This is a genomic window from Bythopirellula sp. (assembly GCF_041737835.1).
In the GTDB taxonomy this organism is placed as follows: domain Bacteria; phylum Planctomycetota; class Planctomycetia; order Pirellulales; family Lacipirellulaceae; genus Bythopirellula.
Window position 1 is genome coordinate 57672 of record NZ_JBGSQY010000001.1, and the last position, 115343, is coordinate 173014.

Consider the following 115343-nt stretch of genomic DNA (forward strand, 5'->3'; position numbering starts at 1 on the left):
GACGTTGACTGCGTTGAAGCACAAATTCGAAGAGCGGTTTGCTCCCCGCACGATTACATTTGTTGCATTGCAAGAAGGAATCAACCAACTGTTTGAGCAAGGGCTGTTGGTGAGCCTAGCCGCTGGGCAAGGCAAAGAACTTTTAAGTCGCGCAGCCAAGAAGCGCAGCAGCGAGCGCTGGCAGAGTGTGTTGCGGGCGCTGTCGTTTCGGTTTGCGAGTTGGGATGCCACGGCTGTCGTCGATCGTGCGTATTCCAAAATACGTTGGGTTTTTTCGCCACTGGCGTTGTGTGGTTCGCTGGTTCTAATCGTGTATGCGATTTGGTTGTTGATTGGAAATTTTGCCGAGGTCGTCGCCAAATTTCCGAGCATTCATGAGCTCTGGCAACCCCGTTACTTGGTTTTGTGGCTCGTGACGGTCGTCGGCGTAAAAGTTTTGCATGAATTCGGCCACGCGCTGACGTGCCGACATTTTGGCGGCCGTTGCCACGAAATGGGCGTCATGTTGCTCGTCTTCTTTCCTGCGCTGTATTGCGATGTGTCTGACGTTTGGCGGCTACCGAGCAAGTGGCAACGCATGGCCGTCACTGCTGGGGGAATGGCCGTGGAACTTTGCCTCGCGGCGCTGGCGTTCATTAGTTGGTGGTATACGTCGCCGGGGCTGTTAAACACGTGGTGTCTGGGTCTCGCAGTGATCTGTTCAATTAACACGCTGGCGGTGAATGCGAACCCGCTGCTGCGATTCGATGGTTATTATTTGCTTGCTGATTGGTTAGAGATTCCCAATTTAGGGGGACGAGCCCAAGGATTATGGTGTGATCGATTACGCCGCTGGCTGCTGAATGAGCCCAAATCTGCTGACCCTTTGTTGAGCCAAAAGCAGCAACAACGTCTCGCGATCTACTGTGTTGCATCGCGCATTTATTCATTGGTTGTGTTACTGGCCATTTACGCCATGTTGTTTGCGTTGGCACGACCCTACCATCTCGAAAACATTGTTTTGATGCTGGCGCTGCTGACGGCGATAGGTCTCGTGATGCCATTCGTGCAACAGGCTTGGCAAGTGCTTCGCAATCCGGCCAATCGTGCGCGGATCCAGCGGCCCAGACTCGCAATGTTATTGATCGCGTTGAGCATGTTCGGCAGTGCGATTTTGTTTTGGCCGGTGAAGCATAATGTGCGTGGCACAGCGGTGTTGATTCCGGCGGACGGCAAAGCGGTCTATGCAACCACCGGTGGGGAGTTGGTTTACGCTGTGCCCCCTGGAACCCGGGTACGGGCTGGTGACGTGATTGCCGAATTGTGCGACCCGCAACTTCAGCTTGCCGTCGCGAAGCATGGTGGTGAGTTTGAAGTGAAACAAGCTCATTTTAACCAAGTTAATACTTTGCGAGCTCTTGATAGCCGGATGTCATTGCAACTTCCCACGGCTCAAGCTGACCTCGCCGATGCGAAGGCACAACTGGCACAGTACGAGCACCGTGAAGATGAATTAATCTTGCGGTCACCGGTTGATGGCATTGTGATCGCTCCGCCAGCCATGGAATTGACGGAATCTGAAGATCGTCTCCCCACCTGGTCGGGTTCGCCGCTCGAAAGTAGAAATCTCGGAGGGTGGATAGAGCCTGGAACAATACTCTGTACAGTTGGCGATTCCAGGCGACTTAACGCACTCGTTGCCATCGATGAGCGGGATGTGGGCGAAATCCAACCGGGCGAGCCGGCTAAAATCCTCATCGATTCCGCACCGGTGCAAATTGTTACTGGCAAAGTAAAGCAGGTAGCTAGCCGAGCTCTGGAACGGAGTGACGATGCACAAGCCAGTAATAAAGACCGCATGCACGTGATCGAAGTGGAACTCGACCCATCACAACTCAGTGCAATTGTCGGCTCAGCAGGAACTGCGAAGATTGAAGCCAGTCGCAGCACTTTGGCAAGTTTGGCAGTTAACTTTGTGAAGCGACGACTCAAGATGCCGTGGTGATTCGGCTAGGGCAGGATCGCAATCATACCGGCGATCACACCCACTTCCACCGCTGCCGCCGCAATGTCGAGCGGCAAATGATTCCAACGCCGTGGCACACAGTTGCCGGGTCGGTAAAGTCCCAGTGTGTAGATGCAATCGTGGGGGCGGTCGACGATCATCTTGTACGGGAGTGCGGGGATGGTTAGGAAGAAGCGACCTGCGGAAATGAAAGGTTGCAATGCACGGCTGGGGGTATAACCATACCTTTCGGCATTGGTTTCTTCAAAGTAGAGGGGCGCGTGGCACAGGCAACTAGCTGCCCAATGAAAATCGTATTGCGACCAACCATATTCCAAGCGTTTGTCATTCACAGTGCCCATGTTGGTCGCACAAGCCATTGCCATGTTTTCGGGGAGCGACCCATCTGGTAGAGCAATATTGATGCTTAAAGAAGAAAGTGGTCGTGCCACGTAGCAGGGAACCGGTTGGACCGTGCCAGGTGCGATTCCTTCGCCGGCATAGATTTCTTCGTTGAGTTGGGGATCGCTTTCGTATTCGGCCTCGGGCAGAATTTCGGCATCCTTCACCTGCGGCGGTTCGACAGGCAAAACGACCTGAGTTTGTCGAACGGGGTTGGCCACGACGGTCGCTTTCGGCGTGGTCACGATCAAAATGTCGCGAGGAGTCCCCGTTTCGTTGGTGAGCCGTGGCTGCAGCCGGCTGGGGGGGCCAACGAAACGTGTGGGGGACTCTTCGACAGGGGCCGACGGTTTGGCAGTAGCGACCGACATTGCACCACAGGTCAGCGACAAAAGAATTGCCACTAGTGATTTGACCAAGTGATGGCGGGTCGTTGCCAAGCGAACGGAGCAGCGCGGGTGGTGGGTTGCGGGGAACATAATTGCATCCCGTCGCGTCGGCCTGGGGGGTTCGCAAGCGACACCGTGTCGTTTGCTGAAGAAGTTTTCGACGCGGCACAATCGGTTTCTCAAGCAGAACCGGCTCGCACGTTACGACCGTTACCAGTGGGAAATCCGGCAAAGTTTACCCATTTTAGAACTGTCGGTAGGAATGCTCCGCACAGTAAACGTCGAGGTGGGGTCGCTAAATATTTGACAAAATTGCTGCTTTCTCGGGATAATGAACACATCGTGCCGCCGGAACAGCGCCTGTAGGACGGCAGTCGCCAAACTTCCTAGCTTCCTTAAGCGATAGCATTGTTCGCTCTTGGGAAGCAGCCTATTTTAGACAGATTGCCGAATCGCCATGGGATTGTTTGCGCTACTGGCTCGCGTTTTCCCTTCGTTCGCTCGCAAAGATGCTCCACAATTCGCGGCGGCCCCCTTGGCTCCGCGGCGGTTGGAACGCCGCCGAGTGTTCGACGGAGCGGCTGCTGGAGTTGTCCTGGAGGCTCTTCCTACCCCAGAGCCCTATGTGCAAACGAGCGAGCCGTTAGTTGCCACGCAAGAGTCAACTCAGCAATCACTCGTGGCCCCCGCCGCGTCCTCGCTGCAGGCGACAATACGCTTGCGAAGCGCGGAGTTGTTTGAAGACCAATCCGTGTTGGCAACGATTGAGATCGTCGACAGCCTGCCGATGGCGCATCAGATTACGATCGACTGGGGGGATGGTTCTCTACAAGTTATCAATGTTGGTCCCTCGGTGCGGGAAGCACTGGCTGTTCATCGGTATCTTGACGACAACCCTACGGGCACGGCAAGCGACGTTTACACCGTGACGGCCACGGTCACGAATGCTCTGGGTGGCTCCGCGACCTCATCGGCCACGATCTTGGTGAAGAATGTCGCGCCCAAGATTGACAGTCTGACGATCACGCCCTCGATCAACGAAAACGACAACGTCGTTCTCAGTGGAACCTATAGCGATCCCGGCACGCTGGATACGCATTCGCTGGATATCGATTGGGATGGCGACGGCACTTACGACCAAACGGTCGCCGTTTCGGGGGGCACATTCTCCGTTTCGCGACAAGTGCTCGATGATAATCCGACGGGCACTGCCAGCGATGTTGTCAACGTGAATGTTCGCCTGCGAGACGACGATGGCGGTTCGGCGACTCGGTCCACCAGCTTTGTCGTCAACAATTTGAATCCTCAAATTCTCAGCGTGACCGTCACTTCTCCGATTACCGAAAATGGTTTTGCTACGTTGACGGGCACCTACAAGGACACCGGCACAAAAGATACGCACGAACTCGACATCGATTGGGATGGCGACGGTAATTTTGATGAAATCGTGACCGTTTCCGGCGGCAGTTTTTCCGTTAGCAAGCAATACCTCGACGATCCAGCGGGGTCGAACGACGATATCACGATCAATGTCCGTTTGCGGGATGATGACGGGGGTTCGGCCCTTGCGGCGACGACCGTGACCGTGGAGAACGCCGATCCGGTCGTGTTGCTCAACCCGCTGTTGGCGATTGATGAAAACGGCACGGCTGTTTTGTCGGGAACTTATAGTGACGCCGGGACCCAAGATACCCACGAGCTCGACATCGACTGGGACGGTGACAATATCTTTGACCAGACGGTCGTCGTCACGGGGGGAGCATTTACGGTTACTCGTCAGTTTTTGGACGACAATCCCACGGGGACGCCGAGTGAAACGTTCAATGTGAATGTTCGCTTGCGGGACGATGACGGCGGGATGGATGTGAAATCCACCGTTCTGACGGTGAAGAATGTTCCCCCAAAGATCGATAGCCTGACAATCACGCCATCGATTAACGAGAACGATACGGTGACCCTGGCGGGAACCTATAGCGACCAGGGCACACTCGACACGCACGAGCTTGATATCGATTGGGACGGCGATGGCATCTACGACCAAACAGTTGCGGTGACCGGCGGTACATTTTCAGTGACGCGACAAGTGCTTGACGATAATCCCACTGGGACGACTAGCGATGTTGTGAACGTAAATGTTCGGTTGCGAGACGACGACGCCGGCCCGGCGACGGAATCAACGAGCTATGTTGTTAATAATGTGAATCCTGAATTCTTGAACCTGACGGTTACCTCGCCCATTACTGAAAATGGCACGACCACGCTTACGGGGACTTTTCAGGATACAGGTACCCAAGATACGCACGAACTCGACATCGACTGGGATGGCGATGGCAATTACGACGAAACGGTGACCGTTTCTGGCGGCAGCTTTTCGGTTAGCAAGCAATACCTCGATGATCCCGCGGGGTCGAACGACGATATCACGATCAATGTCCGTTTGCGGGATGATGACGGCGGTTCGGCACTTGCCGCAACGACGGTTACCGTGGAGAACGCCGATCCGGTTGTGTTGCTCAACCCGCTGTTGGCGATTGATGAAAATGGCACGGCCGTTTTGTCAGGAACTTATAGCGATATCGGCACGCAAGATATGCACGAGCTCGATATCGACTGGGACGGCGACAATATTTTTGACCAGACGGTTTTCGTCACAGGGGGCGCCTTCACGGTGACTCGTCAGTTTTTGGACGACAATCCCACCGGGACATCCAGTGATACGTTCAATGTCAATGTTCGCTTGCGGGACGATGACGGCGGAGTAGCGACGGATTCCAAGCCGCTGACGGTTAACAATAGCAATCCCAGTGTCGTTCTGGTTCCTCCTGCGGCGATCGTAGAAAACCAATTTGCCACCTTGCAGGGAACGATTACCGATGTTGGCACGCTCGATACGTTTACGCTCACAATCAATTGGGGCGATCCCGCAAGTCCCAACAATGTACAGACGTTTGATTTGGGAACCACGCCCCTGACCGAGGCTGCCGATGGCATCAATTGGGATCCGGTGACGCGGACGTTTTCACTCACTCATCAATATTTGGATGATAACCCTTCGGGCACTCCCGACGACCTATACACAATCAACGTGATAGCAACCGACGATGATTTGGGCGTCGGAACGGCTCAGACAACAGTGTTGGTGAAGAATGTTGGGTTCACTGTTGTTTTACAACCCGTAAGCCCCATTGATGAGAGTGGTTTTGCTGAGCTTCAAGGAACCATCAACGATCCCGGCACGAGGGACACGTTTGAGCTGGAGATCAATTGGGGCGATCCCGCGAGTCCCGACAATATCCAGACCTTCAATTTAGGAGATACTCCACTCACCCAGGTCGCCGATGGCATTGACTGGGATCCCGTAACGCGAACTTTCACGGTGAGCCGGCAATACTTGGATGACAATCCGACGGCGACGGGTAGCGATACCTATGCAATCAACATCAAGCTGACCGGCGATGACTTGAGCACCGATATGGAAACGACTTCCGTTGTGGTGAGAAATATTGCTCCTCAGCTGACTTTTCAACCTGTGACGCCGATTGATGAGAATGGCACGGCCGTGTTGGAAGGGCACGTGAGTGACCCCGGCACCCGTGATACGTTCACGATTGTCATTGACTGGCAAGACCCGCTCAGCCCCAACAACAATCAAACGTTTAGCTTGGGGAACACAGTATTGACCGAAGCCGTGGATGGCATCAATTGGGATCCGACAACGCGGGTATTTTCGTTGTCGCACCAGTATCTCGACGATAATCCCACGGGCTCGGATGGCGATTCCTATCCCGTGACCGTGGCGATTACGGATGACGACACCGGTTCTGGTTTGGGGATTGCTCCCATCGAAGTCAGAAACGTCGACCCGGTTGTGTTGCTCGATCCCGTCGCACAGATCGACGAAGGGGGCGTGGCCACACTCACGGGGAGCTTTACCGACGTGGGGCTCCTCGACACTCATGATGTCTACATCGATTGGGGCGATGGCACATCGACGGTACTCACAAACGTCGGCGCCAACGGCGCGGGCAGCTTTACGGCGACTCATACCTATGCCGACAACGATACCGATTCGGTGATCGATTCGCTCAAACCAAAAGACAATCTTTACACGATTACTGTGAAAGTTGTTGATGACGACCAAGGATTTCACGCGCCAACTACGCTTGTGAAAGTCTTGAACGTCATCCCTTCGCTCGATCCGGTAATTGCAACTGACGTTACTCCTCAAGGCTTCACGACGTTAACACTAACGTTTCAAGATCCGGGCGCTGATTCATTTCAGATATTGGTCGATTGGGGTGACAAGCTCCAGCTGCCGCCGCAAGATCGGTATGTCCTGGAGCGAGTGTATGCTGGACCAACGCCCAATACTTTTGTTTTAACTCATCAGTACGCGGGACCGCCCAATCCCTCCAATCCATCTGCGGATATTGTGATTTCGGTGGTGATCCATGACGATGACTTCAATGTAGCTGGTGTGGTCGACAACGGCCCGAGTAATGTGGAGAGCATCGCGATTTCTAACCCCGGTATTGGTGGTGAGCCTTTCCGCATTGACACGACACCGCAAGTGCCGCAGCTGACATTTCCGCCGCGAGTTGATCCCGAAGCTCCGCTCGACAATTCGACGACGAATCTCGCCACGCAGCAGAATGTCGAATTGCGATCAGCTTCGGGGGAAACCCAAGCCACAGCTGATCGATATATTGAGCTACGCGTGATTGATGCCGAGGGCAATGAAGGCCCTGGCTATCGTCTGAGGCCTGAAGTATTGCAGGATCTGCCCGGATTGTTCCGAAAACTGCCCGACAATCACTACGCTGTGTATGTCGTGAACATGGAAACAAACACGCGGCGGCTGGTGATCGAGGTTTACGTGCGGAACGGCAAGCTGATCGATCCGGGCGACGACTCCGAAGGAACTCGGGATCGGCCCCCCACCAACGAGCAAATAATCCAACCCCCCGCGGCCGAGCCAAGCGACGCCACGGATGCAGGTCCTCAAGCGGCGGTTCCTAATTTTGAAATTGACGGATCTCGCCAATTGCCTCCTTGGCGGCGGAATGCTGCCCGCTGGTCGGCCATCGCGGTGGGACTGGCCGCGAGTGCCTCGTCGCAAACCTGGGTCAATCGAGTCGATCAGGCTATGGCCCAGGCGACGGCCCAGCAATGGCGAAAACTGCAGGGTCACAACCCTCCTAAGCCGAAAAACCAGTAATTTTCTGCAGGCGGTTTCTGGGCCAAATACAATCAAGGATGGTGTGGCGGTCCACATCGATTCTGGATTGTTTGATGTTTGCAGATATTCCCAGCGGCAGTGTGTCGCTTGCTGAGATCCTCTGCCATTTGTAGTTCTTTGAGTCGCGATGCGAACTTGCCCTGCCTGCCATACCGAAGCCGATATCAAAGCACTTGCTGCCGGACGTTGCAGCAAGTGTGGTGCGGCCTTGCATCGCGTGCCGCAGCGGAACTTGCAAGATCTTTCACAACGAGACGTAACACCGCAAGAAGCGGTCGATCTTGAAACGATTGGTAAGATCAAATCGATCGATATTGACGTTCTGGGCGAAAGTCTGACCGGGCAGACCAATATCAATCCTGACACGATTCAAACCATCGCAGGGCCTTCGTTGATCGGTGGTATGTCAGGTGAGTTCGTCGTTCAAGATGAGCCGCCCCGACAAAAGCCGAAGACCACGCCGCTGCGCGCCGAGCAGACCGTTGAGTTTGTGACCTCGGTGGAAGAGGCAATTCTTGCCGAGAGTATGGTCACGGCCCATTGGAAGGGCAACGTCGTTGGTGACGAAGCGAGTCCTGGCAAGACGATCAAGCAAGGCCGCACGGTCAGCGATGCAATCGTTACGCGGTCCTCACTGATTGTGAAGTCTCGCCAGTTTCGCGAGCCCAATCAGATCAAGCCGCCGGTGATCTCGCCAAACGATGCGCCCGACTACGAACTGCTCGAAGTGATTGGCGAAGGGGGCATGGGCGTTGTCTATTCTGCCCGCCAGTCGGCGATCGCGCGGACCGTCGCCGTCAAGATGCTCAAGAAGGCCGATGCGCAGAGCCCCGAGCAGCGCGAAAAGTTTATTTCCGAAGCGGTCGTCACGGGCGAGCTCGATCATCCTAACATTGTGCCGATTTATGATCTCGGCACCAACGACACGGGCGCGTTGTTCTACTCGATGAAGAAGGTGAAGGGGACACCTTGGGACGACGTGCTGGCCAAGAAATCGCTTGATGAGAACTTAGGCATCCTGATGCGCGTGGCAGACGCTGTGGCGTTCGCCCATGCCAACGGGGTGATTCATCGCGATCTCAAACCCGAGAACATCATGCTCGGCGACTACGGCGAAGTCCTCGTGATGGACTGGGGACTCGCACGAATTAGCGAGTCATTTCCCAACGCCTCTTCGGTGAGCCAGTCCGACGTCATGGGTGGCACACCGGCCTATATGGCTCCGGAAATGGCGACGGGACCCATCGAGCTGATCAGTTCACGCAGCGACATCTATTTGCTGGGAGCGATTCTTTACGAAGTCATTACGGGTAAGCCACCGCATTCTGGTAAGACCGTGATGGCCTGTTTGTTGGCGGCGGCGAAGAACCAGATTCCGCCGGTCGAGCATTCCAACGAACTGTACGACGTTGCTCTACGAGCAATGGCGACGAAACCGGAGCTGCGCTATCAAACCGTCCATGAATTTCAAGATGCCCTGCGCGAATATCAGTCGCATTCCGAAAGCATTCTGCTGACCGAGAGCGCCGAGAAGAATCTTTCGACCGCGGAATCGTCGGGCGACTACGAGTTGTTCTCGCGGGCGCTTTACGGCTTCGAAGAAGCGCTCGCGATGTGGGACAGCAACCAGCGTGCGCGGCGATTCTTGACATCGGCACGATTGGCTTATGCCGGTGCCGCCCTGAAACGGGACGACTACGATCTGGGTGTCTCGCTGCTTGATGCCAAAAACGAACAGCATCACGTGTTGCTCGATCAATTGCAGCGCGGGCAGCACGAACGGAATTCTCGTGTTCGCCGCTTGGCGATGCTCAAGAAAGTGGTCGCGGGACTTTTAGTGGCGGTGGTGGGGATCGTGTCCGTGTCGTTGATCATGGTGCGAGCCCAGCGCGATGAGGCTGTGGCGCAGCGGAATCGAGCGGAAGAGGCTGAGGACGTGGCGCAAGAAAACTATAAACAAGCGGAAGCGGCCCGCGAGGTCGCCGATACTCAACGCCGTCGTGCCGAAGAAGAAGAGCAAAAAGCTCTTAAAGCCGAAGAAGCCGCGGTGGCGGCGAAAGAAGCCGAGGAATACGAAGCCTACGTTGCACGGATTGGGTTAGCCAATGCCAAGGTGGTTGAGAATGCGTTCGATCGCGCAGGGGAATTGCTCGAGGAGTGCGATCCCGAGCACAAGAATTGGGAGTGGGGAAGACTCTCGTACTTGTGCAATCTGAGCGACCGAACCTGGCCCGTGGATGCTGCCGTTGAAACAGTTGCATTTGCACCGAATGGCGAAGTGTTCGCCAGCGGCGATCTCAACAACCACGCGCGGATTTTGAATCGTGAGACGGGTGAAGTCCTACATGACATCGACATCGGTGCCTACGTTCATGCGGTTGCGTTCGACCGCGAGGGCCAACGTCTGGCGGTGGGAGCCGGCGATGGTGTGATTCGCATTTACGACGTAAACAATGGCCAAGAACTCGCAACACTCCAGGGGCACGGCGATGCCGTTCTGAGCGTGCAGTTTTCGGCCGACGGAACGGAACTGCTTTCTGCCGGTTACGACAATACCGCACGGATTTGGGATTTAACGACGAATCAAGAGTTGCAAGAACTTAAACGCCACAACTGGTGGGTCTGGTCGGCGGACTATTCCCCTGATGGCGAGCGGATCGTCACGGCCAGTCAGGATGGAAAAGCGATTGTTTGGCAGCGCGGTGATGATGGTAAGTACGAATATCTGACCGAGTTTGCTCAGCATCGTGGGCCCGTGTATGAAGCACGCTTCTCGGCTGATGGTTCGCAGATTGCCACGGCGGGTTACGACCGTCGGGTGTTGCTGTGGAATCCCGACGAAGTTCATCCCGTGGATATTGGCCGACGTTTGGATGGTGCGGCCGATTTGCCCGCACCGTTTGTTGAGTTGGGTGTGCATACGGGCCCCGTGCGTTGCTTGTCGTTCGATCCCGATGGCAAGAAGCTTGCCTCGGGTGGCCAAGATAACGTGATCCGAGTTTGGGACTTAGCAACCAATACACAAGCAGGCGAACTCCGTGGCCATGCCAGCCATGTGCGCGATTGTTCTTATTCAAATGACGGTGCTTGGTTGCTTTCGGCAGGTCGCGATCAAAAGATCAAACTTTGGCAACCCGACAAATCTGCCGAGATGGTCGTGTTCAGCGATGAAGCCAATCCCGACGCGGTCTTGGCCGCTCATTATTCACGCGATGGTAAGCAGATTGTCACGGCCAGCCGCGATCGCACGGCGAGCTTGTGGAATGCGGCGGATCATGATCTGGTGCGCCGGTTTTCCGAAGGACATGAGTTCCTCGCTTCAACCGCCACGTTCTTTGACGATGGCTCGCGACTTGCCACCGGTGCTGGCGACGGCACGGTAAGGATTTGGGACGTTGCCACCGGCACGCAGCTGTTCGATATCAAAGGGACGGGCTACACCGCGGCGCTTGCCGTGTCGCCGGATGGGCAGTTGCTCGCTTCGGGTAGCACGGGCAACGACGTGCAACTATGGAACGCTAACAATGGCGAACGCGTATCTACCTTGCCAGGGCACGAAGCACCCATCACAGCAGCGCGCTTTTCGCCGGATGGTCTGTGGCTGGCAACGGGTGATGATCAAGGTCGAATCGGCTTGTGGCAACGCGATCCGCAACGCGGAGAATGGGCCGCCGTGCATTGGTTCGAGGGACATAGTCGGATCATCACGAGTCTGGGGTTTGCCGATGACAACCGCGTGCTGGTCTCGGCGAGTGGCGACAACACGTGTGGCCAATGGGATGTAGCGACCGGCCAAGAACTTCGCGACCGAATTCTCAAACATCCCGATTGGGTCGCCGAGATGGACGTCTCGGACGACGGCACACAAGTGATTACCAGTTGCGATGACGGCAAGATTCGTGTGTGGTCGCTCGCCGACGCGAAGCTGCTGGCCACGATTGAACCTTCAGACAAAGAGGTCGTTTATACCTCGGTCGATCTTTCACCCGATGGACGCTTGGCATTGGCTACTTGCTCGGCGACGGGCGAAGTTTATTTGTGGGATGTGGCTGCGAATCGCAATGCCGAACCGGAAGGGGCCTGGCTCGACTTTGCGGGGCAGGGGGGATTGGTTTGGGCTGCCCGCTTTACGCCGCAAGGGGATCAAGTTCTGACCATCGGTGGCAACGACGCACGGCTGTGGGATACCAACACGCGCGAGCAAGTGGTCCGCTTCAGTCCGCATGGTGCGGTGGCCGACGTCGATCTTTCGCCCGACGGTCGTTTGCTTGTGACGGGCAGTTGGGATCAATCGGCCAAGCTGTGGGATGCCGCTACGGGGGCCGCGGTGCGTAAGCTTGATGGCGTTCACAAAGGCTACATCAACAGCGTGCAGTTTTCGCCCGATGGCAAGCAGGTACTCACCGCCAGCGACGATGGCACGGCACGGTTGTGGGACGCGGCATCGGGGAAACCGACCGAGCAAACCTTTGGCGGTCACCAAAGCCGTGTGCGTCAGGCCCGCTTCAATGCCGATGGTTCCAAGATTGTCACAAGTTCCAACGACAAAACGGCTCGTGTTTGGAATGCGGAATCAGGTGCGGAAGAGCTCGTGCTCAAAGGACACGATTGGGCCGTGCTTTCGGGCGAGTTTTCACGCGATGGCCAGCGAATCATCACCGGTGGCGAAGACAACATCGCCATCATTTGGGACGCCACGACCGGCGAAATTCTGTTGAAGCTCGCCGGTCATACCGACAGCGTCACCGCGGTGGCCCTTTCGCCCGATGGCACGCGGGCGCTTACCGGCAGCCAGGACAACACGGTCAAACTTTGGGATGCCCACACGGGGAAAGAAATCCTCACTCTCACCGGCCATAATGAGGAAGTCACGAGCGTGAGCTTCTCGCCCGATGGCCAGGACGTGCTTTCCAGCAGCCGCGACGGGCAGACGATTCTTTGGCCGTCGCGCGATTGGAAATAGTTCGCACGTTGACTTCAGCTTTGCCAGGTTGGCCAGCTTTGCTTGGTTTGCATCTCCCTGAGTACGCAAAGCTCGATTTTTCGCGCGTCCACCGGGGTCCCAACTTTGGTGACGAAACTCCTGGGTTTTGTCACATGGTCATGTCGGAAGTGCTAGCCATTCAAGCCCTTGCGAAATTCACATGTTCCAAAATGGTCGAGTTTTGGTCGAAACGTACGAAGAAGCACGTTACAAAAGTACGTTCCATTGTTTCAGTTTTCAAAGAGCATGCCTACTAAGGGCAACACCATTATCGCGATTGCAAGGCGCTTCGCCACAACGATTCTTGGCCGGGGTGAAGATATTACACCACGTTGGAATGGAAAACACGGAGGAAAGGCAACCACGAATCAAACGAATTGCACGAATAAGACCGGCGAGCCGTAAACGTCAGTGACCGGAGAAAAAAGTAGAACCGCTGATGGACGCTGATCAACGCTAATCAGAAATAGTCTTAATGCCGAAGGTATGGCAGCTAATAGCCAGGGGTTGAAGCGAGATGAGTTCTACGAATCTTGCTGATACCCCTGGACATCTAAAAAAATCCGCCATCGGCCGAGTAGAATGCAAAATGTACCGAACGCACGTTGTCGAGGCCGAGATCAATCGCGGTCTGTTTCGTTCTCGACCATCCGCCGTCGGCATTCAACACCAACACCTCGAACGATGGAGGATTTGCCACCACATTCCAGGGGTGTCGTCGCTAAGGCTCCTCAACCCCTGGCTATTGGCTGCCATCCCTTCGGGATTAGGACGAAGAAGATGGGTGCTTCAGGTCGAACTCCTCTTGTGCTGCGCACACCGACACGAATCCGGTCGCGTTTTCACGTCGTCGGTCCGATTTGCGGATGTCGTGTCGGTGCTACCCGCTAAACACCCATTGCAGTCGCAAATCCCCTAAAAAGTAGGCACGAGATGACCGTTGTCGCCAAACACATAAGGACCAAATATTGAGTGGTCATTCTTTTGACCATGCTATGTAGTAATGGCAATGCCAATAGGCCATTAATTAACAAAGACGCTAGGGCGGCATCACTAACCCAACTTATTTTGCCAAGACCCTCAACACCCTGATCCTGCACAACTACTATTGATGCCGACACGAAAGGTACTAGCATCGAAAAAGTAACAATGCAAATGTAATTCAATCGCATGGCACTATTTGCTCCTCGAGTTCGTTGCTTATAAAAAAAGAGAGGTCCCTATCTAGCCTTTATGGACCCGACCCTTTTCTTCGATTTCTTGCTCCGAACGAAAGTGAACATAACAGATTGCGCGGCCAATTGCGAAAAATCGAGAGAAGATTTTCACGCAGAGACGCGGAGGGCGCGGGGAATTTTTGGTCGGAGCAGAAGGTTTTTGAGCCACAGAGGTCACGGAGGGCACGGAGGGGAGGTAACCATGAATCGAACGAATAGCACGAATAAGGAAGTGGGGCCAGAGGTGTCGGGTAAGGGGACAGAAGAAACTTGACAGGTAAGAACTGCTGATGCGCGCTGATTAACGTTGATATAATGCTCGAAGACTGGCCGTGGCAGATACGACTCCCGACTCCCGTCTCCCTCTCTGTGCATAAGAATATGTCTCACAACAAAGGCAAGTTGCAATTCTCTCTTAAGGAAGCATTTGTTAAATGGACTGTATGGCTCGGTGTCATCCTTTGGTTGTCGTCGCTGTTTGTGCCGACAGGAATAAAAGGTGATGACAACTACAGGGGTATTGAATTACTGATTGGGGCAATCGTACTCACTTGTGCTGGTTCAACAGCAGCAGGTAATTTGTATTTGCTGTTTAGTGTAATTGGGGTTCTGTTACAAATACTGATGCTAACAGCGCTGGTGTTTTGGTTTGGGGATAGTCGGCGCGTACTCTTGATGCGTGGCGTCTCAATATTGCTGGTTTCAGGTGCATTTATTTTTAAGTTAGCAGAACATGAACTATTTGATGCCACGGATTTCGGATTTAAGGCCTGGATAAGTTCGTTTCTGTTTGTTGGCCTAGCGATCTTCACTTACTCTTTTATGTTGCGGGACGAATAGCGTGCTCTCTACAGGCAATTTTTCCTGCTGTTTGCCATTGTTGTGAGAGGCTTTTCCTATCTGAGTCATAGCGACGGCCTTTGTTGTTTCGGATAAGAATAATTTGTCGGCGCTATTTTGTCGCCGGTCAAGTGCTGATAGCTTTGGTTTAATAGGTTAGTTATCGTTCGAGAATCAAGCCATGATTAATACGTCTCCGTTTTGCAACTTGGTTGTTCTGCGAAGTCGAGATCTCGATCAAGCACATTTATTTTACAGTGCTTTGGGGTTGAGCTTTGTCCGTCATGCGCATGGTAAGGGGCCAGAGCATCTTGCTAGCGAAGTTGATGGGCATGTGTTTGAGATTTATCCCTTACAGAACGAAGGTGGCATCACCAGCGCTACACGGGTTGGATTTGCAGTATCATCGGTTGACGATGCTTACAAGGCTGTTGTGGGCGCTGGGGGGAGTTCAATATCTGAACCTGCCGATGCTCCCTGGGGACGCCGGGCGGTGGTCGTTGATCCGGATGGTCATCGCGTTGAATTGACGGCCAAGTAAGGATACGAATTCCGCTTCTCTATCACACCGCGGCTGATAATAAGGTGCCAAAGTATTATCACGAGAGTTGGAGTGTGGCACGACATTCCATGTCGTGATTGGATTCGACACGGAGTGTCGATCTACTCATTTCCAAGTAGGGAAGGCCTCTATATCTTTCCAGAAAAAGTGTCGGGAGTCTTTAGGACTCCCGACACCTTATCAATGGTCGTCGGTTAAAATTCACCGAGGCCTGTTCGCTGGCGCGGTCTCATCCACATCCCCATAGTGCGCGTCGACGCGGTTCCAAGCATCTCGAACGGCCGGGCGGGCTCGGTCCCAATCAAGCGTCGAATTGCCGCGAGACGACTGCCATCTGCTACGAAGGTTTTCTTCGACCGCGTCCCAATTGTCCGTCTCAGCATTACCGCGTGATTCCCAGCCATAGCGATAGGCGGGGGCCACTTCGGCTTCGTAATCGAGATCAGCGCTATAGTAGTCTCGATTACGATATTCATCGCGCCAATAAGCGGCTTCGGTGGTCGGATCAATTTTCTCGGCCACTGCTTTGCCAGCGTATCCGCCCGCAACTCCGCCGATGATGGCACCAACTGCCGCGCCGATGGGTCCACCTGCTGCTCCAGCGGCCGCTCCGGCCGCTGCCCCGCCAGCTGCTGCACCAAGTCCCGCACCGACGGGGTGAGAACCGGGTTCGCCTGTGATCGCGTCAGGGTTCGCATCACGATCGTTTCGCTTATCTACATTGCGTTGAACTTGCCGTGCCATGGCATTTGCTCCTTGAAAAGTGGAATTGAGTACCTGGGTCGCGAGAGATTCGCTTGATGAAAAGAGAAGGGCAAATCATGTGCCGATGAAAGCAAGCGACTGAGCATCCGTTTGCGGTGCATTCCGATCTGTGACTGAGCCCAAACGCGCTAGCGTGGGGTTCTTTGACGGTTGAACACGGCAAACCATACGAGACATTTCCAGAACCCTCGGCTAGCGCCTCATGCTCGAAAGGAGCTTTAAAAAAACACTCTACTGAGGCTTGCGCAACGGCCGACCGGCATCGGTGACTGCCAATTGGCCATCATCAATGGCAAGCTGCCCGTTGACTAGCAAGTAATCAACACCCGTGGAAGTTTCAAACGGCGATTCAAACGTTGCGAGATCACGGAAAGTTTGCGGATCGAACACGACAACATCGGCGTATTGACCAGGGCGTAAATAGCCGCGGTTCGTGATTCCCAGAATCTCCGCGGCGAGTCCCGTGGCGCTGCGAATCGCTTGTTCCAAGGGAATGACTTGTTCTTGAATCGCGTAGCGACCAATCTTGCGGGGGAATGTACCGAAGCTGCGTGGGTGGGGCCGCGTGCCGTCGTCGATCTTCACGCCACCGTCCGAGGCCGTGGCGACCCAAGGCAAGGTCATCACATAGCGCACGTCGGCCTCATCCATGCTGAAGCTCACGCCCGCTTCGTCGCCGGTGCGTAAGATGTCGAGTGCCACGTCGAAGTCGGTGCGATTCTCTTCCTTGGCAATTTCTTCGATGAGCTTGCCGATCCACTGCGGATACTGCGGGCAACGCGCAACCATAATCCGTCCACGCTTGGCTAGCGATTCTTCGATGATGGGCCGCAACCGCGCGATTTGTTTCGGATCATTGAGCCGCTTGATGAGAGCTTCGTCGCCCCCTTCGCGTTCTTCATCGGGCAACAACATCGCGGTGATCGACGTGCTGCTGGCGTCATAAGGGTATTGATCCGCGGTGACGCGCATTCCCTCGGCTTGTGCTTTTTCGATCAAGGCCGCCCCGGCTCGCACCTTGCCCCAGTTCGGTTTGTTGCTGGCTTTGAAGTGAGAGACGTGCACGGGCAGATTGCCGCTGCGGCCGATGGCCAAGGCTTCTTCGATCGATTCAAGCAGCGTATCCCCTTCGTTGCGGATATGGCTGGCGTAGAAGCCGCCGTGCTGGCCGACGACTTTGGCCATGGCCGCGATTTCGTCGGTCGTGGCATACGCACTGGGGACGTATTGCAGGCCGGTCGTCATTCCCCACGCGCCGTCGAGCATTCCCTGTCGAGCGAGGTCAAGCATCTGCTGAAGCTCTTTGTCGGTCGGCGCGCGGCGGGTTTCACCGATCACCTTGGCCCGGACGCTCCCTTGAGGGATGAGCTGGGCGACGTTAATGCCCGGCGGAGTCTTTTCGAGTTCCTCGTAGTACTGCTTAATGTCGAGGGCACCGCCGCCGCAATTGCCAGTGACGAGCGTCGTGCAGCCCTGAGTGAGATAGCAAGCCGACGAGCGTGTTTCCGGAGCGAGGATCGGCCGCGTGGCGGCGGCTTCTCCCGACTCCTCTTTTTCGGTTTCGAGTTCAAAGTCGCTGTGGTTGTGAAGATCGATAAAGCCGGGGGCGACGATCAAGCCACTGCAGTCGATCGTTTTGCCGACTTTGTCGGTCGCGAATTTTCCCACAGCGACGATCTTATCGCCGCGGATCGCGACATCGCCGACCTTGGCGGCTTCGCCAGTGCCATCGTGAATGGTGCCCCCCACGAGCAAAACGTCGGCATCAATGGGCGCTTCGTCTGCCAATAGATGTGGGCAAACAGATGGCGGAAGCAGAAACAATAGAAACGCACAGATTAGTTTGCGATGCATGGCCAAGAATTGCCTCACGAGGAAAGGGCCAAGTGGTGGAGGGAACCACCATCTTAACGCCGCGGCGGTGAGGGGACCATACGCTTAGAATTTGCGACGAAGCTCGATACGCGCGCCGGTGATGTCGTTGGCATCTTTGATGATGCCGTACATCGCGTCGGCGCGGAGGATGAGCGTGTGGCTCAACGGCTTCTGATAACGCACGCCAAAGCCATATTCGTCGCCGGGGGCATTGCGAAATTCGGGGCTCCCCATCGTTTGCAGCGCGGCGGCTTCGACGATGAGTTGTTGTTCGAAGTTATTTCCCAGCAAGTCGACGCCCACTGCGGCACCGTACGTGTTCTGGCCCGAATCATCGAGCGTGGGGTAGCCGGTGAGCAGATCGCTTTCGAAGTTGATGCCGGTGTTCTTGAGTGGCCCTTGTAAGCGCGCCACGGATTGGGGGTGCCCAAAGCCCGCGAACAGATTCACGTAGGGAATGACGTTGTACGGATTGCGGGTGAGGAAACTGTTTTCCATCAAGAGCAACAAGCCATCGGCGGTCCGCTGGCTGCGCGGGCCGCCTTGCCCTGTGTTGGCGATCATTCGCACGGAGTTAGAAACCAGATTCAAATAGCGGCGGGTATAGCTCGCACCAATGTTGTGGTAACTCCGGCCTTCGTTTTGGGTGTCGTCAAGATAAGCGTAGCCGGCTTCGATGTAGCCTCCCTTGCTTTCGATGAAGGTGGTGAAGCCCACGACATCGGCCGCACGGGTGCTCCCTTCGAAAGCCAAATTGCTGGTGACTTCGTCGAAACCGACGAAGAGGGTCGTGTCGAAGTTCGACCAATCGAGCCACGGGTTATTGCGGGCGGGGATGGTCGCCGCCGCGCCAACGAACGCATCTTCAAACCAAATGCCGTTCTGAAACACGAGCGGAATCAAACCCACGGCGAACGGCAGGTTGAAGGATGCTTCCTGATTGTTCAAGCCACCCAGGATGTAACCCAGGTCGCCTTCAAAAAAGAGCGTATCGGTTTGCAGATTCCAAGCATCCCAGGCATCTTCAAATTTGACCGTGCCTTGATCGTAGATTAGTCCGGTGAAATCGTTGCCGTCGTCGAGTGGGCCGAGGAACATGTGGATCCGCTCGGTGGCTGTGAACGAATAATCAAGTTCGAGATTTAGTCGGTTGCCCCAGACGGTTTGCTCGTTGCCGATGTTCTGATTGAAAGCGACTGCCGAGCGGAAGTCGCCGTACACATAAAACTTTTTCATCACGAGATTCGTGAGTCCCAGTTCCGTGCCAGAACGGGGCAGGGGACCGGTGTCGTAAAACGGTAGACCCCATTCGATGGCTGGCCGCTGCACGCGGTCGAGATGCTTGTTGCCATAAATGGCGAGTTCGCCGTTGGGGTCCCAACCGAAGTTGCCAAAGTAAGGCGGTGGCGTGAAGTCATCGCCGTGGAACTGCGTAGGTGCGCTGCACGGATCGTAAACGTGCTTGCCGACCTCGAGCGTTGCCCCCTTGAGTTCGGCGGGCGATGGCATGCATTCCCACGGGGGAGCATGGGCCGACACAACTACCGGAGGTATGGGTGCCGTCAAACCATAGCGAGTTGGCCCGCGCATGTAACCCGGGTCAGCCGGTGGGGGCACGAACAATGGGGTTTGCTCACAATCGGGGCCACAGTTCAAAAGGGGCGGGCCGACAATCGGCCGGGTTACCACGGGATAGCCCACGAAAGGACTGAAGAGCAGCGGCGATTCCAACGGCGGCCGCGTCCAGCGGGGCAGGATCGACGAACGATGTCCGTAGATATTGCCCAAAACGGGTGGCAACGGACGGCATTCGGAGGCAGCGGATTGCTGGTTTGTTGGAGCAGGAGCCGTTGGGCCGTCGGCAGTGGAACTCACCGGCGGCAGGGGTTCGGGAGTGTCCGCTACCGGCGGCAGCATCGCGAGTCCGGCACTATTCGACGACGGTGATTCCGTCGCAATCGGCGTGTAATAAAACTGGGCGTATGCCGCGTGGGTGTGAAGCGCAGCAACAGCCAGGAACATGCCGACAATGTGGCAAGCTCGTGCGAATCGCGAGTTGGTGCGGTTACTTGGCATAGCGAAACAGTTAGCGAATCACGAACTCAAACGACGATTGGTGGAAATCGAGCGTCCATTCCTGCATGGTGCGCATCATCTCGGGGGTCGATTCGCAGAACCTCATGAAATACATAGGTTCGGTGCGCATTCGCATCCGAAAGCTGAGGCGATATCTGCCAGGTTCCTGGAGCAAGTGAGCGGGAATCTTGTAGGGAGCACGGCGGGAACCGAGCGGTGCGAGCGAACGGCCCTCCATGCGGATGAACGGCGGATGATTCATCACCGAGATTGGCTGGGCCCCCGGCCGCAGGTAGGGCAACTGATCGAAGTCGATGTTCACGGGAAGAAAGAACTCGCGATCGGTTCCTTTTGCTCCCGTGATCAGGAACATGGTTTGTAAGTTGAACAACTGCCAATCGAACGGCAAGCGTTTGTTGCGTACATCGACCGAGTGAATGTCGGCCAGGTCTCCCCAATTGTCTAAGTAGCCCGATTCCCACACGCGCTGTCCGTGCGGGTTGATCAGCACCACGTTGATCCAGAGTTGCGGTTGGGCTCCCAGTGAGCCCGAAGGCATGTTGTGGCCGTCGTTGGTGTTGGTCACGATGTAGTGCAATTTGAGATCTTGCCCGCGAGTGAGCGGGGTATCAAAAAATGGTCCATCCACATGCGAGCCATTTTCCATGACCATCTGACGGCTGAGCCGCTTGGCGTCGAGGCGCTTGAGATTGTCGTCGATGATTTCCCGCGCGTCGTAGCGGTCGTCGGCTTCTTCCCACACCGGCGGGAAAGTGACTTGAATTTGCCCGGCGTCGACGAGGTCTTCAAATTCTTCCGTGCCCCAACCGGCGCGAAAATCAAAGAGCAACCAATCCTGCACGGTCCAACGCAAGGCATCTTTGTTGTGTGGGAAGATGCCGGGATGCGCGATGGAATAGCCGGGACCATAGAAAATATGGTTGGCGTGCTTGCGATGGTTGTTCACCGACTTGTCGTTCACGAGCGCCGCGGGGCCCACTTCGTAACCGCTCGCTACGCCGGGAATGCGACCCATGTGGCAATCTTGGCACGAGATCCCCTTTTTGCACGCCGGTGAGGCGCGGTATTGTTCCCACACGACTTCGAGCTTGATGCCCGGTTGAACGGCCACTTGATGGCACGACACACAGAATTCAGGTTTTGAAAGTTGATCAAAGTAGAAGCCCGCGACGTGCATGTCTTGGCCGGGGCCTGGCTCGTCGGGCGAGGTTTTGACTTTGAATTCATTCTTGCGAGCGATCACCTCGGCAACGCCGCTGCCACCGATGGAACCGTAAACCGGGGCGAAAACGTCGCCTGGCTCGATGCGGCGTTCGCCGTTCACTTTGCCGTAGCGTTCATTCACACGATGGCAGGCCACGCAGGTGACCCCTTCGCGAACCACTTGGGGGACATCCCAAATTGGCGCTGCGCGGGAGATACCCAAGCTCGTGCCAACGGGCGAGTGACAGCGATAGCAGAAATAACCGATCGTCCCTTGGGAGAGGTCATAAATTTTCTGCTCGAACTTGTGGAACATGGGAGAGACCGACGCATAGGCGTGGCTCGAGATGCTCCACTCGTCGAAAAGTTTCTGGTGACATTTCGCGCATTCGAAGGCCGAAGGGTAAAGCGATTCGGCGACGAATTCGCAGTAGGTTTGTTTGTCTTTGGAACCGGCCGATGCTGTCTGTTGAGGCTTCACGCTATGCGGCGCGAGATTATTGGGCACCGGTGCCGGTGTGAAGGGGCTCACAGGTAGCGGGAGCGATTCTTGGCCGGTCGAGGGTAGGGGCTTGGGTTCTTCTTGAGGCGTGGGCGTGATGGAATCGTCAGTGGTGACGGGTTGCTCGACATCGGGGAGTTGGATGGGTGTTTCGTCTTCGGTCGGGGGGAGTTCGATGGGGGGGTGGGGAGGTTGAGTATTGTTCTCAGCACCGCCCGCTGAAGCGGGCTCGCCTGTGGCGGCATCGCTCTTCCAGAGGAGGTCGGGGACGCCGTCGAGGAGGTCGTTGGGGTTGCTTGCTGAAGTGGGTTGCGAAATCACGCGGGGTTGCGCGCTCGTGTTCATCGCAACTCTTATAGGGTGCGGATAGCGGACGCTGGGGACATTCGCGCTGGCGGTCCGAACTTCGGGCGGTACCACTTCACCGCCAAGGGCTTGGGGACCTTCGATGGCTAACACCATCCAACCGGGGCAGCCGGCCTGCGCGAGCGCTTGCTCGATCTGCCCGAAGTTGTCGTTGGGTAGTTCGCCACTGATGAGTTGGATGTGCGAATCGTCAGTCTGTTCGAGGATTGATGGCGTCTGTGCATGCCACCAGCCGACGAGCGCGCTCAGTCCCACGACCGCGGCGATCCCCAACCACGTTCTTTCCAATAGGCTTTGCGTGTTTCGCCTCATGCAGGTTTGCCTTCTGATGTTCTTGGCCGTGATCTGCTCGGGCAGGTAATAAGTAGACGAGGGCCGATTGCTAGCACCCTCTGCCGGGGCATTCGGCTGTTCAAGTTGATCGAACCGTTAGGAGCAGCAATCTGAGAACTTTCAGTACAACCGTTACAGCTTCACATGCGGCGAATCGCCACGGTGGCAGCGAATGAGAGTTCAAGTGACCTCTGAAATTGCAGTATTTCCGAGTTTTGCTGCGCATTTTCGGGAATTGGTCATGCTGTAATTGCAGGATAGAATGCAAGTTCTCGTCCTACACACTTTTCCGAGGTGAGCGTGGCTCGCAATTGTTGGCTATCACTGAAATATTTGACGCTGATAGCAGTGTTCGTCGCTGGACATTGTGCTTGGGCCAACGAGGTCGACTTCAACCGCGACATCCGGCCGATCCTGTCGGAGAATTGCTTTCGTTGCCACGGCCCCGATTCCGGGACCCGGGAAGCCGACTTGCGGCTCGATCAAGCAGAAGCAGCGCTGGCGGATCGTGGGGGTTATGCAGCGATTGTGCCGGGCGACCCGGAGTCGAGCGAATTTTGGAAGCGGATCGTTTCGACCGACGACATCGATCGCATGCCTCCGCCCGATGCGGATAAAGAACTCAAGCCCGAGCAAATCGAATTGCTCACCCGTTGGATTAAGGAGGGTGCCAAATGGTCACCGGCTTGGTCCTATGTGGCGCCGCGGCGGCATGATGTTCCACCCATCAAGAATGCGCAGGCGGCACGGAATTGGATCGACAATTTTGTGATTTCACGACTGGAGCGAGAAGGTATTTCTCTCAATCAACCCGCCGATGCCGTGACGCTTGTGCGGCGGTTGTCGTTTGATCTCACCGGTTTGCCACCGTCGCAAGAAATGGTGGATGCGTTCGTCGCGGATCCAAGCGAGGCCGCTTACGAAAAGTTGGTGGATCAACTTCTCGCGTCGCCCCATTATGGCGAACGGATGGCGATGACGTGGCTCGATCTGGTGCGCTTTGCCGACACGGTGGGCTATCACGGCGATCAGTTGCACAACATTTGGCCGTACCGCGATTACGTGATTCATGCCTTCAACACGAACATGCCGTTCGATCAATTCACACGTGAGCAGCTTGCGGGAGATTTGTTGCCGGACGCGACTGAAGATCAATTGATCGCCTCGGGTTACAATCGGCTGCTGCAAACCTCGCACGAGGGGGGGGTACAGCAGAAAGAATATCGGGCGATTTACCTTGCTGACCGCGTGCGGAATGTTTCGCAGGTCTGGATGGGAGCCACGGTTGGTTGTGCGCAATGCCACGACCATAAATACGATCCTTACACGGCTAAGGATTTTTATGCATTGGGAGCATTCTTTGCTGACGTCGACGATGAGGCCCATTTGCGTTCCGATCGCGGCGGTTTGGACACGTCGCCGACGCTTCGTAAACCGGAATTGGAAGTTCTCAGTGTTTACCAACGCGAGCAACTTGCCAAACTGGACAAACAAATCGTCACGCTGCAGGAAGACGATCCTTCCCGCGTCGCGTTGCAGAAAGAACGCGATGAATTGGCCAAACAAAAATCCCCGACGATGATTTCGCACAGCGTCGAGCCGCGAACGGTACGCGTGCAAGCTCGTGGCGATTGGCAGGATGAAAGTGGTGCGATTGTCGATCCAGCGATCCCGGAGTTCTTAGGCGAAGTCAACAAAAGTCAGCCAACTCGTGCTTCGCGATTGGATCTGGCGAATTGGTTCACCGATACCGAGCAAGGTGTCGGTGGATTAACGGCACGCGTGATGGTCAATCGTTATTGGGCGATGCTGTTTGGCGAGGGATTGGCTCGGGTGCTTGATGATTTAGGCGGACAGGGTGAACCGCCTTCGCATCCGGAGTTGCTCGACAACTTAGCCGTTGAATACGTCGACAGTGGTTGGGATACCAAACACATTTTGAAATTGATCGTGATGAGCAACGCCTATCGGCAAAGCTCGCTCACATCGCCAGAACTCAGGCAACGCGATCCGCTGAATGTGCTGCTCGCACGGCAAAACAGTTTTCGCTTGCCAGCGGAATCGGTGCGCGACACGCTCTTGGCGGTGAGTGGTCTGCTTGACGAAACGGTGGGCGGACGCAGCGTGCGGCCTTATCAACCCCCCAAGTATTTTCGCTATTTGAATTTCCCCAAGCGGGAATATGAGCAAGATCAAGGCAGCGAACAATGGCGGCGTGGCGTCTACATGCACTGGCAGCGGACGTTTTTGCATCCGATGCTCAAAGCGCTCGACGCCTCGACGCGCGAAGAATGCACCGCTCGTCGACCACGTTCTAATACGGCCTTGGCCGCCTTGACCTTGCTCAACGATCCCAACAGCATTGAAGCGGCACGCGGTTTGGCCGCGGAAGTGTTGGCCAACGACTCTCAGACTTCTGACGAGCAGCGAATTCAAATTGCGTTTCAAAAGGCCACTTCGCGGTCCCCGGATGAGACGGAGCGTGGCGTCTTGCAAGAGTTGCTCAAAGCAAGTCGCGCGCATTTTGCGAGCCAGCCAACGGCCAGCGATGAGTTGCTGGCCATTGGTATGTCGGACGTCGGCGCGGATTTGTCACGCCACGAGCTTGCCGCTTGGACGAGCGTCTCGCGCGCAATTTTGAATATGAGCGAAACGACCACGCGGAATTAACCATGAATCCTTCGCACTTTGCTGCCTACCAACATCAACTCAGCCGCCGGACGTTTTTGTCCCGTGCCGGTTTCGGTTTGGGTGCGACCGCGCTTTCGACGTTGTTGAACCACGATTCGCTGAGCCGCGCGTCAGCAAGTCCGCAACTGGCGATCCCGGGATTGCCACACATTCCCGCCAAGGTGAAGCGAGTCATATTTTTGTACATGTCGGGCGGCCCCTCGCATTTGGAAACCTTCGACTACAAGCCGAAGCTCGCTGCACTCGACGGCAAGCCGATGCCGGATTCGTTCACCGCTGGCCAACCGATTGCTCAGCTACAAGGTCAGGTGCTCAAAGCGCAAGGTCCGCTCACGAAGTTTGGCCGCTACGGCCAAAATGGTCAGACGATTAGCGATTTCTTGCCGTTTCATCGCCAGATTGCCGACGACATTTGCATTATCAAGTCGATGGTCACCGAGCAGATCAATCACGATCCGGCCCACACGTTTATGAACACGGGTACGGCGATCAGTGGCCGGCCATCGATGGGTTCGTGGATCAACTACGGATTGGGTTCCGACAATCAATCGCTGCCAGGCTTTGTCGTGATGACAAGCGAAGGGGGACGCGATCCGCAGCCGATCGCGCCGCGGATGTGGGGTTCCGGTTTTCTGCCAAGCCAATTCCAAGGCGTTCCGTTCAATTCAAGTGGCGAGCCGGTGTACTACATCGAAAGCCCCGCCGGTGTTTCCGACGATTTGCAGCAGCAAGTGGTCAACAGCGTGCGCGCGCTTGATTCCCACCATCACGAGCAAACGCAAGATCCCGAGTTGCTGGCGCGACTCGCTGCATATGAAACGGCATTTCGCATGCAAACCTCGGTGCCGGAACTTTTGGATTTGGCCGACGAGCCCGAGCACATCCTCAAAATGTATGGGGCCGTGCCAGGGGACGGTTCGTTTGCCTCGAATTGCTTGCTCGCGCGGCGCTTAGCGGAGCGCGGTGTGCGATTCATTCATCTTTATCATCGTGACTGGGATCACCATGGCGATTTGGTGAAGCACATGCACACGTGCTGCGGCTGCACTGATCAGGCGAGTGCTGCGTTGATTATGGATCTCAAACAGCGCGGCATGTTGGAAGAAACGCTTGTGGTGTGGGGCGGCGAATTCGGCCGTACGCCGATGTACCAAGGCAAGGGTGGCCCCGGGCGTGATCACCATATCAAAGGTTTTTCGATGTGGGTCGCGGGTGGCGGCATTCGCCCCGGAATTTCTTACGGCGGCACCGACGAATTGGGTTATCATGCCGTAGATAAGCCGGTGCACGTACGGGACTTACATGCAACGATGCTGCACCAGTTAGGAATCGATCACAAACGCTTCACATATAAATTCCAAGGACTCGACATGCGGCTCACGGGCGTGGAAGAAGCTCACGTGCTGCACGACATTCTGACTTGAGAACGTATCATGAAACAGTCTTACGCATTTCTAATTGCCTTGCTGGTTGCTGCTCCTGTCTGTGGAGTTGATTTCCAGAAAGAGATTCTCCCGATCTTCGAGTCGCACTGCGTCAAATGCCATAACGCCGACAAGGCGATGGGGAAGTTGAAGCTCGACTCCGCGGCAGGGATTGAAGAAAAGTGGGCGGCAGACGCTCATTTGCTCACCAAGGGTGAACCCGATCAGAGCGAGCTCTATGAGCGGCTCGTTTTGCCGAAAGACGACAAGAAGCGAATGCCCAAGGGGGCCGATCCATTGGATCAAGATTCCATTGATTTGATCGCCGCGTGGATCAAGGAGGGGGCGCCGTTCACAGCTGCTGTGGCACCTGCCGCGGATCAACCTGCTGCTGATACCCCTGCCGAAGTAGCGGCTCCCCCTGAGCAACCGGCTTTGGAGCCGTTGCCGCTTCCCGAGGTACCCGCCGCGCCGCAGGAGGCGATCGATCAATTGATCAAGTCGGGGGCCAAGGTGATGAATTTGTACTCGGGGAGCAATCTGCTCGAAGTGACGTTCGTTGTTGCTCCTCAACCCCCAACGGATGAAACGATGAAACTGCTCGCCAGCGTGGCGCCGCAGGTGATGATGCTTAATCTGAAAAATGCGCAAGCGACCGGTGCCGGTTGGAGTGAGCTAGCCAAACTGACGAATCTCACGGCGCTCAACGTTCAGAATTCGTCTTTCTCCGATGCCGCGGCTAAGAATCTTGAGGGGTTGGAGCGTTTGGAGTCGCTCAATTTGTATGGCACGGGGGTGACCGATGCGGTGCTGGAACCGCTCAAATCTTTGCAGCGGCTGCAAAAGCTTTACTTATGGAAAACCCACGTTACCTATGACGCCGCGGCGGCGTTTGGCAAAGAGAAGCCTGATTTGGAGTGGAACTTGGGATGGGACCATCCCGTGGTTGCGCGCAAGCGTTTGGAAGAGCAGAAGCAAGATTTCGCTGAGCTGCTCAAGCAAACGGAAGCGGAAGCGAACCGTCTCAAAACTGACTTGCAGGTTGCTGAGGAGGCTCATAAGACGGCCCAAGAGCGGCTCAAAGAAGTTGAAGATTCCCTCTCTAAACTCAGCGATGAGCCCGCGGCCGAGCAAGAAAAGTCTGCGACGAAGCCTGAATAAGTACGTTTGCGGAATGCCGATGCGGTAAACATCAAATCTGTAAGTCGTTGTCGTTCAAGCAGTTAATCGACAATTGTGGCTCACGGCTGCTCATTGGCCATCTGGGGACGGACTAGGACCACCGGCATTTTCTGGCTATTTTGGAGAGCTTTCGCCCAGCACCTTGCCAACTAGGTGAGGTTTGCGGGCTGTGGGGTCTGGATAACCGCCCCAAACGTAATTTGCTTTGTGCGGTTTATTCCGTCGATGGATACCCTACGCAAGCGGATTTAAGGATAAACGGCCAGCCTCGGGGGGGAGTTCCCTACTCGTCTCCGACCCCAGCTTGGCAACTTGCGGACATGGTTTGTAGTTGACACTCGGCGCGATTCACGAAGAAAAACTCCGAAAGACAGGCTTTTGATGAAACGTTCGTTATTCATTCTCCTACTAACGATAGTCATCACGCCCTTCATTTTTTACGGTGCGTTGCGCGCCGTCATAGGCAATAAAAATAACGTCGCCGACTGGCTGCCTTCGAGCTACGAAGAAACCAAGCAACTCGGTTGGTTCCGCGAACACTTTGTCGCCGACCAATTTGTGATTATCAGCTGGGATGGCTGTAATCTCGGTGACAAGGATCAGATCGAAAAGAAAGACGATCCACGAATCGCCAAACTTGAAGCGGCCTTACTGAACGTCACGCTCAAGAATCCTGACGGCAGCGAGATTCATTGCTTCAAGAACGTCACGACCGCTCGCGAAGTGCTCAACGAACTGACCGGTCCTCCCACGGAACTCAAATACAACGAAGCCCTCGAGCGGTTGAAAGGCTCGCTTGTCGGATCGAATGGGTCACAAACCTGCTTGATCGCGACGCTCGACGACCAGGCCACCGGTCGTCTGCGCGACGTGATTGGTCGACCCGTCACTCGTAAGCTTTATCTGAGAAAGCGCGTCACGACGCCCTTGTTCCAGGCGCTGGCCGAAGCAGGAATTACGGTCAGTGAAGTTCGCTTGGGAGGGCCGCCGGTCGACAATGTTTCGATCGACGAAGAAGGTGAGCGTACCCTGCTGAAGCTGGCCCTACTTTCCGGTGCGTTTGGCTTGGGGCTCACTTGGTGGTCGCTCCGCAGCTTGCGAATGACATTTATTGTGTTTTTCTGCGGCATCCTGAGCGCCGTGATGTCGCTCTCTGCGGTGTGGGTTTTTGGATCGTCGATGGATGCGATTCTGATGTCGATGCCGGCGATGGTTTACGTGCTCGCCGTCTCGGGCTCAATTCACTATATCAATTACTACCGCGAAGCCATTCACGATGGTGGTTTTGAGGGTGCCGTCTATCGAGCCCGTCGGCACGCTTTTGGTCCTGCTTTCTTGTGCTCGATTACAACCGGTATCGGCCTGGCCTCCTTAGGCCTGAGCGACATCATTCCGATCGGCAAATTCGGCTACTTCTCGGCCTTGGCTGTCTTCACGATGCTGATCGTGTTGTTTATCGTACTGCCGGCGATCATGGTGGTCTGGCCTTGGCATCCACCCGAGTTGACCAAAGAGGGCAATTTCACCGAGGACAAGGATAAGAACAAGGTTTCACTCGTCAATCAAAAGGGCCTGTGGCGTGGCGTTGCTCGTGGTATCGAACGCCGCTGGGGTTGGGTGATGACGGGGTCGTTAGCGACGATTGCTATTCTCTGCATGGGATTGCCGCGGGTCACAACGTCGATCGATCTTTTGAAACTGTTTCAGGACGACGCTCAGCTATTGCAGGATTACCGCTGGTTCGAAGCGAATTTGGGCCGACTGATTCCCATGGAACTCGTGTTGCGGTTTCCACCCGAATCGCGTCAAGAAGACTTGTCGCCCAGCGCTCGTCCCAGCCAAGTGGCTAAGACGCTTACCTTCGTCGAGCGGCTCGAGATGGTGGGGCGTGTGCAGAAGGCCATTCAGGATAAGCTTGGTGCAGAGGGCTCTGATCTTGTGGGTGCCACGATGTCGGCGATGACATTTGCCCCCGATATGGGGAGCGATAGCAGCGGTTTCGTGAATAACACCGTTCGCTATGTGATCAGCAAAGAGATGGTCGAGCATCGCGCCCAGCTTGAGCGTTCCGGTTATCTGGCGATGGATAACAACAATAATGACGAATTGTGGCGAATCAGCGTGCGTGTCGCGGCATTTCACGATCTCGATCATGGCGCCCTGCAAGCACATTTGCGCGAGGCCATCGATCCCGTACTGGCAACGCAGCAGGCAAGCCTCGTTGCGCTGCGAACCATGGTTTCACAAAACGGCGAAATGCCCACCGGCAGCAACGTCTTGGTGTGGACCGACGAAGCACAACGCCAACAGGCTATTGATTTGGCCACGATGTTGCAGCTTAAGCGGATCAAAGTGCAACGCTTGGAAAAGCCGTTCGAACGACTCAACGAGAAGCAAGTCCAGGTACTCAAGAAGTTTGACGGCGTCGTTCTCGCAGCCAATGTGGACACGGCCGATCAGATTCAACTCATTCGCTCGGGCGTGACCGTGCTCGGGCAATTGCGTCCCACGTACAAGGAGGGAATCGACCATGCCACCGCAGGCAGCATCGTCTACACCGGCGTGGTTCCCATTGTTTACAAAGCTCAGCAAGCGCTGCTCGATAGTCTCGTGGAAAGCACAACTTGGTCCTTCCTAACAATCACGCCGTTGATGATGTTTGTCTGCAAAGGGATCGGAGCCGGAGCCGTGGCCATGTTGCCCAACGCTCTGCCGATTCTCGTGGTGTTTGGCGGCATGGGATGGTTGGGAATTCCCGTCGATATCGGCTCAATGATGGCGGCGAGTATTGCGCTTGGCGTGGCCGTCGACGACACGATTCACTATTTGTCGTGGTTCCGAGAAGATCTGGTAAAAACAGGCAATCGCAGAGACGCAACCATCGCGGCGTATTCGCGCTGTGCCACACCGACGCTGCAGGCAGCCTTGGTCAACGGACTCGGTCTCTCGGTGTTCGCCGTGAGCAGCTTCACACCCACGGCCCGTTTCGGGTGGCTGATGCTGACCATTCTTATCGCGGGCGTGATCGCAGAGCTCGTGATGTTGCCTTCGCTGCTCTTTAGTCCGTTAGGTAAGGCCTTCGAACTTCCCAAGGAAGAAAAGAAACGGTGGGTTCCCAAACTTCATTTGGGAACGCGGAAAAAACAGCCCGCCAGTTCGGCTTTGGTCGGACAGGCCGCGGAATCGTAATTCCGCCTGTAGTCTTCCCGCGGTGGGCGTGGTAATGTACTGCGATGGCCGAAACAGGTTCTGACGAGAACGCGAGTGGTTCCCTATCCGACTCGCATATCACCGAGTCCCAGATGGGACTTGCGGCTTCGACGCATATCTCGGCGTATCGAAAGCTGCCTGCTCCGCACACACCCGAGCATCAAACGTTCTGGCTGTGGGTGATGTGTCTGACGGGCGTCGACTATTTCAGCACGATGGGCTATCAGCCCTCGATTGCGTTTGAAGCCACGGGGCGGCTCGCACCGCTGGCCACCATACTGCTCGTTATCGTGACTCTTGGTTGTGCGCTGCCCGTTTATCGTTACGTGGCGGGTCAATCGCCGCATGGCCAAGGTTCGATCGCCATGCTTGAGCGGCTCGCCAGCGGTTGGTGGAGCAAGATCATCGTCTTGGTCTTGCTTGGTTTCGCGGCGACCGATTTCGTGATTACCAAAACGCTTTCCGCCGCCGATGCCGCGGAGCATATGATTCACAATCCGTACTGGCAGCAACTACCGGGAATGTTTCAGAGCCAAATGGTTTTGACTCTCGGCTTGTTAGTCATGCTTGGCGGCATGTTCATGCGCGGCTTTCGCGAAGTGATTGGCATCGCGGTCGTGCTCGTCGGTTTTTATTTGCTGCTCAATGTGATCGTGATCGGCAGTGGCATCGTCTATCTGCTCGCTCATAGCGAACTGCTCACCGATTGGTGGACTCACGTGCAAGCCGGGGAGTGGGAGATCAAGCACGCTCCATTTGAAGGAGTCGGCTGGCTGCCGGTGCTGGCGACCTGTTTCATTTTGTTTCCCAAGCTGGCCCTGGGACTTTCCGGTTTTGAAACCGGCGTAGCGGTGATGCCGCTCATTAAGGGGCATGACGATGATGATCCGCATCATCCCATGGGACGTATTCATGGTGCCCGCCATCTGCTGCTCACAGCGGCACTGATTATGTCGACGATGCTCTTTTGCTCGTCATTTGTCGTCTGCACGCTGATTGCTCCCGAAGCTCTCAAAAAGGGCGGTGAAGCCGCGAATCGCGCGCTGGCGTATGTCGCGCATGGTGAATCTCAGTACTTGATCAACCCCATGTTCGGCGAAGTCTTTGGCGGTATCTATGACTTGAGCACCGTATTGATCCTGTGGTTCGCCGGTGCGAGCGCGATGTCGGGGCTCTTGAATCTGTTGCCGCGATATTTGCCGCGCTACGGCATGGCCCCTAAGTGGGCGGAAGCGATTCGGCCCTTGGCGTTGCTACTCACGGGCGTGAATTTGGTTGTCACGATCATTTTCAACGCCAGCGTCGAGGACCAAGGCGAAGCCTATGCCACGGGCGTGATGGTCTTGATGTCGAGTGCAGCCGTGGCCGTGGTGATCGATAAATGGCAGAAATCGAAATACGCTGGCCGTCCCCAAATTCCTTGGGGTTACATCGTCGCGATGGCGATCTTTTTGTACACGACGATTGCAATCGTCATCGAAAAACCAGACGGCATTCGCATCGCAGGCGCATTTATCTTGGCCGTGGTCGTGGGCTCGGGTATTTCGCGCGTGATGCGCAGCACGGAACTGCGTTTCGATCGCTTCGAGTTTGCCGACAATGAATCGCGTCTCTTGTGGGACACGCTGAAATATCTGGACTTCCCCGTGCTCGTGCCCCATCGTCCCGGTCGTCACACGATCGAGCAGAAGGAGCACAGCATCCGCAAAGCGCATCGTTTGGGAGACGATACCCCGATCGTGTTTGTGGAAACACTGCTGGGGGATCCGAGCGAATTTACGCAAAGCCCCATCATCGCCGTGGTCCGCGAAGGCGAACGCTTTATCATTCGTTTGACGAATTGTGTTTCGATTGCTCACACGATTGCTCTGGTCGCGCTCGAGCTGGCCAAATCGGGTAAGCCCCCCGAGATTCATTTCGGCTGGTCCGAGCGCAGTCCGCTCACCGCGAGTTTGGACTTCGTGCTGTTCGGCGAAGGCAACGTGCCGTGGATGGTTCGCGAATTGATCCGCCGTGCCGAGCCCGATGCCAAACGCCGTCCGCGAATTGTCGTCGGTTAATTGGCCCAACGTTTAATTGGCCGAACTCTTCATTGCAGCTATCTCAGTTGGCTGGCTAGCTGCTGCGTGTCGACAATCTCGGGCAGCACGTGGACGTCAACTCGGGAGTTGAACTCCAGTTCGCTCTTATCCAAACTTTCGGCAATCGGTTCGTTCCCCTCAGCCTGGCTAATGCGGAACAGGTCCGGATCCATTCCCAGGCCATCAAGGAACTCCATGACCGTTGTGCAACGGGCATAGCAAAGATCCCAATGATTCTTGTAAGGGCTGCCCGGTGGGAGTGGGCGACGCAGCGAATGCCCGCGGATTTCAATCCGATTCCGTCGGCCAAGCAAATTGTTTACCGAATGCTTCAAATGTTCGATTTGTTCGGGATCCAGCTCAGCGCTGCCATCCTTGAACAGCACCGTAATCTGTGGCGCATCGTTGAACTGCGCCGTGGCGAAACCGTTGCGCATCCGCCCCGGTTGCCCGCGACCTTCATTGCGCTTTTGGACGGTCGGTGAATAGCGGCCGTCTCGTTTGGGGGGATCCTTTTCCGAACCATAGCCACGGCTCGGGGGATCATCCGTTTCAATGGCGAACGGATCGCGAAAGTACTGCGCGACCTCTTGCTTCACGTCTTCATTCTGCGACGTGAGCCACATCACCATAAAGAAAGCCATCATCGCGGTCACGAAGTCCGCGTAGGCCACTTTCCATGCACCACCACCGGCACCGGCCATGGGTCAATCTCCAAAAAACTTAAAATACCTAAGTGGCGTTAACTCACGTCAACTTGTTTGAACAACTCTTCCATATTCTCGCGGGTGGGACGCATTTCCGTCCCGACGCTGCGGCGTGCCTTTTCAATGGCCACCTTGGGAGGCAATTCGTTTGCGAAGGCGAGGATCATCGTCGTGATCGTCCGGAAGAAAGCGAGTTCCATGTGCCCGAGGGCTTCCATCCGACCGGCGAGCGGTCCGAAGAAACCGTAAGACAGCAAAATCCCCAGGAACGTTCCCACGAGGGCCGCACCCACTTTGTGGCCGATTTCTTCCACGGGGCCATCGATGTGACCCATCGTGATCACGATACCGAGCACCGCCGCGACGATGCCGAAGCCCGGCAAGCCGTCGGCCGTTTTCATTAACGCCGTCGTGGGGGCATGGTGTTCTTCGGAAATCACAGCAAGTTCTGCGTCAAACAGTTCGGGCAGCAATTCCTTGCGAACCGTGCCTTCGACTAACAGCGAAAAACCACCCGCCACGAATTCACAGACGTGATGATTTTTTTGAATCAACGGATACTTGGCGAAGATCGTGCTTTCGTAAGGATTCGAGACATGCGATTCGATGGCGAGCAGGCCGTCTTTGCGGGAGGTTTTCATCAGATCGTACATCAAGCTGAAGAGCTCGTTGTACATCTTGCGATTGAAGGGCGAACCTTTGATGGCCTGCATGACCCCCTTAAAGAGGTCGACGAGGGTCTTCTTGCTCGACATCACAATCAGCGCGCCCAACGACGCCCCGCCGATGGTGACGATTTCCGAGGGATGCCATAAGGCTCCCGCATGTCCGCCAGCCATGGAGAAGCCGCCGAGCACACCCGCGATAACGATAATGAATCCAACGATGACGATCATGAATTAAGGTCCTTGTGGAGAATTCCTTACCAAATTCTCAGTTTTAGTATTGGTCACAGAACGCGACAAAAGCTAAGCGGTGGCCGACCGCAGCCAGTTTGCTCGTCGGCGAGCCACGTCTGTTCCGTTTGCTTAAAAGGTGCGGGTTGGAACGATTGTGCCGAGGCCATCCCAACAGAAATCGTGGGTGGCATGGCCTCGGAGATTCACAAGAATCAAAGAGCTGGCGTGAATTCCCAGAACCCGCGGCTAGCCGACCCTCGCTGCGCGACGGTGCCCGCGGCTCATTTATGTAGGCCAAGCTCCGCCTGACATCAAGGCGATTATCGCAGAGTCAGGCGGAGCCTGACCTACCGCGCAGCGGTTCTATCCTTCAGCCCAGTGTTGGTGGCTCCTGGCCACTACCTTGGGAAAATAACGCCCTACCAAACGCCAACCCTGAAGGGGTTGCAGCAATGACCTAACTTTGCGGCGTGGCACGTTTTGCGTTATGATCGTGACTCTCCGATTAAAACTTACTAGCGGGGAATGCTATGCCGCTATTCGGAAACGATGACCGTAGTAATGCTCTTGCCTTCAGCAACGAATGGGCGGGCGAATCACTCGCGGATCGGAAGCAAAAGCGTTCGCATTCATTTCTAGCTATAAGCAGCACTTGTTCGGGCCGCAGGACACCATCAATATTGAGCCATTGTTGGCCGTGAAGAAAGCTTGGACAAAGAAGAAAAAATAGCTATGGCCCGTACGACCCCCCTCGTTTGTCAATTTCTCGAAAACATTTCCCGCGCAGTGCTCGAAGAGTATCAAGACCTTATCCGCGATTACACCAAGAATCGGCACGGCATTTATTCGCTTTATCGCAAAGACAAGCTTTATTACGTCGGTTTGGCCAGCAACTTGCGTTCGCGGCTCAAGCAGCATTTGAAAGACGCTCATCGAGACAAATGGGACTCGTTTAGTCTCTATATCACGATCGATCTCAATGCAATTAAAGAGCTCGAATCGCTACTTCTGAGAGTCTTGCGACCCGAAGGCAACCGAACGGGCGGGCGATTTGTGAAGGCCGAGAATCTGAGAAGGAAACTTGTGGCAGATATCCGCGCTCGTCATCGCGACAAAGAGCATGCATTGATGCCCTTGAAAAAGCGGCCCGTGACGAAGAAAGTTCCCCCAGTTGTCGATGACGAAACGATACCGCTTGCCAAGTATGTGCGGCAGAGGATGCGGCTACGAGTCCGTTATAAGGGAAAGCTCTATAAGGCCATTTTGCGCAAGGACGGACAAATAAGATACAACGGAGTCAATTACAAAACACCGTCGGCAGCGGGCTCCGCGCTGCGGGATGGGCGTGCGACCAATGGTTGGCAATTCTGGCATTACGAACGGGCTCCAGGCGATTGGGTGCCATTGGCAAAAATGCGGAGTTGACTGTCGCCCTTTCAGGGCTGGCGGTTATTTGTTGAATCGGTTCCAGGGGCTGACGCACCCTGGCTATTGACTGTCGCGGCTTTGCCGCTGAACCAAGCTTTATCAAGTCCGGCAGTGCCTCAAGCTCTTGGAAGATAGCAACAAACCCATGAAACTTCCCAACGGAGAGCGGGCTGTCGTCGACCTAGAAAAACTGATCGACTACTGTCTGAATCCCGAACATCCACGAGGAAAGCACAAGGCACGAGTTTTTCTCTCAGCGTGCGGGCTTCATTCCGATCATGCTGAAGAATTTCGAGAGCAATTGATGGAGGCCGCCGTTCTGGGGGAAGCCAGTCCTTTGGCCGACTTTGGCCATGGTGACCGATATATGATAGAATGGAGTATCACCGGGCCGAGCGGAACCGCGATGGCTCGAACAGCTTGGATCGTTCGACCTCACGAAGATTTTCCCCGATTTGTCACTGCGTACATCATGTAGGTTAGTTATGAGCGAAGAAATCGAACTACTGGATGTTGTCGCTTTGGAAGCGGACTTGCCGGCGCAGAAACTAGTGCGTGGGCAGGTCGGTACTGTCGTGGAGAACCCGGCCCCCGGCGTGTTCGAAGTCGAATTCTCTGACGATCAGGGGAAAACCTATGCCCTCTTGCCACTCACCGCCGAGCAGTTGATCGTTCTTCACACTTCGCCCGCCCAATCGGCTTAATAATCTTTTAGGGCTGGAGTTGATCTGTGATTCTCTTCCAGGGGCTGACGCACCCTGGCTATTGACTGTCGCGGGTATGCCGCTGAACCTGCGTTGCTCAATCTGCGTTGTCACTCCACCTTGAAATCGGTATCTTAAACGCAAATTGCTCGTCCCGCCTTCTTTGACCTTCCCTCGCGCCAGGTGACCCACGGGTGGCTGGCTCTCATGTATCAGGTGGCCCATGGCTGAAAGCAAGCGTCTGACCCCCGTCCAATGGCTCGTCTGCGTGATCGCGGCGATTGGCTTTGCCTTCGATATCTACGAACTGCTGATGCTGCCGCTGATTGTGCGGCCCATGTTGCTGGAGCTGGTGAACGCCGCGCCGGGCACCCCGGAATTTGAAATGTGGGTGGGCCGCCTATTTTTCATACCGGCGATTGCCGGCGGATTGTTTGGACTCCTAGGCGGTTATCTGACCGATGTGTTGGGGCGGCGGCGGGTGCTCACCTATAGCATTTTGCTCTATGCGTTTTCGGCCTTCGCGGCGGGGTTTGCCACTTCGATTGAAATGTTGTTGTTCTTGCGGTGTACCACGTTTATCGGCGTGTGTGTCGAGTTCGTCGCCGCGGTGGCCTGGCTCGCCGAGTTATTTCCCAACCCCAAGCAGCGTGAACAGGTACTTGGTTACACGCAGGCTTTTTCTTCGGTGGGCGGCATTCTGGTAACGGCCGCTAACTATTTGGCGGTCCAGTATGGATCGATGTTGCCGGCCATCCAGGGGGGGCATGAAGCCTGGCGGTACACTCTCATTTCGGGGGTAATACCTGCACTGCCATTAATCGTCATCCGACCGTTTCTGCCCGAATCCCCCGCTTGGGCAGCGAAGAAAGCTGCCGGCACATTACGGCGACCGAGCATTCGCGAGTTGTTTGCACCTCAACTGCGCAGGACAACGATCGTAACGACGTTGATGTTTGCCTGCAGCTATGGGGCGGCCTTTGGCGCGTTGCAACACACGCCGCGGATGGTGGCGTACTTACCCCAAGTGAAAGAGATGACAGCCGGCAAACCGGTGCCCGAACAGAAACGGATCGAGCAAACGGTGGCCTCGAAGGTCAACGCGTACCAGGAATTCGGCGGTTTGCTCGGACGGTTTCTGCTCGCGTTCGCGGCGGTGCGAATCGTAAGCCGCCGAGGGCTATTGCGGATTTTCCAAATTCCGGGATTGTTTTTGATACCGCTGGTATTTTATTTTCCCGCGCGCGAAAACTTAGACTTGCTGCAGTGGGGCATCTTTGCCTGTGGGTTGGTGACGGTCGCCCAGTTCAGCTTTTGGGGCAACTATCTGCCGCGTGTTTATCCGCTTCATCTGCGGGGAACCGGGGAAAGCTTTGCCGCCAATATCGGTGGCCGCATGATTGGCACTTCCGCAGCATTGCTGACGACGACGCTTGTTGCCTACATGCCGCAAAAATCTGTGGCCCTGGCTGCATGTCTGGTGGGTGGTGGCGTTTATTTGCTGGGTACGATTTTGTGTTTCTGGTTGCCCGAACCCGCGGCTGAGGATTTGCCGGAATAAAAACAGCGAGAAGAACATTGTTTTCGCTTTCCAGCGGTTTTTTCTCACGCGAATACTGAGTAAGGTAGTGGCATCGCAGGCTGCGACTCATCGCATTTTCAGAATCGCTTATCAAAGGTTGACTCATGTCCGAGCGACGTTGGTACACCCATCTCACGCCGTATCATTGGTTCGTATTCATCATCGCCAGCGCGGCGTGGTTTTTTGATTGCTTGGATCAACGCTTGTTCTCGCTGGCGCGGGTCGATGCGCTCACCGATTTGACACGGGGTATTGAAGGGGCCGACGTTCAAGCCCTGGGCAAGCAAGTGACGGCCTACTTCCTGATTGGTTGGGGCATCGGCGGTTTGATCTTTGGTGCCTTGGGCGATCGCTATGGCCGGGCCAAGATGCTCACCATTACCGTGCTGATATATTCCTTCTGCACGGGGATGAGTTACTTCAGCCGCACGTATTTCGATTTCGCGCTGGCACGTTTCTTAACCGGCCTCGGGGTAGGGGGGGTCTTCGGCTTGGCCGTGGCCTTGATCGCCGAAACATTGAGCGATCAAGCCCGCTCGGGCGCCTTGGGTTGGCTGCAGATTCTGTCGACCGTGGGCAATCTTTCGGCGGGTCTCGTGCTGACGATTATCAGCAGCCTAGAAACGCAGGAAGTGATTGAAGCCGGTAGCGGTTGGCGGTGGATGTTCTTGGTGGGAGCGCTGCCTGCGCTGATGGTGGTGTTCACTATGAAGTATTTGCGCGAGCCCGAGCCTTGGCTCGCGGCGAAAGCAGAAGGCCGCTTGCCGCAAGGAAACATCTTTGCGCCGTATCGCGATCTGCTGCGCGATAGCCGTTGGCGCAAGAACCTGATCGTCGGTGCATTGATCTCATCGGCGGGTGTGATTGGATTATGGGCCATCGCTGAATACGCGATCGATTTGCAAACAAAAGTCTTCCGCGAGCATTTTTTACAGGAGAACATGCCCGAGGCGGAGATCCCTCAGGCTATCAACAGCGCCAAGGCGACGGCCTACACGCTGCAAATGATTGGTGCCGCGGTGGGGATGTGGTTTATGACAAAAGCCTGCATTGTCTTAGGCCGCAAGCCTGCGTTTGCCATCTGGTACACGGGCGCGTTCTTGGTCACGCTCTTTACTTATTGGGTCATGAGCTCACCCCTGCAAGCTTATGTCTTGATGCCGTTGATGTGGTTTTTTCAATTGGGGGTCTTCGCTGGGTTTGCGATCTATTTGCCCGAATTGTTTCCCAGCAGCATGCGGAGCACGGGGACATCGTTTTGCTACAACCTTGGCCGGTTCGCTGCCGCGGGGGGGAGTTTCTTTTCCGCCAAATTGGCCACGGACCTCTATGCGAGTGATGTGCCGGGGCTGCAGGAGCGATATGCGGCCATGACCATGTGTGCGATCTTTTTGATTGCCTTGTTCACGCTACCGTTCGCCCCAGAAACGAAAGATCAGCCACTGCCAGAATAGCGATCTTGCTTTGTGGCGATTATGAATACCTGCTATGCTCGGGCCTGTTTGACAGGATCAATTTCTCGAGCCCAGCGGTTTATGCATGAGTGATCATTCAGTCGTTGCGGAATTGCCCCGCCGAGTTGTTATCATCGGTGGCGGGTTCGGCGGGCTTCAGGTGGCCATGGGGCTGAAACGCGCGCCCGTTCAAGTCACGCTCGTTGATCGCCGAAACTTTCATCTGTTTCAGCCGCTGCTGTATCAAGTCGCCACGGGCGGCTTGTCACCCGCGAATATCGCCGCTCCCTTGCGCGGCATCCTGTCGGGCCAACGCAATTGCCAAGTGCTGATGGGCGAGGTCAAAAATATCGACCTCAACAAGCGGCGGGTTCTGGTCGAAGATCGCGAACTGAGTTACGACGTTCTCGTCGTCGCCGCCGGAGCGACGCATAGTTACTTTGGTCATTCTGAGTGGGAGAAGTTAGCTCCTGGTTTGAAGACGATCGAAGACGCTACGGAAATTCGGCGGCGGTTGATTTCAGCTTTTGAGGCAGCCGAACTTACGAATGACCATGACGTGCGGCATCGGCTCTTAAATTTTGTTGTCGTTGGCGCGGGGCCCACGGGGGTGGAGCTTGCGGGGGCATTGGCAGAGATTGCCAGACATAGCCTCAAAAAGGATTTTCACGACATCAATCCCGCCGAAGCCAATGTGGTGTTGATCGAAGCCGGCGAGCGTGTCCTGGCGGCGTATCCACCAGAACTTTCTACGAAGGCGTTGGAGTCGCTTCACAAATTGGGGGTTTCGGTGCGATTGCGAACCGCCGTCGAGCAGGTTTCGCCGGACGGCGTGACGTTAAAAACAGAGAGTGGCAGCGAATTCTTGGCGACCGACACGGTTTTATGGGCGGCGGGGGTGCAGGCTTCTCCCTTGGCGAAGATGTTGGCCGAAGGCTCGGGAGCGGAACTCGATCGCGCGGGACGGATCAAGGTGCAAGCCGATTTGTCGCTACCCGGTCAACCAGGAGTTTTTGTCTTGGGAGACATGGCCCACTGCGAGGGAACTGATGGCAAACCGTTGCCCGGCGTGGCTGCAGTGGCTATTTCACAAGGCAAGTTTGTGGCCAAGCTTATCAAAGCTCGCCTCGCGGGGAAGCAACCGCCGACTTATCGCTATCGCGATTTGGGAAGCCTCGCCACGATTGGCCGAAGCGCGGCGGTGGCCGATATTGGCAATCTCCACTTTTCAGGCTTTCTGGCATGGCTGATGTGGCTGTTTATTCACTTGATGAAAATCGTCAGCTTCCGCAATCGCGTGCTTGTCTTTTTCCAATGGGGTTGGAGCTACTTTACTTACGACCGCTCGGCGTGGCTCATCACGGGAAATGCTCCGGAGACGGAACCCGAAAATCCCAGCTAATGGTTGTCCAAATCCTGCACACCGTTCGTTCAAAAATGCAGTAAAATGGCGGTATGGGCTTTGCTTACACAAACGCCACGGTCATTTTCGACGGGATTGGAACACACGCATGCGCTTTCCTTTGATCTGGCGGATTCTTGCGCCCACCTTAGCGGTGAGTATGTTGCTGCTGGGCGTCGGTCTGGCGGCGGCCATTTATGCGTATCGCTGGAATGATCGTGTTTCGTTGTTGCTCGACAATCGCGTCACAGCGGTGCTCTCCACACAGGAGCTCGTGTTGGCGATTCGCGATACGCGCCATGCCTTAAGCCGTTACGATGTCACCAAGGATCGAGAGTACATCGCTCTGGCCAAGACGGCGATCATGGAAGCTAACGAGTTATTGCCGCGGGTATCGGCATTTTCCTCTGCGGAAGATGCTGACGATTTGATTCGCATGAGTAAAACAATCGCTCAGACTGAAGAAGGAATTGATCAACTCATCGCTTCCCAAGATGTTAATTCCGACACCTTGCGTCGATCCATCAGTGTGGGTGAATTGGCCACAGCTCAGGAATTGTTGGATCGCCGCCAAGCAGCGGTTTCGGAAGAAAGCCGACAGAACCGTTTGAATGCCGACCGTATCGGGATGAGCCTGGCCATTCTGGGATTATGCGGCGCAGGGGCAGGCTTGCTCGCGGGCTTTGGCATGGCCCGTGGTATTTCTCGCTCGATTGAACAACTTGGCGGATCGGTCCATTCGATGGCCGAGACGATCTTTCAAAACGGCGAGGCGCCGCTTCCGCCACCAACGGGCATTCATGAGTTACTCGCCACGATTGGTGATATCCGCCAGAAAACGGTGGGCATCATGGACGAGCTGGAGCAATCTCGTGAAAAGGCGACTCGCTCGGATCAACTTTCCGCCGTGGGGCAACTCGCTGCAGGGATTGCCCATGAACTTCGAAATCCACTAACAGCGGTCAAGTTGCTTGTCGATGACGCGGTCGAGCAAAACACACCTCTGCGTGGCGCGGAATTGCAGGTCCTGCAAGATGAAGTGGAGCACATGGAACAGATGACTCAAATGTTCCTTGACTTTGCCCGCCCCCCGAAACTTATCCGACAATCGTTTGACTTGAAGCAAGTCGTCGAACAATGTTTGGAACTTGTGCGGCGGCGGTGCGAGATGCTGCACATCGCCATTGATTTTCAAGCCGAGCCAATTTCCGTGAGGGGCGACTTTCAGCAGCTGCGGCAAGTGGTTTTGAATTTGTTACTCAATGCCATCGATGCTCAACCTGAGGGTGGGAGAATAGAAGTCAAGTTGACGGAAGACTTTGATGCCGGGGCTTGTCATATCGAGATCGCCGACGAAGGCTCAGGGATTCCTGATGAGTATCTTGATCGGATCTTCGATCCGTTTGTCAGCACCAAAGAAACGGGAATGGGATTGGGGCTGGCAATTTCTCGGCGGATTGTCCGGTCGCATGGTGGCGAGATAACCACCGCGAAACAAGCCAGCCGCGGAACGATTTTTCGAATTGAATTACCATTGAGTGAAGTGCCTGAAGGAGCCGCGCGTGTCTGAATCCACTTTGTTGGTCATCGACGATGAAGCCGGGGTGCGTTTCAGTTTGAAACGTACGTTAACAAGCCAGGATGTCAGCGTGGAAACTGCTGAAACCGGCCGTCTGGGACTCGAAGCACTCACCAAAAAGCTACCCGACGTGGTGCTGCTCGATATTCGTCTTCCTGATATGTCAGGACTCGATGCATTAATAGCGATTCGCAAAATCGATCAGCGGCTCCCCGTGGTTATGATCACGGCGCACGGCACAACTGACACGGCTATTGAAGCCACCAAACGCGGAGCATTTGATTATTTGCTTAAACCGTTCGATCTGCCGACGTTGCGGACCGTTGTGCAGCGAGCGCTCGAATCGAGCCGCCTAACTCGTCGGCCAGCCGTTGTGCCTAACGCCGACAATGCCGCGGTTGTGGGGGACCGGATTGTAGGTCGTAGCGCCGTGATGCAGGATGTGTTCAAAGCGATTGGCCGCGTGGCGGAATCTGACATCAACGTCCTGTTGTTGGGCGAAAGTGGCGTGGGTAAGGAGTTGGTGGCGCGGGCCATTTATCAACATAGTCGCCGCTCGGCGGAACCATTTCTCGCTATCAACTGTGCCGCCATTCCCGAAACGCTTTTGGAAAGCGAACTCTTTGGTAACGAAAAAGGCTCATTCACGGGGGCCGACCGCCAACGTATCGGCCGGTTCGAGCAAGCCTCGGGGGGCACAATCTTTCTGGATGAAATCGGCGACATGAGCCCCGCGATTCAGGCCAAGGTGTTGCGACTCTTGCAGGATCAACGCTTCGAGCGCGTGGGTGGCAGCGAAACCATCCAGGCAGATGTCCGCGTCATTGCCGCCACGAATCAAAATCTGCCCGAGCTCGTGGCGGCGGGTCGCTTTCGACAGGATTTGTTTTACCGGCTCAACACCAACACGATCTTAATCCCACCGCTGCGGTCACGGCTCGATGACCTGCCGTTGTTGGTCGAGCATTTTATCAAGGTTTATTGCCCCGTGGTGAGTAAGCAGGTCACCGTGGCCGCTCCGGAAACGTTGGAATTGCTCGCCAGCTATCCCTGGCCAGGAAATGTCCGCGAGTTGCAAGGGGTGATTAAAACGGCGCTGGTAAATTCCACCTCCGACGTGCTGACGCCCGATTGTTTGCCGGAATCGATCCTGCATCCGCTCGAAGGGGGAACTGTCGGTGGGGCAAATGATGATGCCGTCTTGGATTTGATGAGTTATGTGAAGCGCATGATCACCAACGGCGATCACCATCTTTACCGCAAGGTTCAATTCGCCGTGGATCGGGCGGTGTTCCGCGAAGTGCTCGATGCCGTTGGCGGAAATCAAGTGGAAGCTGCCCGTATGCTGGGTATTTCACGCACGACACTGCGAGCGAAACTGCAGAACATGCATGACATATCGCGCGCCGAAATGGAATCAGTATCTGAACAGCCTGACCAGTAACTGAACATGTCTGACAGGGGTAGAAAGTCTAACCCTCCCAAACTGTGTGTTTTCTCGGAAGAAACTAAGCGCCGACAAAATTCTCTCCTTCGGAACGCCACTTGCAAGCACTTTTCATGGCATGCTTGAGTGTTAGGCTGCTCTTTGACGAGAGTGCCGTTTGGGGAGTTTTATGATTGTCTTTCGACGGAAAAAGCGCGATCAGATCGTGATCGGCGGCGACATAATCATCACCGTGATGCATATTCGTGGTTCACGAGTCAGCTTGGGCATCCAAGCCCCTCCTGGCGTCAAGATTTTGCGCAATGAGCTCGCACCCCACGAAACAAACGTTTCGCTGCCACTCGCTGAAGGCATTGAAGCCATCTCGTCGCCAATGCCCGCCGTGAATTAACGGCGGTATTCCAAGCCGAATTGCCAGCCGTGATAGAGCACGTCGCGGCTTTGGAAATCTTGGCTAAAGAACGTGTCGGCGGCTTGTCCGACGCCGTCTAGGAACATCACCTGATAGCCACCCTTGAGTGCTAGGCAGGGTGTTAGCTTAGCAGACGCCCACAAGCTGGCTTCGCCAAGGAACGCGATTTCCGTGAATGTTCGTTCGGTTCTGGTGCTCGTGACCGTGGTCGTTTCTGAAAATTCGTTGTCGGGCGCAGTCGCCAGATCGTCTCCCGTGATGACGGTTGTGACGTTGAATTCCGTGTCGCGTCTTTTGATTTCATTGTGGTAAACGCCAGCATTGGCGAAGCCGCTCACGCTGAGCCAATTGCTTACCTGCCAGCCGTCGCGTAGTCCGCCCAATTGAAAGCCAATCAAATGATTGTCGAGCACGGTCGTCGTGCCGGTATCAACAAAGGCTGCAGGAGCTGCGGGGGGATCGGCGGGGACAGGAATTACTTTGTCGACGATCGTAAAATCATCGAGCTGCTCGTCGACCTGCAAGTAACGAACGCCGGAGAAAAACTTCCATGCGTTCGGCACGCGGGGGAGGAAATTGAATTCGACCGAATTCCAGCGGCTCATCAAATCGATGCTACGGGTTGAGTCGGCCACAGGAGAGTCGGGAAACACGAGCCCCGCGTCCCATTCGTTGATGCCTTCATAGCCAACTTGCATGCCCCAACCGTGGCAATTGTAGGCCGTGGCGAAAAGCCGTGCGCCCGGCGCGTAATCGTATTGATCGATCACCGACGGCACGCCACCAACATCGTTGATGATGGGTCCCAGATCGGCATCCTCGCGGAACATGATCAGGCCGGACGCTTCAATGCCCCAACGGGGACCGACACACCAATTGTCGCAAGCACCAGGTCCTTCAAACCAAGGGAAGGTCTTGGCCGTGCAACTGCAACGATCGCATGGACCGCAGTTGCAAGATCCTCCACAGCCCTGGCAGCCACCCGTGACCACACCAGTGCCGTTTTGCACGGCCTGGTATTGCTCCCAAAGAACGGAGTTGGCAGTCGTATTCTCCGCCGCATCGACGACTGGCTCGGGCACGTATTTGCCTTGGCTCCCTTTTTCGTACGGAGCAAAGGGATCGGGCTGCGGCAACAGAGTCTGGGCATAGCCGGTTGTCGCGCCGCTCAGAGCGCACAACAAGAAAACCAGCAGCGGGTAACGCAGGTGGATCACGGCGAAGCGGGGTGAAAGACACGTGGCGGTCGGCACACATGCGACTGGGTCAGAGCGCACGCAGACCGAATGGAGTCAACGTATCCGTAGAATCGGCTCCCGCTCTGGCGGGGCCCGACCAAACTTTCCACGACGCGCAGTGCTTACGCGGTTTACCTAAAATGTGCTAGCTAGAGGATACAACGTCGCTGGGACAGCATAGCCGTGAAGAGTCCCAGCAGGACCAGGGTATGGGGCTCGGGAACAGCGATTGGAGAGAACACAATATCATCAAGGTAACCGCCGACTGTTGCGGTACCGGCTACCGAAATAATACTCGGTATCGAATTGTCAAAAAGAAACTGAGAAGGACCAAGAATATTTTGAGTCGTGGCACGAATACGAAGCTCAACGTCCTGGCCAGCGAACTGCGCGATATTGCCTGCTATGATACCAATTCCATTGTCTAAATCTTCGATTTGTGTCATCAAGATCTGTTGTTCGTTGATCGTAATTCTCAAGGCCTGCACGGCCGAAATCATCTTAGTTTCTGATTGCATTCCGACCGTTTCACGACTAGACCAATCTCCTACCAGTATTCGAAGTGATTTGGCGTCCAGGGGTATGGTTCCGTTCTGCAGTACATATCCTGCTCCGCCAACGATTCCAAAACTGCTGGCGTTCAACGAAACGGAATAGTCACCAGATAACACCAAGTTATCTGGATTCGAAGGCCAATGGGGACCGGTTAGTATTCCGCAGCCAGGGTCGAAGCAAATCGAATTCGCCGGCGGTAATGTGCTGCGCCAGCCAGGAATCGCGTTCGGACTATCTTGCCCGGAGAAGCCTTGTTCAAAATCGAGATTCAGGAACGGTGCGCCCGGACATTGTTCGCTCACAAAAGGCGCTAAGGTCAGGGCGGCGAACAAAATGGCAGGAAGGCAGGGAGATCGTTTCATAATGCTTTCTCAACTGCGGCGTATTTGTATTATAAGCAGATTTCCGTTGGTCCCTCCAAGAGGCCGAGGATTGCGGGAAACGTCACGTAAGATAAACCAAAATTCTGGCCGGCGCACTTATGGCGCTGCCGCCTCGGCCTTTTGACGTGCGGATGCCACCTTGAGATTGAGCATTTCCACTCCGAGCGAGAACGCCATGGGGGCATAGATATAGCCGCGCGGAATATGCGTGCTCAGGCCTTCAGCGATAAGCACCACGCCGATCAGAATGAGAAACGCCAGTGCCAGCATTTTCACGCTCGGGTGCGTATTCACGAAACGCGATACCGGGCCACTAAACGCGATCATCACAGCAATCGCGATCAAGACCGCAGTAATCATAATGGTCATCGGAACCCAATAGTGCGTGTAATCTTCGGGACGAACCATTCCCACGGCGGTTAGCACGGAGTCGATGGAGAAAACAAGGTCGATCAAGAGAATCTGCACCAACACCGCGGCAAAACTCGCCGGTGCTTTTGCTTTTGATCCGACGGGGTGGGGTTCCAATTCATGGCCTATTTCCCAGGTCGACTTGGCCAACAAGAAGGCTCCTCCCAAAATCAGAACCAAGCTCTTGATGGTGATCCGCGTGGTCGTGGGCTGCTCTACAGCCGTCTCACCGACAGCCGCGACCTGTTCGTCACCCCAATAGAAGGGTAGTTCAAACAGCGTCGTTTTGTCGAGCGTGATAATCCAGGAAATGGCAAACAGGAGTACGATCCGCCCCGCCGCGGCGAGGAGCAACCCAATCAAACGGGCTTTGGGCTGCTGCTCAGCGGGAAGTTTCCCCGCTAGGATCGCCAAGAACACGACGTTGTCGATTCCCAGCACGATTTCCAAAACCGCAAGTGTGGCCAGCGAGAGCATCGAAGGGACGGTAAACAATTCTTCCATGAGAGTACCCTCGTGTTAGTCAATCGATTAAGAATTCACCAAAGGCTGTAAGATCGTCAAAAAAGCATCGATCTGCTCATCATTGCCCACCGTGATGCGTAGTCCATCACCCCAGTCGGGATAGTTCATGTAGCGGACCAACACGCCGGCTGTTTTGAGATCTTCATAAAGCTGTCGGCTTGGCTTGGATTCGTGTTCGCACCACACGAAGTTCGCCTGCGAGTCAACGCACTTGAATCCCAATCGCTGTAGCGAATCGGTGAGGCGCGCGCGCGTGGCCAAAATCAAAGCTCGAGTTTCAGTGAACCAGGCTTGATCTTCCATCGCTGCGGTCGCCCCGGCGATCGACAAGGCATCGCAGTTGTAAGAATCTTTGACCTTGATGAGTTCACGAATGATTTGTGGTTGGGCGACGAGATAACCGAACCGCAAGCCGGCGAGCGAGTAAGATTTGCTCAAGGTTCGCGAGACCATGATCTTTTCGTTCTTGGCCACGAGCGCCATGCAGTTCGTGTCGGCGAAATCGACGTAAGCCTCATCGACCAGCAAAGGGCAGGGGAGGGCGTCGGCAAGTTTTGCCACGTCGTTGGGCGATACCATCGTTCCCGAGGGACTGTTGGGATTGGCCAGAAAGGCAAGCTTCAAACCCTCGGTGGGAGCTGAGAAGTCTGCGCCGAGTGACCAATCATTTTGGAAATTGACGACGTCGACCTTGGCACCTTGAATCTCAGCGAGCGACTTGTAAAGCACATAGCTAGGATTCGGATAGCGCAGGACGTCGCCTGAATCAACAAGGGCCCGGGTGACAATCGTGAGAATATCGTCGCTGCCGTTGCCGCACAGAATCCAATCGGGCGTGATCTCGGGCAGATCGCGTTTCAAGAGGTCGCACATCTGCAACCGAAAGGCGGTCGCCATCGGATCGGGATAACGCTGCAAACCCGCCTGGCAGACCCGTCCAATCGCCGCCTTCACCTTGGGAGAACACATATAAGGGTTCTCGTTGGTGTTGAGCTTGATGAACTTGCTCACCCCTTGTGGTTGCTCACCAGGGACATAGCCCTCCATCGCAACAATATTCGGTCGAAAATAATTCATTGATTTCTTTGAACACAGATGAACACGGATCAAAATGATTCACGCGGATAATTAATTTGATTTCACTCTTAATTTAAATCACTAACGAACATCTAATCTGCGATCATCCGTACAATCTGCGTTTATCCGCGTTCTATTCTTGCTCTTGTTCTTTTGGTAATCGCACGAGGACACTCTTGGCATGACCGGTGAGGCCTTCCTTCTCGGCCATCCGCAACACATCGGCCGCGATGGCTTCCATGCCGGCTTGATCGAATTGGATCACGCTGTTCGACCGCAAGAAACTATTCGCACTCAACCCGCTGGCAAAACGCGCCGTGGCACCGGTGGGCAAGACGTGCGATGCACCGGCGGCGTAGTCGCCGAGTGCGACGGGAGTATAAGGACCAATAAAGATCGCTCCTGCGTGCCGGATTTCACTTGCCAGATCGTTGGCATCTTCGCAGGCGATATGCAAATGTTCGGTGGCCAATTTGTTGGCAAGCTCTACGGCTTCTGCTCGATCTGCAACCAGCACCAGGGCTCCAAATTCGTTGAGCGATTGCCGAGCGAGCTCGCCACGTTCGAGCACGGCCAGTTGCTTGGTGAGTTCCGCGGCCACGCCGTCGATCAAATCCGCGCTCCAGGAAAGTAAAATTCCTGAACCTGGCGCATGCTCGGCTTGGGCAATCAAATCGGCCGCAATGAACTCCGCAGGAATCGTATCGTCGGCGATGACGACCACTTCACTGGGGCCGGCAATCGAATCGATATCGACGCTGCCAAACACAAACTTCTTAGCAAGCGCCACAAACAGATTGCCTGGGCCGACGATCTTGTCGACCTTCTTGATCCCATCCACTCCATAGGCCAGCGCGGCGACGGCTTGTGCGCCACCCACGCGATAGACTTCGGTGATCCCGAGTTCATGACACGTGGCGAGCAAATCTTGGTTGTAAGCGCCAAAATCTGTTGGTGGTGCAACGATGGCGAGTTCTTTCACACCGGCCGCTTGTGCAGGGACGGCCGTCATCAAGACCGTTGAGGGATACGCGGCTGCACCACCTGGTACGCAGATCCCCACGCGATCCAATGGCACGTAACGCTGCCGCAGATTGCCACCTGCTTCGAGTTCCGTCCAAGCATCGTGATGGAGAATGGCTTGCTGGAATTTCAGAATGTTGTGGCGAATCCTGCGAATCGTTTCTAGAAAAGTCGGATCGGCCGCCTCATGGGCCAAAGCCAATTCTTCTGCTGAAACTCGCAGCGTGTCGGCCGTGAGCTCTTTGCCATCGAGCTTGCGGGTGTACTCCAGCACGGCCTCAAGTCCCTCCGTACGAACTTCGCGGCAAATTCTTTCGACTGTTTGCTGCGGCGAGAGCGGCTCGCCGAAAACTTCGAGCGTTTTTTGCCGGCCAGCTTCGCTCACCACGTCGCCGTCGGCGGAGAGCTTTTTGCGCAGGGCCGTCAATTCCTCGGCGGCGCCGGCTTGGCTGGTGTCGATGCGGCGGATCGCGAGTTCCATGGTGGTTCGTCGGTGAAAGTTGTGTTTGCCCGTCACGAGCTGGGTTTGCCCGCCGGAGAAGGACACGAGATAATCACCGGCGGCTCATTATTTTTGAAAAAGCTATTGTTTCTTGCGGAGCGAAAAAATGAAAGGTGTCTCGGCCCCTGCCGTCCGGATTGACCTGCTGAGCGACACAATCACTCGGCCCACGCTGGAAATGCGTGCCGCGATGGCCGCCGCCGAGGTGGGGGACGACGTCTTTGGCGAAGACCCGACGACGGTCAAGCTGGAAGCCCGCATCGCTGAGATGCTCGGCAAGGAAGCGGCGTTGTTCATGCCCTCGGGGACGATGAGCAACTTGATTGGCCTGTTGGTGCATGCCATTCCCGGTGAGGAATTTCTCTGCGAGGCCAACTGCCACATCCTGAATTATGAGCAAGCCGGTTACGCACAAGTCGGTGGTTTGGGGGTGAATCCCATTCAGGGCGAGAATGGGATTCTGCATCTCAATCAATTGCGCGATCAGATACGTGGTCCCAACGATCACTTGGCGCGGACACGGCTTATCTGTTTAGAACAAACTCACAATCGTGCGGCCGGGCGGGTGTTGCCTTACGAGGGCGTGGTGGAAATTTGCGCTTGGGCCGCCGCGCATGATCTGGCGAGGCATTTGGATGGCGCGCGGTTGTTCAATGCGGTTGTAGCTTCCGGGATTCCCGCCAAGGATTGGGCCCAGCACTTCGACACGGTGAGCGTTTGCTTCAGTAAAGGATTAGGCGCGCCGGTGGGCTCGGCGTTATGTGGCCCGACCGAAAAAATCAAACAGGCTCGCCGTCGTCGCAAGATGCTCGGTGGCGGCATGCGGCAAATCGGCAGCCTCGCCGCGGCGGCGCTCTTTGCACTTGATCATCATATTGATCGCTTGGCCGAGGATCACGAGAAAGCGCAAATCTTGGCAGCGGGGATTCGCGAGAACCCGCGACTGGCTTTGATCTCGGATCAGGTCGACACCAACATCGTAATTTTCACCGTGGCCGACGAGTTGGGCATGGCTGCGGAATTTTGCCAACAGCTGCTCCAGATCGGCATTCGTATGAATGCCACGGCGCCGCAGAAAGTCCGGGCCGTGACGCATCTGGATGTTACGAAAGAGCAATGCGCCGAAGTGGCCGACGTGTTGCGAAAGTATTGACCTGAGTTAATATGATGTTTCCAGACTTTTTTGGTACGGGCCAGCAATCGCACTTTAGGCGGCGCCTTGATGGATAGCTACGAAGCAGACGAGTTAGGCCGATACACTTCGCTGAGCAGTCTGGCGGTGTGCGCATTTTTGCTGGGCTTGGCTTCCCTGGTAGCGCTGTTGTCGCCACTGTTGGTCGTCGTGCCAATTGCCGGAATTATTGTGTCGCTCCTGGCCTTGCTACGGATCAACAACTCGGCGGGGGCGCTCTCGGGGACAAAACTTGTTTACATCGCGTTGGCTTTGAGCGTCGTTTGCGTGGTGGCCGGCCCTTTGCGCGTCAAAGTTCGCGATCGCCTTTACCAGAGCCAAGCCGATGCGAGCGCGCAAGAGTGGTTGCAGCTCTTGGCCAAAGCAGAAAATCAACAAGCTCTCAACGGCATTACGGGCAACGCGAAGATGTATCTGATGGAGCCCCCGTCTCCTGGAGGGCCGCCGCAGACTTTTGATGAGCAAATGTATGTGGTCAAGCTGGGAGAAGATCCCTTAGCCGCCAAGCTTCAAGAAGAAGCCCAGCATGGTGAGTTGGAGTTTGCCGTGCGGGATTTCAAGTCCGATGCCGACGGGCCGAACCCCCGCGCGGAGGTGACTTACCAAACCGTTAAGCCCGACGATTCCCTCACGATGAAGCTCGTGTTGTTACGTTCGATTAGTCCCAGTCGCGGGGGCGAATGGCTCATTGATTCTTGGAGGCTGGAAAGCGAAACAGCCCATGACCACGCGCATCCTCATTCTCATTAAGTGATGCGGCTCATTAAATACTGCGGCCCCATTAAAGTCGTGCAGGGCTGATTTTCGGCCGAAAACTCGCAACATACCTTAGGGTGTTAAACTTTGCCGATTGCGAAGTTCTTGTCGGGCACGGAAGCTTTTCCCACGCTGGCGTGATCGCTGGCGCGGCCAATCCCACCTAGGAATCTGCAGTGGACGGTCGTGCGATCCGTACAACCGGTAATCTTTCACAAAAACTGCCTGTTACGAGCGGTGTTTTGAGAGAAATGCGTGGCCGTGGCTCGACTGGTGTTCTCGGCACAGTCGATACATGAGAGCGAGGCGGACGCATCTCCCGCGAATACGGTCCCCATGTCGACCGTCCATTGGGACCGGAGTTCGTCAAATAAACCTTGCCCAGTTGCGATCGTTGGTTGGAACCAATCCGGCAAAGGGCAGAACAGAAGGAGCTATAAGGTGAAGTTAAAAACTTGGACAGCAGGTATCGCTGCTCTTGTGCTGTCTGCGGCGCCGGTGTTCGCCGTGGAAGGCAACGTGCAGTGGTCGAATTCGTTCGTAACACCTGCCAGTTGCGATGAAGATTCTTGTGATCCCGGCTGCGAATGCGGCGATCCTTGTGACTGTGGTTGTGGCGTTGGTGCCGTGGGCTTGTTCAGCGGCATCGGCGGTGGTTGCCTCGAGAATTTCACCCTGGCCAGCGCACTTGGCTTGGAAGACTCTTGGCTGGAAATCGGCGGCTGGACTCAAATCGCTTACTATGACCGTCAGGAACCCCTCTCGGTGACTCGTGGCGACTTGGGATCTTTCGACGACGTTCCTCGTGAATTGCAAGTTGCTCAACAATGGTTCTATGCCGGTAAGACCGCTGATGGTTCGAACGGCTTGGACTGGGGTTTCCGTGGAGACTTTATCTACGGTACTCAAGCTCAAAAGACCCAAGCGTTTGGCAACCCCGGCAACGAATGGGATAACGGTTGGGACAATGGCGTGTACGGTTGGGCTATCCCCCAAGCGTACGGCGAAATTGCCGTCGGCGATTTCAGCGCCAAAGTTGGTCACTTCTTCACCCCGCTTGGTTACGAAGTGATTCCCGCGACTGGCAACTTCTTCTTTAGCCATGCGTTGACGATGTACAACAGCGAACCGTTTACTCACACGGGCGTGTTGACTCAGTACACTGGCTTCGAAGGGTTGACCTTGTACAACGGCTGGACCGCAGGTTGGGACACCGGTTTCACCAATGCTAATGGTGGCAGCAACTACCTCGGCGGTTTCACGGCCCAGATGGTTGATTCCGTTTCCTTCACCTACTTGCTGACCTATGGCAACTTCGGTCTCAAGGATGGTGGTGGCGACGACAGCTACTCGCACAGTGTTGTTATGAATGCCAGCTTGACCGACAAGTTGAGCTATATTTTCCAGACCGACTACCTGTCGACGGACGAAAACAACGATGCCGGCAATCCCCGCATCGACAACGTTGGTGTCAATCAATACTTGATCTACCAATGGAACGACGTCATCGGCTTCGGTACCCGTCTCGAATGGTGGAAAGGTGCGGGCCCCTTCGCTCCGTATAACACCCACTCCTCGAAGTACGAAGCTACCGGCGGCGTGAATATCAAGTTGCTTGGCAACCTGATGATTCGTCCTGAAGTTCGTAAGGACTGGTATCCTGCCGAGGGTATTGACCGCGACATGATGGCATGTGATGCGATCTTGACCTACTAAGGTTCGAATCGCTTAAGGGAACATCCCCCTCGCCGGGGGCCGTCTTCGGACGGCCTCCGGTTTTTTTATGCGCCTTTCCTATTCCACGAGCGTGGGGATCTCTTCACTCCGTTGGATGAGCTGCGAGGCGAGCTTCCGCCGAGCCCACCAACCGACGCCTGTATCGTTGACTTCAAACGATTGCAGGGCGGGCAGGGCATCGACCAACTCCAACGCCGCCTTGGTGATTTGCGTCCCCGAAAGATCCAGGTGATGCAATTGTTGGAAAGCCGCCAGCTGCAGGGCACTCTCATCGGAAAGCGTGCAGCCAGGGAGTTCCAGACGGATCAGTTTTTCTAACGCCGTGCGATTGGCAATCATCAGATCGATCATCGCCTCGGCCTGCTGTGAGTTTTCAAGGCGGATCGCCGTGATCGCGTCGGTGAGTTCGGCAAAGTCGCCGAACGAGCGCTGCAGCCAATCGATCATGCTCGTTTCGACGTTTGCACCCATGGCCGTGAGTTTCGCAATGACGTCGCGGGATTGGAGATAGCCATCCATCTGCCGGGCAATCCAGCCCCGCGAATTGGCGCGGAATTCTAAATAGGCTTGCGCTTGCTGAAACGCTTCATGGAGTCCCGCGAAATCACTGGCGTTCCCACCATGGTCGGGATGCAGTTGCTTGGCCTTGGTAAAATAGGCCTGCTTGACGTCTTCCTCCGCATAAGGAGGAGCAACGCCCAGCACGACCATAAAGTCGGGCCGGCCATCGGCATCGCGGTGAATCAGGGGTGGACCAGACATATTTCGCTCCAGGGGTTAGGCATGTCAATTTTAAACCGAGAGCGTGGGAGGTGTTAGTCCCCGGGATTCTGTTGGCAAGATTTTACAATTGGCAACGAATAAGAAGTGATAGACTGTTTCGACGAGGGCCAATCATGTTTTTAAATAGCAAGATTTTATGGAAACGCTTCGGCTTAGGTTGCCTGGTCGTGGTGGCCGTCTTGCTGGTCGCCTATACAATCGTTGAATTTTGGACCGGTAGGCGACTGGAGAACCGACTCACCAAGTTGCGTGCCGCAGGAGAGCCGACCTCCATCGCTGACTTGGAAGCACCAGTCCCCGTTGATGACAACGCGGCAATGGTGCTCGCCGATGTGCGCCAACAAATTAAGGAATTTAGCAAAGCCCAGGGGATGTTTGACAAGACACCTCAGGGGCTGGCGTATCGTGAATCGGAATCCAACACCGTGGAGCCTACAGTTGAACAGGTCAACATGATCCGCGGTATCCTAGCTATGTATCCCCAGGTCCCAATAGCAATTGAGAAAGCGGCCGGGTGTAATTATCACGTTCCACTACTCGACTATTCCATCGAGCCTCAATACTTTCTCGATCAACTCTTACACTCTATCACGCTGAGCCGTGGGGTGAGCCGCTTCTGCAATTGGCAGATCACAGTTGCACTGGGTGATGGTGACTACGACGCTGCGGCTCGAATTGGCATCAACATGTTAAAACTCGCCCGACTTCGGGATGCCGAGCCGACGATTACCAATGGGCTGCTAGGTTTGGCACTGCGTAGCGCGGCCGTTCAGGATCTGAATCGGGTGTTGCGGTCGGGAGGGATTTCTCCCGAGGTGCGCACTGAACTCGACAACGAACTTGCACGACACGACGATCCGTTCTGGATGGTGAAGATTATGAAAACTGAGCGAGCTTACAATCTTGATGCGAGCGGCGACTTGTTTTCTCAATTTCCGATGACTTGGGTAGGCAAATTGGTGCAGGTCGATACGTTGGATATGTATGAGGAATTGCTCGCGGTACTCGCGAAGCCACGATACGAATCGCGTGGTGAATTGCAAGCTGTGTTTGAACGTTCCTATTCGACACGGGTTTCCGAATCCCTCGTGCGCCTTTTCGAACCAAGCCTACAAGCCGCGCAAGAATCTTTTGATCGGACTACAGTAGAAATGCGCTGCTTGAGAATTCTCAACGCTGTTCAGGACCAGGAGCAGCGCATGACCGACGATACAGTATCAATATCGCTGGAGGATCTCGCTCTTCCTGAGTCGGCAACGATCGATCCTTATAGTGGCGATCCTCTTAAGTTGAGACAGACTGGCGATGGCTGGGTCGTTTACTCAGTGATGAAGAACCGCAGAGACGACGCCGGAAATTTCGAAGCGTACGATGATTGGGGCGTCGCGCCGATTGGCTATCCAGACGCTGATTGAGCGCGTATGCCGCGTAATGGTCGCGGCTTTCTGAGGCGGTTGCCAACTCGCCCCCTCTCGTCGATAATCCGGGATTCACCTTGAGCCCTGGAGTCTCGCCATGCAGGACAAGCTCCCTTCCACCACTGCTCTTACCTTCGACGATGTGTTGATCGAACCCCGCTATAGCGAAGTGGTTCCCTCGGAGGTCGACGTCACGACCCAACTCACCGAGCGAATTGAATTGCGGATGCCAATTCTCAGTTCGCCCATGGATACGGTCACCGAGAGCAAGATGGCAATCTCGCTCGCTCAAGAAGGGGGCCTCGGCGTCATTCATAAGAACATGTCTATCGAGCGGCAGACCGAGGAAGTCGACAAGGTGAAACGCTCGGCCAACGGCATCATCGTAGATCCCGTGACGCTGCCCCCCAATGCTAGCATTGCCGTCGCGCGGCAGACGATGGACGAGTCGAACGTGTCGGGCATTCCGATCACCGAGAACGGCAAGCTCGTGGGAATTCTGACCCGCCGCGACCTGCGTTTTCTCGAAGATAATAGCTTGCCCATCTCTGAAGTGATGACCGGCGAACCCCTGGTGACAGCACAGGGGACCGTAACGCTTGGGGAAGCTGAGAAGATTTTGATGGCAAAAAAGGTCGAGAAGCTGCTGTTGGTTGACGAAAATAACAGACTGACGGGCCTGATTACGATCAAAGACATCGACATGATGCGGCGATTCCCTCAGGCCTGTAAAGATGCCCAAGGGCGCTTGCGTGTTGGTGCGGCGATTGGCGTGTTCGATTTTGAACGGGCCGAGAGCCTCATCGAAAAAGACGTCGATTTGCTCGTCGTCGACAGCGCCCACGGTCACTCGTCGAACGTCATCGAAACAGTCAAACAACTCAAAGCCAAGTGGGATATCGACGTCGTTGCCGGAAACGTGGCGACGGCCGAAGGTTGCCGCGACCTGATCAAAGCGGGTGCCGATGCCGTGAAGGTGGGCATTGGGCCTGGTTCGATTTGCACGACGCGGGTGATCTCGGGGATCGGTGTTCCACAGATCACAGCCATTATTAATGTCGCGAGTGCGGCGGTTGGTTCCAAAACACGGATCATCGCCGACGGCGGCATACGCTTTTCAGGAGATATTACCAAAGCCCTGGCCGCGGGTGCCCACGTTGTGATGTTGGGTGGCTTGCTGGCGGGACTCGACGAAAGCCCCGGCGAGCGCGTGCTCTTTAAGGGCCGCACTTACAAGGCCTATCGCGGCATGGGATCGTTGGGGGCGATGGTCCACGGTTCGAGTGAGAGATACCGCCAGTCGCATACAAGCGCTGGCAACGGCAAGTTGGTCCCCGAAGGAGTCGAGGGCCGCGTGCCGTATAAAGGTCCGCTGAGCCCTTACCTGTACCAATTGGTAGGTGGCTTGCGGGCAGGAATGGGTTATTGCGGAACAAAAACCATTGAGCAGCTGCGCACGCACGCCCGCTTCATTCAAGTGTCGCCGGCGAGTGTGCGGGAGAATCATCCCCATGACATTGCAATCACGCAAGAAGCGCCCAACTACACGGCCGAATTCTCGTCCGTGGAAGAGCATTAAATTTGTCGGCGCGTTGGCACTTGGTTTGTTAAGTGCTCAAGGGCCACTCGTTTCTGCCGCCGACTTGAATTGGGGGCGTTCCGCCGCAGCGGTTCCAAGTGTGGCAATTACTGCCGAGATGATGGAGCAAGAATTCGATGCTCCGGATGCTGCAATCGCTGAACAGCCTCAAGCTCAACCGGCCGATTTTGTCGCTTCGCAGGAAGTCGCTCAAGGATCGGCACGGATGGCAGCCGCTTGGGAAGACGATGATGCCTTGGCCGCGGAGTTGCAAGATGCACCCGCCGAAATTCCTGTCGAACAACCTGCTCCTCAAACGGGCGAAAGCCGGAGTGTGTTGACCAATCGCAATAACTTGGATGCAGCGCTCAATACGATAGATCCGTTTGAGGCCGATGACCGCACGGCACAAGTTCCCGAAGATTTGTTCGACGAACCCGAGGCCGAACCTATTCCGCAACTTGAGAATCGGATCGATGCCGTTCAAGACGCGGTCGAAGGCGAAATTAACCGTCGTCAACGCGAACCCAAAGAATTGATCGACGAGCCACGCATTTACGAGCCGGAAGATTCGTTCGACCTGGAAACCGTCGAGCCCGATGATGCAGAAGAAGTTGAAACGGAACAAACTCCGCTGGAATCGGAAGAAGAGCCCAGCGATGAGGCTGAGGATCAGACCCAGATCAACGGCCAGAAGGGGCCGAGCGATCTGAATTTCCAATTGCAGACGCCCCCGAAGCAAGATTCGGATATGGTGCGTCCCTTTGGCAGCAACGATTTTGTGGCCGAAGAAATTCGTGAATCCCAGAAGAACTGCGAAGAAGAATTAGCGGCCCTCAAGAGCGACCGCATCGACAGCGTCGATCTGAGCATTCACATCGATGGGGTGGCTGGGGAAGATTTCCCGTACGAATGCCAGTTGGGCAATGAGGAACTCCAACCCCGCGTTTGGCCTGAGATTACTTACACGTGGAAGGCCTCAGCGTTGTGCTACAAGCCGCTTTACTTCGAGCAAACCCAACTGGAACGCTACGGCCACACTTGGCCACGTTGCGTGCAGCCGATCATGTCGGGGGCTCACTTCTTCGGTTCGGTCGCCATCCTGCCCTACAAGATGGGGCTCGAAACACCGAACGAATGCATCTACTCCTTGGGTCATTATCGGCCCGGCAGTTGTGCGCCGTACTATATCGAAGCGATCCCGTTCACATGGCGAGCAGCGGCATTCCAAACCGGAGCGGTGACGGGCCTGCATTTCGCCACGCCCTAATCGCAACCTAAAGGCGACGATATAATCCTGGGATGAAAGCTCTCACGCGCGCTGAATCACGGGACGTTGATCGCCGAGCGATTGAAGAACTGGGCATCCCCGGCATTGTGCTGATGGAAAATGCTGGCCGGGGCGTGGTCGACGTTCTCATGAATCGAGAACGACGCCCACGCAAAGTGCTCATTCTTTGTGGCAAGGGGAACAACGGCGGCGACGGCTTTGTGATAGCGCGGCACTTGGCGATTTGCGAAGTGGCTGTGCAGGTGGTGATTCTCACACCCGCCGAGGAATTCACGGGCGATGCCCAAACGAATTTTCAAATCATCGAGCGATTGGGACTACGCATCGCCGATTTGTCGCAGGCAACCGAGCTCGTAGCGAGTCTCGATAACTTGGCGCAAGGATGTGATTGGCTCGTTGATGCAATGCTCGGAACGGGGGCGGTGGGTGAACCGCGTGAACCGTATCGCACGGCAATTGAGTGGCTGAACGAACAATTAATTCTTAAGCTCGCGGTTGATCTCCCTAGTGGGCTGGATTGCGACACGGGCATGCCTTCGACAACAACGGTGCGGGCGGATGTCACGTGTACGTTTCATGCCCCCAAGGTTGGCTTTACCACACGCGAAGCGTTAGAGTTCCTTGGCGAACTGAATGTGGTTTCGATTGGGCTCCCCATCGAAGGTTGGGGGGTGGCGTGACGAGGTTCAAGAAAGCCGTATTTATTCTGCTCGCCAGTTTGTTTTTGGTTCTCGGCATCATCGGCATATTCTTGCCGGGGTTGCCAACAACGCCGCTGCTGATTTTGAGCAGCTATTTCGCGGCCCGCTCGTCGCCACGGTTTCACAACTTCCTGCTGTCGTCGAAATTGGTGGGGCCTGTCTTGCGCGATTGGCAGGAGCATCGGGGCGTGCGGCAACGAGCCAAATGGCATGCCACGGTTTTGGTGGCCATCGCACTGGGGATCGTCGCCTATGTGTCGCCGCTGCCGTTTTATGGCCAAGCCTTGGTTTTTCTGCTGGGATTCATCGGACTGTGCGTGATCTGGCGATTGCCCACAATTTCGTAGTCCCTAGCCGCAGGTAGGTGCCCCTGACATTTTCGTGGGCTGGAAACTAAAATGATGGTTTCCCGCACACCAAATTTGTCACGGCCATGACCCGCATTTTTCCCACCCTGGCTTCGCTCTCGATCGGCCTGTTCTTGGCCTCGTTGGTGATCGGCCTCACGATTGGTGATCTCTATCACGACCCTACTGAAGCCACGCTCCGTTGGCGTGGGGTCCACATGCTCACGGGGACTGCCGCAGCGCTGGCCGTCGTCTTCGTGCATAGCATTGTTGTAACGTACTTTATCGGCACGAGCCGGTGGTGCAAGGAAGTGACCGAGACCTACAAACTTGATCCCGGGCCATTGCGGCGGAGCACCCACCTCAAGCGGCGAACATTCCCCTGGTGCGTGATGGGGATGCTCACGGTCGTGGCCGTGGGTGCCTTGGGGGCAGCGTCTGACCCTGGGACCGGCCGGCCCAATACGGCCGATATGACGAACGTGCATTTGATTGCCGCGTTTGCGGGGCTCGCTTTTGTGTGTTGGACCTATTTTCAGGCATGGCAAAACATCGCCGAAAACCAACTCGTGATCCAGGAAATCGTGGGAATGGTCGCCCGGATTCGCCGGGAACGTGGTTTGGACGTTTCTCCCGAGCTGGAAGCCTTGGCGTCCCAAGAGCCAGTCGCCACGCCGTAACAGCGATTCATCTGGCCGTGGCCCTTGTGCGCGGGCCGCAGAGACCGTAGTTTTGGTGCAAACGGAACCCAATTTGCCGCCAAATCGGCTGATTTTCGCCCCCTTTGTGCTGAGATATCCTGACAGCCGAGTGGCGGGAATTATACTTAGAAGTTCATAACGCCCTCGGCCGATGTCGGCCTTTTATTGTCCTCCAGAGAAGGTTGCGCGAAATGTCCAAAGCCATGACGATTGCCGGCATGGTCGTCGCGGCCTTAGTGTTTGTTGTGTTCGTGCTCGACATCTTCGTCGGCAGCACCGGTTTCAACAAAATGCACATCGGGGCCATCATTGCGTCCCTCATCTTGGGTTACGTCAGTTTCTCGACGTTCCGCGAACAGAAGTAGATTCATTTCTGCGGCAGCGGCCGGTAGGGACCCACTCTGGCCATTTGCCGTCCAAGTGGTGGAGCGTGATCATCGTAAATTCTTACCGGCATAGTCTTTGCATAGTTTGAAGACCAAACGGTTCAAGCACACTTGCGCCAGGAGGTCACGATGCCCGTCGACAAATTTCGCCTGCCCCCCGAGGCTCATCCCAAATCTCGACCGAGCGAGAAGGTACTCATCACCGGCAGTAGCGGGCTGATTGGTTTCTCTGTCGTTGAGCGATTCGAACAATTGGGCTACGAAGTGATCGGCTTTGATCGCGAAGGACCTCCCCATCCACCAGAATCCGCCGACTGCATCGAAGTGGATATTAGTTCGGATGCGAGCGTGCAACGCGGACTCAAAGCGCTCCGCGAACGGCACGGCAATCAATTGGCGTCGGTAATCCATCTGGCGGCGTACTACGATTTTTCTGGCGAACCAAGTCCGCTGTACGACGAGATTACTCTCCGTGGCACCGAGAGACTTTTGAACGGACTACAGGATTTTGAAGTGGGCCAGTTTATGTTTTCCAGCACCATGCTCGTGCAGGAGCCGACCCGGCCCGGAGTGAAAATCACCGAGGACTCACCCATCGATGCGAATTGGGACTATCCCCGGTCGAAGATCGAAACCGAAAAACTGATCCGCCACAAGCATGGCAACATTCCGTACGTACTTCTGCGCATCGCGGGCATCTACGATGAAATATGCCATTCGATTCCCATCTCGAATCAAATCCAGCGGATCTTCGAGCGACAAATCACTAGCCGTGTTTATCCCGGCGAGCTTTCTCATGGGCAAGCTTTCTTGCACCTTGAGGATTTGATTCAGGCGCTGGTGCTGCTTGTGCAGAAGCGTACCGAGTTGCCGCATGAATTGACGTTGATTTTGGCCGAACAGGAGGCGATCAGCTACGACGAATTGCAGCGATTGATCGGCTGGCTGTTGCATCGCGAAGAGTGGGAGACGCAGCAGATCCCCAAGGCGATGGCCAAGGCGGGGGCGTGGCTGCAAGACAACATGCCGCTTGTTGAGGAGCCGTTCATCAAACCGTGGATGATCGACCTCGCCGACGAACATTATGAAGTCGACACGGAACGTGCCCGGACGTTGATAGGATGGCGGGCCCAGCATTCCTTGCGCGAAACTCTGCCCGAGATGATCGCCGAATTAAAGGCCGATCCCCAAGGCTGGTACGAGGCGAACAAATTGGATCCGCCAAGTGATTTGGAGGAGAACGCACAACTCATCGGCAAAAGCGAGCGGTAACGAGTCATGGCAGCTACGGCCTACATAGCGCCAAGAAACCTGGAGCAGGCGGAAAGTCCGCCCCTGTGGCCGTTCGCAGTGAACATCATTTTGGGGGCTTGGCTAGCCAGCACGGCACTTACGATCGAGCCACATCCACCCGCTTTGATGGTGAGTGATTTGCTCTCCAGCGGACTTATCATCGGCGGTAGTGCGCTCGCTTGTTTTACCAGATTTGCTTGGGTGCGTTGGTTTGTGGCGATCACCGGAATCTGGTTGATGTGTGCGCCGCTTGTGTTTTGGGCCCCGACGGCCGTGTCATACGACGCGAACAACCTGATCGGCAGTTTAGTCGTCGCGTTCTCGGTGATCGTACCTAGCATCGTCGCAACGCGAGCCACTCCTGGTCCCGATGTTCCGCCCGGGTGGAATTACAACCCGTCCGCCTGGCCACAGCGCGTTGGGATTATTGCCTGCGCGTTTTTACAGTTTTTTATTGCCCGCTACATGGCCGCGTTTCAGCTGGGACATACGACCGAGATTTGGGACCCTGTGTTTGGCGAGGGAACGCGGAATGTCTTGGAGTCGGACGTTTCCAAGGCGTTTCCCGTGTCCGATGCGGGACTGGGGGCCGTCACTTATCTGATTGAAGCCCTGACGGGATTTCTCGGTGGCACGCGACGGTGGCGAACGATGCCGTGGGCGGTCGTGCTGTTCGGCATCATGATCGTGCCCGTGGGTGTGGTGAGCATTGTTCTGGTGGTGTTGCAGCCCGTGGCGGTCGGAGCCTGGTGCGCGTGGTGCCTGCTGACGGCGGGACTCACCGTGATCATGATCGGCCCGGCCATTGATGAAGTCATAGCGACCGGCCAATTCCTGTTGCGAGCCCGCAGCGAAGGACAATCGTTGTGGCAAGCTTTCTGGCAGGGGGGCACGATTCAAGTGCGCGCCAGCGATCAATCCACGGTGCGCGAAGAACCGTTGTGGCGGCAACTGGCCGGGGGCTTGGAACTGCTTTCGATTCCGTGGAACTTGGCTGTGTGTGCGGTCCTTGGTGTGTGGCTGATGGTAGCACCCGTGGCACTTGATAACACGGGAGTGTCAGCGAACAACAATCATTTGGTGGGAGCCCTTGTGGTGACGTTCGCCGTGATCGGCTTCAGCGAAGCCGGCAGGGGAGGGCGGCTCGTTAATATAATCCTGGGAGCCTGGCTACTGATTGCTCCCTTTATTCTGAATGGCGAGACCACGGCCTCGACGGTGAACGATCTTATTATCGGCGCCGCAGTGATTGCGCTCAGTTTGCGGCGGGGAAGAATTCTCGAGCGATTTGGCAATTGGGATCGCTGGATCGTCTGATTATTTGAGCTTTGTCTGAGGACTGAGTTGCTTACGCCGCGCGGAGGATTGAATGTTGCGGACGGGCGACGCGGGTGGCGGTCAGTTCCGCGAGTAGCTCGCCGGCTGTTGTGATCGCGACTTCCTCGCGGCTGGCGGCGTGTGAGACGTGCCGCAAGAGTTTTTCGAGATTCTGCAAGCTGCGCGACGACGTATCAGCCAGGCGCATCGCATCAACGGAAACTATGGTCATCTTCTCCGTGGAGAGCAGCTTCTGCAAATGGTGCAGTACGCTGCCGGAAACCAAGCGTGCCAACCACGAGCGGTGGGGAATCGCCAGCGTCTCGTCAAACTGCCAAAGGCCGCAGGGGAGTGGGGAGTATATGTTTTCTCCCCTGCGCTTTGACATGTTCGAGAGAATCCCGCGCAAACCCTGCTCGGCCAGGAAGGCGGCGTGATTGCGCAACTGGGCTGGTTGGCCAGAAACCAATCCCACGGTGGTGTTCGTGTTGTTTTGAATGGCCGTGACTCGTTTGCGGAGCGAATCACGCAGCAGCGGCGAATTGGCCTGTTTCGCCGAAATTGCGAGCGCCAGTTCGTCATCGGACTGGAGCAGGCTCTTATTTTGGATCAAATGCAGGTCGCAGCAGCCGGCGACCGACCAGGTCGCGGGGATATGATGGCCCCGGAATAAATGCACGAGATGCTGAACGCGGGCGAAATGGGCGGCTCCTGACTGGCCATCATGCACGTGGGGTCCTTCCAAGTGAACGACAAACGCGACACGAGCGGGCGAGGCAGAAAGTTTCATCAGTTCATTTCCCTGGTTCCGATGGCCGTGCGCTGCTGGCACATTCTTAACTTCGGGTGAGACTCGCAAGAAACTCAACGCCAGAACCGGACTCCGGGGTTGAGGCAGTCTGGTAAAATTTGCGGGAAAGGCAAAATACGGCGCTGCCAGCAGCCAAGTCGTTAGGCACAATAGTTTTGCAGTGACTTGGTGGCCTATTTTTTGATAGTATTGTCAGTCCCACCAGTTCGTGCCATCGGCACAAATTACCAACAAGTTTTCAGCAAACCGCGCGAGCGGCTTTCCATTCCATCCATGACGAATCGTCCTGCCGAAGTCTGGAAATTTCGCCCGCATCCTTTGCTGGCCAATTCCCATCTGCAAACGCTGATGGGGATTTATTGGCCGAGGAAAGTGGCTCCCTACACGGCGAAGCAACGTAAAGTCTTGCTCGACGACGGCGACTTCATTGTGCTACACGAAGATTCGCCCGTTGATGCCGACGAGACGACTCCTAGCGTGCTTTTGGTTCACGGTCTGGCAGGAAGCTACCAAAGCACCTATATGACCCGCATGGCCGAGAAGCTTGTCGCGCAGGGTTATCGAGCGTTCCGCGCTGACATGCGTGGCTGCGGGGCAGGCGAGGGGCTGGCCAAATCCCCAGTTCATTGTGGGCTCTACAGTGATATCGCTTCGGCGGTTCGCGAGATCGGCGAGCTTTATTCAGAATCGCCCGTGTCGTTGGTGGGTTTTTCGCTCGGGGGAACGATCGTTCTCAATATGCTTGCCGAGGCAGGCGAGATGCGGATCGGGAATCTTGAAAAATCACTTGTGGTCTGTCCCCCGATCGATTTATTTTCCTGCGAGCGCCACTTTTGCACACTCTTGGGTCGCCGGTACGACAAGTTCTTCGTCAAACAGATTTGGAATCAGGTTGTGAATCGCTGGCAGAGGTTTCCCGACATCAGTCCGCAAGCGATTCCCAAGCGTCCGCGCAAGTTACGCGACATCGATGAAATCGTGATCGCACCGAGCGGCGGTTTTACTTCGGCGGCTCACTATTACCGCGAGACGCAGCCAGGGCCCAAACTCGCGGCCATTCGACAGCCCGTGACGATTGTCTTCAGCAAGGACGATCCTGTCGTGCCGTGCGGTCCGCTGTTTGATTATCCGCACAGCGAGAGCGTGGAAACGATCCTCACCACGCATGGCGGGCACTTAGCCTTTCTCGGCGTGCGAAAGTTTATGGGGGCCAACGGCATCGATCAGGATTTTCGCTGGCTGGATTGGCGTATTCTTGAGTGGCTCGAGCATCCGCATGAGCGGCAAAGCATGCAGGACCTTCCAGAAGAAGCCGAGGAACTCAGACTCTCGCGCTAGCGATTCTTAGAAGCAGGGTCCAACCAACCGCGCAAAAAAAGTCCCCGAAACCCTGCCCCGGGTCCGGGAACATTGTGAAAAGCCAGACTTTAGAGGTCCGACCTTTTCTTTTTGCTCAATGTCTGTTTTGCTCAATTGGCAACGTCGTCAATCGGTGTGTGCGAGCGAACGAAGGGTTCCCGGCGTGTTGGTCTGAGTGGAATTGGAGAGTGGCGCGGTCATTGTGAAATCACGTGCCTCTGGCAGGGGAAGCTTCTGTGGTTCGCTCTCCGTCTTGAACGATTCCTCGATCGAGTTGGGATTGCCGGTTCCCGCTTGGACGGTCGCAGTTTTGATCACATCAATCTTGGCGGAAACGGTTTGATCGATTCCCAAAGGGTTATTGATCGCCAGGGGATCGGTGTAAGGCGATGGGATCAATCTCGACATCGGAGGCAACAACGCTGGCAATAAATTGGGATCAACGCTGTATTGTGGATCAGGTCGGGTGCCACGCGAAGTCTGCGTATCTACGGCGTGAAGGCTGCTGGTAAGGGTGAGGGTCGTAATGAAGGTGAGGGTCAGGTGGGAAATAGGGTGGGAAAACTTTCTGATCGTCATGGAGCGGCTCCCGGCATCGCAGTGAAACGATTGCTACCAACTCGCCGTCGAGCTGGTTTATGGCGTTGCGAATTGGCTGCTGCCTATTCGCAAAGCAAAGCCGCAAAATAGCAATTGGTGTGCCGGGAGAAATAATCTTGATTTTTGGGCTGAATGTTGCACGACCTGCGGAGTCTACTTACGGGACATTGTGCACGCCTTATGCACGCTTTGCTCAAGTCGCTGGCACGATACGAATGACTGCTTTCAACCGCATAATCGCAAGCGAGATTCCCCTGCGCAATCGCTAGAAGTGTTTGCGGTGATTTGCTTACCAACCTATGTTTGCCAGGTAGCTGTGCTTGCCGGGAAGATTGGCGCGAATCGTTCGCGCACGAATTAGTGATGTTTGTCCCTCATACGCACTCGGACCAAGGAACGCGCGCATGTCGATGTTGATCACTCCTAACGACGAAGATTCCGCCATTGATTTGTTGGAATCAAGGTCACATGGCGACGTTGGCCCCTGCTGCGAGAAATGTGGCGCCGCGATCAATGCGCATGATTCGCTCGTTTGTCGCAAGTGTGGTTGGTATGGCAGCATCGGTTCCTTCGTCGAGATCGATCGACAATGGGAAGGGGACGACGATTGCGAAGTCGAAGAATCTTCGATTTACAAGTTGCCCGCCTGGGCTTGGACGATGATCGCCTGCGTGACGGTCGTGGTCGCCGAAAGTATCGCGGCACGATTACTTACAGCGCCAGAGAGTGCCGCGCGCACGACTTGGGCGGTCACGCAATTGATCACGGGCATCACGTTGCTTGCCGTGTGCCAATTCACCGCGTTCGTGATGTACATGCGCGAAGTGAGCGAGGCGGGCCTCTTGGATTTTTTTCTGAAGCCGATCAAACCTTGGATCATGCGCGTGCAAGAACTACCGCGCTATCAATGGCTTTGCCATCTCGCGGTGAGCTCCTATTTGGCATTCAATCTATCGTTCACGGTGATTGGTGGAATTCCCTACGACAGATTGTGGGATTGGGGATTTCAGAAGCCAGTCAAACAAAACCTGGTCGGAGCCATCGCTTCCCAAGCGCAAAGTATCGAAGGAGAAGAGAAACCGCTCGATGAGGCCATCAAAGATTTCGCGGGGACTCAAGATGTCGACGGTAAAAAAGGTAAGAAGTCGAAGAACGATTTGAAGGCCCAACCCAAGGCACGGCAAAACGAAGATTGTCTGATTGTCGGCTATCGTGCTAACGGCGAAGGCCTAGTTTACAATCTGTATCTCGCCGGCGCGGGCGTCGGCACACTGCAATACGTGGGGCAAGTCACGCCGCAACTATCGGTGAAAGACCTGCGTGGCCTGAGCGAGCAACTCGCCGCATATCCAGCGAACACGCCATTCGTAAAAATGCCCGACGACGGCGTTCACTGGGTGAAGCCTCGCTTCACCTGCCGCGTGAGCTACGCAAGCAAAAGCCAAAAGGGGCGCCTCGCCGATCTCAAATTTGAAAGCCTGTTAGGCGAAGTCGACGTGGCGGAAAAATAACGCGATGTGATTTCATTTTTGCATAGTCAGTGCCGAGGGCCAGTTGTTAAACTAGCCCTCGGCACTTTTCTTTTTGGGACGAGCGAATGAAATCTTTTGCATTGTGGGCGGGGCCGATCGGGGCCGTCCTGGTCGGTTGGTGGGTGGCAGGGCAGGGGCTCGGGAATGCCGCCGCCTGGACCGCGGGCATTACTTTTCTTACGGCGATGTGGTGGGTCTGCGAACCGATTTCCATTGCTGCCGCGTCGCTGATTCCCATTGCCGTGTTGCCGCTCGTGGGTGTGCTTACCGCCAAGGAAGTCGCCGCTGCCTATGGCAACGAAATGATTCTGCTGCTCACCGGCGGCTTCATGCTCTCCAAAGCGATGGAACGGAGCGGCACACACCGGAGGATCGCGCTGGGGATGGTCAGCTTCTTGGGGGGCGACAATGGCCGCCGGCTGGTGCTGGGGTTTCTTACGGCCTCCGCAGTGCTGAGCATGTGGATCTCGAATTCGGCGACGACATTAATGCTGCTGCCGATTGTGCTCGCCGTGGTGGAAAAAGTTTCTGACACCAAATTGACGATCGCGTTGTTGCTCTCCATCGCTTACGGGGCGAGCATCGGCGGTATCGGCACGCCGGTCGGTACGCCGCCGAACTTGATCTTCATGGAGAACTACGAAACCGCCACGGGACAAGAAATTGGCTTCCTGCAGTGGATGACTTGGACCGCGCCGATGCTGCTCGCCATGATTCCCTTCACTTGGTTGTGGCTCGCCCGCGGTGTTCGCGCGACCGAGAAGATCGTCATGCCGGAAGTGGGAGAATGGCGGACCGAAGAAATTCGCACGATGACGGTCTTTGGCATCACGGCTGTGTTGTGGATGACGCGCATTGAACCGTGGGGCGGTTGGAGCGGACTCTTCAATCTTCCCGGTGCCAATGAGGCGAGCGTGGCGTTTCTGGCTGTCGTGGCGATGTTCCTCATTCCCAATGGAAAAGGCAATGGCGAGCGGCTGTTGGATTGGCAAACGGCCTCGAACATTCCGTGGGGTGTACTGCTGCTGTTCAGTGCGGGGGTGGTGATCGCCGATGCGTTTATGAAGTCGGGCCTGAGCAAAGCGATCGGCGAGGGGCTAGTGGCGTTCGATTCGCTTCCGATTCCTGTGTTGATTGCGCTCGTCTGTTTCATCACCACGTTTGCGAGTGAACTCACAAGCAATACGGCACTTGCCACCCTTTTGATGCCGATCATGGCGGCGATGGCCGAGGCCGGGAACATCGACCACAAAGTGCTGATGGTCCCCGCGGCGATTGCTTCGAGCTACGCGTTCATGATGCCCGCCGGCACGGCCCCAAACATTATCGTGTTTGGGACGGATCGTATCAGCGTCCGGCAAATGGCGTATGAGGGATTTGTGCTCAACCTCATCGGGATTGTTATCGTGACGGTCGTTTGCACGTGGCTGTTTGCGTGAGAATAGAGGAATCGTTGCCCTCGGTCATTCTGAGGGGAGTCCTGCGACCCGAAGAATCTGGATTCGATCTTTATGCGGTCATTTTGCGTGAGGGTGCTGCAGGCCAGATCCTTCAGTCGCCTACGCTGCTTCAGGATGACAGGTAGAGACACGGCTATTCCATGATTTCCGTAACTGCCGACGCCGGGGCAGGGGGGTGCTGATGGGTCACCCCTTCGAGTTGGCAGATGCCCCACGCGAGGGCAAGCCCCAACAACAGCGCCAACGAAAGCTTCCCGCGATCGTGGTCGTGGAATTGCAACTCGGGTAACAGATCGCTCAGCGCGATGCACAGAAATGTTCCTGCCGCAAAGGCGAGCGCCTTGGCCAGCACGTCGCCGCCGCCACCCTCGGCCATGAAACCGAAGTGAAAGATCAACACGCCGACGGGGATCGCTAGCGCAAATAATCCGTTCACCACATGCCGCGATGTGAGCGACCAACCCCCGTGGGCCATCAGCGTGGCGATGGTCATCGAGTCGAACGGCTTGTGCAAGAGCACCACAAGAAACGTGCCGAAGCCAGCCAACCGCACTTCCGCGCTGCCATGGGCAACCCCGGCCGCCAGAGCGATACCTTCGATCACGCTATGCAAAGTCAACCCCAGTGCCGCGCCACTCCAGGAAAGATCGTGGCCATGATGGTGATCGTGACTGTGACCATGATCGTGCTGATGTTCGCAGGCGATCTCACCATCCTCGACGCCATGGTGGTGAAAACAAAAGAATCGCTCGATAAAAAACATTAACATGAGTCCAAACAGCACCCACATCACGACTTGCCAATGGGCTTGGTCGGGGGGGATCGATTGCTCGGCTTGCTCGAGTGCGTGGGGCAGCATGTGCAGGAGGCCGATCCCCAGCATTACGCCTGCCACAAAGCTGACCGCGCATTCCATCCAGCGATGGCTCAGCCGAAACCAGACGGGGATCATCCCGCCGCCGATGGACGCCAGGAGAATCAAAAGACAATAATAGGTGAGCAAGACCGTGGAACTCATCGTCTGAGTATGGCAGCGGCATAGGTTTCACGCAAGTCACTTGTTTTTGCAATTCAATTTCAATAAGCGAGCCGGGTCGTCATCGACCCCGACACAATATGCGGGCCTGTATTCAACGAGTTTCCCAGGCTCGGGTCGTCGTCGAAGGAGAAGTGACCGGCGAAATCGGCAGGGGGCTATTGGTGCTGCTGGGAGTGGCGGCGACCGACACCGAGGCGGAACTCAAATGGCTCGCGGATAAGATTGTGGGCTTACGAATTTTTGACGACGAGGCGGGGAAGATGAACCTATCGCTCTCTGACGTGGCTGGCGGCATGCTCGTGGTGAGTCAATTCACGCTGTACGGCGATTGCAAGAAAGGCCGGCGACCCAGCTTCATCGATGCCGCGCCTCCTGAGATGGCCGAGGCGATGTACGAGCGGTTCGTGGCGTATATCGCTCAAGGGGGGACACCGACCGCAACGGGAAGATTTCGCACAACCATGGCCGTCGAACTGGTGAACGATGGGCCCGTGACGATCTGGATCGATACGGCGGAGAGGAGTTAGCTGGCATCGTCCCGATGCCGAGATTCATGTCACACGGCATCGGGACGATGCCGGCTAACATTATTTCGTTTCGCCTTGCACGCGCCGCCACAATCTTCGAGCGGTGTCGTAAATCGTGCGATCGACCTGCTGATGGGCGTAAGGATCGACGGGTACGGGCTGGTAAACGTTACCCTGCGGCATGGTTTGTGGTGCGTAACTATTCGGAGAATAAACTTGACCCGGTGCGAAGCCAGTGATCGGCGAATTCGGATCTTGCTGTTGATTCCAAATCCCTTGCCAACCATTGGCGGCCATTTCCATCGGCGAGGGGCGGCCATATTGTTCCATGACCATCGGCTCGCTGAGGATCATCATGATGACGAGCGTGAGCTTGGAATAAGTCGAAAAGTTGGCCCAGCGGTTGTCGCCCCAAAGCTTGAGCGCCGTGCCGAACGATTTTTTCAACCGCCAGCGTCCGCCGGTCCATTCAATCGAATAGATTTCATCGAGCGTAAGATGCGACAACACACCGAGGAACATCCCGGCTGCTTTGAAGTAACGCAATTGCAAGTTGGCCGACGCCGAGAGCAGGAACACAACCCCCGTGAAAATCATAGCGGCAGGAATGCTGTGAAACATACCGCGATGGACCGTGTACTTCGCCAGCATTCTGGCGACGACAAAGCGCACGAACAGATACATGCCACTGGCGGCAATCACAACGTGTTCGTGATTGAGGCCCATCTCTTGGAGTCGTCCCAGCATGAGCATGGGAATGATCGCGGCGGCAAAACACATCGATTCGCGAAACGGCACACCGGAGTCGCTATCGATGTCGGGCATCATGCCACCGATGCCACACAAGCCTCCAGCGATCACACCCGATTCCCACGGCAGGCCCATGTACATACCGACCGCGCCGTAACCAACGCCGAGCGTCGTGCTGACAGTAATATGAGTCTTAAAGCCGGCCATGGAGTAAGGGTTCAGAAGTCAGAGGTCAGAGGACAGGGCGGGGAATGTAAGAAAAGCCTGGCTTACGAGCCAGACGATTTCGCCGCTTGCGGCTTAGCGGAGGAAGCAAAGCTATCACTGCCAGCACCACCATGAACTGCCCTTCGCCCGGCCAATCGCGCTGGCTATACTTCGCCCCGAATATTCTTTCCCTTGGACCCTCTATCCATCCTCCCATGCAAACTTACGACGTCTTGATGTTGGTCGTTTTGGTCGCCGCCACGATCTTTGGAATGTGGAAAGGGATGGCGTGGCAGATCGCATCGCTCGCTTCGTTGGTCTTGAGCTATTTCGTGGCGCTCAAGTTTGCGGATCAAATTGCACCCTCTTTTGCCGGAATTGCCCCCCCGCCGCTCAATAAATTCGTAGCGATGCTGCTCATCTATATGGGTACGTCGTTTGTGATTTGGAGCTTGTTCCGCTTCGTGTCGGGAATCATCGACCGCGTGAAGCTCGAATACTTTGACCGCCAGATGGGCGCGATCTTCGGTTTTGCCAAAGGCATCCTGCTGTGCGTGGCGATCACGTTCTTCGCCGTGTCGCTGTTGCCCCAGGCGCAAAAAGAACAAATTCTGGCCTCCCAGACCGGCCATTACATCGTCGTGATGATCGACAAAACCGACGCGGTCGTTCCCCCCGAGATCCACGACGTCATCGGGCCATATTTGCAAAGAATCGAACAACAACTCGATCCCAACGGCCAGCGGACTAGCCAACAGCACGCCAACAACTGGCCGCAGGCGGCATTCCCGGAATGGCCGACCCTACCGGCGAGCGCCAACAATACGATCCCAGCCCAGCCCGCCGCGACGCCATTGCCAACGGCCACCTGGCCACCACGGCCTCAATAACGTGGCCGCTGCGGAAGCAACATGTTAGCCGGCATCGTCCCGATGCCGTTTAATCGCCACAGAGTAGGGGCCCAAGGCGAAATGGCGTATTTCGCGGGATTCTCGCACCCCGAAACGAACATAACAGTGATTATCGGACGTTCGTAACAGGCTCGAATTCGCGAGTGAGCCCCCTTCACTGGCTGCGTTAGCCGGCATCATCCCGATGCCGTGTTGGCCGATCCGCCGAGGCGATCACCATACCTAGCCGCGATGCCGCGTCGAAGAATTACACCGCCGCGGGTTCTAAGTACGGTCCCATGCGGCGGAACTTGTCGTAGCGTTCCACGAGCAGCTGGTCGGTCGGCTTGCGCAAAAGTTCGCGTAAGGTTTTGATCAGATAAACCTTCAGCCGGCCCGCCATTTGGTGGTGATCCCGATGGGCACCGCCGAGCGGTTCTTCGACGACGTCGTCGACAACGCCCATTTCGCTCAGATGTTTGGACGTGATTTTGAGCGCCGTAGCGGCCTGTTCGGCGTAGTTATGACTCTTCCAAAGAATGCCGGCACAGCCTTCAGGGCTGATCACCGAATAATAGGCATGCTGCAAGATAGCTACGCGATCGCCGATGCCGATCCCCAAGGCCCCGCCGGAACCTCCTTCGCCGATCACCACGCAGATAATCGGAGTTTGTAGTCGCGACATTTCCAGCATGCTTTGGGCGATCACCATGGCCTGGCCGCGTTCCTCGGCGCCGATTCCCGGATACGCCCCCGGTGTGTCGATCATGGCGATGATCGGCAAGCGGAACTTGGCCGCGAGCTTCATCTTCTCCATCGCTTTGCGATAGCCTTCCGGATGAGCACAGCCAAAATAACACTCGTTGCGTTCCTTGAGCGTTTTGCCTTTCTCGTGACCGACGACGAGCACCTTGTGCTCATCCAACTTCGCAAAGCCGGTTCTTAAGGCTCGGTCGTCGCCAAAGAACTTGTCGCCGTGAAGTTCCACGAACTCATCGAACACGAGATCCAAGTAATCAGTGAACTTAGGACGTTCTTTATGCCGCGCGACCTGCACCGTTTCCCAAGGATCGAGATTGTTATAGATCGTCTTGGTCGTCTCGGTGAGCTGCCGGCGCAAACCGCGAATCCGCTCGACGTGCTCGGGCGTTTTCTTCTCGTTGGCTTCGAGCGCGGAAATTTGTTCCTGCAGCTCAAAGATCGGTTGCTCAAACGGAAGTCGAAAGTCGTATCCAGGCATAATAAAAATCCAACTTTGAATTCTTGTTTCAGATTCACCGCTAATGGACGCTTATAGGCGCTAATAAGAAACGAATACAAATCCTATTAGCGAAGTTTAGCGTCGATAAGCGGTTTAATACTCTGCGTTCCCCGCGCCTCTGCGTGGAAATCTTTTGGTACTCTATTATATCGAATCAGTTGTGTTCGTCGTCTTTGGTTTCTACCTTATCGACCGGCTTCTTCGGTTTGATGTGGAAACAACGCCCTGCCTTGAGCTCGCGGTAAAATTCCATCAGCGAATCGGGCCGGTTCTTGGGTTCCTTCTCCAACATGCGATGAATCAAATTGGCAAAGTCCGGCTGAATGTTCTTCTGCAACATGCCGATCGGCTGTGGCCGGCTTTTGAGATGTTTGTTCAATAAGTCGGCCGTGCTCGTACCGGTATAAGGCAGCTTGCCGCACATGAGTTCGTAAACCATGCAGCCGAAGCTATAAATGTCGGCGCGGGCATCGACTTCCTTGCCACGAATTTGCTCGGGGGCCATATAGCTATAGGTCCCCTGCACCGGCGCTTTATTGCCAAGCAGCTTGGAGAAACCTGTTTTGATTTTGCGAGCCAACGTAAAGTCAATCAGTCGGACCTCATTGGTCTCGCTGACTAAAAAATTGTCCGGCTTGATGTCGCGATGAGTCCAACCCTGCTTGTGCATGTACTCGATCGAGAGTGCTGCCTCGCCGAGGATAGCTTCCATCCGCCAATGCAGTCGTTCCACCCCTTCGTGAATTTGCTGCTTGAGGTTAGGAGTCTTGAACAGTTCCATAATCAGATACGTGCCGTCCTTGGCCGTGCCGAAGTCGAGCGTCTTGATAATCGACTTGTGTTCGAGCGATTTGCCGACGGTGTATTCGTGCTTGAGCTCGTTCGCGGCTTGGCGCGTGTGCTTATTACCGGCGGGCAGCCACTTCATGGCAAACGCTTCGTTCTTGCCGATGGGGCGCACGGCCCAAATCTCGTACATCGCGCCAGCACGAATGAGATAATACAGCCGATAAGGGCCAACAAATTCTTTTCCGCCAGTTGCCATGAAATCCGCGTGGGGGCTCGGTGTTCCGTGTGACAGGGAGAGACTACTAGTTTAGTCCGGTCCGCACCGAGAGGAAACCCTGAAGTGAGCCGCTCGCGGCTTCGCGACAGCCGCCAATTCACTCAATAATAGACGTGCAACAAACACAAGCCTTGAGGGGGCGCAGTCCGCCCCGCCGCACGACGATCACGTTCAGCCAGCACTTCGGCGAGCCACTTTTCATCGCGCCGCCCCGAGCCAACATCGACCAGCGATCCCGCGATGATTCGCACCATGTTGTAGAGAAATCCGTCCCCTTCGACGTCGATTTCCACGCGTGAAGCTTGGTCGTCGCTGCCTCGGCGGACTTCGATGGCCGTGATCGTTCGCACGGTGCTTTCGCGTTCTGAACCCGCGGCTTGAAAGCTCAAGAAATCGTGCGTCCCCACTAAGGCTTGTCCTGCCCGGTGCATAGCTTCGGCATCGAGTGGTTGCGGTACGTACCACACCAAGTTGCGATCAAATAACGGCCGCGTGCGCTCGTTATGAATGCGATAGCGATAGCGCTTGCCTTTGGCATCGTAAGTCGCATGAAATCCGGCCGCGACTTCTTCAATCGCCACGAGAATCACATCCTCGGGGAGTTTGGCGTTGATTGCGCGATACAACTGATCGGCCGTGAGATGCGTGGTCGAGTTGACGCCGACAACTTGCCCCAGCGCGTGGACACCCGCATCGGTGCGGCTCGTGGCGGAGACTTGCACGGCTTCGCCCGTGATTTGCTCCCACGCGGTTTGCACAGCCCCCTGCACCGTGCGGCGATCGGGTTGAAACTGCCAACCGGAAAACTTCGTGCCGTCGTACGCGATGATGAGTTTGAACGTCGGCATAGAAAAAATTTACAGGAGGAAGCAGAGTTTATGTCATCCCGAGGGAGGCTTACCGACCGAGGGATCTGGCTTGCAGTACTTTCACGCATGGCAAGCGTGTCGAGATTGAAGCCAGATTCCTCGGGTCGCAGAACTCCCCTCGGAATGACATTATTCTATTCTCTGCTTCCACTTGTAAGAAAAAACTTACACAGCCGCTTGTGAGCGAACCAGCAACTCGGCGATTTGCACGGCGTTGGTGGCGGCACCCTTGCGGAGGTTGTCACTTACGCACCAGAAGGCCAAGCCGTTGGGGCTCGAGAGATCTTCGCGGATACGGCCGATGAACACGGCATCGTCGCCACTGCAATTGGCAGGCATAGGATAGACCCCCGCCGCCAAGTCGTCGACAACCTTGATGCCGGGCGTTGCGGCAAACAGTTCGCGTGCTTCAGCCACGGTGATCTTCTTTTCGGTCTCGACCAGAATGCTTTCGCTGTGGCAGTTTTCAACAGGCACGCGCACGCACGTGGGGCAGACTTGAATCGATTCGTCGCCCAAGATCTTGCGGGTCTCGAAGACCATCTTCATTTCTTCGCTCGTGTAGCCTTCGTGCTTGAGCGAACCAATTTGCGGAATGAGATTGAAAGCAATCGGGTGGGCAAAGACCTGATACTTGTAATCTTCTTTTTCCAAAAATGCGCGGCTGCCGGCGATCAAGTCTTCCTGGCCTTGAACCCCTGCTCCGCTCGTAGCTTGATAGGTGCTCACGATGACTCGTTTGATCGTGCCGGCGTCGTGTAGCGGCTTCATCGCCAATACCATCTGAGTCGTTGAGCAGTTCGGGCTGGCGATAATGCCTCGATGGTTGAAAGCTGCTTCGGGATTGATCTCGGGGACAACCAGCGGCACGTTGGGGTCCATCCGCCAGTAACCACTTTCGTCGACGACCACGCAGTCGCGCTCCACGGCCCAAGGACAGAATTCCTTCGCGACCGGATCGGGCGTGCTGCCAATAGCGAGATCGATGTCGTCGAATGCTTCGGGCCGCAGCAACTCGACCTTGTGCTTTTCACCTTTGAACGTGATCGTCGTGCCCGCGGACCGCTCGGAGGCCAGAAATGTGATTTTCGAGTACGGAAAATTCCGTTCTTCCAACATTTGGCGAATCAGGCTTCCCACGGCGCCGGTGGCGCCGACAATGGCGATCGACTCAAACACGGTTGCTCTCCAGGTGAAATGTAGTGTCGGGCGGACAGTCCCCTGCCCTCCCGCGGATGATCGGTTCCCCTACAGACAACGGCGGTCACGGGGAAGTTCGTCATTATAGAATGCGTTGGATTCGGCCACAACGTAGCCTCTTGCGGGTTAGCGGCCTGAAATGGAGTAGATTTCGAGATGCCAACCGCCAACCCACCGGTGATCGAGTCCGCCCACCAAAGTGACGTGCCGCAGATCGCACGGTTGCTTGCCGAAGCATTGCTGAACGATCCCTTACAGCGATGGCTATTTCCAGAGGAGCATTCCCGCCATGCCAAGAGCACACGAGTCTTTCGGCGGTTATTGAAAACGCAGATCGCTGGCGGCCATGTCCGTGTGATTCGCGATGAACATGGCCAACCCGTGAGCGTGGCAGTCTGGACGCCGCCCCACCCCCCTGCCCCGACCCGTTGGGCCCATTATGCCGAGTCCTTATTTATGCGTTGGACCTACGGCCGGCGAATTCATGAAGTCCGCAACGGGTTTACCTCCCTCGCGGCACGGCATCCGCGTGAACCTTATTGGTATTTGCTCGCCTTAGCGACCGCCCCCTCGCACCGCGGCAAGGGCCATGCCGCCCAGTTGCTCGACGAGCGAATCTGCCAGTGCCGCGCGACCAAGGAATTGATCGCGCTCGAAACGTCCCAGTCCCAGAATGTGTCCTATTACCAGAGATTGGGTTTTGTTGTCGAGGATGAACTCCAACTCAACGAGCAGTTTCCCGTGTGGTTGCTCTGCTATCGAAACGAAAATGAATAGCATCAATCGTTCGATGGATTCGGATTCCAACCGTCGTGGCCACCGAGCACGCGCTCCACGGTGAAGAGTGCCGCCGCTTCGGGCGTGAGTTGCTTGGCCCAACGAACTCGTTCATTCTCTTTCGCGCCGTCTCCCTTGCTGCCAAACTCGCAATAACGAGACGTGTATTCGCGGAGCGGTTGGCCCCAATTTTCCCAACCCACGGGGCGCACGACGTTACTCATTTCAGTATTAATGAACGTCACCGCGCTAGAGTCCCGCCACGGCCGGCCGAGATACGTGAGCACACCGGGCTCGCCCGTGATGTGGCAATCGCGAAAGACAAAACCAAATTGCTGCACGTCGGGCGTCGAGGCAGCGGTTATGTAGCCATCTTTCAGACAATGAATGTGGCAGCGTTCAAAGTAAGTTGTCGCACCGCCAAAGATAAAGTCGACGTGCCCTTTGATCGTGCAGTCGGCGAAATACTGCCGGCCGCGATTCACTAGGATGGTGTCTTGCCAACCGAGAAAGTGACAATTGCGAAACGTCGCGCGATCGCCGTCGACTCGCAATGCCAGCGCTTGCCCCACGGGTCCAGCGGAGTTTTCAAACGTCAGATTCTCGGCCTGAAAATCGTCGGCTTCGATGTGCGTCGATGGCGTGCGAAACGTGCCGATCGGTTTGCCGTCGGCCCCCGGCAGATTGGCATGCAAGTGATAAGTGAGAATCGTCGTCGCGGGGTCTTCGCCCACGAGTCGAAAAAATCGTTTTTCGCGCTGCAAGTGAATTTGCTCTTCATACTTGCCAGGCTTGATGCGAATGATCACCGGGCTTTCCGGCCGTCCTTCGGGGACGCTCATCACCGCAGCCTGCACCGATTCAAAGTCGCGGCTCCCATCCTTTGCCACGGTCAGTTCAATGGGCTTCGCGTGGGCAAACGCCGCGAGAATCAATAACAAAACAACACTGAGGAACCGCAACACGAAACGACCTCCCGAAAGAAAAGTAAGAACCGCCAGGCTGCGATTCTAACAAAGACTTCCGGAAGGTCGAAGTGTCAATCAGTCATCCTGAGAGAGCCTAGGCGACCGAAGGATCTAGCTTCAACACCTAGCAGTATTAAGATGCCAAATAAGTGGCCATCCAAATCCCTCTCTCGGGATGACGTTTTATTAACACTGGCACAGGTAATAATAGTTGAGAATATCATGCTCAAGTTCCTCGACGCGCACGTCTTGGAATTCGGCCTCGGCTAGCATTTCCAAGGCTTTCTCTTTACCCCATGCAGCGCCCAACCCCATCCCGCCGCAGGCTAAGGAGACGCTCATGCAGTGCATACACGAAATCGTGTACACCATGGGGGCCATCGGATGATCCAGGTTCTGGTGGACATGACTCGACGCGGCGATGTCTTGCATCAAGTAAACACCGCCGGGTCGTAACGCTTTGCGGATATTTTGCAGCACGATGTCGGGCCGCGCCTGATCGTGAATCGCATCGAACGTGAAGATCAAATCCAACTCTTGGTTCAATTTCCACTGAGCGGCATCTTGCACGTGGAACTGCACGTTGCGTAAGCGCCGCTTCTCAGCGATGGACCGTGCGCTGGAGATCGCTTCGACCGAAAAATCGAGCCCCGTGAATTGGCTGTTGGGAAAACGCTCGGCCATGTGCATCAATGCCAAGCCGCTGCCACAACCAACGTCGGCGACGTTGATGCCCTGTTCCAAGCGATCTTCAATCCCGGGGATCAGCGGCAAAATATGTTCATCGAGTCCCGACACAACCGTGAGCGCGCTTTCCGAGGCCATCACTTCATGGAAGCGCTTGTACGAAGAGTAAGGCACGCCGCGGCCATGCGAAAACGCGGCGGTGACTTCATCTTCTACCGCGCCGAGCACGGCGATCCATTGGGCGACACTCGCGAAATTTTCCACTCCTGCCGCGCGCGTCAGATAAGCCGCGTGCTCTGCCGGGAGACGATATTTTTTGGTCGTGGGATCGTAGTGAATGATCCCGCCCGTGGTCAGCGCACCCAGCCATTCACGAACGTAACGCTCATTGAGCTTGGTTTGTTTGGCGATCTCTTCGCTGGTCGCCGGATTCATCGCGGCCATCTGGTCGAACAACCCCGTCCGATGGCCAATCGAAGTCATCAGCATCAGCGTGGCTTCGTTGACGGCCGTGAGCATGCGCTCGGCAAACGCGCTGCCGTTGGTGGTGGGGGTTTCTAACGTCGTCGTACACATTCTTTCTGTTCCTTATCCAAAATGTCTCTGCCGTGGGCAATTCATTAGGCCTTTTTTCTGCGGCAATCGGCTCATAGTCGATCTGAATATTAAGTGCTAAGATCGTGATTCTGTTACAAAAATTCCCGTTTATCACGAAGAACACAGAGGCTCGCCCCATGGTTCGGCAGTTTTCGACGCTGATTGTCTCGCTGTTTTGGCTAGTTTTATTTGTAACTGTTTCTCCAGCCGATGTGGATACTAGCCCCCTGGCCACCGTCGAAGTCGTGCCAGCATTTCCCAATCTCGAGTGGCCCGATTGGATCACCGGCATCGACGAAGGCAAAATCCGCGATCCCCGACCGATCATAGTCACCGGGGCCGGCGATGGTTCAGGCCGCATGTTCGCGGCCACGCAGTACGGCACGATCCACTTTTTCGACAACAAGCCCGACGCGAGCGAGATGCACACGTTTCTCGACATTCGCGATCGCGTGATGGAATTTAAGCCCCATGAAGCGGAAGAAGGCTTTCTGGGTTTGGCGTTTCATCCCAAGTTCAAAGAGAACGGCGAGTTCTTTGTTTATTACACCCCCAAGCCAACCTCCGAAAGACCTCACGCAATTCGGATTTCGCGGTTCACCGTGAAGAAGGATAACCCCAACGAAGGTGATCCCGACAGCGAAGAAGTGCTGCTCGAAGTCAGCGAGCCCTATTGGAATCACAACGGCGGCACGGTCTTGTTTGGACCGGATGGCTATTTGTACCTCGGCATCGGCGATGGCGGCGCGTGGAACGACCCGCACATGAACGGCCAGAACTTGATGACGCTGTTGGGCAAGGTCGTCCGCATCGACGTCGATCAAAAAGGGAAGCCCAATCAAGAGGGCAAGTCCGCCCCTTATGCGATTCCCGCAGACAATCCGTTTGCAAACGACGGACGATTCGCCAAACCAGAAATTTTTGCTTACGGCGTACGTAATCCGTGGCGGATCACTTTCGACCGCGAAACCGGCCAAGGGTGGATGGCCGACGTGGGCCAAGACACCTGGGAAGAAATCGACTTGCTCGTTAACGGCGGCAACTACGGTTGGAACCTTCGCGAAGGTAAACACAAGTTCGGAGTTGGCGGCGTAGAACCGACCGAGCGTTTGATCGAACCGATTTGGGAGTATCACCACGACGTCGGCAAGTCGATCACCGGCGGCTACGTTTATCGCGGCAAGGAGATCCCCGAACTTCAAGGAGCTTATCTCTACGCCGACTTCGTGACCGGCCAGGTGTGGGCTCTGTGGTATGACGAGGAATCCAAACAAGTCATCGCCAACCGCACGATCCGCGACAAAGGCCCGGTGATTATCACCTTCGGCGAAGACGACAACGGCGAAGTCTATTTCGCGAGTGAGCGCGAAATATTTAAGTTCAAGAAGAAGGAATAGCGAAAATAAAGAGGATTTTAACTTCGCTTCACATTGACTTTAGGTAGCCGTGCGATATTTCTTTCAGACATTCCTGCTATTAGCAGCTACTGGAGAAAGAGATGAACAGCATCGCCACCTTAGTCGTCCTGACCGCCTTTTGCACCGCCTGCATCTTGCTTTTGGCCTGCATCGCCGCAGCCATAAATAACCGAGCCCACAGCGCGAAAAAGCCCAAAAACCGTGTCAGAACATCCCGCGCACCAGAAGCCTTGGTGCCATGTTCCGAGGGCTAAAAGCTAAAAGCTAATAGCTAAAGGCTAACAGCTCTTATACGCATCCATCACGGTTACCGAACCATACTCCCGTTCCAGACGGCGAATCGTAAAGTGAGCCCGGGCGATATCTTGATAATGGCCGATGAAGTAAGTGTTAATCAGCGCCCCGCCGACGGCGCCGATGACCGGAATCGCTTGAGCGGCGAGCTTCTCACTCACCACCAAGCCGAACCGCTTGCCGATCATGTGAATCAGCTGCACCACCGGCGGCGCGGCTCGATCGGCCAGACCATGCTGGGCGACATACTTCGCCGCATCGCCGATTTGTTTTCCCATCGCGATCCGCACGGTCATATAACCAATGTCGGTGCCGTCATCTTTCGTGTCCGGGAAATCTTTGGCCGCTTGGGCGTAAGAGCCGGGATCCAGGGCCAAAACTTCCAAGCACGCCAGCCGCGATTCCAACTGGCTCAAGTCTTCGCCTTGGCTGCGCGCGATATCCGCCACGCTGCGTAGAATCAGCGTCGTGGAAAGCGGCAACTCGGCTGCGACCGATAGCCCCCCAAACGCACCCCCTGCTGCCCCGCTCAGTCCGGCGAGCACCTTGTGCGACATCAGGCGTGCCCTACTCAATCCATAACTCTGTCGGGAAATATTGTCGTGACTCCCCAACGTCGTGACGGCCAGTTCCAGTGCTTTCTCCAGCGATTTATCCACGGCGCTGTAGATAAGCTTCTCCGCCGCAGCCGGCAGCAACTTCAGCGATGCCGTGATCGGCGCCCCCACCAGCTCAGCCAAGCGCTCGGCCAAGCCTTGGTGTTCCAGAATATCCTTCGCCTCGCGCAGTTCTTCCAGAGCGGCAGGCGTAAGTTTCGTCGCAAGCAGTTGGTTGTCAGTCATGCCAAGATTATACGACACACAAACCCAAAGGCGAGCGGCCGATGTTAATCGGCTGCATGATTACTTAATTCGAGTCAAAACCTTCATTCCCCATTCGTGCTATTCGTCCAATTCGTGGTTCCAAAATCCCCATAAAAACAAAGAGGCTAGGGAAACACGATCTCGCATTTCCCTAGCCCCCCAATCTCTAGCTCCCAGGCCCCAAGTCCTACGCCAAATCAAACCGATCCAGATTCATCACCTTATTCCACGCGGCGACAAAATCTTTCACGAACTTCTCCTTGGCATCGCTGCTGCCGTAGACTTCTGCCAGCGCCCGGAGTTGCGAGTTCGAACCAAATAACAGATCGACCCGTGTGCCGGTCCATTTGGTTTCGCCCGACTTGCGGCACTTGCCTTGGAACTCGTCGGCCTCGTGGCTGGTGGGTGACCATTCGATCCCCATGTTCAACAGGTTCACGAAGAAATCGTTGGTGAGCTTGGCGGGTTCTGTGGTGAACACGCCGTGACAATCCTTGCCGGCATTCGCGCCCAACACCCGCATACCGCCGACGAGCACCGTCATCTCGGGCGGAGTGAGCGTCAACAACTGTGCCTTGTCGATCAGCAACGCCTCGGCGGGAATCGTGTACTTACCCTTGAGATAGTTGCGAAACCCATCGGCGATTGGCTCCATTACGTCGAACGATTCCACGTCGGTCTGCTCTTGCGAAGCATCCATGCGGCCCGGGGTGAAGGGAACCGTCACTGCGACTCCAGCGTCCTTCGCGGCTTTCTCGACCGCGGCACATCCACCCAGCACGATCAAGTCGGCGAGCGAAACCTTTTTGCTCCCCTTATTGAACTCGCTTTGAATCCCTTCCAAGGCCTTGAGAACCTTGGCGAGCTGCGCCGTCTGATTGACTTCCCAATCCTTCTGCGGGCTCAACCGAATCCGCGCGCCATTTGCACCGCCTCGCTTGTCCGAACCGCGGAACGTCGAAGCCGAGGCCCACGCCGTTAAAACCAATTCCGTCACCGACAACCCTGAGCCAAGAATCTTGCTCTTGAGCGCCGCGACGTCTTTGTCATCCACCAGCGGATGATCGACCTTGGGGATTGGATCTTGCCAAATCAATTCTTCCGCCGGAACCTCGGGGCCGAGATACCGCGCGCGGGGTCCCATGTCGCGATGGGTCAGCTTGAACCAAGCGCGGGAGAAGGCTTCGGCGAATTGGTTAGGATTTTCCATGAACCGACGTGAAATCTTTTCATAAGTTGGATCAAACCGCAGGGCCAAGTCGGTCGTCAACATCGTCGGCAAACGCTTCTTCGTCTTATCTTGGGCAAAGGGGATCGTTGCCTCGGCATTCTTGGCCACCCACTGATGCGCGCCGGCTGGGCTCTTGGTCAATTCCCATTCATGGCCGAACAGGTTTTCAAAGAAACCCATCCCCCACTTGGTCGGCGTCGATGTCCACGTGACTTCCAAGCCGCTCGTGATCGTGTCGTCGCCCTTGCCCGTGCCGAATCGGTTCTTCCAGCCGAAGCCCTGTTCTTCCAAGCCGGCCGCTTCGGGTTCAGGACCCACATTGTCCGCCGTTGCTGCACCGTGAGTCTTGCCGAACGTGTGACCACCGGCAATCAGCGCGACCGTTTCCTCGTCGTTCATCGCCATCCGCGCGAACGTCTCGCGGATATCAACTGCCGCCTTGAGTGGATCGGGATTGCCGTCGGGACCTTCGGGGTTCACATAAATGAGACCCATCTGCACCGCGGCCAGCGGATTCTCCAACTTGCGACTGTGAATGTCGCCGTCGGCGTCATCTTCCGAAACTAACACGGGGCCAGCTTCCGAAACACCTTCGCTCCCATCCTTATAGCGAACGTCGCCGCCGAGCCAGGTTTTTTCCGCACCCCAATAAACGTCTTGATCTGGTTCCCAAACATCTTCGCGACCACCGCCGTAGCCAAAAGTCTTAAAGCCCATGGTCTCGAGCGCGACGTTGCCGGTAAGAATCAACAGGTCGGCCCACGAAATCTTGCGACCATACTTTTGCTTGATCGGCCAGAGCAATCGCCGGGCTTTGTCGAGGCTCACATTGTCGGGCCAACTGTTGAGCGGCGCGAAACGCTGCTGACCTCGGCCGCCACCACCGCGACCATCACCCGTGCGATACGTCCCCGCGCTGTGCCAGGCCATGCGAATGAACAGCGGGCCGTAGTGACCGAAGTCGGCGGGCCACCAATCTTGGGATTCGGTCATCAACGCCGCAAGATCTTTTTTCAGCGCCGCGAAATCGAGGCTTTTGAATTCCTCGGCATAGTTGAAATCTTCGCCCATGGGGTCGGACTTCGACGAGTGTTGCCGCAGCAAGTCGATCCGCAGTTGGTTGGGCCACCAATCACGATTCGTGGTGCCGCCCCCGGCCGTGTGCTTGAACGGGCATTGCGCTTCGTTTTCGGACATGAGAATTCTCCCTAGTGTTACTAGTTAGTCTGGCGTTTTTTTATTTAACCACGAAACACACGAATGACACGAAAAGAAAGAAGTTAACCGCTCATGTTCGCTAATAAAACGCTTATGAATTTATTAGCGAACATTAGCGTGGATTAGCGGTTTGATCTTTGTCTTTTTTGTGTATTTCGTGTGTTTCGTGGTTTCAAAATTGTATTTACTCTGTCGTTGCCGCCCGGCATTCCGGACAGGTTCCCCAATAGATCACCTCGGCCTCGTCGATCAGGTAACCCGAGTCCGCCACGGCGGTCAAGCAGGGTGTTTCTCCCACGGCACAATCGACGTCGACCGTCTTACCGCACGCGCGGCAAATCAAGTGGTGGTGATTGTCACCAACGCGATCTTCATAGCGAGCCGGCGACCCCGCGGGCTGAATCCGCCGAATGAGCCCCTTCTCGGCGAGCATCCCCAGGGCATCGTAGACCGCCTGCCGCGAAATCGAACCAATCTCGCCGCGTACTTCCTCGGCCACATCGTCCGCCGTCGAGTGCGGCCGCAGAGCCACAGCCCGCAGCACTGCCAGCCGTTGCGCCGTAATTTGCAGGCCATTTTCCCGGAGAAATTGAGCAGGATCGGAGATCATGCCCCGAATGTACAGGAATTCTGGACTTTGTCAAGAATTGGATTAAGGCTGGGTTTGGGCGCCAGAATTTGATCAGAAAATTAGGTAGTGCCCGCCTGCTTTTTAAACTCATCGTAGTAACTATTGCTAGTCGCCTCGTCTCCAAGAGCAATATTGTACATCACGCTCAACATGAGAATTGGGCCGGGCGTTATTTCTAGATCATTAACTTCTACGCCATCGAAATCAGGATTTGTTGGTAGTTCAACATTTTTGATCCACCAAACCTCTATCTTGTTATACAAGCTAAACATTTGGTTAAAGCAGTCCTCAAAGTCAGTAGGCATTCCCAAGGAACTCACGTTAGCAAAAAGCTCATGAGCGAGAGTGTTTCGGCAAGCCTTTATTCTGTTGAATAATTTGATATCTGACGTTTCGATAGCATTATGTTCACAAAGCCACTCAAGTGAGGCATAGAGTTTACTCTTGTTTCGTGAAAGTACTTCCCTTTGATAGCTTGGGCTTATCTTCTCACCGTTCTCGTCAAAGCCACCCCAATAGAAGTCACGAATTCTCGAAACTATATTTTCCTTCATGCATTCAAAAGCAGCAATGTAAACCGAGGCTTGGGTGAGTCGAGATCGTAGTATTTCAGGGTTTAGAAAATCCTCCCATGCCTTTCTTACTGATTCGTCTACTTTTTTGTTTCCATCGTCTACATGCTCTCAAAGGAATTCGAAAGTCTATTTAAGCCCAACAATACATGAGATGCCTAACAGTTCTAACTTCGCCGCCAACTGTTGTGCCGCTGCATCGCATTGGCAAGTTATCGTTGTAGGAACATCGTCCAGCAGATTGTCGATTGCCCGCTTACCTTCTGTTAGGCCTAACTTTCCTTCAGTTGCGAGTAGCTTGTCGGCTTCTACTTTTTGCATTCCTTCACGCCACGAATGTAAGGTTACCGTTGCCATGTTACTCCTGCGGTTGATATTTCGATTGTAGTCAATCCAGTAAGGGAATTATTACCATGGAATTGATTAGTTGCGTACCCCTTCTTAATCCCGCAGGGATGGCAGCCAATAGCCGGGGGTAAGGCTAGGCGAGTTTTACGAGCCTGGACGCCACCCACGGGTTCTCTTCAGTCACGAAGTGGCGCCCCTAAGACAGCCCAGGGCACCGCCCTGGGTGGAATTGTCCCCCGATGATGGTTAGCCCTGTAAGGGCGGCACTATCTGCGGCGTCGACTAATAGCGCCCCTTCAGGGCTTCCGTTTATGTTGCACCGCATTCCCAGGGCTGCGCCCTGAACTATCTTATGGCCGACCCTGCGGGCCTGAAGAGATTGCTTGTGCTCGATCCCAGACGGAAAGACAATTCTCTGTTCGTTCCAGAAAAGCCCTCCCCTAGCCCCTCCCACTGAGTACAGCGGGAGGGGGATAAGAAGAGCTTACGCTCCAAACTTGTTGAGCCGACCGGCGTTCGCCAGCGCGAGCACCATGAGGTACTTCGCTTCGAACTGGCCGAGGCCGCCTTTGAGGCATTCCGCTTCGCCGAATGTTTCGCAACCGTCGGTGCGGCAGTTGGGTGCCACGAGCAGCGTCGGCACGGCATGCCAACTGTGGCTGGCGAGCATGCTCGGCGTGCTGTGGTCGCCGGTGCAGATGAACACGTCGGGCTTGAGAGCCATGATCCGCGGCACGCAGGCGTCGACTTCTTCGGTGCGTTTCACCTTCGCATCGAAGTTGCCGTCCTCGCCGGTGCTGTCGGTGTATTTGAAATGAATGAAGAAGAAGTCGTACTTCGCCCAATTCTCTTCGAGCACGGCCATCTGCTCGTCGAGCGTTTGGGCGTCGCCGAGGATGTCCATGCCCACGAGCCGCGCGAGACCCTTGTACATCGGATACACGGCGATCGCACCGGCGCGCAAGCCGTAGACTTCGTCGTAGCTGGGGAGGCTGGGCTTGGAGGAGACACCACGGAGCGTACAGCAATTGGCTTTGAGCTCACCCGCCAAGAGTTCCTTGGCTTGTTTGATAAATTCGGCGGCGACCTGGGCGGTCTTTTCGCTGTCGAGATTCGTGGCCCGTGGTTCGAGGGGTGGTACGCCAATCATTTGCGGATCGGTATCGGCGAGATTACCTCCGAGACCCGGTCCACGGAACACGACCACGAAACGATGCTCCTTGACGGGTTCGACGAAGACTTCGACTCCCGCAATGGAAACTTGCCGAAGCCTGATGGCGAGCGGCGCGGATTCTTCGCTCGCGATGCGGCCCGCGCGGCGGTCGGAAATATTGCCGTTGTCATCGATCGTGCAAAAGTTAGCGCGGATCGCAACGTCGCCTTCCTGCAACTTAAAACCAATGCCCGTGGCTTCGAGCGCGCCGCGGCCGATGAGATATTGCAGAGGATCGTAACCAAACAAACCCAAGTGACCAGGACCGCTGCCGGGGCTGATGCCGGGCTTTACGGGAATGCTGCTGCCGAGAATTCCCTGTTTCGCCAAAGCATCGAGATTGGGAGTCTTGGCGGTTTCGAGTTCCGTGAGTCCGCCGGGATGTTGAGGCAAGCCGCCGAGTCCATCGGCGACGAGCATCACGATTTTGGTGTTGTTTTTGATGTGCAGTTGGCGGGTCAGTTCGTGCATATCCATGGCGGTGAGTGGCAAGCAGTTGAAGGTGATGTTGAAAGACGAAAATCGACCCATACTATCGTCACGATCCGGGGCGATATGGCAAGGGCTGCAAGTTTTGTGATACTCCTAAATCCAGGCTTTGTAACCACTAAGACACAAAGAACACAAAGCAGACGAACTTTTATCAAAAGCCAATATAAATGAACAATCTGCTTGTGATTCGCAATGAAAAAGTCGCCTTAGTGTCCTTCGTACCTTGGTGGTAAAAAAATTTGACTGCTATCTCCCTAGCCGGGGATATGACGATTTCAGTTAGTGCGGTTAGAATCGTCGGTTCTCGCCCTGCCCTGCTTGATTTCTTGGAAAGGAACCTGTGATGGCTGCTGTCACGATTACTTACGATCCCAGTGGTGTGTATCTTCCGGATCATGGATTGTCCCGCGATGCGTTGGGGAAGATCGCGCCGAAGCTGTTGGCGGCACGGAATGAAGTGCTCGCCGATGCCAAGCTGTGGGCCGACGGCGGCGCGGTTCCGATGGATAAACAACCCCTCGATGCGGGCTTTCATTACATGCCCGATCGATTGCTGGCCGAGTACGAAGCGAAAGGCCCCGAGAGCGAAGTGGGCCGAATCATCGCCACGGCTAACCGACTGGCGGCGGTGATCGATCGCGCGGTGCTGTTGGGGATCGGCGGTTCCTACATGGGGGCGCGGGCGTTGCTCGAAGCCTGCTGCCATCCCTACTACAACGAACTATCGCGCGAAGCCCGGGGAAATCGTCCGCGGATTAGCTTTGAAGGGAACAACGTCGATAACGATGCCCTCAGTGGATTGTTCGACGTGCTGCCCGATGTGGTGTCGCCGGGCAATCTCGCGGAGCGTTGGGGGATCGTGGTCATCAGCAAAAGCGGCGGAACGTTGGAAACGGCGGCAGCGTTTCGGATCTTGCTGAAAAGACTGGCGGACTCGTTGGGGAGCAATCGGGCACAACTTGCTGAGTTGGTTGTTCCTGTCACAGGTACGAACGGCAAGTTGTTTGATCTGGCGACTGCGATTGGCTGCCGCGAGATGTTCCCCGTTCCAGATGGTGTGGGGGGACGCTTCTCGGTGCTGTCGGCGGTCGGTTTGTTGCCTGCTGCGATCATGGGGCTCGACATCGTCAAACTCCTTGAAGGCGCCAAGGCGATGAACGAACAATTCGCCACCGCCGCCGTGGGCGAGAATGTCACGCTCGATTACACGGGCATCTGCCATTTGATGGAAGTAGAACGCGGCTGTGATATTCGTTTGATGTCGACCTGGGGCAAGCGGCTTGAAGCGTTGGGCCTGTGGTACGACCAACTGCTTTCCGAAAGTCTCGGTAAGCACGAACGGGGCGCGATGCCGCTCACGGTCGTGAACACCCGCGATCTGCATTCCCGCGGTCAGCAACATCAGGAAGGCAAACGCGACAAACTGATCACCAACGTGATCGTCGAGAAATTGAAGACCAAGCCGGTCGCCATCGGCGAAAGTGAGCTCAACCAAGACGGCCTCAACGAACTGGCCGACAAGACGCTCCCCGAAATTCTCTCGGCGGCCACTCAAGGCACGAACCAAGCCTACCGCGAAGATAATCGGCCCACGACGGCGCTGCACTTGCCGGAGATCGATGAATTTGTGATGGGGCAGGTGTTTCAGATGTTTATGTTGGCGACGGTCGTCGAAGGTCGGATGATCGGCATCAATCCCTACGGCCAACCCGGCGTGGAAGCGTATAAGAAGAATATGAACGCAATCCTGCGGGGTAAGTGATCAAATTAAGGAGAGGCGGCAATGAGGCTCGTTTCGTTTGCGATTGTGATTGTTACGCTAGGGTTGCAAGCCACTCTTGCTTCTGCCGTGACGCTCGCTTGGAAATTTACATCGGGTGAAGAACAGAATTACCGTGTTTTGCAATCGGCCAAGTTGTCGGCTGGTCCCGAGGACGACGTCAAGCAGTTCGCCACGGTTGAACAAGAACTTGAGCTGACTTGGAAAGTGCTGGAAGTGAACGACGACGGCAGCGCGCAGATTTCGCTACAAGTCTCGGCATTTTCCTTTTTGGCCGAAGGACCCGACGGACAGGAAGTTCGCTATGACAGCGATTCCACCGAAGAGCCGCAAGGGTACGCGGCGATGCTGCTGCCCATCGGCAAGCGACTGACCGCTTCGCCGGTCACGCTGACGATGTCGCCGCGCGGTGCGGTCAGTGATGTCAAAATCATCGACGAGTTGAGCGAAGCCGTGAAGTCGGTGCCGGGAGGCAAGAAATTTGCGCAAGATGGCGGGCTCAAAAGTTTTGAAACACTCGCACTCCTGGGCGCGCCGGTGTTGCTGCCCGAGGGCGATATCGCAACCGGCGCGCGCTGGTTGGAGAGTCGTGAAATCACATTTCCGGTCTTGGGTCAGATCAAGGCCGAGTTTGCTTACGTTTTGAGAAATCCCATCAATCCCGCGCAAGTGACGATCGAGCAGATGATGTCGATCAATATCACTGAAGCAGAAGGCGTTGAACGGTTGAAGCTGGTGGATCAAAGTTCAACCGGCACGATGGTCTTCGACGTGGAGAATGGTCGCCCCGAGAATTCCACGCTCACCTACGAAGCCAAGTTTGATCAGCCGAATAGTGCTGAAGGCAGCATGAAGCTGGAACATTCGATTGAGTTTCGCCGCGTGGCGGATGATTCGCAGTAAATCTCATTCGGCAGGTTTCTTGTTCCGATCGACAAGCTGGACTTGGATTTCGTCACCCACGACTCGCGTGGGATAGGACGGAATCTTCAGCCGAGGATTGTCCCGCCAAGTGCCGTCGCAAACATCGAAGCACCAAGCATGCCACGGGCAAATGACGGATCCATCTTCCTGGAGTTGACCCGCCCCCAGCGAAGCTCCCATGTGCGGGCAGAGGTCGTCGATGGCGTGATACTCGCCCCCGCGATTGAAGACGGCGACCAATTGCTTGCCGATGGCGAAAGTCCCCCCCTGCCCTTCCCGAATGGCTCCCACTTTGGCGACGGTAACGAATTCGGACATGTCGGGGGAATCTCGCAGAAGTTTCTTGGGCGAAACATCCAGAATATCGTTGAAACTTATGCCGTCCTAGCCCGCAGTGAATATGTGTCTGGTTGAAAGCCGATTTGCTGACTATCTTAATGTTTTACGCCGCTTGACTCGATTCGACTCCATCATGTCCAATTCCACGCCCAACATCTCGCTTCGTGACTTCCAGCAACTCATTCGCGGAATGTATCACGAGAAAGACGTGGCGCGGGGTGTGGATGGCACGTTCATGTGGTTGATGGAAGAAGTCGGCGAATTGGCCGCCTCGTTGCGTGAAGGAACTCGCGCCGAACAAGCTGCTGAGTTTGCCGACGTGCTGGCCTGGCTGACGACGATTGCCAACGTGGCGGAAATCGATCTCACGGCGGCGGTGGTCGAAAAGTATGGTTCGGGTTGCCCCGGCTGCGGCCTGTTGGTTTGCACATGCGACGACGCGGAGAAGCCGTGATTTTCTACCTGCGTCACATGCTTTTGCTTGGTGTTGTCCTGGCGTCGACTGCGCTCAACCAAGCCCACGCGCAGGATGCGGCGATCACCGGCGTGCAAATCGGGTTTGCCGATAACTATAAGCTTGGTTGCTGGACCCCCGTAGAAGTGGAATTTATGGGCGGTCCAAAACCTGTTGTCGGCATGGTGACCGTGACGGTTCCCGATGGCGATGGCGTGCCAACCACGGTGATGAGTCCTCAAAATCGTCCCGTGGCTCTTGAGCCAGGTAAGGAATCGACTGTCCGCCTGTTTGTGCGCGTTGGTCAAAACTATAGCCCTCTCACCGTAAAATTTATTGATAGCGAAGGCGAAGTCGTCGTCGATCGCACATTTCGAGCGGCCGCGACGGCCAGCGAAGGTGCTTTGCCGACGGGGCTTCCCGCCACGAACTTGCTCTACGTCGAGTTTGGCCCGCCGCTTGGTTTGGCCGATCTGACAGTCAGCGAAAATCAAGATGAGCTCGCGCAGACTCGCGTCGCACGCGTTGATAGTGCCATCGATCTGCCGACGGAATGGTATGGTTATGAAGGGGTTGATATGGTCGTGCTGACGACCTCGCGGCCCGATTTGTATCGTCCCCTGACCCAGAATCCGGCGCGAGTCGAAGCCTTACGGCAATGGGTCGAACGCGGTGGCAAGCTGGTCATCTTCTGCGGTTCGCAGGCCGACGAGTTGCTCGTCGAGGGAGGCGCACTCGCCTCATTACTGCCCGGCCAATTCACCGAGACCGTCGTTCTTGAACAATCGCAGCCGATAGAAGCCTTTAGCGGTGCGGAGGAATCGATTACTCCGACGCGGCGCGTTGATTTTCGCGTGCCGATGTTCAGCGAGATTCGTGGCAAAGTTCTCGCGAGCGCCAAACGCGGTCAAACCGACGTGCCGCTAGTAATTCGTTCCTATCTTGGGTTTGGTGAACTCACCTTTGTGGGTTTGGACTTTGATCGGCCACCGCTGGTGGGTTGGCCCGGTCGTAAAAGCTTTTTGGCGAAAGCACTTGATCTCGCCACCGAATCGAATTCGCAACAGCCCAACGCCGGCGCTACAGTCGTAAATAGCGACGACCTCATAACCCAAGTTCGTACAACGCTCGACGACTCGTTCGTGGGGGTCGATCCCGTGCCGTTCGCGCTCGTGGCTTTGCTGGTCATCGGATACATCTTGCTGATCGGACCGGGCGACTATTTTTTGGTCAACAAGATTTTCAAGCGGCCTGAAATCACTTGGATCAGTTTTCCCATTATGGTCGTGGCGGTATCGGCCTTGGCCTATTGGTATGCGAATTGGCAGAAGGGTGATCAGCTGCGTGTCAATCAGGTGGAATTCGTCGACGTGGATGCGGCGACTGGTTTTACACGCGGAACCGTTTGGACGCATTTCTTCACACCACGCGTGGATGAGTTTGATTTGTCGCTCGCACCTGCGTTTCTTAAGAACCAAAAACTTGATGACAGCCAAGAAATCGTGGCGTGGCTTGGCCAACCAGGATACGCCTTAGGCGGAATGCAAAACACGAGCGGACAGACGGGCCTGTTTGATCGCGGTTACGCTTTTAATCCGGCGCTCGATGAAATGCTCGGCGTGCCCGTACAATTGTGGTCGACCAAGACCATTACGTCGCGTTGGTCTTCGGAAGTCACCCCTCCCTTGGAAGCAACACTCAATCGGACCGACGAGCAGTTGTTGTTGGGACAAATCGTCAACTCAGCTGATATGGCTCTCAATGATTGCGTTTTGCTTTACGGGCAATGGGCCTGGAATTTGGGATCGATTGCCGCGGGATCGGCGGTCAATATGGCCGACGCCAGCCAGCCTCGCACCGTGCGGACTTTGCTCACCAATGCCACGGCCGGTGAAACCACCATTACAGATACGGCCGATGATGGCACGGTTCCTTTCCGATTGGCGAATGCCGATATCACCCGGTTGGCCAAAACAATTATGTTTTTCGATGCGGTGAATGGTCAGCGCTATGCGGGCATGTTAAGCCGTTATCAATCGTTTTTGGATATGAGTCATCTGCTCGAACAGCCGGATCTCGCGATTGTGCTCGCCAAAGTCCAAACATCTGGCAGCCAATGGCAGGATGGAGATAAGCCGCTCAGCAGCGATAAAGAACAGGAAAACAATCGGAATTGGACGTTTTATCGATTCGTCGTGCCTGTCGGACCACTCGTGGAACAATAAACTTAATGGTGTCGCAACGCCCTGTTTTGTTCAGGATCAAAAGCCGTGATTGAAGTACATGACCTCACGAAGAAATATGGCGATCTGTTCGCCATCAACAAGATCGAGTTGAAGCTCGACCGGGGCGACGTGTTTGGCTTCATCGGCCCCAACGGCGCGGGCAAGACCACGACCATGCGGATTCTGGCCACGCTGTTGAATCCCACCTGGGGCGAGGCTTACGTCGGTGGATACTCGATCTACACAAAGCCCAAGGAAATCCGCCGCATCATTGGCTACATGCCCGACTTCTTCGGCGTGTACGACAACATGCAGGTGATCGAATATTTGGAATTCTTCGCTGCCGCTTATCGGATCAAAGGCCCCGAGCGCCGCAAGATTTGCAACGACGTGCTTGACCTTGTTGATCTGGGTTATAAGCGCAATGAGTTAGTGACCAGTCTGTCGCGCGGTATGACGCAGCGATTGGGACTGGCTCGAGTGTTGCTGCACGATCCGCAAGTCTTGTTGCTCGACGAACCCGCGAGCGGTTTGGATCCCCGGGCCCGTATAGAAATTCGTGGTTTGCTCAAAGAGCTGCGCAGCATGGGTAAGACCATCATGGTCTCCAGCCACATCCTGCCAGAACTCGCCGACATCTGTAACAAGATCGGCATTATCGAACGTGGTGAGCTGATCGTGAACGCCGATGTCGACGACGTGATGAAGCAAGTCCGTCAGCAGACCGTGCTTAAGATCGATGTCGCCACCAATCGCGAGGCTGCGGCCAAGGTTCTTGAAGAGCATCCGATGGTCGAATCGGTGGAAGTCGATAAAAATGACATGCGTGTGACCCTTGTTTCCGGCGACCACGACGTGAGCCAACTCGCCCGATTGTTGCTCGACAATGGCCATTCCCTCACGAAACTGACCGAAGAGGAAATCAACTTGGAAACGGCGTTCATGACGCTCACCAAGGGGATCACTTCTTAAGCCAATGTGGCGTTAGCCGGAGATTTCCGCCCCTTGTCCGGGGGCCGAAAATCTCGATACTTAAGTGTTCGAATTGTTTCTTGGCCCATCGGCATTCGATCATTCGTTTCGCCCCGTTCGTCTAGTGGCCCAGGACGCCGCCCTCTCACGGCGGTAACACGGGTTCGACTCCCGTACGGGGTACTTGCACCAGTCGTGCGGCGCCGCAAGGCGCCGCACGTGTTTGCACTTCTGCACGGATCTTCCGGATTTTTTTCAGGTGATGTTTCTGCCTTTTCGGATCATCGTCGTCCTATTTCTTTTCGGAGAAGCCTTTGTAGGGAGCCCCCGCTAGCTCGGCGATCAGCAGGCGGCTGGCTAAAACGGTTAAAGTCGAGGTCGACGAAGGACGGATCGAGTCGTATTATGGCACGCAATGTTTGTCCTTCGAGGACAGCGAGTTAAACGCTGGCACTGAAAATCAACGATTATCTTGGGATCGAGAGTTTCAAAATTTCAACCATGAATAGGAGTAGCTGAGATGCCAAAGAAGTCGACCAAAAAGAAGTTACAACGTAAGAAGGACACAAGTTTTGGTTCGGTATACTTCGATCACTCGAATTTGCCTGCCGCGGCCACTATGAGTACGGGCTTTGTGATTAACCTGAGCCTGGACGAGGGACTCAAACTTCAACTCTCCTTGCAGCAAGCTTTGGGAGAATTGAATCGTTTGGATCGTCGCTTACCTGCATCACGGCAGAAGGGAGTCGCATTGACCATGTATCCCGAGCAGAATCGCATGATGATCAACATGGGATCGCTCAAAGAGTCGGCATTGCCTAATGCACAATTTCAAGTCAACAAAGCGAAGGTTGTTAAGAAGAGCACAAAAGTGAAAAAAAAGGCGAAGCGTAAGGAACGTGATACGGAACTCGACTAACACCTTTTCGGAAAGTGAACTGAGAGTTAACACGACGACCTTGAACTTCTCGGCCGACGGTTGACTAAGAGTTGGAATTCTATGGGCAGATCGCAAGACCTGCATTGTATTTTTTGGCCACCTTGTTTTGTGTTATGATGATTTGCTGAGGATTCTTGACCTCGCTCGGCCTACGTAGAGGGTACTTTTCAGCTCGGTATTCAATGTTCGCATTGAGCCGGGCTTTTTTTATGTCAATCTGGCTTTGCTGTCGGAGCGTTAGGACTCACATGATTCGTGTTCTTTTCAAAGCGGCTAACTTATTGGGAGTATGCCTTTTAACAACTGTGCTCCATGCCGATCCGGGCGATCAAACATCTCTGCGTGCACAGCTCGATAATGTTCTCGATGATCATTCCACGTCGCGGCGTACGACGGTCACGCTCAAGGTGGTCGACATCGAGAGTGGTGAAGTTCTTTTTGATCGCGGTGGTGATCGGCTGCTAACCCCGGCGTCGAATCTCAAGATTTACACATCAGCTTGCGCGATCGATTTGTTTGGTCCTGAGCACCAATTTGAGACCACAATCAAAGCCCAAGGGGAATTGAAGGACGGAGTGCTCCATGGGGACCTTGTGATAATAGGTGGTGGCGATGCGATGCTCTCCAGCAAAGACTTAGGCAAACTTGCCGATCGCGTGGTTAAGGAATGGGGTCTTAAAGCAATCCACGGCAAAGTGGTTGTGGATAACTCGCGATATTCGCAGCCCGTGAAGGGTCCTGGTTGGATGTGGGATGACGATCCCGACTACTACAACATGTCGGTCACGCCGTTGATGGTCGATTTCAATGTCCTGGACTTGCGTGTCGCTCCTGGAAAGGACGGAACGATTAAAGCGAATCTTGTCTTGCCGTCGAGCTATCCCCAACTTGAAATTGTGCCGGCTAATTCCTTGGCAAAGGGAGTTCTCGCCACGCGGAGGCCCTTTACCCACCCCATTGTGGTTGCCGACCGCGGAAGATTGGAAAAGGCCGAAAAGGTGCGTATTACCATGCTTGATCCGGGCGCTTGGGTAGCCGGTGTGTTCGGCGAGATGCTTAGCAAGCGTGGCGTGGAGTTTTCAGACGAGATTGCGGTGACTTCGCCCTCAAGCAATGAGGCCCACACAATCGTTCATAAAGGACAATCGTTGGCAAAGACGCTCAAGCATTTCAACGAAGTCAGCGAAAATGCCGTGGGAGAAGTGTTGCTGCACGAGATCGCAATCGCCAACGGAGTTAAGAAGCCCAACTGGCCGGATGGAGCCAAGTTGATCACGGATTGGCTCATCGAGAAAGCGGGACTGGAAAAAGATTCCTTCCGCTTGGTCGATGGCTCGGGTTTGTCGCGCTACAACCTTATCTCGGCGGATTCCTCGGTGAAGCTGTTGCGATTCATGCACTCCCATCCGCACGGCAAAGTATTCTTCGCGGCACTTCCAACGTACGAAGTCGAAATCAATGGCAAGAAGAAGCCGGTCGTATCCGCCAAGTCGGGTGGCATGGGGTCAGTTTCCACGATTTCTGGTTACGTGAAGACAACGAAAGGCCAATTGTTGGCTTTCTCGCTACTTGCCAACGGCTACATTGGCTCAGCGGAGCCAGTGTTTGGGTTGCGGCAAGACGTTTGGGAAGTCTTGGCACATTATGATGGTGGCAAATAGTAGTTCCGCTTGATGCCGTTGAAACGTAATAAGCTTTCATTATCAGCGTTAGTTGGCGTTCATTCGTGGTTAAAAAATCGCCCCGGGTGTGCTGAAAGTGGGACTTTTCAGATCACCCGGGGCTAAATGTGATTACGTAAGCAAAATTATTTTTGGGCCATTTGCTTTTGCATCGAGATCGCCTTGTCGGCGTTGGCGTGGATCTTGGCTACTACGGCTGGATCGCTGGATGTGAGCATGTGGATCGAGCCGTTGGGGATTTGGATTTCTTTTTCGTTGGCACCAGCTTCGACGAGTTTGCCCATGTCGGCGCACATGTCGCAGAGTTGGACTTCCTTACCGGATTTCTGATCGGCTTTGACCTTCTCGATTTCAGCGTGCATCTTTTCATTGAGGTCCACAAAATTGTCGCGTTGCTCCTTGGGTGCGGTCGTGACGCAGAGCATGCCGTTGTCGATTTTGTGAGTTTCCCAAGTCATGCTCTTCATGAGTTCAGGATTGTCGGTGAGGTGCTTACAGACGGCACACTTTTTCATGCCTTCCATCATGGCTTGTTCAGTATCATTGGCGGCGACCGCCGAACTTGCGGATGCAACGATGAGGGCGAGGGCAAGCAGAGATTTCATGTTTGGCTCCTTAAGAAAGGGGACTGTGGGATTTGCCTGGACGCACTTTTGAGATGTCTCCAGCGGCGAAGAGTTACGGTAAATCTGCAATTTCGATACCGGGATTAGGAAAAAAACACGAACGGGACGAATCAACACGAATGAATTACTTGATTGACATGAAAGCTACACCTAGTGAGTTAAGAATCTGCATGGAGTTGGCGGTTGGTCGGTCAGGATGGGCGCAGGACATGCCGATCATGCCCCGGGTGTGCTGAAGCGGGACTTTCAGATCACCCGGGGCTAAATTGGCTTCGAGGATGCTTTTTCCGGGTTTTGATTTCTGGGCTAGCGTTTTGGGCGACTTTGTGAATAATTTCACAATTAGCAGTGCCGGCTGCGGTGTGCCGGTGCGCCCTGACTCCCAGATTGGTGCGGCCCCACGCCGCGGCGACTATGGAACAACAGGTCCAGAATTTTTTCCCAATCTTCGTCTATCTGGCGGTGGTGGTTGGGTTTGCGCTCACAACGCTGATCCTCACTCACCTCCCATTTATCAAGCCGTGGAAGGATACCACCGTCAAATCGATGCCGTACGAATCGGGCATGGACCCGGTCGAAGACGCTCGGCAACACTTTGACGTGAAGTTCTACACGATTGCGATTTTGTTCCTCGTATTCGACGTAGAACTGTTGTTTCTCTATCCGTGGGCCGTGGCGGCATACGCCAAAACCGGCGGAATTCCCCTGGAAGCGCGAAATATTGTTTTCGGTTCGATGATTGCCTTCCTAGTCCTGGTAGCCATCGCTTATATTTACGAGTGGCGGCGAGGAGGGTTTCGATGGCGCTAGATCTGCCCGAAAACGTTGTCATTTCTCAGCTTAACGTGGTTTCGAACTGGGCTCGCTCGAACAGCTTGTGGCCCATGCCGTTTGCAACGGCTTGCTGTGGCATCGAATTGATGGCCACGGCATCGTCACGTTACGACCTCGCCCGGTTTGGTGCTGAGGTGATGCGGTTCAGCCCCCGACAGTGCGATCTGATGGTGGTCGCCGGCCGCGTGGTGATGAAAATGTTGCCCGTGCTCCAGCGGATTTGGCTGCAAATGCCCGAGCCGAAGTGGTGCATCTCGATGGGTGCCTGTGCCTGCTCCGGCGGTGTGTTCGATACTTACGCCGTCGTGCAGGGTGTCGACCGCTTTATTCCGGTCGATGTTTATGTCCCCGGCTGCCCGCCGCGCCCCGAGCAATTGATCCAAGGAATCATGGATCTGCAGGAAAAGATCAAAAAGGGTGGCACGATGTTGGGCACGGAGTTCGAAGCTCGGACCACGCCTGAAGGGCCCGCGAAGTACGATCCGGGCGAATTGCGTCGTGTGATGTTCCGCGAGCCTCCTGGCCCCGATGTGCGGCAGATGGCGGAGAAGAGATAAGACCCCTCAAGACCGCGGGCTACCGCCTGCGGCTAGCAAAACATGTTAGCTGAGACGTTGGAAAAATTGCGTGGCGCGTTTGGGCCGGGTTCGCTGCAAGTGAGCGAGTTCCGCAATAACACGCGCTTGCACGTGCCGGCTGCGAAAGTATTTGAGGTTCTCAAATACTTGAAAGAGCAACTGGGATTCGACATGCTCTCGGACCTTACAGCCGTTGATTATTTGTACTATCCCGACGCGACGGATCGGTTCGGCGTGGTGTACATCGTGATCAATACAACGACCGGCGCGCGACTCGTCGTGAAGACGATGCTCAACGAGCCGAATTTGAAACTGCCTTCGGTTTACTCCTTGTGGATGGGTGCCGACTGGATGGAACGTGAAGTTTACGACATGTACGGGATTCGCTTTGAGAACCATCCGAATTTGCTGCGTATTTTGATGCCGCAAGAGTTTGCCGCGTATCCGCTGCGGAAAGATTATCCGCTGCGTGGTCGTGGCGAGCGTCATAATTTCCCCGTGATTACGCGGGCAGAGAGTTAAGTTTTTTTGATTGCGAACCGGGCCGAGACGACCCGGCTATATAAATGCCACTCGCCGAATACGAACCGATAACCGCGAACGACCCGAATCAGCGTGAATATCACTGGACGCTGAACTTCGGTCCGCAACACCCTGCAACGCACACGACGTTGCGGTTGTTGTTGACGCTGGACGGTGAGAAAGTCGTGAAGGCCGTGCCGGATATCGGTTACCTGCACAGTGGCTTTGAAAAGTTGGGCGAAGATCTCGACTTCAATCAGTATGTCACGATCGTCGACCGGATGAATTATATCTCGCCGGTGGCCAACGAAATCGCCTGGCATCACGCGGTCGAAACGCTGCTTGGCATCGAACTCACGCCCCGAGGCAGATATGTCCGCACGATCATGGCCGAGTTGATGCGGATTCAAGATCATCTCTTGAACGTGGGGACCTGTGCCCTCGACTTGGGGGCATTCACCGCGTTTCTGTATTGCTTCACTCAGCGTGAAAAGATTTACGACATTTGCGAACTTGCTTCGGGGCAACGCTTCCATGCGAGCTATTCCCGGGTCGGCGGCTTCATGGCCGACGTGTCGCACGAATGGATTCAAAAGGTTCGCGACTTCACCAAAGGTTTTCAGCGGGCTTACAGCGACGTCTCGCGGCTGTTGAACAAGAATCGCATCTTCATCGAGCGGACCAAGGGTGTGGGGGTTCTGAGCAAAGAACTCGCGATCAGCACAAGTTGCACGGGTCCGATCGCCCGGGCGAGCGGCGTGGTCCGCGATCTGCGCAAGGACGAGCCGTATCTTGCATATCCTGATTTCGATTTCAAAGTGATCTGCGCCGAGGCGGGGGATTGTTATGCCCGCTACATGGTGCGGATGCTCGAAATGCAGGAAAGTATCAAGATCGTCGAGCAGGCACTGGAGAATCTTCCCACGGGTCCGATCAATGCCGAGATCGCGGGCAAGGTGACTTTGCCGGAGAAGATGGAAGTTTACGGCAGCATCGAAGGGTTGATTCACCACTTCGAAATCCAGATGCCCAATCGCGGCGTGCCGACGCCGATCGACGAAGTCTACGCGGCGACTGAATCGCCCAACGGTGAGCTGGGCTTTTACATTGTGAGCGATGGCGACAACCGTGCGTATCGCGCGCGGACGCGTCCACCGTCGTTCATTCACTTCGCCGTGTTTCCGTACATCATTCCGGGTCAAACCTTGAGCGACGTCGTTGCCGTGCTGGGAAGTCTCAACATCATTGCCGCGGAGTTGGATCGATGAGCAACCATTCCAACAACGTGATTTCAGAGAGCCTGCGGCAAAAGATCGACGGCTACATGCCGCGTTATCCGAGCAAGCAAGCCGTGACGTTGCCGGCGCTGCACATCATTCAAGATGAAATGCGTTGCGTGCCGCAGGGGGCGATTGAAGAAGTCGCCGACATGCTTGAACTGCATCCTTCGCAGGTGAACGACACGCTGAGTTTTTATGGCTTTTTCCGACACGAAACGACCCCGCTGGGCCAGCATCGGTTGTGGGTGTGTCGAAGCATTAGCTGCATGTTGCGGGGCGGTGAAGAATTGTTGGTGGAAATCAGCAAGAAGCTCGGTATCAAGCCGGGTGAAACAACCGCCGACGGCAAAGTGACGCTTGAGTTCGCCGAGTGTTTAGGCAAGTGCGAAGGGGCACCCTGTGTGTTGATGGACGACGAGTGCCACGGCAATCAAACACTCGAGTCGGTGATGGCACTCATTAACGAGACGGGAGGTTCCAATGGCTGATAGCGATTTGGCCCTCCTGAAACGAATCAACCAAGACGATAGTCAGGCCCTTTCGGGCTATTTGGCCGACGGTGGTTACGAGGGCTTTAAGAAAGCTCTCGCGATGTCGCCCGACGATGTGACGGAGTTCGTCAAGAAGTCGGGACTGCGAGGTCGTGGTGGTGCGGGCTTCCCTTGTGGTCTGAAATGGTCGTTCTTACCGAAGGATCATCCGGGGCCCATTTATATGTGCGTGAACGCCGACGAGAGCGAGCCCGGCACATTCAATAATCGTATTCTGATGGAGAACGATCCTCATCAATTGCTTGAAGGGATCATGATCGGCTGCCGTGCGACTCGCGCGACGACGGCTTATATCTATCTGCGTTACGAATATGGCCGTAGCTTCCGCACGCTCGAAAAGGCCATTGGTGAATGTTATGCCCAAGGCTTACTTGGCAAGAACATCAACGGCACGGATTTCTCGCTCGATATTTACGTGCATCGCGGTGCGGCGGCGTATATCTGCGGCGAAGAAACTGGTTTGATTGAAAGCCTCGAAGGCAAGCGGGCTTGGCCGCGGATTAAACCCCCCTTCCCTGCCGTCGAAGGTGCGTTTCGTAAGCCGACGGTAGTGAACAATGTCGAGACTCTCTGCTGCGTGACGCATATCTTGCAACGTGGCATTGAATGGTTTCAATCGATTGGCATCCCGCCCGATCCGAACAATCCGCGTGATGCTGGTAGCTACGGTCCCAAGCTGTATCAAGCCAGCGGTCATGTGAATAATCCCGGCTGCTGGGAATTGCCGCTGGGCGTGACCGCGCGGCAGTTGGTGGAAGACTACGCCGGCGGCGTGTGGAAAGGCCGTGGTCTCAAAGCGATGGTCCCCGGCGGCTTGAGCACTGGTTTTATGACCAACGCGGAACTCGACACACCGCTCGATTTTGCTGGGCCGGGCAAAGTTGGTTGCCTGGGCTTGGGTACGGCAGCGGCGGTGATCATCGACGATCACACGAGCATGGTTGACGTGCTGTACAACAGCTGTCGGTTCTACGCTCACGAATCCTGCGGACAATGCACGCCATGTCGCGAAGGAACTTCGTGGATGACGAAGATTTTGCACCGGATCCGCACGGGCCACGGCACGCTCCGCGATTTGGATTTGCTCAAGGAAGTTGCCGATTCGATGGGCATCATTCCAGGCACAACGATTTGCGGCTTGGCCGACGGGGCCGCGTGGCCGGTGAAGAACGCGATTCAAAAATATCGCGGCGAGTTTGAAGATTACATCCAAAACAAAAAGACAAGTGCGGACCCGATTCACGATCTGGTCGGAGCGCATTAAGAAGCACTATGGCAACAGTCAACGTTAACGGACAAGACGTAACGCTCGGCGACAACGAGCGTCTCAACGTCGTACAGGCGGCCCAAAAGGCGGGAGTTGAAATCCCGCACTACTGTTGGCATCCGTCGTTGTCGGTCGTGGCGAGTTGCCGGATGTGCTTGGTTGAAGTCGGCGAGAAGAAGCCCGATGGCACCGTGGCGATGATGCCCAAGCTTGTTCCCGGCTGCCAAACGCCCGCCAAAGATAACACGGTCGTTGTCACTAACAGCGAAAAAGTAAAGCAAGCCCAAGCGGCAACGCTCGAATATCTGTTGCTCAATCATCCGCTGGATTGCCCCACGTGCGATCAAGCGGGCGAATGCTTTCTGCAAGACTACAGCTATCGCTTTGGCCGTTCGCATACACGTCTGCAAGAACCGAAGACGATCAAGCAAGACAAGGACTACATCGGCGATCAGATTACGCTGTTCACCGATCGTTGCGTGATGTGCTCACGGTGCGTGCGGTTCACGCGCGAGATCAGTGGCACTTCGGAACTGCAAATCATCAATCGCGGCACTCATGCCGAGATCGATATTTTCCCAGACAATCCGTGCAACAACAAACTTGCCGGCAACGTGGTCGACCTGTGTCCCGTCGGTGCCTTGTGCAGCAAAGATTTTCTGTACAAGCAGCGGGTGTGGTGGCTTAAAACACGCGACTGTGTCTGCCCCGGTTGCAGCACCGGTTGCAGTATTTTCGTCGATGAGAATGAAGATCACGTCTACCGTTTGCGGCCCCGCGAGAATCATCTCGCGCAAGGCAACTTCATGTGCGACGAAGGCCGGTTTGGTTTCAAATACGTGCAAGCGGAAGAACGACTCACCGTGCCGGTGTTGAGGCAAGCTCCCAAGGAGACCAACGGCCACGCTGGTCCGCGGTGGATGGAAGCCTTAAACCATGTTCGCGAATCGTTCAAGCAAATCGCCAAGAAGAACGGCCAAGAGGTCGCAGCGGTCTTCTCGCCGTGGATGACATGCGAAGAAGCCTACTTGTTGGCATCGTGGCTGAAGAAGCTGTCGCCGAAGGTACGGTTGACGCTGGGGCCCATTCCGCTGGTGGGCGAAGACGATCGCTATCCTAAGAATTGGCGTGGCGAAGCGATGGAGCCAACTCGCTTTACGATTCGTGCCGAGAAGTGTCCGAATCGTTTGGGTGTGGCGGCGGTGCTGGCTCAATTTCAGCCCTCGACCGACGACTACTCGACGGTCCGCGATGCAGCGAACAACGGCCAACTTCAAGCCGCTTACATCGTGGGCGGCGGTCCTCCCGGATGGCTCAGCAGCGACGACGTCAAAGCATTCGCAAAAGTACCGCTTTTAGTTGTGCAAGATATATTGAGTTCGGAACTGACCGAGGCTGCTCAGGTCGTGCTGCCGGGCGCTGCCTTCACCGAGAAGGACGGCACCTACGTGAATCATGCGGGCCTTGCGCAAATGATCTTCCGTTCGACGCATCCCGTCGCGGAAGGTTACAGCGACGCACGGATATTCATGGAACTTGCCCAGCGTGAAGGCTTGTTCAATGCCAGAGTGTTGCGGCAGGAAATCGCCCAACACGTGAGTGCGTTGCGGCCGCTGTCCGTGGGTGATTTGGGACCGAATGGCGTGTTGCTCCCCGCCTTACAACCCATGCCCCAACAACCGATGGGGGCAAGCGTATGATCGAAACGATGCTTCCCTGGTTGATCAACATCGCCATTGTTATGGGAACGATCCTGACGGCCTGCGCGTTTTTGATTTACGTTGAACGCAAGCTGTCGGCCTACATGCAAGACCGCATGGGACCCAACCGCGTGGGACCGTTTGGCTTGTTGCAATCGCTCGCCGATGGGTTGAAGTTCATCCTGAAGGAAGATGTCATCCCCCGGCACAGCGACCGTTTCTTGTTCCTGCTCGCGCCGGTGCTGGCCGTGCTGACGACGATGCTGGCCTTTGCGGTCGTGCCGTTTGGACCCACGTCGGAGAATCCCGATGAATGGCAATTTGTGATCGCCCCGAATGTCGACATCGGCATCGTTTATATCTTTGCGGTGGGCAGCCTAGCGGTATACAGCATCGTGCTCGGTGGCTGGGCTTCGAATAACAAGTACAGCATGCTCGGCGCGCTGCGGGCCAGTGCCCAGGTGATTAGCTACGAGATCCCCTTGGGGACTTCGATTTTGGGCGTGGTGCTGCTCACGAGTTCGTTGAATTTAGAAGACATCATTCACTTCCAAGCGGATAACGGCTTCTGGTATTGGAACATCTTTACCCAGCCACTCGCGGCACTGATTTTCCTAACGGCGGCCTTGGCGGAGTCGAATCGTATGCCGTTCGACTTGCCCGAGTGTGAGCAGGAGCTCATCGGTGGTTATCACACGGAATATTCCGCGATGAAGTTCGCTATGTTCTTCCTGGGTGAATATACGCATGTGATTACGATCAGCTTTTTGTTCTCGGTCATGTTCCTGGGCGGTTGGCATTTCCCCTGGATTGCCGAACCAGGGGCTAATACCACGTTGGACTGGGCACTAAAGATCGGCGTGCTTGTGGCCAAGGTGGCGATGATTATCGTGCTCATCATGATGATTCGCTGGACGATTCCTCGCTTCCGCTTTGATCAATTAATGGGATTGGCGTGGAAGGCCCTCGTGCCGCTCACGTTTTTCAATCTCATGCTGGTCATGTTCACCAAACAATTTGATTGGCCGTTGTGGGTGGTGACTATCGGCTCGATTATTTTGTTCGTTGGTGCCGCGGGCTTGAATGGCATCCTAGCCCAACGACATTTGCGTTCGCTCAGTGTTAGTCCGTCATCATCCACTGCACTGGGTCCGGTGTAACGAGGTTCTCCCTATGCCTATCGATCAAAAAGACATTACGTGGGTCGAAGAACCGAGCATCGGTTTGTGGGAATCGATGTACCTGCCGGCAATCGCACAAGGCTTGGCGACCACGGTTCGGCACATCTTTCAAAAGCCTGTCACCCAGCAGTATCCCGAACAGAGACCGCAGTTGCCGCTCAACTATCGTGGCGTGCATCGCTTGAATCGTGATGAGCGAGGCCGCGTGAAGTGCGTGGCTTGTATGTTGTGTGCGACGGCCTGCCCGGCCCACTGCATTGACATCGTCGGCGACGAAGCGCCCTGGGAAGATCGCGACAAGTACCCGATCAAGTTTGAGATCGACGAGCTGCGCTGCATTTACTGTGGCATGTGCGAAGAAGCCTGCCCCGTGGATGCCATTGAGCTGACTTCCATTTTCGACCTGACCGGCTCGACTCGGCAGGAAATGATTTTCGACAAGGACAAACTGCTTTCGGTTTATGACAAAACCGTCAACGACGGCAAAGACCCCGCGCGGACCACCCGTGGTGTGCTGGGACCCGCGTCGGATAATTTGGTGCCGCCCGAACGTATGGCGTGGCCCATTGATCAACTTCCCGCGGCGGAACAATAAGAAAATGAAATCCGTAGGCTTCCGCCTACGGCTAAGACGAGGATCGTTGTGAATTTCATGTTACTTGCCCAGCAAACCGCTGCGATTAGTCCCTGGGAATTGGGAGTTCCAATTCTGCTGGGGATGGTTGGCTATATGTTGGCCGCGGTCGCGCCAGAGCGTCGGCGGAATATTCCGTCGCTGGTCTGCCTGTTGGGTGCGGTCGTGGCGGCTTGGTTTGCCTGGTGGCAACCCGGCGGCAACCTGGTTGAAGATGCATTGTTCACTTGTTTCGCGGGCATCGTTGTGATGGCCGGTTGCGGCATGCAAGTCGAAACGCGGCCCGTTTATGCGTCCCTGTGGTTTGCATTGGTGATTCTCGCCACGTGCGGATTGTTCCTCATGCAAGGGGCAGCATTCGTCAGCGCGGCGACGATTATCGTCTATGCGGGGGCGATTATCGTGACCTTCCTGTTCGTTATTATGCTCGCCCGGCAAGGTGGCAAATCGATCTACGACATACGGCTCATGCAGCCGATGCTTGCCATGGCCTCCGGCGGAATTCTACTCTCTGTTTTGGTTTATGCGATTCAGCAACCATTGCCTGAAAAGTCCGACGTTCCCGCGCCGAGCGTGAATTTGAGTGAACCCATGGAAGGCGACACCAGCACCTTGGCAACGCTGGGCCGTTCGTTGATGACCGATCATTTGTTTGCTGTGGAACTGGCGAGCGTCCTATTGCTAGTGGCGATCTTTGGCACGATGGTGATTGCGTTGCAATCCCGGGAGCAAGCCCGATGACGCCGCAACTTTACAATTCACTGCTGATCGGCGCCGTGCTGTTTGTGCTGGGAACCTTGGGATTCCTCACACGGCGTAATTTGATCGTGATGTTTCTCTCCGCGGAGTTGATGCTCCAGGCCGTCGCGCTCAATTTGATCGCCTTTGGCCGGGCCTACAACAATTATCACGGGCAATCGTTCACGATATTTGTGCTGACCGTTGCGGCCTGCGAAGCGGGTATCGCGCTCGTGCTGTTCCTGGCGTTGTATCAGCGATTCAATTCGCTCGACGTGAGCGTCTGGCACGAACTGGGTGAAACGGATGTGATCGATCTCGAGCCTGAACTGCTCGCCAATCAAAAATTGTCAGAGGCCGATGTCTTTCCCGTTTATCCCCCGTTGGCTCCCGCAGGTCACGAACCATCGCTGTCCTCCGATGGCGTGCCGTCCTCAAGAAAGGAAGTCGTGAAGCGTGGCTGAGTGGATGCTCTGGCTGATTCCTGGTGCTCCGTTGGTGGCGGCAATTTTGCTCGCGATCTTCGGCAAGTCCCTGCTGCGCGAGGTGAGTCCCCTCCCCTGCATTATTGGCATCGGGATTTCGGCGGTGCTGTCGCTGCTGTTGATGTTCACCGGCAACGTCGGCGAGGAACCGATGCGAGTTGTCGGTTACGAATGGCTCTCAATTGGCGATCTGACGGTCGACGTGGTGCTGCAAGCCGACGCACTCAGCTCGATGATGCTCGTGATGGTTTGCTGCGTAGCTTTTCTCGTGGCGATTTATGCCTCGGGATACATGCATGGCGATCCGGGGCAACCACGCTTCTTTGCCGAAGTGAGCTTGTTCGTGTTTTCGATGTCGATGCTCGTGCTGAGCGGCAATTTGATTCTGCTTTACATCTTCTGGGAAGCGGTCGGCTTGTGTAGCTACTTGCTCATCGGTTTTTGGTTCGAAAAACCTTCGGCCGCCGCGGCCGCGAAGAAAGCTTTCCTGGTGAACCGCATCGGCGACTTTGGCTTTGCCTTGGGCATCTTCCTGATGTGGATGTTGGTGGGCGAAGCGTTAAATTGGACTCCACCAGCGGGCCAGCAATTGCTCGACTATCCGACTGTGTTTCAGGCAGCTAAAAGCGTAGCGGCGCAACATCCGACTCTGCTCACCACGGCCTGCTTATTGTTGTTCTGCGGTGCTGTCGGCAAGTCGGCCCAATTCCCGCTGCATGTCTGGCTTCCCGACGCGATGGAAGGTCCCACGCCCGTGAGCGCGTTGATCCACGCCGCCACGATGGTCACGGCGGGCGTCTATATGGTTTGCCGATTAACACCCGTGTTTGCGTTCGCCCCCGACGCGCAAGCCGTTGTCGGTACGATTGGCGGCATCACGGCCCTGCTGGCCGCATTGATTGCCGTGACGCAAAACGACCTCAAGCGAATTTTGGCTTACTCGACCGTCAGCCAGTTGGGCCTGATGTTCATTGCCCTGGGTGCCGGTTGTGGGGGCGACGAAATTCTGCCCATCGCTGGCATCAGCGCGATGTTCCACTTGTTCACCCATGCATTCTTCAAGGCGCTGTTGTTCCTTGGTGCGGGAAGCGTGATGCACTCGATGGGGAACATCATCGACATTCGCCAATTCAGCGGCTTACGCAAAGTCATGCCGATCACGCATTGGACGTTCCTGATCGCATCGCTCGCCTTGGCGGGGATCTTTCCGTTCTCCGGCTTTTGGAGCAAGGACGAATTGATCGCCGTCATTGGGCATGCCGCCGAAGAAGGGCCGTATCCGCGCTTGTTCGGATGGCTGCAAATCACGGCGTTGGCGGCTTCGGCACTCACCGCGTTCTATATCTTCCGGGCGTATTTCCTCACGTTCTGGGGTCCGGAAAAGTTTCCCAAGGAAGCAGGCCACCATCCCCACGAGTCACCACCGGTAATGGCCTATCCGCTGATCATTTTGTCGATTGGCGCGGCTTTCATTGGCGTCGCCGTTGGGCCGACACATTACTTCTTCCACTTTTTATCGCATGCCCCCGGGTTGCACACCGAAGCACCTCATATGAATCCCATCGTGATGCTCATGGGCACGTTGGTGGGCGTGGGTGGTGCCGGTGCTGCGTGGTGGGTATACATGGCACGCCCAGGCATTGCCGCCGGTTGGGCAAAGCGATTCCCTGGCCTGTATAAGATGTCGCTCGGCAAGTTCTATATCGACGAAATTTACAACACGACCGCCGTCCAGCCGCTCGAAGGGATTGCCTCGGGTTCGGCCCAGTTCGACAAATCGGTGGTGGATAGTTTGGTCGATTGGACCGCGGGACGTCCGGCGCGCGTCGGTCGTTGGTTCCGCAAATGGCAGTCCGGATTAATCCAGTCGTATGCCGCGATGATGTTCGTTGGTCTGATGTTGCTGGCGGTCTATTTCGTGTGGGCTCAATAAAATACTGAACCACAAAGGGCACGAAGGACACAAAGATAAATTAGATCGCGTTTCAAAAATGCCAAACAAAACCCGACGTCAGCGCCTAGTTTTTGAAATTGTTACTGCTCCAAACTATTTATGAGATTTAACTTAGTGCCCTTCGTGGCTTAGTGGTTATCGTCATTCAGGAAAGTTGATGAATTCGTTACTCGTAGCAATGATTTTCCTTCCTGCGTTGGGGGCAATTCTTGTCGCCCTCGTGGGATCGAGTCGTCCCGACGCGGTGCGAAAGCTCACGTTGCTGATAACGCTCGGAACGCTGGCGCTTTCGGTGGTCGTGGCCGCGAAGTACGAAATCACTTCGCCCGAGGTTCTGGCCGACGAAATCATGTCGCCGCAGATGGTCACCCGTGCGACCTGGTTTGAATTTGAACGAGCCGATGCGGACCCCGTGAAGATAGAAGCCTATCTCGGGATCGATGGCATTTCGATCATGCTGGTGATGCTGACCGCCCTGCTGTGCGTCTCCGCCGTGCTGGTTTCCTGGACGGCGATCAACGTTCGCGTTGCCGAATTCTTTGCCTGGCTGTTGATTCTCGAAACCGGCATGCTCGGCGTGTTTTGCGCGTTCGATCTGATTATGTTCTATGTCTTTTTCGAGTTCACACTGATCCCGCTCTTTTTCATCATTGGGATTTGGGGCGGCACGCAGCGTGAATATGCCGCCGGAAAGTTTTTCATCTACACCCTCACCGGCAGCCTCATCAGCTTGCTCGGTTTGCTGGCCGTGGTGCTGACCGTCCATTCGGTGAATCCCGACGTGTTCACGTTTTCGATTCCCGAACTAGCCCAAGAAATTCACCGCCAACTTGCCACGGCTGATCCCGAACTTTTGGCGTTCTGGGAATCGGCTCAGTTTTGGATGTTCCTGGCGTTGTTTGCGGGCTTTGCCATCAAAGTGCCGTTGTTCCCCTTCCATACTTGGTTGCCGCTGGCTCACGTGGAAGCTCCCACGGCGGGTTCGGTGTTGCTGGCTGGCGTGTTGCTGAAATTAGGTTCCTACGGATTTCTGCGTTTGGCCATGCCGCTGTTGCCGCTGGGTGTAGCCGACATTGGTGTAACGCTCGTGGCAACATTGTCGGTGATCGGCATTTTGTACGGTGCCTTCTGTGCCCTCAGCCAACGCGACATGAAGAAGCTCGTGGCCTACAGCAGCGTGAGCCATTTAGGATTTTGCATGCTGGGGTTGTTTGCGTTGAATGCCGAAGGGATTGCCGGCGGCACACTGCAAATGATCAACCACGGCTTGTCGACGGGAGCTTTGTTCCTGTTGGTCGGCATGATTTACGAGCGATTACACACGCGGCAACTTGATGACATGGGAGGCTTGGCCTCGCGGTTGCCGGTGTTCTCTGTTTGCTTGGTCTTCGCCTGTCTTTCGAGCATGGGGCTGCCCGGCCTCAATGGCTTCGTGGGCGAAACATTATCATTGATCGGCATGTTCCGTGTGCACCCGGGCTATGCGGTTGTCGCTACGTCCGGCATTATCTTGGGCGCCTGGTACTTGTTGAATCTTTTGCGTTACGCGCTGTTCGGCACGCCAAGCAAGAAGCTTGCTGCTCATACCGATCTTGCCGATTTGAATAGCCGCGAAATCTTCTCGTTGGCCCCCATCATGGCGTTGTGCGTGTTGATTGGCGTGTTCCCTCAGCCGTTCATCGACGTGATGAAACCTGAGGTGGATGCCATTGCGGCGATTTATGCCGACAAGCTGCCCGATCCACTCGCAGTGGAACAAATGGATGTCAATGGTCAATTAGCCGCGGCGTTGCCGACCAATGCAGGCCCAACCAATGCAGGGGAGGATGCCCGGTGAACGATCTCGCTGATAATCTGTTGGGAATCGCGCGGCTGTTGCTGCCCGAGTTTATTTTGATCTTCGCGGCCGCGCTGATCGTGCTGTGGGCTTCGTTTTCCTCGGCAGTTTCGCCCGAGTCGAGGGCCAAGCACCGCACGAAGAGCGTGTGGCTTGGCGCGATCGCCTTGTTCGCGGCTGCCGCGACGTACTTTATTTGGCCTGCGGAGGTGACGCTTGATCCCGCGCGATCTTCGTTCCTGACCGACACGCTTTCTGAAACCTTGCGGCCCGCGGGGTTCATTGTCGGTTTGATCTTATTGATTTTTACCGCCGAGCAACTGCATCCGCGCTATGCGGCTGAGCAGATTGCTTGCCTGTTGTTAATCGTGGCTGGCACAAATTTGACCGCCACATCCAACGATCTTATTGCGATGTTTGTCTCGTTGGAGCTGGTAAGCATTCCGACTTATATCTTGCTGTACTTATCGCGAACCGACAGCGGCGGTCTCGAAGCGACGGCGAAGTATTTCCTGCTCAGCATTTTTTCGTCGGCGTTCGTGCTCTATGGCCTCAGCATCTTTTTGGGTTGTTCGGGCTCGACAAACTTTGTCTGGCTGAAGCAATCGCTGGCTGAGCCGACGGGAATGGTCAGCGTTGGGCTCTTGCAGGTTGCCGTGGCGATGGTCGTGGCGGGGCTTGGTTTCCGCATTACGGCCGTGCCGTTCCACTTTTATGCTCCCGACGTGTTTCAGGGAACATCCACACCGATGGCGAGCTTGCTCGCAGTGCTGCCCAAGATCGTCGGTTTTGCGGCGTTGCTGCGGTTGGTGTGGTCGATCTTGCTGACGCAAGATTTGAATCCCGCGTTTTCCGCTTTGACCGTTCCAGCCCCCGAGGCATTGGCGATTCTAGCCATCATCACGATGACCTTGGGCAACGTGCTCGCCTTGCTGCAAAACGACTTGCGGCGATTGCTCGCTTATTCCAGCGTTGCCCACGCGGGCTATATGCTGGTAGGCCTCGCAGTGCTGCCCGGCATGAGTGCGGAGTTCAACGGAGCACAGGCCGTGTTGTTTTACCTACTGATCTACTCAACGATGACGCTCGGAGTCTTCGGCACTTTGCTACTGTTGAAAAAGAATGGCAAGCCGGTGGAAACGGTCAACGATCTCGACGGCATCGGCTCGACCTCGCCGTTGCTGGCTTTGGTGCTCGCAATCTTTTTATTCAGCCTGACGGGCCTGCCCCCCACCGGTGGGTTTTGGGGCAAGTTCAACTTGTTCCTGGCCGCCTGGTCGACGGGTGACTCCACAATGCGGTTACTCGCGTTTGGATTGGCCATCAACGCAGCGATCGCCGGTTGGTATTACCTGCGGCTTGTGAGGCGAGCCTATTTGCATCCTCAAGCAGACCCCCCCACGCTTGAGGTGAACAAGTCGTTTGCCTTGACCGCCGCGGTGGGTCTATGTGCCATGCTGATCTTGGGGCTGTTCTTCTTCCCCCATCCGCTGTGGCAATTGTTGGCGCAAGCGAATTAACCACCAATCGGCAGTGTTCGTGCGCGAATACTCAAGGGTGTTACGGATATAACTGCTCCATCAAGCAGTTCAGTTTCGGTTTGGGCAACCACATCGCTCAAAAGCTTGGCCATTTCCTCGCTCTTCAAACCCTCGATGCGAATTCGGATAACTGAGGGACGCAATGCTTGAGTCATGGCAAGAATTTGATGAAAATCAGCGTCAAGCGTTACCACCACGGCTTGCATCTGTCTTGCTGTCTCAAGAATGACAGTGTCGGACGCTCGATCCAAACCGAGATCACCAACGTGTTCGGCAAGAATGCCGGCTGTTGCTAAATGAACAACCGTCAAACGACCGATTCCTTGATCCAAAAGGAGTTTCATGCCGTAGGTCGTAGCTCGGCAATTTTGTCGTCGAGATTAGCCGCTGCAAACTCTAAGGCCTGACGAATATCATCTTCTTCCAGTTCAGGATATTCAGCTAGGAGCTCATCACGGTCAGGATAGAGTGCCAATGCTTCCAGCACTCGCCGCACCGTCAACCGCATGCCGCGAATGCACGGTTGCCCGTTAAGAAGGTCGGATTGGGAAGTGATGCGATCAAATGTGGCCATGATGAATCTCGCAATTTGTATAGTGAAATTATACAACACTTTGCGATCAAAAGGTAATTCTCACGCCGCCGCTGATAATGTCACCAATTCGTCATCGACCGCGCGAAGTTGTGGGGCGTCGATCTGGGCGTCACCCGCGGCGAAGCCGACCATCAATGCCAGATCGCACAGGCGATTGATTCGCCGGGGAATCCCACCCGAGAGATGATGGGCCATTTCCAAGGCTTGCGAAGTGAACAGCGGTCGCGTGGCCCCCGCCATCACGAGCCGGTGTTCGATATAACCTGCGGTTTCTTCGGAGGAAAACGGCTTCAAATAGACCTTCATCTCGAGCCGTTCGTCGAGGTTGTTTGTTCGTTCCATCGCCAAAAGTGCGGAAACTTGGCCGATGAATAGCAGCGTGAACAGCGGCTCTCCGGCGAAGCGCAGGTTCATCAATAAGCGCAAAGGTTCCAAAAGCCCGGCATCTTCGAGCAGATGAGCTTCGTCAACGGCTAGCACCGCGTATTTTCCGCGCTGCCGGTTCTCGATCAGCAAGCTTTCCAAGGCGCGCAGACTTTCATCGGTTGATGTCTGCGAACCGAGCGTCGCTCCGAGTTCAAGTGCAATGGCGGTGAGCAATTCACGGGGTGACAACAAAGGAAAGATCACATGGGCTTGCTTGCCGAGG

General features: G+C 55.4%; 93 protein-coding genes and 1 tRNA gene (2 of these 94 cut by a window edge). 60 read left to right on the top strand and 34 right to left on the bottom strand.

Annotated features, from left to right (window positions below; all coding sequences use genetic code 11):
- Positions 1-1984, top strand: partial view of a hypothetical protein gene (locus AC6T8Q_RS00250; RefSeq protein ID WP_500677179.1) — the 3' portion only. The gene continues 194 nt to the left of window position 1, outside the view; 1984 of the gene's 2178 nt are visible here — the last part of the coding sequence; its start codon lies beyond the left edge, outside the window; it ends in the stop codon at positions 1982-1984.
- 5 nt (positions 1985-1989) lie between these two features.
- Here the strand turns inward: AC6T8Q_RS00250 and AC6T8Q_RS00255 are convergent, their stop codons facing one another.
- The gene (locus AC6T8Q_RS00255) at positions 1990-2865 is read right to left on the bottom strand and encodes a hypothetical protein (RefSeq protein WP_500677180.1); all 876 of its coding nucleotides are present in this window, start codon (positions 2863-2865) and stop codon (positions 1990-1992) included.
- 367 nt (positions 2866-3232) lie between these two features.
- On the opposite strand from AC6T8Q_RS00255, the gene AC6T8Q_RS00260 reads away from it, so the two are divergent.
- The 4 genes from AC6T8Q_RS00260 to AC6T8Q_RS00275 all read left to right on the top strand — a co-directional run bounded on the left by AC6T8Q_RS00260 (position 3233) and on the right by AC6T8Q_RS00275 (position 15596).
- Complete coding sequence (locus AC6T8Q_RS00260; RefSeq protein WP_500677181.1) at positions 3233-7993, top strand: hypothetical protein; 4761 nt, start codon at positions 3233-3235, stop codon at positions 7991-7993.
- Between the two features lie 148 nt (positions 7994-8141).
- Positions 8142-12977 (top strand): WD40 domain-containing protein, encoded by a 4836-nt coding sequence (locus AC6T8Q_RS00265; protein WP_500677182.1) that lies wholly within the window; start codon positions 8142-8144, stop codon positions 12975-12977.
- Positions 12978-14596: 1619 nt separating this feature from the next.
- Positions 14597-15055 (top strand): hypothetical protein, encoded by a 459-nt coding sequence (locus tag AC6T8Q_RS00270; protein WP_500677183.1) that lies wholly within the window; start codon positions 14597-14599, stop codon positions 15053-15055.
- 181 nt (positions 15056-15236) lie between these two features.
- A complete protein-coding gene (locus AC6T8Q_RS00275; protein ID WP_500677184.1) occupies positions 15237-15596 on the top strand; it encodes a VOC family protein in 360 nt (119 codons plus the stop codon).
- A 222-nt stretch (positions 15597-15818) separates the two neighbouring features.
- On the opposite strand, the gene AC6T8Q_RS00280 is transcribed toward AC6T8Q_RS00275, so the two are convergent.
- The 4 genes from AC6T8Q_RS00280 to AC6T8Q_RS00295 all read right to left on the bottom strand — a co-directional run bounded on the left by AC6T8Q_RS00280 (position 15819) and on the right by AC6T8Q_RS00295 (position 22737).
- Positions 15819-16361 carry a hypothetical protein gene (locus tag AC6T8Q_RS00280; RefSeq protein WP_500677185.1) on the bottom strand — a complete coding sequence of 181 codons (543 nt, stop codon included), beginning with the start codon at positions 16359-16361 and terminating at the stop codon, positions 15819-15821.
- A gap of 252 nt (positions 16362-16613) precedes the next feature.
- Positions 16614-18170 carry an N-acyl-D-amino-acid deacylase family protein gene (locus AC6T8Q_RS00285; RefSeq protein WP_500677186.1) on the bottom strand — a complete coding sequence of 519 codons (1557 nt, stop codon included), beginning with the start codon at positions 18168-18170 and terminating at the stop codon, positions 16614-16616.
- A gap of 150 nt (positions 18171-18320) precedes the next feature.
- Positions 18321-20333: a hypothetical protein gene (locus tag AC6T8Q_RS00290; protein WP_500677187.1), complete on the bottom strand. Its 2013-nt coding sequence runs from the start codon at positions 20331-20333 to the stop codon at positions 18321-18323.
- Between the two features lie 10 nt (positions 20334-20343).
- A complete protein-coding gene (locus AC6T8Q_RS00295; protein ID WP_500677188.1) occupies positions 20344-22737 on the bottom strand; it encodes a multiheme c-type cytochrome in 2394 nt (797 codons plus the stop codon).
- 321 nt (positions 22738-23058) lie between these two features.
- On the opposite strand from AC6T8Q_RS00295, the gene AC6T8Q_RS00300 reads away from it, so the two are divergent.
- The 5 genes from AC6T8Q_RS00300 to AC6T8Q_RS00320 all read left to right on the top strand — a co-directional run bounded on the left by AC6T8Q_RS00300 (position 23059) and on the right by AC6T8Q_RS00320 (position 33325).
- Entirely contained in the window at positions 23059-25428 is a 2370-nt protein-coding gene (locus tag AC6T8Q_RS00300) for a PSD1 and planctomycete cytochrome C domain-containing protein (protein ID WP_500677189.1), read from the top strand.
- Between the two features lie 2 nt (positions 25429-25430).
- Positions 25431-26873: a DUF1501 domain-containing protein gene (locus tag AC6T8Q_RS00305; protein ID WP_500677190.1), complete on the top strand. Its 1443-nt coding sequence runs from the start codon at positions 25431-25433 to the stop codon at positions 26871-26873.
- Between the two features lie 9 nt (positions 26874-26882).
- Positions 26883-28034 carry a c-type cytochrome domain-containing protein gene (locus tag AC6T8Q_RS00310; RefSeq protein ID WP_500677191.1) on the top strand — a complete coding sequence of 384 codons (1152 nt, stop codon included), beginning with the start codon at positions 26883-26885 and terminating at the stop codon, positions 28032-28034.
- 402 nt (positions 28035-28436) lie between these two features.
- A complete protein-coding gene (locus AC6T8Q_RS00315; RefSeq protein WP_500677192.1) occupies positions 28437-31244 on the top strand; it encodes an efflux RND transporter permease subunit in 2808 nt (935 codons plus the stop codon).
- A gap of 44 nt (positions 31245-31288) precedes the next feature.
- Positions 31289-33325 (top strand): APC family permease, encoded by a 2037-nt coding sequence (locus tag AC6T8Q_RS00320; protein ID WP_500677193.1) that lies wholly within the window; start codon positions 31289-31291, stop codon positions 33323-33325.
- Positions 33326-33363: 38 nt separating this feature from the next.
- On the opposite strand, the gene AC6T8Q_RS00325 is transcribed toward AC6T8Q_RS00320, so the two are convergent.
- Both AC6T8Q_RS00325 and motA read right to left on the bottom strand, forming a co-directional pair.
- Positions 33364-34050: an OmpA/MotB family protein gene (locus AC6T8Q_RS00325; protein WP_500677194.1), complete on the bottom strand. Its 687-nt coding sequence runs from the start codon at positions 34048-34050 to the stop codon at positions 33364-33366.
- A gap of 38 nt (positions 34051-34088) precedes the next feature.
- Positions 34089-34949, bottom strand: coding sequence for a flagellar motor stator protein MotA (gene motA, locus AC6T8Q_RS00330; protein WP_496921887.1), 861 nt, complete (start codon positions 34947-34949; stop codon positions 34089-34091).
- Between the two features lie 735 nt (positions 34950-35684).
- Between motA and AC6T8Q_RS00335 the strand changes: the two genes are divergently transcribed.
- From AC6T8Q_RS00335 to AC6T8Q_RS00375, 9 genes are all read left to right on the top strand, one after another.
- Positions 35685-36377 carry a restriction system modified-DNA reader domain-containing protein gene (locus AC6T8Q_RS00335; protein ID WP_500677195.1) on the top strand — a complete coding sequence of 231 codons (693 nt, stop codon included), beginning with the start codon at positions 35685-35687 and terminating at the stop codon, positions 36375-36377.
- 148 nt (positions 36378-36525) lie between these two features.
- Positions 36526-36858 (top strand): DUF6883 domain-containing protein, encoded by a 333-nt coding sequence (locus tag AC6T8Q_RS00340; protein WP_500677196.1) that lies wholly within the window; start codon positions 36526-36528, stop codon positions 36856-36858.
- Positions 36859-36865: 7 nt separating this feature from the next.
- Positions 36866-37084 carry a DUF4926 domain-containing protein gene (locus AC6T8Q_RS00345; RefSeq protein WP_500677197.1) on the top strand — a complete coding sequence of 73 codons (219 nt, stop codon included), beginning with the start codon at positions 36866-36868 and terminating at the stop codon, positions 37082-37084.
- Positions 37085-37307: 223 nt separating this feature from the next.
- Complete coding sequence (locus AC6T8Q_RS00350) at positions 37308-38645, top strand: MFS transporter (protein WP_500677198.1); 1338 nt, start codon at positions 37308-37310, stop codon at positions 38643-38645.
- 125 nt (positions 38646-38770) lie between these two features.
- Positions 38771-40120: an MFS transporter gene (locus tag AC6T8Q_RS00355; RefSeq protein WP_500677199.1), complete on the top strand. Its 1350-nt coding sequence runs from the start codon at positions 38771-38773 to the stop codon at positions 40118-40120.
- Positions 40121-40205: 85 nt separating this feature from the next.
- Positions 40206-41522 carry an NAD(P)/FAD-dependent oxidoreductase gene (locus AC6T8Q_RS00360; protein WP_500677200.1) on the top strand — a complete coding sequence of 439 codons (1317 nt, stop codon included), beginning with the start codon at positions 40206-40208 and terminating at the stop codon, positions 41520-41522.
- A gap of 109 nt (positions 41523-41631) precedes the next feature.
- Positions 41632-43092 (top strand): sensor histidine kinase, encoded by a 1461-nt coding sequence (locus AC6T8Q_RS00365; protein WP_500677201.1) that lies wholly within the window; start codon positions 41632-41634, stop codon positions 43090-43092.
- Positions 43085-44545, top strand: coding sequence for a sigma-54-dependent transcriptional regulator (locus tag AC6T8Q_RS00370; RefSeq protein ID WP_500677202.1), 1461 nt, complete (start codon positions 43085-43087; stop codon positions 44543-44545). The genes AC6T8Q_RS00365 and AC6T8Q_RS00370 overlap by 8 nt, the downstream gene beginning before the upstream one ends.
- 172 nt (positions 44546-44717) lie before the next feature.
- Entirely contained in the window at positions 44718-44939 is a 222-nt protein-coding gene (locus AC6T8Q_RS00375; RefSeq protein WP_500677203.1) for a carbon storage regulator, read from the top strand.
- Here the strand turns inward: AC6T8Q_RS00375 and AC6T8Q_RS00380 are convergent.
- The 5 genes from AC6T8Q_RS00380 to hisD all read right to left on the bottom strand — a co-directional run bounded on the left by AC6T8Q_RS00380 (position 44936) and on the right by hisD (position 50653).
- A complete protein-coding gene (locus AC6T8Q_RS00380; protein ID WP_500677204.1) occupies positions 44936-46237 on the bottom strand; it encodes a hypothetical protein in 1302 nt (433 codons plus the stop codon). The two genes, AC6T8Q_RS00375 and AC6T8Q_RS00380, sit on opposite strands and share 4 nt — an antisense overlap.
- 110 nt (positions 46238-46347) lie before the next feature.
- The gene (locus tag AC6T8Q_RS00385) at positions 46348-47115 is read right to left on the bottom strand and encodes a hypothetical protein (protein ID WP_500677205.1); all 768 of its coding nucleotides are present in this window, start codon (positions 47113-47115) and stop codon (positions 46348-46350) included.
- A gap of 117 nt (positions 47116-47232) precedes the next feature.
- Complete coding sequence (locus AC6T8Q_RS00390) at positions 47233-48051, bottom strand: TerC family protein (RefSeq protein ID WP_500677206.1); 819 nt, start codon at positions 48049-48051, stop codon at positions 47233-47235.
- Between the two features lie 27 nt (positions 48052-48078).
- Entirely contained in the window at positions 48079-49149 is a 1071-nt protein-coding gene (gene hisC / locus AC6T8Q_RS00395) for a histidinol-phosphate transaminase (protein ID WP_500677207.1), read from the bottom strand.
- Positions 49150-49282: 133 nt separating this feature from the next.
- Positions 49283-50653, bottom strand: a complete 1371-nt coding sequence (gene hisD / locus AC6T8Q_RS00400) for a histidinol dehydrogenase (RefSeq protein WP_500677208.1) — start codon at positions 50651-50653, stop codon at positions 49283-49285.
- 127 nt (positions 50654-50780) lie between these two features.
- Between hisD and AC6T8Q_RS00405 the strand changes: the two genes are divergently transcribed.
- The 3 genes from AC6T8Q_RS00405 to AC6T8Q_RS00415 all read left to right on the top strand — a co-directional run bounded on the left by AC6T8Q_RS00405 (position 50781) and on the right by AC6T8Q_RS00415 (position 54338).
- Positions 50781-51827 (top strand): threonine aldolase family protein, encoded by a 1047-nt coding sequence (locus AC6T8Q_RS00405; RefSeq protein WP_500677209.1) that lies wholly within the window; start codon positions 50781-50783, stop codon positions 51825-51827.
- Positions 51828-51896: 69 nt separating this feature from the next.
- Positions 51897-52616 (top strand): hypothetical protein, encoded by a 720-nt coding sequence (locus tag AC6T8Q_RS00410; protein ID WP_500677210.1) that lies wholly within the window; start codon positions 51897-51899, stop codon positions 52614-52616.
- A gap of 447 nt (positions 52617-53063) precedes the next feature.
- On the top strand, positions 53064-54338 hold the full coding sequence (locus AC6T8Q_RS00415) for an outer membrane beta-barrel protein (protein ID WP_500677211.1): 1275 nt from the start codon (positions 53064-53066) through the stop codon (positions 54336-54338).
- A 78-nt stretch (positions 54339-54416) separates the two neighbouring features.
- Here the strand turns inward: AC6T8Q_RS00415 and AC6T8Q_RS00420 are convergent, their stop codons facing one another.
- Positions 54417-55121, bottom strand: coding sequence for a J domain-containing protein (locus AC6T8Q_RS00420; RefSeq protein ID WP_500677212.1), 705 nt, complete (start codon positions 55119-55121; stop codon positions 54417-54419).
- Between the two features lie 134 nt (positions 55122-55255).
- Here AC6T8Q_RS00420 and AC6T8Q_RS00425 point away from each other — a divergent pair, with 134 nt between their 5' ends.
- The 9 genes from AC6T8Q_RS00425 to AC6T8Q_RS00465 all read left to right on the top strand — a co-directional run bounded on the left by AC6T8Q_RS00425 (position 55256) and on the right by AC6T8Q_RS00465 (position 64175).
- The gene (locus AC6T8Q_RS00425) at positions 55256-56557 is read left to right on the top strand and encodes a hypothetical protein (protein WP_500677213.1); all 1302 of its coding nucleotides are present in this window, start codon (positions 55256-55258) and stop codon (positions 56555-56557) included.
- 100 nt (positions 56558-56657) lie between these two features.
- On the top strand, positions 56658-58139 hold the full coding sequence (guaB, locus tag AC6T8Q_RS00430; protein WP_500677214.1) for an IMP dehydrogenase: 1482 nt from the start codon (positions 56658-56660) through the stop codon (positions 58137-58139).
- A gap of 100 nt (positions 58140-58239) precedes the next feature.
- Positions 58240-59409 (top strand): hypothetical protein, encoded by a 1170-nt coding sequence (locus AC6T8Q_RS00435; protein WP_500677215.1) that lies wholly within the window; start codon positions 58240-58242, stop codon positions 59407-59409.
- Between the two features lie 32 nt (positions 59410-59441).
- A complete protein-coding gene (locus AC6T8Q_RS00440) occupies positions 59442-60110 on the top strand; it encodes an NAD(P)H-hydrate epimerase (protein ID WP_500677216.1) in 669 nt (222 codons plus the stop codon).
- Entirely contained in the window at positions 60107-60478 is a 372-nt protein-coding gene (locus AC6T8Q_RS00445; RefSeq protein WP_500677217.1) for a YbaN family protein, read from the top strand. The genes AC6T8Q_RS00440 and AC6T8Q_RS00445 overlap by 4 nt, the downstream gene beginning before the upstream one ends.
- Positions 60479-60564: 86 nt before the next feature.
- Positions 60565-61158, top strand: coding sequence for a hypothetical protein (locus AC6T8Q_RS00450; RefSeq protein WP_500677218.1), 594 nt, complete (start codon positions 60565-60567; stop codon positions 61156-61158).
- A gap of 212 nt (positions 61159-61370) precedes the next feature.
- A complete protein-coding gene (locus AC6T8Q_RS00455) occupies positions 61371-61544 on the top strand; it encodes a hypothetical protein (RefSeq protein ID WP_496921910.1) in 174 nt (57 codons plus the stop codon).
- 150 nt (positions 61545-61694) lie between these two features.
- A complete protein-coding gene (locus AC6T8Q_RS00460; protein WP_500677219.1) occupies positions 61695-62837 on the top strand; it encodes an NAD-dependent epimerase/dehydratase family protein in 1143 nt (380 codons plus the stop codon).
- Between the two features lie 6 nt (positions 62838-62843).
- A complete protein-coding gene (locus tag AC6T8Q_RS00465) occupies positions 62844-64175 on the top strand; it encodes a vitamin K epoxide reductase family protein (protein WP_500677220.1) in 1332 nt (443 codons plus the stop codon).
- Positions 64176-64206: 31 nt separating this feature from the next.
- Here the strand turns inward: AC6T8Q_RS00465 and AC6T8Q_RS00470 are convergent, their stop codons facing one another.
- On the bottom strand, positions 64207-64965 hold the full coding sequence (locus AC6T8Q_RS00470; protein WP_500677221.1) for a hypothetical protein: 759 nt from the start codon (positions 64963-64965) through the stop codon (positions 64207-64209).
- A 294-nt stretch (positions 64966-65259) separates the two neighbouring features.
- On the opposite strand from AC6T8Q_RS00470, the gene AC6T8Q_RS00475 reads away from it, so the two are divergent.
- Positions 65260-66324 (top strand): YheT family hydrolase, encoded by a 1065-nt coding sequence (locus AC6T8Q_RS00475; RefSeq protein ID WP_500677222.1) that lies wholly within the window; start codon positions 65260-65262, stop codon positions 66322-66324.
- Between the two features lie 147 nt (positions 66325-66471).
- Here the strand turns inward: AC6T8Q_RS00475 and AC6T8Q_RS00480 are convergent, their stop codons facing one another.
- On the bottom strand, positions 66472-66924 hold the full coding sequence (locus tag AC6T8Q_RS00480) for a hypothetical protein (protein WP_500677223.1): 453 nt from the start codon (positions 66922-66924) through the stop codon (positions 66472-66474).
- Between the two features lie 425 nt (positions 66925-67349).
- Between AC6T8Q_RS00480 and AC6T8Q_RS00485 the strand changes: the two genes are divergently transcribed.
- Entirely contained in the window at positions 67350-68456 is a 1107-nt protein-coding gene (locus tag AC6T8Q_RS00485) for an ATP dependent DNA ligase (RefSeq protein WP_500677224.1), read from the top strand.
- A gap of 86 nt (positions 68457-68542) precedes the next feature.
- A complete protein-coding gene (locus AC6T8Q_RS00490) occupies positions 68543-69916 on the top strand; it encodes an SLC13 family permease (RefSeq protein WP_500677225.1) in 1374 nt (457 codons plus the stop codon).
- A 154-nt stretch (positions 69917-70070) separates the two neighbouring features.
- Here the strand turns inward: AC6T8Q_RS00490 and AC6T8Q_RS00495 are convergent, their stop codons facing one another.
- Positions 70071-70955, bottom strand: coding sequence for a ZIP family metal transporter (locus AC6T8Q_RS00495; protein WP_500677226.1), 885 nt, complete (start codon positions 70953-70955; stop codon positions 70071-70073).
- 98 nt (positions 70956-71053) lie between these two features.
- On the opposite strand from AC6T8Q_RS00495, the gene dtd reads away from it, so the two are divergent.
- The gene (dtd, locus tag AC6T8Q_RS00500; RefSeq protein ID WP_500677227.1) at positions 71054-71503 is read left to right on the top strand and encodes a D-aminoacyl-tRNA deacylase; all 450 of its coding nucleotides are present in this window, start codon (positions 71054-71056) and stop codon (positions 71501-71503) included.
- 60 nt (positions 71504-71563) lie between these two features.
- Here dtd and AC6T8Q_RS00505 read toward each other — a convergent pair whose 3' ends face one another.
- The gene (locus AC6T8Q_RS00505; protein ID WP_500677228.1) at positions 71564-72460 is read right to left on the bottom strand and encodes a metal-dependent hydrolase; all 897 of its coding nucleotides are present in this window, start codon (positions 72458-72460) and stop codon (positions 71564-71566) included.
- Positions 72461-72675: 215 nt separating this feature from the next.
- Between AC6T8Q_RS00505 and AC6T8Q_RS00510 the strand changes: the two genes are divergently transcribed.
- Positions 72676-73350, top strand: a complete 675-nt coding sequence (locus AC6T8Q_RS00510) for a CvpA family protein (RefSeq protein WP_500677229.1) — start codon at positions 72676-72678, stop codon at positions 73348-73350.
- 268 nt (positions 73351-73618) lie between these two features.
- Here the strand turns inward: AC6T8Q_RS00510 and AC6T8Q_RS00515 are convergent, their stop codons facing one another.
- From AC6T8Q_RS00515 to AC6T8Q_RS00530, 4 genes are all read right to left on the bottom strand, one after another.
- Positions 73619-74590, bottom strand: a complete 972-nt coding sequence (locus AC6T8Q_RS00515; RefSeq protein ID WP_496921923.1) for an acetyl-CoA carboxylase carboxyltransferase subunit alpha — start codon at positions 74588-74590, stop codon at positions 73619-73621.
- 175 nt (positions 74591-74765) lie between these two features.
- Positions 74766-75656 (bottom strand): serine/threonine protein kinase, encoded by an 891-nt coding sequence (locus AC6T8Q_RS00520; protein ID WP_496921924.1) that lies wholly within the window; start codon positions 75654-75656, stop codon positions 74766-74768.
- Positions 75657-75778: 122 nt separating this feature from the next.
- Positions 75779-76525: a tRNA pseudouridine(38-40) synthase TruA gene (truA, locus tag AC6T8Q_RS00525; protein ID WP_500677230.1), complete on the bottom strand. Its 747-nt coding sequence runs from the start codon at positions 76523-76525 to the stop codon at positions 75779-75781.
- 186 nt (positions 76526-76711) lie between these two features.
- Positions 76712-77725: an aspartate-semialdehyde dehydrogenase gene (locus tag AC6T8Q_RS00530; protein WP_500677231.1), complete on the bottom strand. Its 1014-nt coding sequence runs from the start codon at positions 77723-77725 to the stop codon at positions 76712-76714.
- A gap of 177 nt (positions 77726-77902) precedes the next feature.
- Here AC6T8Q_RS00530 and AC6T8Q_RS00535 point away from each other — a divergent pair, with 177 nt between their 5' ends.
- On the top strand, positions 77903-78523 hold the full coding sequence (locus AC6T8Q_RS00535; protein ID WP_500677232.1) for a GNAT family N-acetyltransferase: 621 nt from the start codon (positions 77903-77905) through the stop codon (positions 78521-78523).
- 2 nt (positions 78524-78525) lie between these two features.
- On the opposite strand, the gene AC6T8Q_RS00540 is transcribed toward AC6T8Q_RS00535, so the two are convergent.
- The gene (locus tag AC6T8Q_RS00540; protein ID WP_500677233.1) at positions 78526-79488 is read right to left on the bottom strand and encodes a pectinesterase family protein; all 963 of its coding nucleotides are present in this window, start codon (positions 79486-79488) and stop codon (positions 78526-78528) included.
- A 189-nt stretch (positions 79489-79677) separates the two neighbouring features.
- On the bottom strand, positions 79678-80754 hold the full coding sequence (locus AC6T8Q_RS00545; RefSeq protein WP_500677234.1) for a class I SAM-dependent methyltransferase: 1077 nt from the start codon (positions 80752-80754) through the stop codon (positions 79678-79680).
- Positions 80755-80912: 158 nt separating this feature from the next.
- Between AC6T8Q_RS00545 and AC6T8Q_RS00550 the strand changes: the two genes are divergently transcribed.
- Positions 80913-82172, top strand: a complete 1260-nt coding sequence (locus tag AC6T8Q_RS00550; RefSeq protein WP_500677235.1) for a PQQ-dependent sugar dehydrogenase — start codon at positions 80913-80915, stop codon at positions 82170-82172.
- Positions 82173-82471: 299 nt separating this feature from the next.
- On the opposite strand, the gene AC6T8Q_RS00555 is transcribed toward AC6T8Q_RS00550, so the two are convergent.
- From AC6T8Q_RS00555 to AC6T8Q_RS00580, 6 genes are all read right to left on the bottom strand, one after another.
- Entirely contained in the window at positions 82472-83329 is an 858-nt protein-coding gene (locus AC6T8Q_RS00555) for an EcsC family protein (protein WP_500677236.1), read from the bottom strand.
- Positions 83330-83537: 208 nt separating this feature from the next.
- Entirely contained in the window at positions 83538-85778 is a 2241-nt protein-coding gene (katG, locus tag AC6T8Q_RS00560) for a catalase/peroxidase HPI (protein WP_500677237.1), read from the bottom strand.
- A 205-nt stretch (positions 85779-85983) separates the two neighbouring features.
- Positions 85984-86409 (bottom strand): Fur family transcriptional regulator, encoded by a 426-nt coding sequence (locus AC6T8Q_RS00565; RefSeq protein WP_500677238.1) that lies wholly within the window; start codon positions 86407-86409, stop codon positions 85984-85986.
- Between the two features lie 80 nt (positions 86410-86489).
- Positions 86490-86984, bottom strand: coding sequence for a hypothetical protein (locus AC6T8Q_RS00570; RefSeq protein ID WP_500677239.1), 495 nt, complete (start codon positions 86982-86984; stop codon positions 86490-86492).
- A gap of 147 nt (positions 86985-87131) precedes the next feature.
- On the bottom strand, positions 87132-87359 hold the full coding sequence (locus AC6T8Q_RS00575) for a hypothetical protein (protein WP_500677240.1): 228 nt from the start codon (positions 87357-87359) through the stop codon (positions 87132-87134).
- Positions 87360-87834: 475 nt separating this feature from the next.
- Positions 87835-89094, bottom strand: a complete 1260-nt coding sequence (locus AC6T8Q_RS00580) for a 2,3-bisphosphoglycerate-independent phosphoglycerate mutase (protein ID WP_500677241.1) — start codon at positions 89092-89094, stop codon at positions 87835-87837.
- 304 nt (positions 89095-89398) lie between these two features.
- On the opposite strand from AC6T8Q_RS00580, the gene AC6T8Q_RS00585 reads away from it, so the two are divergent.
- Together AC6T8Q_RS00585 and AC6T8Q_RS00590 are read left to right on the top strand one after the other, a co-directional pair.
- A complete protein-coding gene (locus AC6T8Q_RS00585; protein ID WP_500677242.1) occupies positions 89399-90817 on the top strand; it encodes a phosphoglucose isomerase-related protein in 1419 nt (472 codons plus the stop codon).
- A 21-nt stretch (positions 90818-90838) separates the two neighbouring features.
- On the top strand, positions 90839-91738 hold the full coding sequence (locus tag AC6T8Q_RS00590; RefSeq protein WP_500677243.1) for a DUF6263 family protein: 900 nt from the start codon (positions 90839-90841) through the stop codon (positions 91736-91738).
- Between the two features lie 3 nt (positions 91739-91741).
- On the opposite strand, the gene AC6T8Q_RS00595 is transcribed toward AC6T8Q_RS00590, so the two are convergent.
- Positions 91742-92077, bottom strand: coding sequence for a Rieske (2Fe-2S) protein (locus AC6T8Q_RS00595; protein ID WP_500677244.1), 336 nt, complete (start codon positions 92075-92077; stop codon positions 91742-91744).
- Positions 92078-92231: 154 nt separating this feature from the next.
- Here AC6T8Q_RS00595 and AC6T8Q_RS00600 point away from each other — a divergent pair, with 154 nt between their 5' ends.
- From AC6T8Q_RS00600 to dacB, 6 genes are all read left to right on the top strand, one after another.
- On the top strand, positions 92232-92552 hold the full coding sequence (locus AC6T8Q_RS00600) for a MazG nucleotide pyrophosphohydrolase domain-containing protein (RefSeq protein ID WP_500677245.1): 321 nt from the start codon (positions 92232-92234) through the stop codon (positions 92550-92552).
- Positions 92528-94777: a DUF8726 domain-containing protein gene (locus AC6T8Q_RS00605; protein ID WP_500677246.1), complete on the top strand. Its 2250-nt coding sequence runs from the start codon at positions 92528-92530 to the stop codon at positions 94775-94777. The genes AC6T8Q_RS00600 and AC6T8Q_RS00605 overlap by 25 nt, the downstream gene beginning before the upstream one ends.
- A gap of 45 nt (positions 94778-94822) precedes the next feature.
- A complete protein-coding gene (locus AC6T8Q_RS00610) occupies positions 94823-95749 on the top strand; it encodes an ABC transporter ATP-binding protein (RefSeq protein WP_500677247.1) in 927 nt (308 codons plus the stop codon).
- Positions 95750-95859: 110 nt separating this feature from the next.
- Positions 95860-95932 (top strand) — tRNA-Glu (locus tag AC6T8Q_RS00615).
- A gap of 337 nt (positions 95933-96269) precedes the next feature.
- The gene (locus AC6T8Q_RS00620; protein WP_500677248.1) at positions 96270-96668 is read left to right on the top strand and encodes a hypothetical protein; all 399 of its coding nucleotides are present in this window, start codon (positions 96270-96272) and stop codon (positions 96666-96668) included.
- 269 nt (positions 96669-96937) lie between these two features.
- Positions 96938-98350: a D-alanyl-D-alanine carboxypeptidase/D-alanyl-D-alanine endopeptidase gene (dacB, locus tag AC6T8Q_RS00625; protein WP_500677249.1), complete on the top strand. Its 1413-nt coding sequence runs from the start codon at positions 96938-96940 to the stop codon at positions 98348-98350.
- A 146-nt stretch (positions 98351-98496) separates the two neighbouring features.
- Here dacB and AC6T8Q_RS00630 read toward each other — a convergent pair whose 3' ends face one another.
- Positions 98497-98976, bottom strand: a complete 480-nt coding sequence (locus tag AC6T8Q_RS00630) for a hypothetical protein (protein WP_500677250.1) — start codon at positions 98974-98976, stop codon at positions 98497-98499.
- Positions 98977-99411: 435 nt separating this feature from the next.
- Here AC6T8Q_RS00630 and AC6T8Q_RS00635 point away from each other — a divergent pair, with 435 nt between their 5' ends.
- The 14 genes from AC6T8Q_RS00635 to AC6T8Q_RS00700 all read left to right on the top strand — a co-directional run bounded on the left by AC6T8Q_RS00635 (position 99412) and on the right by AC6T8Q_RS00700 (position 114078).
- The gene (locus tag AC6T8Q_RS00635) at positions 99412-99807 is read left to right on the top strand and encodes an NADH-quinone oxidoreductase subunit A (RefSeq protein WP_496921961.1); all 396 of its coding nucleotides are present in this window, start codon (positions 99412-99414) and stop codon (positions 99805-99807) included.
- Positions 99798-100388 carry an NADH-quinone oxidoreductase subunit B gene (locus AC6T8Q_RS00640; protein ID WP_496921962.1) on the top strand — a complete coding sequence of 197 codons (591 nt, stop codon included), beginning with the start codon at positions 99798-99800 and terminating at the stop codon, positions 100386-100388. Before AC6T8Q_RS00635 ends, AC6T8Q_RS00640 begins: the two co-directional genes overlap by 10 nt.
- Before the next feature lie 42 nt (positions 100389-100430).
- Positions 100431-100931 (top strand): NADH-quinone oxidoreductase subunit C, encoded by a 501-nt coding sequence (locus AC6T8Q_RS00645; RefSeq protein WP_500677251.1) that lies wholly within the window; start codon positions 100431-100433, stop codon positions 100929-100931.
- A gap of 44 nt (positions 100932-100975) precedes the next feature.
- The gene (nuoD, locus tag AC6T8Q_RS00650; protein ID WP_500677252.1) at positions 100976-102199 is read left to right on the top strand and encodes an NADH dehydrogenase (quinone) subunit D; all 1224 of its coding nucleotides are present in this window, start codon (positions 100976-100978) and stop codon (positions 102197-102199) included.
- A complete protein-coding gene (locus AC6T8Q_RS00655; RefSeq protein ID WP_500677253.1) occupies positions 102196-102699 on the top strand; it encodes an NADH-quinone oxidoreductase subunit NuoE family protein in 504 nt (167 codons plus the stop codon). The genes nuoD and AC6T8Q_RS00655 overlap by 4 nt, the downstream gene beginning before the upstream one ends.
- Positions 102692-104026 carry an NADH-quinone oxidoreductase subunit NuoF gene (gene nuoF, locus AC6T8Q_RS00660; protein ID WP_500677254.1) on the top strand — a complete coding sequence of 445 codons (1335 nt, stop codon included), beginning with the start codon at positions 102692-102694 and terminating at the stop codon, positions 104024-104026. The genes AC6T8Q_RS00655 and nuoF overlap by 8 nt, the downstream gene beginning before the upstream one ends.
- A gap of 8 nt (positions 104027-104034) precedes the next feature.
- The gene (locus tag AC6T8Q_RS00665) at positions 104035-105729 is read left to right on the top strand and encodes an NADH-quinone oxidoreductase subunit G (RefSeq protein WP_500677255.1); all 1695 of its coding nucleotides are present in this window, start codon (positions 104035-104037) and stop codon (positions 105727-105729) included.
- On the top strand, positions 105726-106889 hold the full coding sequence (gene nuoH / locus AC6T8Q_RS00670) for an NADH-quinone oxidoreductase subunit NuoH (RefSeq protein WP_496921968.1): 1164 nt from the start codon (positions 105726-105728) through the stop codon (positions 106887-106889). Before AC6T8Q_RS00665 ends, nuoH begins: the two co-directional genes overlap by 4 nt.
- A gap of 13 nt (positions 106890-106902) precedes the next feature.
- Entirely contained in the window at positions 106903-107505 is a 603-nt protein-coding gene (locus AC6T8Q_RS00675) for a NuoI/complex I 23 kDa subunit family protein (protein ID WP_500677256.1), read from the top strand.
- A gap of 57 nt (positions 107506-107562) precedes the next feature.
- Complete coding sequence (locus tag AC6T8Q_RS00680) at positions 107563-108285, top strand: NADH-quinone oxidoreductase subunit J family protein (protein WP_500677356.1); 723 nt, start codon at positions 107563-107565, stop codon at positions 108283-108285.
- Positions 108282-108746, top strand: a complete 465-nt coding sequence (gene nuoK / locus AC6T8Q_RS00685) for an NADH-quinone oxidoreductase subunit NuoK (RefSeq protein ID WP_500677257.1) — start codon at positions 108282-108284, stop codon at positions 108744-108746. The genes AC6T8Q_RS00680 and nuoK overlap by 4 nt, the downstream gene beginning before the upstream one ends.
- Positions 108739-110700, top strand: coding sequence for an NADH-quinone oxidoreductase subunit L (nuoL, locus tag AC6T8Q_RS00690; RefSeq protein ID WP_500677258.1), 1962 nt, complete (start codon positions 108739-108741; stop codon positions 110698-110700). Before nuoK ends, nuoL begins: the two co-directional genes overlap by 8 nt.
- 178 nt (positions 110701-110878) lie before the next feature.
- Positions 110879-112558, top strand: a complete 1680-nt coding sequence (locus AC6T8Q_RS00695; protein ID WP_500677259.1) for a complex I subunit 4 family protein — start codon at positions 110879-110881, stop codon at positions 112556-112558.
- On the top strand, positions 112555-114078 hold the full coding sequence (locus AC6T8Q_RS00700; protein WP_500677260.1) for an NADH-quinone oxidoreductase subunit N: 1524 nt from the start codon (positions 112555-112557) through the stop codon (positions 114076-114078). Before AC6T8Q_RS00695 ends, AC6T8Q_RS00700 begins: the two co-directional genes overlap by 4 nt.
- Here the strand turns inward: AC6T8Q_RS00700 and AC6T8Q_RS00705 are convergent.
- The 3 genes in view from AC6T8Q_RS00705 to AC6T8Q_RS00715 are tightly spaced (at most 60 nt apart) and all read right to left on the bottom strand, a layout consistent with a single transcriptional unit that may run on beyond the window.
- Positions 114075-114443 carry a DUF5615 family PIN-like protein gene (locus tag AC6T8Q_RS00705; RefSeq protein WP_500677261.1) on the bottom strand — a complete coding sequence of 123 codons (369 nt, stop codon included), beginning with the start codon at positions 114441-114443 and terminating at the stop codon, positions 114075-114077. The genes AC6T8Q_RS00700 and AC6T8Q_RS00705 overlap by 4 nt on opposite strands.
- Positions 114440-114673, bottom strand: a complete 234-nt coding sequence (locus tag AC6T8Q_RS00710) for a DUF433 domain-containing protein (protein ID WP_500677262.1) — start codon at positions 114671-114673, stop codon at positions 114440-114442. The genes AC6T8Q_RS00705 and AC6T8Q_RS00710 overlap by 4 nt, the downstream gene beginning before the upstream one ends.
- 60 nt (positions 114674-114733) lie before the next feature.
- Positions 114734-115343 carry the 3' portion of an ExeA family protein gene (locus tag AC6T8Q_RS00715; protein WP_500677263.1) on the bottom strand. It continues 209 nt past the right edge of the window, so the window shows 610 of its 819 coding nt (coding positions 210-819); its start codon lies off the right edge, out of view — the gene reads right to left on this strand; the stop codon is at positions 114734-114736.

Bases quoted from the DNA above. Each gene is read 5' to 3' on its own strand.
- AC6T8Q_RS00315 (WP_500677192.1), top strand. From the start codon at position 28,437: ATGAAACGTTCGTTATTCATTCTCCTACTAACGATAGTCATCACGCCC.
- AC6T8Q_RS00620 (WP_500677248.1), top strand. From the start codon at position 96,270: ATGCCAAAGAAGTCGACCAAAAAGAAGTTACAACGTAAGAAGGACACA.
- AC6T8Q_RS00550 (WP_500677235.1), top strand. From the start codon at position 80,913: ATGGTTCGGCAGTTTTCGACGCTGATTGTCTCGCTGTTTTGGCTAGTT.
- AC6T8Q_RS00510 (WP_500677229.1), top strand. From the start codon at position 72,676: ATGCAAACTTACGACGTCTTGATGTTGGTCGTTTTGGTCGCCGCCACG.
- AC6T8Q_RS00695 (WP_500677259.1), top strand. From the start codon at position 110,879: ATGAATTCGTTACTCGTAGCAATGATTTTCCTTCCTGCGTTGGGGGCA.
- AC6T8Q_RS00295 (WP_500677188.1), bottom strand. From the start codon at position 22,737: ATGAGGCGAAACACGCAAAGCCTATTGGAAAGAACGTGGTTGGGGATC.
- AC6T8Q_RS00635 (WP_496921961.1), top strand. From the start codon at position 99,412: ATGGAACAACAGGTCCAGAATTTTTTCCCAATCTTCGTCTATCTGGCG.
- dacB (WP_500677249.1), top strand. From the start codon at position 96,938: ATGATTCGTGTTCTTTTCAAAGCGGCTAACTTATTGGGAGTATGCCTT.
- nuoD (WP_500677252.1), top strand. From the start codon at position 100,976: ATGCCACTCGCCGAATACGAACCGATAACCGCGAACGACCCGAATCAG.
- AC6T8Q_RS00630 (WP_500677250.1), bottom strand. From the start codon at position 98,976: ATGAAATCTCTGCTTGCCCTCGCCCTCATCGTTGCATCCGCAAGTTCG.
- hisD (WP_500677208.1), bottom strand. From the start codon at position 50,653: ATGGAACTCGCGATCCGCCGCATCGACACCAGCCAAGCCGGCGCCGCC.
- AC6T8Q_RS00260 (WP_500677181.1), top strand. From the start codon at position 3,233: ATGGGATTGTTTGCGCTACTGGCTCGCGTTTTCCCTTCGTTCGCTCGC.
- AC6T8Q_RS00465 (WP_500677220.1), top strand. From the start codon at position 62,844: ATGGCAGCTACGGCCTACATAGCGCCAAGAAACCTGGAGCAGGCGGAA.
- AC6T8Q_RS00345 (WP_500677197.1), top strand. From the start codon at position 36,866: ATGAGCGAAGAAATCGAACTACTGGATGTTGTCGCTTTGGAAGCGGAC.
- AC6T8Q_RS00605 (WP_500677246.1), top strand. From the start codon at position 92,528: ATGCGACGACGCGGAGAAGCCGTGATTTTCTACCTGCGTCACATGCTT.
- AC6T8Q_RS00340 (WP_500677196.1), top strand. From the start codon at position 36,526: ATGAAACTTCCCAACGGAGAGCGGGCTGTCGTCGACCTAGAAAAACTG.
- AC6T8Q_RS00565 (WP_500677238.1), bottom strand. From the start codon at position 86,409: ATGATCTCCGATCCTGCTCAATTTCTCCGGGAAAATGGCCTGCAAATT.
- AC6T8Q_RS00480 (WP_500677223.1), bottom strand. From the start codon at position 66,924: ATGACGATCAGAAAGTTTTCCCACCCTATTTCCCACCTGACCCTCACC.
- AC6T8Q_RS00420 (WP_500677212.1), bottom strand. From the start codon at position 55,121: ATGTCTGGTCCACCCCTGATTCACCGCGATGCCGATGGCCGGCCCGAC.
- AC6T8Q_RS00350 (WP_500677198.1), top strand. From the start codon at position 37,308: ATGGCTGAAAGCAAGCGTCTGACCCCCGTCCAATGGCTCGTCTGCGTG.
- AC6T8Q_RS00450 (WP_500677218.1), top strand. From the start codon at position 60,565: ATGACCCGCATTTTTCCCACCCTGGCTTCGCTCTCGATCGGCCTGTTC.
- AC6T8Q_RS00520 (WP_496921924.1), bottom strand. From the start codon at position 75,656: ATGGCAACTGGCGGAAAAGAATTTGTTGGCCCTTATCGGCTGTATTAT.
- AC6T8Q_RS00270 (WP_500677183.1), top strand. From the start codon at position 14,597: ATGTCTCACAACAAAGGCAAGTTGCAATTCTCTCTTAAGGAAGCATTT.
- nuoH (WP_496921968.1), top strand. From the start codon at position 105,726: ATGATCGAAACGATGCTTCCCTGGTTGATCAACATCGCCATTGTTATG.
- AC6T8Q_RS00425 (WP_500677213.1), top strand. From the start codon at position 55,256: ATGTTTTTAAATAGCAAGATTTTATGGAAACGCTTCGGCTTAGGTTGC.
- AC6T8Q_RS00490 (WP_500677225.1), top strand. From the start codon at position 68,543: ATGAAATCTTTTGCATTGTGGGCGGGGCCGATCGGGGCCGTCCTGGTC.
- AC6T8Q_RS00495 (WP_500677226.1), bottom strand. From the start codon at position 70,955: ATGAGTTCCACGGTCTTGCTCACCTATTATTGTCTTTTGATTCTCCTG.
- AC6T8Q_RS00385 (WP_500677205.1), bottom strand. From the start codon at position 47,115: ATGAAACGATCTCCCTGCCTTCCTGCCATTTTGTTCGCCGCCCTGACC.
- AC6T8Q_RS00595 (WP_500677244.1), bottom strand. From the start codon at position 92,077: ATGTCCGAATTCGTTACCGTCGCCAAAGTGGGAGCCATTCGGGAAGGG.
- AC6T8Q_RS00675 (WP_500677256.1), top strand. From the start codon at position 106,903: ATGCCTATCGATCAAAAAGACATTACGTGGGTCGAAGAACCGAGCATC.
- AC6T8Q_RS00570 (WP_500677239.1), bottom strand. From the start codon at position 86,984: ATGAAGGAAAATATAGTTTCGAGAATTCGTGACTTCTATTGGGGTGGC.
- AC6T8Q_RS00355 (WP_500677199.1), top strand. From the start codon at position 38,771: ATGTCCGAGCGACGTTGGTACACCCATCTCACGCCGTATCATTGGTTC.
- AC6T8Q_RS00585 (WP_500677242.1), top strand. From the start codon at position 89,399: ATGGCTGCTGTCACGATTACTTACGATCCCAGTGGTGTGTATCTTCCG.
- dtd (WP_500677227.1), top strand. From the start codon at position 71,054: ATGCGGGCCTGTATTCAACGAGTTTCCCAGGCTCGGGTCGTCGTCGAA.
- AC6T8Q_RS00580 (WP_500677241.1), bottom strand. From the start codon at position 89,094: ATGGGTCGATTTTCGTCTTTCAACATCACCTTCAACTGCTTGCCACTC.
- AC6T8Q_RS00470 (WP_500677221.1), bottom strand. From the start codon at position 64,965: ATGAAACTTTCTGCCTCGCCCGCTCGTGTCGCGTTTGTCGTTCACTTG.
- AC6T8Q_RS00280 (WP_500677185.1), bottom strand. From the start codon at position 16,361: ATGGCACGGCAAGTTCAACGCAATGTAGATAAGCGAAACGATCGTGAT.
- AC6T8Q_RS00460 (WP_500677219.1), top strand. From the start codon at position 61,695: ATGCCCGTCGACAAATTTCGCCTGCCCCCCGAGGCTCATCCCAAATCT.
- guaB (WP_500677214.1), top strand. From the start codon at position 56,658: ATGCAGGACAAGCTCCCTTCCACCACTGCTCTTACCTTCGACGATGTG.
- AC6T8Q_RS00475 (WP_500677222.1), top strand. From the start codon at position 65,260: ATGACGAATCGTCCTGCCGAAGTCTGGAAATTTCGCCCGCATCCTTTG.
- AC6T8Q_RS00505 (WP_500677228.1), bottom strand. From the start codon at position 72,460: ATGGCCGGCTTTAAGACTCATATTACTGTCAGCACGACGCTCGGCGTT.
- AC6T8Q_RS00275 (WP_500677184.1), top strand. From the start codon at position 15,237: ATGATTAATACGTCTCCGTTTTGCAACTTGGTTGTTCTGCGAAGTCGA.
- AC6T8Q_RS00655 (WP_500677253.1), top strand. From the start codon at position 102,196: ATGAGCAACCATTCCAACAACGTGATTTCAGAGAGCCTGCGGCAAAAG.
- AC6T8Q_RS00310 (WP_500677191.1), top strand. From the start codon at position 26,883: ATGAAACAGTCTTACGCATTTCTAATTGCCTTGCTGGTTGCTGCTCCT.
- AC6T8Q_RS00365 (WP_500677201.1), top strand. From the start codon at position 41,632: ATGCGCTTTCCTTTGATCTGGCGGATTCTTGCGCCCACCTTAGCGGTG.
- AC6T8Q_RS00710 (WP_500677262.1), bottom strand. From the start codon at position 114,673: ATGGCCACATTTGATCGCATCACTTCCCAATCCGACCTTCTTAACGGG.
- AC6T8Q_RS00680 (WP_500677356.1), top strand. From the start codon at position 107,563: ATGTTACTTGCCCAGCAAACCGCTGCGATTAGTCCCTGGGAATTGGGA.
- truA (WP_500677230.1), bottom strand. From the start codon at position 76,525: ATGCCGACGTTCAAACTCATCATCGCGTACGACGGCACGAAGTTTTCC.
- AC6T8Q_RS00255 (WP_500677180.1), bottom strand. From the start codon at position 2,865: ATGTTCCCCGCAACCCACCACCCGCGCTGCTCCGTTCGCTTGGCAACG.
- AC6T8Q_RS00390 (WP_500677206.1), bottom strand. From the start codon at position 48,051: ATGGAAGAATTGTTTACCGTCCCTTCGATGCTCTCGCTGGCCACACTT.
- hisC (WP_500677207.1), bottom strand. From the start codon at position 49,149: ATGAATTATTTTCGACCGAATATTGTTGCGATGGAGGGCTATGTCCCT.
- AC6T8Q_RS00535 (WP_500677232.1), top strand. From the start codon at position 77,903: ATGCCAACCGCCAACCCACCGGTGATCGAGTCCGCCCACCAAAGTGAC.
- AC6T8Q_RS00410 (WP_500677210.1), top strand. From the start codon at position 51,897: ATGGATAGCTACGAAGCAGACGAGTTAGGCCGATACACTTCGCTGAGC.
- nuoK (WP_500677257.1), top strand. From the start codon at position 108,282: ATGACGCCGCAACTTTACAATTCACTGCTGATCGGCGCCGTGCTGTTT.
- AC6T8Q_RS00360 (WP_500677200.1), top strand. From the start codon at position 40,206: ATGAGTGATCATTCAGTCGTTGCGGAATTGCCCCGCCGAGTTGTTATC.
- AC6T8Q_RS00545 (WP_500677234.1), bottom strand. From the start codon at position 80,754: ATGTGTACGACGACGTTAGAAACCCCCACCACCAACGGCAGCGCGTTT.
- AC6T8Q_RS00305 (WP_500677190.1), top strand. From the start codon at position 25,431: ATGAATCCTTCGCACTTTGCTGCCTACCAACATCAACTCAGCCGCCGG.
- AC6T8Q_RS00325 (WP_500677194.1), bottom strand. From the start codon at position 34,050: ATGGCCGGTGCCGGTGGTGGTGCATGGAAAGTGGCCTACGCGGACTTC.
- AC6T8Q_RS00665 (WP_500677255.1), top strand. From the start codon at position 104,035: ATGGCAACAGTCAACGTTAACGGACAAGACGTAACGCTCGGCGACAAC.
- AC6T8Q_RS00515 (WP_496921923.1), bottom strand. From the start codon at position 74,590: ATGCCTGGATACGACTTTCGACTTCCGTTTGAGCAACCGATCTTTGAG.
- AC6T8Q_RS00320 (WP_500677193.1), top strand. From the start codon at position 31,289: ATGGCCGAAACAGGTTCTGACGAGAACGCGAGTGGTTCCCTATCCGAC.
- AC6T8Q_RS00405 (WP_500677209.1), top strand. From the start codon at position 50,781: ATGAAAGGTGTCTCGGCCCCTGCCGTCCGGATTGACCTGCTGAGCGAC.
- AC6T8Q_RS00265 (WP_500677182.1), top strand. From the start codon at position 8,142: ATGCGAACTTGCCCTGCCTGCCATACCGAAGCCGATATCAAAGCACTT.
- AC6T8Q_RS00600 (WP_500677245.1), top strand. From the start codon at position 92,232: ATGTCCAATTCCACGCCCAACATCTCGCTTCGTGACTTCCAGCAACTC.
- AC6T8Q_RS00645 (WP_500677251.1), top strand. From the start codon at position 100,431: ATGTTAGCTGAGACGTTGGAAAAATTGCGTGGCGCGTTTGGGCCGGGT.
- AC6T8Q_RS00375 (WP_500677203.1), top strand. From the start codon at position 44,718: ATGATTGTCTTTCGACGGAAAAAGCGCGATCAGATCGTGATCGGCGGC.
- AC6T8Q_RS00335 (WP_500677195.1), top strand. From the start codon at position 35,685: ATGGCCCGTACGACCCCCCTCGTTTGTCAATTTCTCGAAAACATTTCC.
- AC6T8Q_RS00455 (WP_496921910.1), top strand. From the start codon at position 61,371: ATGTCCAAAGCCATGACGATTGCCGGCATGGTCGTCGCGGCCTTAGTG.
- motA (WP_496921887.1), bottom strand. From the start codon at position 34,949: ATGATCGTCATCGTTGGATTCATTATCGTTATCGCGGGTGTGCTCGGC.
- AC6T8Q_RS00290 (WP_500677187.1), bottom strand. From the start codon at position 20,333: ATGCCAAGTAACCGCACCAACTCGCGATTCGCACGAGCTTGCCACATT.
- nuoF (WP_500677254.1), top strand. From the start codon at position 102,692: ATGGCTGATAGCGATTTGGCCCTCCTGAAACGAATCAACCAAGACGAT.
- AC6T8Q_RS00705 (WP_500677261.1), bottom strand. From the start codon at position 114,443: ATGAAACTCCTTTTGGATCAAGGAATCGGTCGTTTGACGGTTGTTCAT.
- AC6T8Q_RS00590 (WP_500677243.1), top strand. From the start codon at position 90,839: ATGAGGCTCGTTTCGTTTGCGATTGTGATTGTTACGCTAGGGTTGCAA.
- AC6T8Q_RS00555 (WP_500677236.1), bottom strand. From the start codon at position 83,329: ATGACTGACAACCAACTGCTTGCGACGAAACTTACGCCTGCCGCTCTG.
- AC6T8Q_RS00575 (WP_500677240.1), bottom strand. From the start codon at position 87,359: ATGGCAACGGTAACCTTACATTCGTGGCGTGAAGGAATGCAAAAAGTA.
- AC6T8Q_RS00485 (WP_500677224.1), top strand. From the start codon at position 67,350: ATGTCGATGTTGATCACTCCTAACGACGAAGATTCCGCCATTGATTTG.
- AC6T8Q_RS00640 (WP_496921962.1), top strand. From the start codon at position 99,798: ATGGCGCTAGATCTGCCCGAAAACGTTGTCATTTCTCAGCTTAACGTG.
- AC6T8Q_RS00440 (WP_500677216.1), top strand. From the start codon at position 59,442: ATGAAAGCTCTCACGCGCGCTGAATCACGGGACGTTGATCGCCGAGCG.
- katG (WP_500677237.1), bottom strand. From the start codon at position 85,778: ATGTCCGAAAACGAAGCGCAATGCCCGTTCAAGCACACGGCCGGGGGC.